At 30.4% G+C, this 115,343-nt stretch carries 93 protein-coding genes, 2 tRNA genes and 3 rRNA genes (2 of these 98 only partly in view); 51 read left to right on the forward strand and 47 right to left on the reverse strand.

Going from position 1 to position 115,343, the window contains the following annotated elements; genetic code table 11:
• From L2Z92_RS20180 to L2Z92_RS20195, 4 genes are all read right to left on the reverse strand, one after another.
• Positions 1-246 carry the start of an efflux RND transporter periplasmic adaptor subunit gene (locus tag L2Z92_RS20180; protein ID WP_236456547.1) on the reverse strand. Its footprint begins 996 nt before the window's first position, so 246 of the gene's 1,242 nt are visible here — the first part of the coding sequence; its start codon is at positions 244-246; its stop codon lies beyond the left edge, outside the window.
• A gap of 82 nt (positions 247-328) precedes the next feature.
• Positions 329-4,672: a CusA/CzcA family heavy metal efflux RND transporter gene (locus tag L2Z92_RS20185; RefSeq protein ID WP_236456549.1), complete on the reverse strand. Its 4,344-nt coding sequence runs from the start codon at positions 4,670-4,672 to the stop codon at positions 329-331.
• A gap of 103 nt (positions 4,673-4,775) precedes the next feature.
• Positions 4,776-5,114: a DUF6660 family protein gene (locus tag L2Z92_RS20190; protein ID WP_236456550.1), complete on the reverse strand. Its 339-nt coding sequence runs from the start codon at positions 5,112-5,114 to the stop codon at positions 4,776-4,778.
• A gap of 95 nt (positions 5,115-5,209) precedes the next feature.
• Positions 5,210-5,809 (reverse strand): NUDIX hydrolase, encoded by a 600-nt coding sequence (locus L2Z92_RS20195; protein ID WP_236456551.1) that lies wholly within the window; start codon positions 5,807-5,809, stop codon positions 5,210-5,212.
• Positions 5,810-5,816: 7 nt separating this feature from the next.
• Here L2Z92_RS20195 and pyrE point away from each other — a divergent pair, with 7 nt between their 5' ends.
• The 7 genes from pyrE (at position 5,817) to L2Z92_RS20230 (ending at position 10,487) form a co-directional block, all read left to right on the forward strand.
• Positions 5,817-6,464, forward strand: coding sequence for an orotate phosphoribosyltransferase (gene pyrE / locus L2Z92_RS20200; RefSeq protein WP_236456552.1), 648 nt, complete (start codon positions 5,817-5,819; stop codon positions 6,462-6,464).
• Positions 6,465-6,483: 19 nt separating this feature from the next.
• The gene (locus L2Z92_RS20205) at positions 6,484-6,876 is read left to right on the forward strand and encodes an SRPBCC family protein (protein ID WP_236456554.1); all 393 of its coding nucleotides are present in this window, start codon (positions 6,484-6,486) and stop codon (positions 6,874-6,876) included.
• 77 nt (positions 6,877-6,953) lie between these two features.
• Positions 6,954-7,688, forward strand: a complete 735-nt coding sequence (locus L2Z92_RS20210; RefSeq protein ID WP_236456556.1) for a sulfite exporter TauE/SafE family protein — start codon at positions 6,954-6,956, stop codon at positions 7,686-7,688.
• A 145-nt stretch (positions 7,689-7,833) separates the two neighbouring features.
• Positions 7,834-8,487 carry a TetR family transcriptional regulator C-terminal domain-containing protein gene (locus tag L2Z92_RS20215; protein ID WP_236456558.1) on the forward strand — a complete coding sequence of 218 codons (654 nt, stop codon included), beginning with the start codon at positions 7,834-7,836 and terminating at the stop codon, positions 8,485-8,487.
• A 1-nt stretch (position 8,488) separates the two neighbouring features.
• Complete coding sequence (locus tag L2Z92_RS20220) at positions 8,489-9,799, forward strand: ABC1 kinase family protein (RefSeq protein WP_236456559.1); 1,311 nt, start codon at positions 8,489-8,491, stop codon at positions 9,797-9,799.
• Positions 9,800-10,219, forward strand: a complete 420-nt coding sequence (locus L2Z92_RS20225) for a hypothetical protein (protein ID WP_236456561.1) — start codon at positions 9,800-9,802, stop codon at positions 10,217-10,219.
• Complete coding sequence (locus L2Z92_RS20230) at positions 10,206-10,487, forward strand: TIGR03643 family protein (protein WP_236456562.1); 282 nt, start codon at positions 10,206-10,208, stop codon at positions 10,485-10,487. Before L2Z92_RS20225 ends, L2Z92_RS20230 begins: the two co-directional genes overlap by 14 nt.
• A 60-nt stretch (positions 10,488-10,547) precedes the next feature.
• Here the strand turns inward: L2Z92_RS20230 and sucC are convergent, their stop codons facing one another.
• Positions 10,548-11,744, reverse strand: a complete 1,197-nt coding sequence (sucC, locus tag L2Z92_RS20235) for an ADP-forming succinate--CoA ligase subunit beta (protein ID WP_236456563.1) — start codon at positions 11,742-11,744, stop codon at positions 10,548-10,550.
• Positions 11,745-11,979: 235 nt separating this feature from the next.
• Between sucC and lysA the strand changes: the two genes are divergently transcribed.
• Positions 11,980-13,206: a diaminopimelate decarboxylase gene (gene lysA / locus L2Z92_RS20240; protein WP_236456564.1), complete on the forward strand. Its 1,227-nt coding sequence runs from the start codon at positions 11,980-11,982 to the stop codon at positions 13,204-13,206.
• A gap of 19 nt (positions 13,207-13,225) precedes the next feature.
• Here the strand turns inward: lysA and L2Z92_RS20245 are convergent, their stop codons facing one another.
• Positions 13,226-13,849, reverse strand: coding sequence for a tetratricopeptide repeat protein (locus L2Z92_RS20245; RefSeq protein ID WP_236456565.1), 624 nt, complete (start codon positions 13,847-13,849; stop codon positions 13,226-13,228).
• A 14-nt stretch (positions 13,850-13,863) separates the two neighbouring features.
• Here L2Z92_RS20245 and L2Z92_RS20250 point away from each other — a divergent pair.
• A protein-coding gene (locus L2Z92_RS20250; protein WP_236454916.1) for an IS3 family transposase occupies positions 13,864-15,095 on the forward strand; the annotation gives its coding sequence in 2 pieces (ribosomal slippage) (positions 13,864-14,224 and positions 14,224-15,095; 1,233 coding nt in all).
• 207 nt (positions 15,096-15,302) lie between these two features.
• On the opposite strand, the gene L2Z92_RS20255 is transcribed toward L2Z92_RS20250, so the two are convergent.
• From L2Z92_RS20255 to L2Z92_RS20290, 8 genes are read right to left on the reverse strand one after another with little or no spacing between them, the layout of a single operon-like run.
• Positions 15,303-15,839, reverse strand: coding sequence for a hypothetical protein (locus L2Z92_RS20255; protein ID WP_236456566.1), 537 nt, complete (start codon positions 15,837-15,839; stop codon positions 15,303-15,305).
• A 1-nt stretch (position 15,840) separates the two neighbouring features.
• Entirely contained in the window at positions 15,841-17,454 is a 1,614-nt protein-coding gene (gene pafA / locus L2Z92_RS20260; protein WP_236456567.1) for an alkaline phosphatase PafA, read from the reverse strand.
• A gap of 59 nt (positions 17,455-17,513) precedes the next feature.
• Positions 17,514-17,924 carry a hypothetical protein gene (locus L2Z92_RS20265; RefSeq protein ID WP_236456568.1) on the reverse strand — a complete coding sequence of 137 codons (411 nt, stop codon included), beginning with the start codon at positions 17,922-17,924 and terminating at the stop codon, positions 17,514-17,516.
• Between the two features lie 9 nt (positions 17,925-17,933).
• Positions 17,934-18,878: an NAD(P)H-dependent flavin oxidoreductase gene (locus L2Z92_RS20270; RefSeq protein ID WP_236456569.1), complete on the reverse strand. Its 945-nt coding sequence runs from the start codon at positions 18,876-18,878 to the stop codon at positions 17,934-17,936.
• Complete coding sequence (locus tag L2Z92_RS20275) at positions 18,879-20,489, reverse strand: S8 family serine peptidase (RefSeq protein ID WP_236456570.1); 1,611 nt, start codon at positions 20,487-20,489, stop codon at positions 18,879-18,881.
• Positions 20,490-20,543: 54 nt separating this feature from the next.
• Positions 20,544-21,479 (reverse strand): calcium/sodium antiporter, encoded by a 936-nt coding sequence (locus L2Z92_RS20280; protein WP_236456571.1) that lies wholly within the window; start codon positions 21,477-21,479, stop codon positions 20,544-20,546.
• A gap of 8 nt (positions 21,480-21,487) precedes the next feature.
• Positions 21,488-22,675, reverse strand: a complete 1,188-nt coding sequence (gene mnmA, locus L2Z92_RS20285) for a tRNA 2-thiouridine(34) synthase MnmA (protein WP_236456572.1) — start codon at positions 22,673-22,675, stop codon at positions 21,488-21,490.
• Between the two features lie 11 nt (positions 22,676-22,686).
• On the reverse strand, positions 22,687-23,454 hold the full coding sequence (locus tag L2Z92_RS20290) for a toxin-antitoxin system YwqK family antitoxin (RefSeq protein WP_236456573.1): 768 nt from the start codon (positions 23,452-23,454) through the stop codon (positions 22,687-22,689).
• A gap of 163 nt (positions 23,455-23,617) precedes the next feature.
• Between L2Z92_RS20290 and L2Z92_RS20295 the strand changes: the two genes are divergently transcribed.
• The gene (locus L2Z92_RS20295; RefSeq protein WP_236456574.1) at positions 23,618-24,613 is read left to right on the forward strand and encodes a fasciclin domain-containing protein; all 996 of its coding nucleotides are present in this window, start codon (positions 23,618-23,620) and stop codon (positions 24,611-24,613) included.
• A 52-nt stretch (positions 24,614-24,665) separates the two neighbouring features.
• On the opposite strand, the gene proC is transcribed toward L2Z92_RS20295, so the two are convergent.
• From proC to L2Z92_RS20310, 3 genes are read right to left on the reverse strand one after another with little or no spacing between them, the layout of a single operon-like run.
• Positions 24,666-25,472, reverse strand: a complete 807-nt coding sequence (gene proC / locus L2Z92_RS20300; protein ID WP_236456575.1) for a pyrroline-5-carboxylate reductase — start codon at positions 25,470-25,472, stop codon at positions 24,666-24,668.
• A gap of 50 nt (positions 25,473-25,522) precedes the next feature.
• Complete coding sequence (gene yidC / locus L2Z92_RS20305) at positions 25,523-27,427, reverse strand: membrane protein insertase YidC (protein ID WP_236456576.1); 1,905 nt, start codon at positions 27,425-27,427, stop codon at positions 25,523-25,525.
• A 38-nt stretch (positions 27,428-27,465) separates the two neighbouring features.
• Complete coding sequence (locus L2Z92_RS20310; protein ID WP_236456577.1) at positions 27,466-29,082, reverse strand: CTP synthase; 1,617 nt, start codon at positions 29,080-29,082, stop codon at positions 27,466-27,468.
• A 208-nt stretch (positions 29,083-29,290) separates the two neighbouring features.
• Between L2Z92_RS20310 and L2Z92_RS20315 the strand changes: the two genes are divergently transcribed.
• Positions 29,291-29,647, forward strand: a complete 357-nt coding sequence (locus tag L2Z92_RS20315) for an RDD family protein (protein ID WP_236456578.1) — start codon at positions 29,291-29,293, stop codon at positions 29,645-29,647.
• Positions 29,648-29,734: 87 nt separating this feature from the next.
• On the opposite strand, the gene L2Z92_RS20320 is transcribed toward L2Z92_RS20315, so the two are convergent.
• The 7 genes from L2Z92_RS20320 to L2Z92_RS20350 all read right to left on the reverse strand — a co-directional run bounded on the left by L2Z92_RS20320 (position 29,735) and on the right by L2Z92_RS20350 (position 38,234).
• Positions 29,735-30,259 carry a hypothetical protein gene (locus L2Z92_RS20320; protein WP_236456579.1) on the reverse strand — a complete coding sequence of 175 codons (525 nt, stop codon included), beginning with the start codon at positions 30,257-30,259 and terminating at the stop codon, positions 29,735-29,737.
• Positions 30,260-30,499: 240 nt separating this feature from the next.
• Positions 30,500-33,481 (reverse strand): VPS10 domain-containing protein, encoded by a 2,982-nt coding sequence (locus L2Z92_RS20325; RefSeq protein ID WP_236456580.1) that lies wholly within the window; start codon positions 33,479-33,481, stop codon positions 30,500-30,502.
• Positions 33,482-33,892: 411 nt separating this feature from the next.
• Positions 33,893-34,705: a DUF1353 domain-containing protein gene (locus L2Z92_RS20330; RefSeq protein WP_236456581.1), complete on the reverse strand. Its 813-nt coding sequence runs from the start codon at positions 34,703-34,705 to the stop codon at positions 33,893-33,895.
• A gap of 108 nt (positions 34,706-34,813) precedes the next feature.
• Entirely contained in the window at positions 34,814-35,176 is a 363-nt protein-coding gene (locus L2Z92_RS20335; RefSeq protein WP_236456583.1) for a hypothetical protein, read from the reverse strand.
• A gap of 225 nt (positions 35,177-35,401) precedes the next feature.
• Positions 35,402-36,013, reverse strand: a complete 612-nt coding sequence (locus tag L2Z92_RS20340; RefSeq protein ID WP_236456585.1) for a response regulator transcription factor — start codon at positions 36,011-36,013, stop codon at positions 35,402-35,404.
• Complete coding sequence (locus tag L2Z92_RS20345; RefSeq protein WP_236456587.1) at positions 36,010-37,749, reverse strand: tetratricopeptide repeat-containing sensor histidine kinase; 1,740 nt, start codon at positions 37,747-37,749, stop codon at positions 36,010-36,012. Before L2Z92_RS20345 ends, L2Z92_RS20340 begins: the two co-directional genes overlap by 4 nt.
• A gap of 23 nt (positions 37,750-37,772) precedes the next feature.
• Entirely contained in the window at positions 37,773-38,234 is a 462-nt protein-coding gene (locus L2Z92_RS20350; RefSeq protein ID WP_236456589.1) for a hypothetical protein, read from the reverse strand.
• A gap of 380 nt (positions 38,235-38,614) precedes the next feature.
• Here L2Z92_RS20350 and L2Z92_RS20355 point away from each other — a divergent pair, with 380 nt between their 5' ends.
• Entirely contained in the window at positions 38,615-40,816 is a 2,202-nt protein-coding gene (locus L2Z92_RS20355) for a choice-of-anchor I family protein (protein ID WP_236456590.1), read from the forward strand.
• 447 nt (positions 40,817-41,263) lie between these two features.
• Here the strand turns inward: L2Z92_RS20355 and L2Z92_RS20360 are convergent, their stop codons facing one another.
• Both L2Z92_RS20360 and L2Z92_RS20365 read right to left on the reverse strand, forming a co-directional pair.
• Complete coding sequence (locus L2Z92_RS20360) at positions 41,264-41,902, reverse strand: hypothetical protein (protein WP_236456591.1); 639 nt, start codon at positions 41,900-41,902, stop codon at positions 41,264-41,266.
• Positions 41,903-42,060: 158 nt separating this feature from the next.
• Positions 42,061-45,486, reverse strand: a complete 3,426-nt coding sequence (locus tag L2Z92_RS20365; protein ID WP_236456592.1) for a methylmalonyl-CoA mutase family protein — start codon at positions 45,484-45,486, stop codon at positions 42,061-42,063.
• Positions 45,487-46,288: 802 nt separating this feature from the next.
• On the opposite strand from L2Z92_RS20365, the gene L2Z92_RS20370 reads away from it, so the two are divergent.
• Positions 46,289-47,002 carry a DUF4197 domain-containing protein gene (locus tag L2Z92_RS20370; RefSeq protein ID WP_236456593.1) on the forward strand — a complete coding sequence of 238 codons (714 nt, stop codon included), beginning with the start codon at positions 46,289-46,291 and terminating at the stop codon, positions 47,000-47,002.
• 201 nt (positions 47,003-47,203) lie between these two features.
• Here the strand turns inward: L2Z92_RS20370 and L2Z92_RS20375 are convergent, their stop codons facing one another.
• The 4 genes from L2Z92_RS20375 to pyrF form a co-directional block, all read right to left on the reverse strand.
• On the reverse strand, positions 47,204-48,013 hold the full coding sequence (locus L2Z92_RS20375; RefSeq protein ID WP_379677891.1) for an alpha/beta fold hydrolase: 810 nt from the start codon (positions 48,011-48,013) through the stop codon (positions 47,204-47,206).
• Between the two features lie 66 nt (positions 48,014-48,079).
• The gene (locus tag L2Z92_RS20380; protein WP_236456594.1) at positions 48,080-48,877 is read right to left on the reverse strand and encodes an ABC transporter substrate-binding protein; all 798 of its coding nucleotides are present in this window, start codon (positions 48,875-48,877) and stop codon (positions 48,080-48,082) included.
• Between the two features lie 3 nt (positions 48,878-48,880).
• Positions 48,881-49,381 (reverse strand): hypothetical protein, encoded by a 501-nt coding sequence (locus L2Z92_RS20385; RefSeq protein WP_236456595.1) that lies wholly within the window; start codon positions 49,379-49,381, stop codon positions 48,881-48,883.
• 4 nt (positions 49,382-49,385) lie between these two features.
• The gene (pyrF, locus tag L2Z92_RS20390) at positions 49,386-50,201 is read right to left on the reverse strand and encodes an orotidine-5'-phosphate decarboxylase (RefSeq protein ID WP_236456597.1); all 816 of its coding nucleotides are present in this window, start codon (positions 50,199-50,201) and stop codon (positions 49,386-49,388) included.
• Between the two features lie 132 nt (positions 50,202-50,333).
• On the opposite strand from pyrF, the gene L2Z92_RS20395 reads away from it, so the two are divergent.
• The 19 genes from L2Z92_RS20395 to L2Z92_RS20485 all read left to right on the forward strand — a co-directional run bounded on the left by L2Z92_RS20395 (position 50,334) and on the right by L2Z92_RS20485 (position 69,237).
• Positions 50,334-50,579, forward strand: coding sequence for a hypothetical protein (locus tag L2Z92_RS20395; RefSeq protein WP_236456599.1), 246 nt, complete (start codon positions 50,334-50,336; stop codon positions 50,577-50,579).
• 30 nt (positions 50,580-50,609) lie between these two features.
• Entirely contained in the window at positions 50,610-51,077 is a 468-nt protein-coding gene (locus tag L2Z92_RS20400) for a Dps family protein (protein ID WP_236456600.1), read from the forward strand.
• 47 nt (positions 51,078-51,124) lie between these two features.
• Positions 51,125-51,310, forward strand: coding sequence for a CsbD family protein (locus L2Z92_RS20405; RefSeq protein ID WP_236456601.1), 186 nt, complete (start codon positions 51,125-51,127; stop codon positions 51,308-51,310).
• A gap of 73 nt (positions 51,311-51,383) precedes the next feature.
• Complete coding sequence (locus L2Z92_RS20410; RefSeq protein WP_236456602.1) at positions 51,384-52,496, forward strand: AI-2E family transporter; 1,113 nt, start codon at positions 51,384-51,386, stop codon at positions 52,494-52,496.
• A gap of 1 nt (position 52,497) precedes the next feature.
• Positions 52,498-53,037, forward strand: a complete 540-nt coding sequence (locus L2Z92_RS20415) for a hypothetical protein (protein WP_236456603.1) — start codon at positions 52,498-52,500, stop codon at positions 53,035-53,037.
• Between the two features lie 2 nt (positions 53,038-53,039).
• Positions 53,040-53,885 carry a mechanosensitive ion channel family protein gene (locus tag L2Z92_RS20420; RefSeq protein WP_236456604.1) on the forward strand — a complete coding sequence of 282 codons (846 nt, stop codon included), beginning with the start codon at positions 53,040-53,042 and terminating at the stop codon, positions 53,883-53,885.
• 96 nt (positions 53,886-53,981) lie between these two features.
• The gene (locus L2Z92_RS20425; RefSeq protein ID WP_236456605.1) at positions 53,982-58,940 is read left to right on the forward strand and encodes a translocation/assembly module TamB domain-containing protein; all 4,959 of its coding nucleotides are present in this window, start codon (positions 53,982-53,984) and stop codon (positions 58,938-58,940) included.
• 8 nt (positions 58,941-58,948) lie between these two features.
• Positions 58,949-61,234 carry a translocation and assembly module lipoprotein TamL gene (tamL, locus tag L2Z92_RS20430; protein ID WP_236456606.1) on the forward strand — a complete coding sequence of 762 codons (2,286 nt, stop codon included), beginning with the start codon at positions 58,949-58,951 and terminating at the stop codon, positions 61,232-61,234.
• A gap of 201 nt (positions 61,235-61,435) precedes the next feature.
• Positions 61,436-61,999 carry a helix-turn-helix domain-containing protein gene (locus tag L2Z92_RS20435; protein WP_236456607.1) on the forward strand — a complete coding sequence of 188 codons (564 nt, stop codon included), beginning with the start codon at positions 61,436-61,438 and terminating at the stop codon, positions 61,997-61,999.
• A gap of 6 nt (positions 62,000-62,005) precedes the next feature.
• Entirely contained in the window at positions 62,006-62,452 is a 447-nt protein-coding gene (locus L2Z92_RS20440) for a response regulator (RefSeq protein ID WP_236456609.1), read from the forward strand.
• Between the two features lie 9 nt (positions 62,453-62,461).
• Entirely contained in the window at positions 62,462-64,672 is a 2,211-nt protein-coding gene (locus L2Z92_RS20445; protein ID WP_236456611.1) for a PAS domain-containing protein, read from the forward strand.
• 9 nt (positions 64,673-64,681) lie between these two features.
• Entirely contained in the window at positions 64,682-65,608 is a 927-nt protein-coding gene (locus tag L2Z92_RS20450; protein WP_236456613.1) for a YihY/virulence factor BrkB family protein, read from the forward strand.
• Between the two features lie 273 nt (positions 65,609-65,881).
• Entirely contained in the window at positions 65,882-66,451 is a 570-nt protein-coding gene (locus tag L2Z92_RS20455; RefSeq protein ID WP_236456615.1) for a DUF4142 domain-containing protein, read from the forward strand.
• Positions 66,452-66,556: 105 nt separating this feature from the next.
• Entirely contained in the window at positions 66,557-67,204 is a 648-nt protein-coding gene (locus L2Z92_RS20460) for a porin family protein (protein WP_236456617.1), read from the forward strand.
• A gap of 18 nt (positions 67,205-67,222) precedes the next feature.
• Positions 67,223-67,375 carry a lmo0937 family membrane protein gene (locus L2Z92_RS20465; protein ID WP_236456619.1) on the forward strand — a complete coding sequence of 51 codons (153 nt, stop codon included), beginning with the start codon at positions 67,223-67,225 and terminating at the stop codon, positions 67,373-67,375.
• A 70-nt stretch (positions 67,376-67,445) separates the two neighbouring features.
• A complete protein-coding gene (locus L2Z92_RS20470) occupies positions 67,446-67,733 on the forward strand; it encodes a YtxH domain-containing protein (protein ID WP_236456621.1) in 288 nt (95 codons plus the stop codon).
• 2 nt (positions 67,734-67,735) lie between these two features.
• Positions 67,736-68,086, forward strand: a complete 351-nt coding sequence (locus L2Z92_RS20475) for a hypothetical protein (RefSeq protein ID WP_236456623.1) — start codon at positions 67,736-67,738, stop codon at positions 68,084-68,086.
• A gap of 5 nt (positions 68,087-68,091) precedes the next feature.
• Entirely contained in the window at positions 68,092-68,445 is a 354-nt protein-coding gene (locus tag L2Z92_RS20480) for a hypothetical protein (RefSeq protein WP_236456624.1), read from the forward strand.
• Positions 68,446-68,574: 129 nt separating this feature from the next.
• On the forward strand, positions 68,575-69,237 hold the full coding sequence (locus tag L2Z92_RS20485; RefSeq protein WP_236456625.1) for a hypothetical protein: 663 nt from the start codon (positions 68,575-68,577) through the stop codon (positions 69,235-69,237).
• Between the two features lie 86 nt (positions 69,238-69,323).
• Here the strand turns inward: L2Z92_RS20485 and L2Z92_RS20490 are convergent, their stop codons facing one another.
• Both L2Z92_RS20490 and prfA read right to left on the reverse strand, forming a co-directional pair.
• Positions 69,324-70,613, reverse strand: coding sequence for a DUF5723 family protein (locus tag L2Z92_RS20490; protein WP_236456626.1), 1,290 nt, complete (start codon positions 70,611-70,613; stop codon positions 69,324-69,326).
• A gap of 73 nt (positions 70,614-70,686) precedes the next feature.
• Positions 70,687-71,760: a peptide chain release factor 1 gene (prfA, locus tag L2Z92_RS20495; RefSeq protein WP_236456627.1), complete on the reverse strand. Its 1,074-nt coding sequence runs from the start codon at positions 71,758-71,760 to the stop codon at positions 70,687-70,689.
• Between the two features lie 188 nt (positions 71,761-71,948).
• On the opposite strand from prfA, the gene L2Z92_RS20500 reads away from it, so the two are divergent.
• The 4 genes from L2Z92_RS20500 to gloA2 all read left to right on the forward strand — a co-directional run bounded on the left by L2Z92_RS20500 (position 71,949) and on the right by gloA2 (position 76,480).
• A complete protein-coding gene (locus L2Z92_RS20500; RefSeq protein WP_236456628.1) occupies positions 71,949-74,114 on the forward strand; it encodes a TonB-dependent siderophore receptor in 2,166 nt (721 codons plus the stop codon).
• Positions 74,115-74,175: 61 nt separating this feature from the next.
• A complete protein-coding gene (locus tag L2Z92_RS20505; RefSeq protein ID WP_236456629.1) occupies positions 74,176-75,297 on the forward strand; it encodes a PepSY-associated TM helix domain-containing protein in 1,122 nt (373 codons plus the stop codon).
• A 12-nt stretch (positions 75,298-75,309) separates the two neighbouring features.
• A complete protein-coding gene (locus L2Z92_RS20510) occupies positions 75,310-75,855 on the forward strand; it encodes a PepSY-associated TM helix domain-containing protein (RefSeq protein ID WP_236456630.1) in 546 nt (181 codons plus the stop codon).
• Between the two features lie 241 nt (positions 75,856-76,096).
• The gene (gene gloA2 / locus L2Z92_RS20515) at positions 76,097-76,480 is read left to right on the forward strand and encodes an SMU1112c/YaeR family gloxylase I-like metalloprotein (RefSeq protein WP_236456631.1); all 384 of its coding nucleotides are present in this window, start codon (positions 76,097-76,099) and stop codon (positions 76,478-76,480) included.
• Between the two features lies 1 nt (position 76,481).
• Here the strand turns inward: gloA2 and L2Z92_RS20520 are convergent, their stop codons facing one another.
• Both L2Z92_RS20520 and L2Z92_RS20525 read right to left on the reverse strand, forming a co-directional pair.
• A complete protein-coding gene (locus tag L2Z92_RS20520; protein ID WP_236456632.1) occupies positions 76,482-78,770 on the reverse strand; it encodes a hypothetical protein in 2,289 nt (762 codons plus the stop codon).
• Positions 78,730-79,773: a hypothetical protein gene (locus tag L2Z92_RS20525; protein ID WP_236456633.1), complete on the reverse strand. Its 1,044-nt coding sequence runs from the start codon at positions 79,771-79,773 to the stop codon at positions 78,730-78,732. Before L2Z92_RS20525 ends, L2Z92_RS20520 begins: the two co-directional genes overlap by 41 nt.
• A gap of 158 nt (positions 79,774-79,931) precedes the next feature.
• Between L2Z92_RS20525 and L2Z92_RS20530 the strand changes: the two genes are divergently transcribed.
• Positions 79,932-81,035: a leucine-rich repeat domain-containing protein gene (locus tag L2Z92_RS20530; RefSeq protein WP_236456634.1), complete on the forward strand. Its 1,104-nt coding sequence runs from the start codon at positions 79,932-79,934 to the stop codon at positions 81,033-81,035.
• A gap of 56 nt (positions 81,036-81,091) precedes the next feature.
• Here L2Z92_RS20530 and rrf read toward each other — a convergent pair.
• From rrf to L2Z92_RS20560, 6 genes are all read right to left on the reverse strand, one after another.
• Positions 81,092-81,201, reverse strand: a 5S ribosomal RNA gene (rrf, locus tag L2Z92_RS20535).
• Positions 81,202-81,351: 150 nt separating this feature from the next.
• Positions 81,352-84,233, reverse strand: a 23S ribosomal RNA gene (locus L2Z92_RS20540).
• A 111-nt stretch (positions 84,234-84,344) separates the two neighbouring features.
• Positions 84,345-84,421, reverse strand: a tRNA-Ala gene (locus tag L2Z92_RS20545).
• Between the two features lie 98 nt (positions 84,422-84,519).
• Positions 84,520-84,593 (reverse strand) — tRNA-Ile (locus L2Z92_RS20550).
• An 82-nt stretch (positions 84,594-84,675) separates the two neighbouring features.
• Positions 84,676-86,191: ribosomal RNA gene (locus L2Z92_RS20555) — 16S ribosomal RNA — on the reverse strand.
• Together the 16S, 23S and 5S rRNA genes with 2 tRNA genes alongside form the textbook arrangement of a ribosomal RNA operon.
• Before the next feature lie 682 nt (positions 86,192-86,873).
• Complete coding sequence (locus tag L2Z92_RS20560; protein ID WP_236456635.1) at positions 86,874-87,557, reverse strand: DUF4294 domain-containing protein; 684 nt, start codon at positions 87,555-87,557, stop codon at positions 86,874-86,876.
• Positions 87,558-87,723: 166 nt separating this feature from the next.
• On the opposite strand from L2Z92_RS20560, the gene L2Z92_RS20565 reads away from it, so the two are divergent.
• The 5 genes from L2Z92_RS20565 to L2Z92_RS20585 all read left to right on the forward strand — a co-directional run bounded on the left by L2Z92_RS20565 (position 87,724) and on the right by L2Z92_RS20585 (position 93,970).
• Positions 87,724-88,812: a M42 family metallopeptidase gene (locus L2Z92_RS20565; protein ID WP_236456636.1), complete on the forward strand. Its 1,089-nt coding sequence runs from the start codon at positions 87,724-87,726 to the stop codon at positions 88,810-88,812.
• Between the two features lie 4 nt (positions 88,813-88,816).
• Positions 88,817-90,733 carry a tetratricopeptide repeat-containing sensor histidine kinase gene (locus tag L2Z92_RS20570; RefSeq protein ID WP_236456637.1) on the forward strand — a complete coding sequence of 639 codons (1,917 nt, stop codon included), beginning with the start codon at positions 88,817-88,819 and terminating at the stop codon, positions 90,731-90,733.
• Between the two features lies 1 nt (position 90,734).
• Positions 90,735-91,436 carry a response regulator gene (locus L2Z92_RS20575; protein WP_236456639.1) on the forward strand — a complete coding sequence of 234 codons (702 nt, stop codon included), beginning with the start codon at positions 90,735-90,737 and terminating at the stop codon, positions 91,434-91,436.
• Between the two features lie 96 nt (positions 91,437-91,532).
• Positions 91,533-92,873, forward strand: coding sequence for a hypothetical protein (locus L2Z92_RS20580; protein WP_236456641.1), 1,341 nt, complete (start codon positions 91,533-91,535; stop codon positions 92,871-92,873).
• A gap of 398 nt (positions 92,874-93,271) precedes the next feature.
• Positions 93,272-93,970, forward strand: a complete 699-nt coding sequence (locus L2Z92_RS20585) for a hypothetical protein (protein ID WP_236456643.1) — start codon at positions 93,272-93,274, stop codon at positions 93,968-93,970.
• A gap of 176 nt (positions 93,971-94,146) precedes the next feature.
• Here L2Z92_RS20585 and L2Z92_RS20590 read toward each other — a convergent pair whose 3' ends face one another.
• From L2Z92_RS20590 to L2Z92_RS20615, 6 genes are all read right to left on the reverse strand, one after another.
• Positions 94,147-94,542, reverse strand: coding sequence for an ankyrin repeat domain-containing protein (locus tag L2Z92_RS20590; RefSeq protein ID WP_236456645.1), 396 nt, complete (start codon positions 94,540-94,542; stop codon positions 94,147-94,149).
• Positions 94,543-94,638: 96 nt separating this feature from the next.
• The gene (locus tag L2Z92_RS20595) at positions 94,639-95,589 is read right to left on the reverse strand and encodes a phosphoribosylaminoimidazolesuccinocarboxamide synthase (protein ID WP_236456647.1); all 951 of its coding nucleotides are present in this window, start codon (positions 95,587-95,589) and stop codon (positions 94,639-94,641) included.
• Between the two features lie 78 nt (positions 95,590-95,667).
• A complete protein-coding gene (locus L2Z92_RS20600) occupies positions 95,668-96,123 on the reverse strand; it encodes a hypothetical protein (RefSeq protein WP_236456650.1) in 456 nt (151 codons plus the stop codon).
• Between the two features lie 19 nt (positions 96,124-96,142).
• Complete coding sequence (locus L2Z92_RS20605) at positions 96,143-96,961, reverse strand: SDR family NAD(P)-dependent oxidoreductase (RefSeq protein WP_236456652.1); 819 nt, start codon at positions 96,959-96,961, stop codon at positions 96,143-96,145.
• Between the two features lie 128 nt (positions 96,962-97,089).
• A complete protein-coding gene (locus L2Z92_RS20610) occupies positions 97,090-98,517 on the reverse strand; it encodes an alpha-amylase (RefSeq protein ID WP_236456654.1) in 1,428 nt (475 codons plus the stop codon).
• 222 nt (positions 98,518-98,739) lie between these two features.
• Entirely contained in the window at positions 98,740-99,690 is a 951-nt protein-coding gene (locus tag L2Z92_RS20615; protein ID WP_236456655.1) for a PhoH family protein, read from the reverse strand.
• A gap of 181 nt (positions 99,691-99,871) precedes the next feature.
• Here L2Z92_RS20615 and L2Z92_RS20620 point away from each other — a divergent pair, with 181 nt between their 5' ends.
• From L2Z92_RS20620 to dnaN, 5 genes are all read left to right on the forward strand, one after another.
• Positions 99,872-100,702 (forward strand): SAM hydrolase/SAM-dependent halogenase family protein, encoded by an 831-nt coding sequence (locus L2Z92_RS20620; protein WP_236456656.1) that lies wholly within the window; start codon positions 99,872-99,874, stop codon positions 100,700-100,702.
• 15 nt (positions 100,703-100,717) lie between these two features.
• Positions 100,718-101,014 (forward strand): putative quinol monooxygenase, encoded by a 297-nt coding sequence (locus tag L2Z92_RS20625; RefSeq protein WP_236456657.1) that lies wholly within the window; start codon positions 100,718-100,720, stop codon positions 101,012-101,014.
• Between the two features lie 113 nt (positions 101,015-101,127).
• A complete protein-coding gene (gene gldF, locus L2Z92_RS20630) occupies positions 101,128-101,853 on the forward strand; it encodes a gliding motility-associated ABC transporter permease subunit GldF (protein ID WP_236456658.1) in 726 nt (241 codons plus the stop codon).
• Positions 101,853-103,535 carry a gliding motility-associated ABC transporter substrate-binding protein GldG gene (gene gldG / locus L2Z92_RS20635; RefSeq protein WP_236456659.1) on the forward strand — a complete coding sequence of 561 codons (1,683 nt, stop codon included), beginning with the start codon at positions 101,853-101,855 and terminating at the stop codon, positions 103,533-103,535. Before gldF ends, gldG begins: the two co-directional genes overlap by 1 nt.
• Positions 103,536-103,620: 85 nt before the next feature.
• Positions 103,621-104,739, forward strand: a complete 1,119-nt coding sequence (dnaN, locus tag L2Z92_RS20640) for a DNA polymerase III subunit beta (protein ID WP_236456660.1) — start codon at positions 103,621-103,623, stop codon at positions 104,737-104,739.
• 574 nt (positions 104,740-105,313) lie between these two features.
• Here the strand turns inward: dnaN and L2Z92_RS20645 are convergent.
• The gene (locus tag L2Z92_RS20645; protein WP_236456661.1) at positions 105,314-111,799 is read right to left on the reverse strand and encodes a T9SS type B sorting domain-containing protein; all 6,486 of its coding nucleotides are present in this window, start codon (positions 111,797-111,799) and stop codon (positions 105,314-105,316) included.
• A gap of 164 nt (positions 111,800-111,963) precedes the next feature.
• Here L2Z92_RS20645 and folE point away from each other — a divergent pair, with 164 nt between their 5' ends.
• From folE to lgt, 4 genes are all read left to right on the forward strand, one after another.
• A complete protein-coding gene (gene folE / locus L2Z92_RS20650; protein WP_236456662.1) occupies positions 111,964-112,635 on the forward strand; it encodes a GTP cyclohydrolase I FolE in 672 nt (223 codons plus the stop codon).
• Between the two features lie 129 nt (positions 112,636-112,764).
• Complete coding sequence (gene cysS / locus L2Z92_RS20655) at positions 112,765-114,252, forward strand: cysteine--tRNA ligase (RefSeq protein WP_236456663.1); 1,488 nt, start codon at positions 112,765-112,767, stop codon at positions 114,250-114,252.
• 32 nt (positions 114,253-114,284) lie between these two features.
• Positions 114,285-114,518: a membrane protein insertion efficiency factor YidD gene (gene yidD / locus L2Z92_RS20660; RefSeq protein ID WP_236456664.1), complete on the forward strand. Its 234-nt coding sequence runs from the start codon at positions 114,285-114,287 to the stop codon at positions 114,516-114,518.
• Positions 114,519-114,604: 86 nt separating this feature from the next.
• A protein-coding gene (gene lgt / locus L2Z92_RS20665; RefSeq protein ID WP_236456665.1) for a prolipoprotein diacylglyceryl transferase crosses the window boundary here: on the forward strand, positions 114,605-115,343 show its 5' portion. It continues 215 nt past the right edge of the window; only the first 739 of its 954 coding nucleotides appear in the window; it begins with the start codon at positions 114,605-114,607; the stop codon falls past the right edge of the window.

Consider the following 115,343-nt stretch of genomic DNA (forward strand, 5'->3'; position numbering starts at 1 on the left):
CAAGTTCTTTTTACTAAATGTACCTAATTCAATTTCTGCCGATTTAAATTGAGCTTCATTTAAGGCCACTTCTTTTATATTTGAAGTTGTACTTTCTCCAGTAGCTACTTCGGTTTCACCATGATCGTGTCCTTCATGACTATCGTGATTATGACTCTCATTTTCTGTATGTCTAAAAGAAAAATAAAGTAGTATTGCTACAACTACAACAGCAATAATTGCAACTATTTTATAGGTGTTTTTCATTTATATTATTTTTTTACCTAAGATATCGCCTGTATTTATCCTATATTGAAATAGTGAAACAAGACAATTACAAAGCTTATTTTTATTGATTTGTTAAATATTGAAGATTAATTATCGTTTGATTGTAATTTAGAATTGCTTCTCCATAATTCATTTGAATTTTAAGTGCTGTTTCTAAACTATTCACATATTCATAATATGAAATTGCTCCATTTAAATAGCCTTTAGATGCATTTTTAATGATTTCATTTGCATTTGGAACTGCAATTTCTGTATAATAATCTACTAATGATTTGTATGTTTTTAATTGTTCCTTTTGTTGTAGAAACTGACTTTGAACTTGTTCTTCCAAATAGCTTAAATGCTGTTTTTCTGCTTCTATTCTTGTTTGTGCTGCTTTAGATTTAGCAATTGTACTTCCCATAAAAATAGGCAATGAAACACCAACTGAAAATCCAGTAAAACGTAACGATGAATCATAAGTTACCATTTGTCCGTTAACTTCATGATTACCTTGCATGGATTGCATAAAATAGCCCGCAGAAAACTCTGGATAGAAAGATGATTTTTCTAATTTATGATTGGCTTCTGCTATTTTAATTTGATTATTTGCCAATTGAACCGAAGTATTCTGCTTTATTTGAGTACTATCTACTGTTGTAATTATAGGACTGAAAGTTGTCTCTGAAACTTCAAAGTCGGATTCTAAGTTCAATAAAGTCTTTAATTTCGCCTTTTCAATGAGAATTCTGGTATCGTTTTGTTTAATCTCTTGTTCTAGCTCTTGTTGTTTTGCAATAGCAACATTCTTTTCTAGCGCATTTGTTTCACCTGTTGTATATCTTAAATTGGCAGCTTTAACAAATTTTTGCATCACACTGTTTTGCTCTGTCAATAATCTATTTTGGTTGCTATAGAACAACATTGCATTCCATGACTGACGAATGGCATAGGTTGTTTCTTGTTTAGAAATTCCAACCTTAGTTTCACTTTCATTATTGGTTTCATTTAGCAGTTTTTTCTTTGCACTAATTTGAAACGGATTAAAGCTTTGGTTTATACTGAAATTCTTATCGTTCGAATAGGTATTAATTTGTCCAAACGTTCCAACAAACTCTGTTTTTGGCAATTCAAAAGCAGATTTTGTGAGTTGCTTATTCATTTTAGCTTCTAAAACTGAAGCCTGAATTCCTTTATTATTTTTTACCCCTAATGCAATTGCTTGATTAAGATCTAATTTTTGAACTTCTTGTCCGTTAGTCGTTAAAGTGAATAATGAAACAGTAATTAAAGCAATTGTTTTAGGAATACTATTTTTCGGTTTGTGAATTCCTTTTTCTAAATAGAAATACAAAATTGGTAAAACAATTAATGTTAACAAAGTAGCCGATAAAAGTCCGCCAATTACAACCGTAGCTAAAGGTTTTTGAACCTCTGCTCCTGCACTACTACTTATTGCCATTGGTAAGAATCCTAATGATGCTACTGCAGCTGTCATTATAACAGGACGTAAACGTACTTTTGTGCCCTCTTTAATTCGATCATAGACATTATCCATTCCTTCTTCTTTTAATTGGTTAAAATAACCTATTAATACAATTCCATTTAATACGGCTACTCCGAAAAGTGCAATAAAACCAACGCCCGCAGAAATACTAAAAGGCATGTCACGCAACCAAAGTGCGAAAACACCACCAATAGCAGAAAAAGGAATTGCCGTAAATATTAATAAGGATTGTTTTGTAGATTTAAAGGTGAAAAACAACAAAATAAATATTAATCCTAAAGCAACAGGAACTGCAATCATTAATCTATTACTTGCTTCAATTAAATTTTGAAATTGACCACCATAGGTTGTATAATATCCATCGGGTAATTTTAGATTCGCATCTAATTTAGTTTGAATTTTTTCAACTACCGATTTAACATCTGTACCACGAACATTAAACCCAACAACAATTCTTCTTTTTCCTTCTTCTCGCGAAATTTGCATTGGTCCATCTTCATAATTAACATCTGCAACTTGCTCTAAAGGAATTTGACTTCCAGAAGCTAAGGTTACAAATAGTGATTTTAAATTTGAAATATCGTTTCTACTATTACTCTCTAAGCGAACAACCATATCAAATCGTTTTTCACCTTCGTAAACCGTACCCGCTGTTTCTCCAGCAAAACCCATTCTTATAACTCTATTCAAATCACTTACTTTTAATCCGTAAGCAGCCATTTTATCTTTATTATAACGAATTGTAATTTGAGGTAAACCTGCCACACGTTCTGCTTTTGCATCGGTAACTCCTTCAATATTATTAATCATTTGAACTACTTCTTCTCCTTTACTGACTAACATATTGATGTCTTCTCCAAATATTTTAATAGCCACATCACTTCGCACACCTGTCATTAATTCATTAAAACGCATTTGAATGGGTTGGGAAAACTCCGTAAAAACACCAGGAATATCTTCTAATGCTTCTTCCATTTTTTCCATTAACTCTTCTTTTGAATCGGCTGAAGTCCATTCGCTTTTATCTTTCAAAATAATCATTACATCTGCGGCTTCCATTGGCATTGGATCGGTTGGAATATCTGCCGAACCAATTTTAGAAACAATCATTTTAATTTCAGGAAACTTCGCCTTTAAAATTTGTTCTGCTTTTGTAGTGGCTTCTACTTCTTGAGATAGTGAACTTCCCGATGCTATAATTACATGGGTTGCAATATCACCTTCATCTAAAGTGGGAATAAACTCGCCTCCTAAACTATTAAAAACAAATAATGAAACAGCAAATAATGCAACAGCGATTATAAGAATAGCTTCTTTAACCCGTAATGCTTTCTCTAAAATAGGTTCGTAAATAGCATGCAACTTTTCAATAATTCGATCACTAATATTTCGTTTATGTCCTGTTTGTTTTTTCAATACTAAAGCAGACATCATAGGAACATAGGTTAATGATAATAAAAACGCTCCTAAAATTGCAAAAGAAACCGTTTGCGCCATAGGACCAAACATTTTTCCTTCAATACCTACTAAGGCTAAAATAGGCAAGTAAACAATTAAAATAATAATTTCTCCAAAAGCAGCACTACTTCTAATTTTTGAAGAAGCAGTATATACTTCCTCATTCATTTCTGCTGTAGTTAACTTTCTTTTTTTACTAACTTGTAATCGATGTACGATTGCCTCCACAATAATAACAGCACCATCCACGATAAGTCCGAAATCGATTGCTCCTAAACTCATTAAATTCCCGCTAATTCCGAATAGTTTCATCATGGAAATTGCAAACAATAAAGCCAATGGAATTACCGAAGCTACCACTAAACCTGCTCGCCAATTTCCTAATAAAAGAACAAGTATAAAAACAACAATTAAAGCACCTTCAATAAGGTTTTTTTCAACAGTACCAATTGCGTTATTAACCAAAACAGAACGATCTAGAAAAGGGGCTACCATTACACCTTCTGGTAATGATTTTTTTATTTGTTCCATTTTTTCTTTTACAAGGTTTACCACTTCACCACTATTCTCTCCTTTTAACATCATTACCATTCCAGAAACATCTTCCCCTTTTCCGTCTTTAGTGACTGCTCCATAACGTATAGCGCTTCCTATTTGAACTTTTGCAACATCGCGAATTAAAACTGGAACACCGTTTTGATTTTTGACTACAATTTTTTCAATATCTTCAATAGAAGTAACCATACCAATACCTCGAATAAAATAAGCATACGGTTTTTTGTCAATATATGCTCCACCTGTATTTTCATTATTCTGTTCTAAAGCATCGAATATTTCTGTAATTGTAGTATTCATATTCTTCAACTTATTCGGTTGAACAGCAATTTCATATTGTTTTAAAAAACCACCAAGCGTATTTACTTCTGCTACACCTTTTGTACCAGTAAGTTGTGGTTTTATAATCCAATCTTGAATTGTACGAAGTTCTGTGGCATCGTATTTTTCTTCATAGCCTTTTTTAGCATAAACAACATATTGATAAATTTCCCCTAAACCTGTTGAAACGGGAGCCATTTCTGGTGTTCCCAATGTTGTAGGAATTATTTTTTCTGCTTCTTTTAATCGTTCAGAAATTTGAGCTCTTGCCCAATAAATATCTACACTTTCTTCAAAAACTACAGTAATTACACTCAATCCAAATCGACTAATTGATCGTAGCTCAATAACGTTTGGAATTGGTTTTACCGCTTGTTCTATAGGATAGGTAATAAATTGTTCGACTTCTTGTGTTGCTAAAGTTGGTGAAGTAGTTATAATTTGAACCTGATTATTTGTAATATCGGGTAATGCATCAATTGGCAAATTATAGGCAGAATACATTCCTACAATTGCTAAAATGAAAGTGAATAGACCAACAATAAATTTATTATTGATACTAAAATGAATGATTTTATCTAACATTTTTATTATATAAATGAATTAAAATTAAGCACAGTTGTACTTTTTAATTAGTATGGATAATTAGTATCCATAAATAATCATCCGAAATTATTCGGGAAATTCATTATACTAATTGGGGAGGTTGCCAAATACTACCAAAAAAACTTGGCTGAAGGTTTGACTTATAAAAAGTGTTTTTCGATTGAATTATTACGAAACGAAATGGGAATTCATAAACTAGATAAGGAGAATAGGTTAAAACTTGTGCTCCACAACAATTACAGTCGCAAAATGGAGGACAATTGTCTTCTCCATCTTCATGTGAATGTCCTGCATGAGAATCAATAGCTACAGAAATAGCTTGAGTATAGTTCTCATTTTCATCAATAACTTCATATACTCTCCCGTCTGTACAAGGTAGACAAGAAAGTATAACTATATATATTGATAATATGCTATTCATCCATTTCATTAAAACAAATGTACATTTTTTAATTTATTCTCTTAATTATTTTTTAATATGTTGTTATTTAATCAGCTCTTAAGAGTCTAAAATTATTATTGTTTGTTGTCTTCTTCAAATAATAATTTTATGTTCTCATAAGAATTTTGCAAAAGTTCCGGCACTCTTTCTGGATTTACCCACTCTACTTTTTCTATACCTTCATCTTCTTGTCCAATTGGAATTCCTTCAAAGGTAGATTCCATCTCATACCAGTAAGTCTGCTTCAACTTATAACGTCCGTTTCTTTTAAATACATGATATGTTTTTTGCAATTTTTTAGTTATAGATAATCCCGAAACACCCGTTTCTTCTTCTACTTCTCTCATAGCTGTTTCCTCCATGCTTTCGTGCTTCTCGGTTCCTCCTTTTGGCAAATCCCATTTTCCATTTCTAAATATAAATAGAATTTCACCTTTTTTATTGTAAACCAAACCTCCACCTGCTTTTACAACTGGAATTTTAGCTTTTAGCGTTTTCATAATTAATTTCTCATCTGGATGATACAAGAAAGTATTTTGAATTTCATTTTTAAACATTTTAACAATTAGCTTCTTGATATCTATACTCTCCAAAAGAAAAATTTGGAAATTAGTCTCCTTTTGAACTTCATTTGTCAAAAAAAGTGGTTTATCGTTCACAAAAACTTTATACATTTGCAATATGATTTTTAATAACAACACAGCCGAAAAAACAGCCGAATTGCTTTTACAAATAAACGCAATTAAATTAAATTCTAAAAATCCTTTTACATGGGCTTCTGGCTGGAAGTCTCCAATATATTGTGATAATAGAATAATCCTTTCATTTCCAGCAGTTAGGAATTATATTCGAGAAGAATTTGCTAAAAATATTGAGAAAAAATTTGGAAAACCTGACGTAATTGCTGGCGTTGCAACTGGTGCAATTGGCATTGGCATACTTGTTGCGGAGTATTTAGGGCTTCCTTTTGTCTATGTTCGACCAGAAGCAAAGAAGCATGGTCGTCAGAATAAAATTGAAGGTTTTCTACAAAAAGGACAAAGTGTTGTCGTTGTAGAAGATTTAATTAGCACTGGTGGAAGTAGCCTTTTAGCTGTTGAAGCATTACGTAGTGAAGGAGCAATTATTAAAGGTATGGCTGCAATATTTACTTATGGTTTTGATGTATCTGTTAATCGTTTTAAAGAAGAAAATATAGAATTATTTACTTTAAGTGATTATGAAAACCTTCTAAAATGTGCTGTAGAAAAAAAATATATAAACCAAAACGAAATGAGTACATTACAAGAATGGAGAAAAGATCCTTCCACTTGGAATGTTGAAGTTTAATACAAGAAAAATATATAAAATGAATTTAGAAAGCCCAAAAGTTAGCCTAGATAAATCATCTGAATATCTATTTAACGCATTAACAGACGTTAAGAATTTTGAAAAATTAATGCCTGATAATATTGCAAAGTTTGAAGTAATTGATGAAAATTGCTTTGAATTTGGATTAAAAGGTATGCCAGAAATTAAATTAGTAAAGAAGGAAGCTATTCCTAATTCTAAAATTGTATTGGGTGCTGCTTCCAGTAAATTACCTTTTACATTAATTGCAAACATTACAGAAATTGAAGCTAACAAAACTGATGTGCAATTATCATTTGACGGAGAATTTAACCCAATGATGGCAATGATGATCAAAGGTCCAATTGGAAAATTTATTGAAACTTTAGCAAGCAATATGCACAAATTATAAATCAAATATTTTGATTCTAACTAAACTCCTATTCTGTAGGAGTTTTTTTTATGTTTATATTTGAAAAAATAAATGGAATGTTTCAAAAAATAAGTATCTTCTTTTTAATCTTATCACTGTTTGCCGAAATTATTGGCACAATTGGTGGCTTTGGCTCTTCTGTCTTTTTCGTTCCAATTGCGAGTTTCTTTTTTGATTTCCAATCTGTATTAGGACTAACAGCAATTTTTCACCTATCTAGTAACATTAGTAAAATAGCACTTTTCAGAAAAGGTTTGAATAAAAAACTACTTATAAACATTGGAATCCCTTCAGTTGTTTTTGTTATTATTGGCGGTTTTTTATCCAATTATATTAAAACTAATTTATTCCAAGTTATTCTAGGTGTATTTCTAATTCTTTTCAGCTTATTATTTCTAATTAAAAAGAAATTAATAATTAAGCCAAATCTAAAAGAATCATTAATTGGAGGTTCATTATCTGGATTTACTGCTGGGTTACTTGGAACAGGTGGAGCAATTAGAGGTGTTACTATGGCTGCTTTTAATCTGGAGAAAAGTGTATTTATTGCTACTTCTGCTGCAATAGATTTCGCAATAGATTTTACACGAACAATTGTTTATTTTAAAAACGGTTACATTCATCAACACGACTTAATTTATATTCCGTTTCTGATCCTTATTGGATTAATTGGCACATACATTGGTAAATATATTCTTCAATTTATACCACAAGATAAATTCAAACAAACATCCTTACTTCTTATTTTATTGATTGGAATTACGACTCTTATTCAATTTTTATTTAAATAAAATGGTCGCAATTTATACCCTAAAAATGACTAAATTTATATAATCTCTTATTATTTACATAAAAATGACTAATTTATATTTTGTTTAACATATTCAACACATAAGTTAAACAATAATTTCGTAATTTTGAAATAAACATAAAATAATGGCAAAGAAAGTAACAATAACAAAAGAGTTTTTAATGAATGAATATTCGAAATTCATTTTAGAAAACGCTAAGAAACCTCATACTATTTTTCACTTTTGTCAACATCTAAAAATAGAAGAAAAGGATTTTTATCAATTCTTTCCAAGTTTTGAAAAAATTGAAGAACAAGTTTTTGATAATTTTTTCGAAAACACCATCGAATTACTCCATAAAAGTGATGAATACTCTAATTATGATGCAAAAACTAAACTATTAAGCTTCTACTTTACCTATTTTGAATTAATGACAGCTAATAGAAGTTTAGTTTTATATTTATTAGAAACGGATAAAATGAAGCTTCAAAACTTAAAGAAATTAGCCTCTTTCCGAATTCATTTTAAACAATTTATTGATAGTTTAAATATTAAAACATTCGAAATTCCACAAGAAACGATTCAGAAAATTCAAGAGAAAAGTGTATCAGAAGCTTCATGGATTCAGTTTTTAATGACATTAAAATTTTGGATAGACGATACATCACCTTCTTTTGAAAAAACAGATGTCTTTATAGAAAAATCAATCCATGCTAGTTTCGATTTATTAGATTTATCACCCATTAAAAACATAATTGATTTTGGAAAATTCCTTTGGAATGAAAAAGTAAAAATGTAATATGAAAAGATTAGATAGTATTCCGACATCAAAAATCCAACGCGCTTCTAAATTATTACAAACTGGAGCAAAAGTTGGCGTAAATTATTTGAAATATTATGGTGACAAAATCACAAAAAGCGAAGAGGAAGCCAAAGAAAACCTAAATCTTTCGAATGCTGAAGATATTTACGATGGTCTAAAACAAATGAAAGGAAGTGCCTTAAAAGTAGCACAAATGCTAAGTATGGAAAAAAGTATACTTCCAAGAGCTTATGTAGAAAAGTTCTCACTATCTCAATTCTCTGTACCACCACTATCGGCACCTTTAGTTCAAAAAACCTTTAAAAATTATTTTGGAAAAACTCCGAATGAAATTTTTGATACTTTTAATCTGGAATCTATAAATGCAGCAAGTATTGGACAAGTACATCAAGCAGAAGTAGATGGAAAAAAGTTAGCAGTAAAAATTCAATATCCTGGAATTGCAGAAAGTATTTCTTCCGATTTAGCTTTGGTAAAACCTATAGCCATAAAAATGTTTAACATTAAAGGTAAGGATTCTGATAAATATTTCAAAGAAGTAGAAAATAAATTAATTGAAGAAACTGATTATTTGAATGAGCTAAAGCAAAGTAAAGCGATCGCTGAAGCATGTAAGCATTTACCCAATATACAATTTCCAAAGTATTATGAAGAATACTCTTCTAATAGGATTATTACTATGGATTGGATGACAGGTAAACATTTATCTGAGTTTACAGAAGCAAATACTGATGTAGAAAAATCTAATAAAATTGGACAAGCACTTTGGGATTTCTATATGTATCAGATTCATGTTATTAAAAAAGTGCATGCAGATCCTCATCCTGGGAATTTCTTAGTTGACAATGAATACCAGTTAATTGCACTCGATTTTGGTTGCATGAAAGAAGTTCCAAATGATTTCTATATTCCGTATTTTGAATTAGCAAAAAAAGAAAATATAAATGATGAAGCTTTTTTTAAAACAAAATTATATGAGTTAGAAATTATAAAAGAAAGTGATACTCCAGAAGAAAAGAAATTTTTCACTGCTTTATTTCATGAAATGTTAAGCCTATTTACACAACCTTTTCATTCTGATGTTTTTGATTTTTCTGATGCTGATTTTTTTGGAAAGATTGCAGAACTAGGCGAACGTTATTCTAAAAGTTCAGAATTAAGAAACATGAATGGAAACCGAGGTTCTAAACATTTCATCTATATCAATAGAACTTTCTTTGGCTTATATAATTTAATGCACGATATAAAAGCAACAAACATTAAGATAAATAACTACACTAATTTATAAATGTTATTCAACACAACATATATAGACAATGAAATTACTAGAAAAATAGATTCTATTTTAGGCAAGCCTTATTCTTTCTTGAAATCGATACAATTAAATGGAACTGGTTCGCATAGAATGATGATTACAGAAGTTTGTGAGCCTTTTAAAAACCTACTTAACACAATTGACATTAATTATTGTTCTGTAGAACTTAGACCGAAAGGGATTTTGTTTCACATTAATAAAGGTTTGCAAAATTTTTCATGGGCTATTCCTTATTATCAATTGGCAATATTCAAATCTGACACTTTAAGTTTTCATTCTAATGGTAATTTTATTAAAGTGAACAATAAACATTTAGCAAAAAAGAATATAAAGTTTATTACAAAAATAATAGAGCATAAAAATAAGTTTTTAACACACTATGACGAAACCTGAATTAACTGCACTAGAGATAGACAGAGTTATCGAAATGGCATGGGAAGACCGAACACCTTTCGAAGCTATAAAATTTCAATTTGGCTTAACCGAAATGGAGACAAAATCTTTAATGCGCACAGAATTAAAGCGTTCAAGCTATGAATTATGGCGAAAAAGAGTCACCAACAGAAAAACAAAGCATGAAAAACTACGTGTTTTTTCCGAAGGAAGATTCAAATGTAAACTTCAAAGACAAATTACTAATAATAAAATTTCAAAAAGATAACACATAAAAAAAGCCTTGCAAATGCAAGGCTTTTTAGTATATCTATTCTCTATTTCTTCATTATTTAGATAATGCAGCTTTTACTTGATCTGCAGCTTCTTGAAACTGAACAGCAGATAAAATTGGCATACCAGAATTATCAATTAATTCTTTAGCAATTTCTGCGTTTGTTCCTTGTAATCTAACGATAATTGGCACTTTAATTGCATCACCCATATTTTTATAAGCATCAACAACTCCTTGAGCAACTCTATCACAACGAACAATTCCTCCGAAAATGTTAATTAAAATAGCTTTTACGTTTGGATCTTTTAAGATAATACGGAAAGCTGTTTCAACACGTTTAGCATCAGCAGTTCCACCTACATCTAGGAAGTTAGCTGGTTCAAAACCTGCATATTTAATTAAATCCATAGTTGCCATTGCAAGACCTGCTCCGTTAACCATACATCCAACTGTACCATCTAAATCTACGTAGTTTAATCCTACTTCTTTAGCTTCAACTTCGATTGGATTTTCTTCACGAACATCACGTAATTCAGCTAAGTCTTTATGACGGAATAATGCGTTTTCATCTAAATCAACTTTAGCATCAACAGCAATAATTTTATCATCAGACGTTTTTAATACTGGATTGATTTCAAACATTGAAGCATCAGAACCAATATATGCTTTGTATAATGCATCAACAAATTTTACCATTTCTTTGAAAGCATTTCCAGAAAGACCTAAGTTAAAAGCAATTCTTCTTGCTTGAAAACCTTGAAGTCCAACAGCTGGATCAATTTCTTCAGTAAAAATTAAATGAGGTGTGTTTTCTGCAACTTCTTCAATATCCATTCCACCTTCTGTAGAATACATAATCATATTTCTTGCTTTACCTCTGTTTAATAATACAGACATGTAAAATTCTGAAGTTTCACTTTCACCTGGATAATAAACATCTTCAGCAACTAATACTTTATGCACTCTTTTTCCTGTTGGAGGAGTTTGAGGCGTAATTAAATCCATACCAATAATTTGACCTGCAATTTCTGCAACTTGATCTAAATTTTTAGCTAATTTAACACCACCACCTTTTCCACGACCACCAGCGTGAATTTGTGCTTTAATTACATGCCATCCTGTTCCAGTCTCAGCAGTTAATTGTTTTGCAGCAGCTACAGCTTCTTCAGCATTATTAGCAACGTGACCACGTTGAATTCTAACTCCGTAACTTGCTAATATTTCTTTACCTTGATATTCGTGTATATTCATAATATAATAGGTTTTTTTCTTTTTAAAAAGTGCCACAAAAATAAGAAACTAATTTCTAATTGGCTAACAATTTTTATTATTATTTAACTTTTTAAGTAATCTAATTCATGAGCTATAAAAAAACAGAAACACAAGATTGTTACAATTATAACATAATGTTATTTTTTGTTTTATTCCGTTATATATTTGATTTCATAACTTAAAATAATTGTAATTTGCAATAAAATTAATAACAATGAAAAATCAGGATTTATTACAATTAGTAGAAGAATATGGTTCTCCATTATATGTTTATAATGCAGAGAAAATTGAATCGCAATACAAAAGATTAACAAATGCGTTTTCTAAAGTAGAACAATTTAAGATTCATTATGCTGTTAAAGCACTTTCTAACCTTTCTATATTAAAAGTAATAAAACAATTAGGTTCTGGTTTAGACACGGTTTCTATAGAAGAGGTACAACTTGGCTTACATGCTGGTTTTGAACCTAGTGAAATTATGTATACTCCTAATGGTGTTTCGCTTGAAGAAATTGAGACTGTAGCTCAAATGGGTGTACAAATTAACATTGATAACCTTTCCGTTTTGGAACAATTCGGAACGAAACATCCAAAAGTACCTGTTTGCGTTAGAATTAACCCTCATGTTATGGCAGGAGGAAATGCAAATATATCTGTTGGTCATATTGACAGTAAATTTGGTGTTTCTATTCATCAATTACCTCATTTATTGAGAATTATTGAAAATACGAAAATGAACATTAACGGAATTCACATGCATACTGGTTCTGACATTCTTGATGTGGATGTGTTTTTATATGCTGCTGAAATTTTATTTGAAACGGCTAAAAATTTCAAAGATTTAGAATTTATCGATTTTGGTAGTGGTTTTAAAGTACCTTACAAAAAAGGAGATATTGAAACTAATGTTGAAGAATTTGGTAAGAAGTTAACAAAACGATTTTTAGCTTTCGAAAAAGAATATGGTAGACCTTTAACCTTATGTTTCGAACCTGGAAAGTTTCTTGTTAGTGAAGCAGGTTTCTTCTTAGCAAAAGTGAATGTTGTGAAACAAACTACTTCTACTGTTTTTGCAGGTATAGATAGTGGTTTTAACCATTTAATTAGACCAATGCTTTATGGATCTCAACACCATATTGAAAACATTTCAAATCCAAAAGGAAAAGAACGTTATTATTCGGTAGTTGGATACATTTGTGAAACAGATACTTTTGCTAATAATAGAAGAATTTCTGAAATTCATGAAGGAGACATTTTAAGCTTTCATAATGCTGGAGCATACTGTTTTTCAATGGCATCAAATTACAATTCGAGAGTGAAGCCAGCAGAAGTATTATGGCTAAATGGAAAAGGGCACTTAATTAGAGAACGAGAAACATTTGTAGATATTTTGAGAAATCAGGTGGAGATTGAAGCTTTAAAAGAAAAAGCAACAGTATAAGCACATAAAAAAAGCTTCTCTAACGAGAAGCTTTTTTTAAAGAATCTATTTTATATCTTAAAAAATCCATTTCTTTAATTTGATAGATTTTATTATTGCTTTTTTTAATTCCTTCAAGTTTCTTTCTAAAATAGAACAAAGCACTATCTTTTTGCTTCATTAAGATAAAACAATCTGCTAAATTATATAGATTATCATCAATAGAAGAAATTTTAAAATAATGTACCGCAGAATCATATTGTTTCAAGTTTTTAAAACATAATGCTATATTACGATTATCATTCCTTTTTGTTCCAACAAATTCTGAATAAGGGTTTTCTATTTCCTTATAAAGTTGCAGTGCTTCTTCAAACTTAGCCTGTTTGAATACTGCTAAAGCTTTATATTCTATAAAAAAAGTTTCTTTTTTATATTTTTTGCTTAGTTTATCTGAAAATAATTCAGCTTGTAGAGGATTTACTTCTATTAAACTGTCTAATTGCCAAGAATATTTATCCATTCTTTGCTCGTGCAAATACATTGTATCATTTTCAACTGGTTCTCTAGAAAAATTATAACTACTTCTTTTAAAAGTATCTGAAAAAGCTCCAAGACCTAAAAAAAACATGATTGCAATATGTCCCGTCCTGAAATAAGTTGACATAAAATCGACTTATTATGAATAAATCAGAAAACAGGCCAGCAAAGCGTAGTCAACGCGATTATAATCTGGGCTTTAAATTAGCTGTTATTTCTCAAGTAGAAAAAGGCGAACTTACCTATAAGCAAGCTCAAAAGAAGTATGGAATTCAAGGTAGAAGTACAGTTTTGGTTTGGTTAAGAAAATTTGGTAATTTAGATTGGAGTAACCCCAAGCTTTTGTTTATGGTCAAATCTAAAGAAACTCCAGCCCAAAGCATTAAAAGATTAGAGAAAGAATTAGCTGATGAGAAGCTTAAAAACACAGTGCTAAACACCATGATTGATATCTCAGATAGTCAATACGGTACTCAAATTAGAAAAAAGTTTTCACCCAAACCATCCGACGCATCCAACAAGAAGAAGGCATAAGTATGTCCAGAACTTGTAGATTGTTTGGGGTAAGCCGACAAGCTATTTATCAGCAGGAAGCACGTTGTTTAGAACGAGAGAAAGAATTATTAATAGTAAAGCAACTCGTTGAAAAACAAAGAAGAATTATGCCTCGATTAGGCACAAGAAAACTTTATTTTTTACTAGAACAATCTTTTGTTGAAAATAGAATTAAAATCGGGAGAGATGCATTTTTTGCTTATTTGAAAAGAGAAAAAATGCTAGTTAAACCAATGAAAAATTACACAAAAACCACCTTTTCTAAACACTGGTTACGTAAGTACCCCAATTTATTTAAAGATATCGATATCAACAGAATAGAACAGGTTTTTGTTAGTGACATAACTTATATAAAATCTAATAAAAGAACTCATTATCTATCATTAGTTACAGATGTTTTTAGCAGAAAAATAGTTGGTTATCATTTGAGTGATGACATGAGTGCAGAAAGTGTGGTTAAGGCCTTAAGAATGGCAGTAAAAAACAGAAAAACAAACCTTCAATTAATACATCACTCAGACAGAGGTTTACAATATTGTTCTAAAATTTATCAAAATGAATTAACCAAAAATAATATTATTGCTTCTATGACCGATGGCTATGATTGTTATCAAAATGCTCTAGCGGAAAGAATAAATGGTATTCTAAAACAAGAATTCCTCATATACAAATGTAAATCAGGTGATGAACTTAACCTTTTAGTTAGAGAGTCTGTGGAATGCTATAATAGTAAAAGACCTCATTTGAGTTTAAATATGAAAACACCTAACTTTGTATATGAAAAAACCAGTGAAGTTAACTTCACTGGTTTTAATTAATTTATTGTAAAACTCGTCAACTTATTTTAGGACGACTCAATATTTACACTTGCAAAAATCAAGAAAACTAGTGCGAAAATTCTAATTACTTTTAGTTTCATCTATACCACGAAATAATAAAAAACATAAAACATAAAAAAAAATGTTCCTACATAGAGTATTCTCTTCCCATGCTTCCTGTCTTCTAAACTATATGCAAAAATACGTTCACCGTTCGGAAGTGTTTTTTTTCTGAGTCAATAATAAATAACCTATTACAAAACCAAAAAAACCACCAAAAATAGCAAAAACATAGCCCATATCAATCCATTTAGACGAACTTCTATCAGGTTTTCGTAACTCTTCTACCCTTTTGTTTTTTGCTTCTAGTATTTCTTCTTTTGTTATTTCAATACCTCTGTTTTTCAGAAGATTGATAGCTAATGCATAATCTAAATCATTCCATTCATCTTTCTTTTCAATTATTTCTTTTAATTCCTCATTTGAAAACGAAAATAAATAATAATCTTGTGGCAATTTTTTCAGATATTCTTCAGTATCTAATAAAATAATTTCATCTGCTTTAATGAAATCTTCTTGTGCAATTTTTACTTCAAATTCATTCAACAAAACACTACTAAAACTAGAATCTAATGTCGATTTATTTTCAATAAACTCGTTAGCAATATCATTCTTCTTCAAAAGATTTGCTACATAAGCTGCTGATTGCTGATTTGGATATTTTCTATAGGTTACAAATTCCATTTTAGTCTAAAATTTCTTCTAAAACTTCTGCTTCTGTTCCGTTTGGAAGTGTAATTTTAAGTTTTAAAGCTAAAGTTGGTGCAATTTGTGTAATTGCTTTTTTATTATACGATTTTCCTGGAGTAATTTTCCATCCATAAAAAATCAAAGGCACATGCGTATCATAAGTATATGGAGAACCGTGGGTAGTTCCAGTACTTCCGTATTCTAAATATCCTGGTTTTTCTAAAACCACTAATTCACCATTCTGAATAGGATCATAACCATTAGCAATAAATTTCAAATACATATCACTTCCAGAAGCTGCAAGGATTTCATTATCTGTATATACCCTTCTTACAAATTTTTGCTTGTAGAAGAATTCTTTAAATGATTGCTTTACTTCTTCGATATCTAAATTACTCGCTGAAATAATTTCCTTATTAAAAAACACATTAGAATTTGAATATTCTAACACTACATTTTCACCGTATTTCTCTTTTGAAAATGTTTCTAAATCGTTTATTACTTTTTTTGAGTTAATATTATCAACATCATATTTATTATCTTTTAAATAAGTAACATTCTCTGCGCCTGCATGATCTGCTGTTAAGAAAATTAAATAATTATCCTTTCCTACAGTTTTATCTAAGTACGTTAAAAACTCAGCAATAGTTTGATCTAAACGCAAATAAGCATCCTGTAATTCAATTGATCTAGGTCCTAATAAATGTCCGATATAATCCGTAGAAGAAAAACTAACCGTTAAAAAATCTGTAACTTCATCTTTACCTAAAGCTTCTTTTTCAATTGTTCTCTTTGCAAAATCGACAATTAAATTATTCCCAAATGGAGTTGAACGCAAAACACCTGCATCGTTGTTTTCATACATCTCTTTCATGTTATAAGGAAAGAAAGGTGTCTTTTTAAACATTTTACCTTCATAAGGATTGTTATCATTCAAGCTTTCGTTATATACTTCTTTTGGCTTTAATAGATCCCATTGTGTGTTTAGGTATTTTTCATAATGCTTTTCATTATTAAAAGTAGTTACCCAATCTGGCAATGCATCTCCGTAGTAATTACTAGAAATAAACGAACCTGTTTTACTATACCAAAAAGCCCAATCTGCAAAATGTCCTGCTGGAAGTATTGCTCCTCTATCTTTCAAACTAATTCCTATAACTTTACCTTTAAAGTTAGTTGCTAGCTTCAATTCATCAGTAATTGTAGTACTTAATAGATTTTTAGGCGACATTTTACCTTCATAATCCGTTCCGTTTCCTAAAGTTCCAACAGTAGCATCATCGGTACAGTACATGTCTTTTCCTGTTGCTTTATTGAACCAATTATTCCCAACAATTCCGTTTACACTTGGTGTTGTTCCTGTGTAAATAGCTGCATGACCTGGTCCTGTATATGTTGGCATATAATTGTAATGCGTATTATGAAACGTATATCCTTTATTCATTAAACGCTTGAATCCATTATCTGAATAATCATCTGAAAAACGGTATAAATATTCCATTTTCATTTGATCTACAACTATTCCTACAACCAACTTTGGTTTGTCTTGTGCTTGTGTTTGTGTTTCTATTAGGCTAATTAATGCTAGAAATACTAAAAATTTTCTCATGGGGTAAAGAGGTAAAATATTATAAGGTTTTACATGAAAAATTCATGTTTAAAAAAAAATTATTTTGTTACTTCAACAATGTCATAACAAAAAACAAAATCTTCATTATAAACGTACAATTGCGTTTTATATCCAGAATCGGTTCGAACAATGAATGATATCTTCACTGCAATTCCATCAATGTTTTTACATAAGTAGGAATTAATCTCATCTACATTTGAAACTTCTTTTGGAAGGTATTCAATTATTTTATAGTGTTGAATTTCTGTTGAATAAATTATAATTTTATCATTATCATAATCTAATTTTGCAAAGACAGTAGTTGGTTTTGGATTTGACCATTTTCCCCACTCACCATTTCTGTTTTTTTGTAAAATTGATAATGCTGTCGATTTGAAATTAAATTGTTGAGCACTAACAAAACTTGCTGTCAACAAAAACACAATAACTAAGTATTTTAAAATTTTCATTACTTTAATTTAAAAGTCAAATTTATTTATTTCTTCTTTGGCAACTTGGAATTCACTCATAACATTATGAACAATAGTTTCAACAGGCAAAACATCATGAATTAAACCTGCAATTTGACCAATTTCCAACTCTCCATCTTCTAGATCTCCTTCAAACATTCCTCGTTTTGCCCTTGCCCTTCCTAATAATGTTTTCAGTTCTTCTGGAGTTGGACAAGTAGCATATAATTCCTTAACTTCATTAAAAAATTTGTTTTTAATTAATCGAACAGGTGCTAGTTCTTTCAAGGTTAGAACAGTATCTCCTTCTCTGGTTTCTACAATTGTTTTCTTAAAATCATCATGAGAACTTGATTCTGTCGATGCTGCAAACCTACTTCCCATTTGTACACCATCTGCACCAAGCGTCATTGCAGCTAACATTCCTCTTCCTGTTGCAATTCCTCCAGCTGCAATTAATGGAATGGTTATATTCTCTCTAACCATTGGTATTAAGGTTAAAGTTGTTGTTTCTTCTCTTCCGTTGTGTCCTCCTGCTTCAAAACCTTCTGCTACAACAGCATCTACACCCGCTTCTTGTGCTTTTAATGCGAATTTAGAACTACTAACAACATGCACAACCGTTATTCCATTTTCCTTCAAAAAAGAAGTCCATGTTTTCGGATTTCCAGCAGAAGTGAATACTATTTTAACTCCTTCATCAACAATGATCTTCATGATTTCCTCAATGTTTGGATATAACATTGGCACATTGATTCCGAAAGGTTTGTCTGTTGCTTTTTTACATTTTTGTATATGTTCTCTAAGCACTTCAGGATACATTGATCCTGCTCCAATTAATCCAAGTCCTCCAGCATTACTAACAGCGCTTGCTAATTTATAGCCACTGTTCCAAATCATACCACCCTGAATTATAGGATATTTTATATTAAAAAGTTGGGTTATTTTATTCATTTATTGTTTGATTAATTTCCCTTGCAAGGTACTATTATTCGAAGAAAAATCATAAAGATAGATACCCGAAGATAGATTATCTAGTTGTACACTTTGAGATATCGATGTAATATTTATTTCTAAAACTTTCATTCCCAAATTATTATACAATGTAAATTTTCCCTCAGCGTTATTAGAACTTTCTATAGTAAGCTTTTTATTAACTGGATTTGGATAAATTTTAACTATTTCTAACTCAAAACTAGTAGTTGAAAGCGCGTTGTTTAGTGCCAATTGAAAATCGGGAACGCCATAGCCTTTAAAGTTATCTGGAGTCGCAAATTGATCTGCAGATTCCCTAACAAACTGAATCACTTCTGCCGCTGTTAAATTTGGTACAGCCGACCAAAAAGTAGCCACCATTCCTGCCAAAATTGGACTAGAAAACGAAGTTCCATTAGAAGTAGTTATATTTCCAGTTGTACTACTCACCGTGGCAGCTTGTCCTCTTGCACAGACATCGGGTTTTACTCTACCATCAAAAGATGGCCCTATGGAACTAAAAGAAGCATAAGCTTCTGTACTTGTCACTGCACCAATTGTCAATATATTATCCGCGTCTGCAGGAATACTTATATGTTTCTCTGTTTTATTACCATCATTACCAGCGCTAATTACACAAACAATTCCCTTAGAAACTGCCAAAGAAGCTCCTCTTGAGGCAAAACCTACTTGACCATTACGTTGTGAATAGGCATAACTATAACTCGTATTGTCATAATCCGCATAGCCTAAAGAAGAATTTACTACATCAACCCCTAAACTATCTGCCATTTCTAAAGCTTCTACCCAATACGATTCTTCAACTGGATTTTCTCCTGCGACATCTTCTGTAATAAACAAATAATATTCAGCATCTGGAGCCGTTCCAACTAACTGACCATCAACATAACCTCCCATTGTAGAAAGTACATTCGTTCCATGGGAATTTCGAGTATAAATATCTGTATTTCTATCTGGAAAATTATATCCTCCTAAAATTAAATCATTATCAAATAATCGCTGAAAAGGAGCAGCAGTATTTACACCTGGAAAACCAGCATCAAAAACAGCTATAACTTTTCCTTGTCCTGTGAAATCTTGTTGATGCAATAAATGCCCGTTTAACATTTGGATTTGATTGCTCGAATTTCCATAATTATAATTTGCTAATGTTTCATTCTCTCCTTCATCTTTATTAGTATAATTCCTGTTGAAAAATTTTGATATTGGATTAAGTGAATGATTAGCAAACAAAACACGATCTACAAAACCTAATGAAGTTAGTGCTTGAATATTGGCTTGCGAACCTCTAATATGCAATGCATTTAACCATTTTGACTTTGCCATTACTGTTATTCCTGTTGCATTCTTAATTTGATTCATATAAGAACTTGCAATTGGAATATCTAGGTTATCTAAATTTATATTCTGTGTTGTTCTTCTATCTAATGCTCTTTGCGTTAACATTTCTAGAGGATTATTCATATAATAAGTAGCATCAGGTTTATCAGTAAAATAAACCCAAGCATCTTCTTGTGCATTAGTTATAAATGAAAATAATAGACAAAGAAAAGTTAGTTGTGTTTTCATATTCTTTATTTGATGTTTTATATCCAAATATATGAAAATCTGTCCATTATAAAACTATATAACAGTAAAATACAGAAACACTCCATATGCGACAAGCAACAATATTCCCGATTTAAAATTAAGACTTCCACGCTTTGGAAGAAGTACTAAGGGTAATAATATGAAAGCAAAAGCAAGCATCCAATATATATCTTGACTAATTATCCTAACATCTACCTTTTCAATTGGTTTAATAATTGCTGTTACTCCTAGAACACTAAGAATATTGAAAATATTAGATCCAATTATATTTCCAATTGATATATCATTTTCTTTTTTAATTGCTGCAATAATTGATGAAGCTAACTCTGGAATACTAGTTCCAATAGAGACAACAGTAACTGCAATTACACGTTTACTTACGCCCATCTTTTCAGCTAAATTTACTGCACCTTCAACCAAAAGTTCAGAACCTCCCCATAAGGACAAACCACCAATTAATAAAAACAATCCAATTTTCAAATAGGACATATTTTCCTCAACAGGTATATCTAAATCTACTTGTACTTTCTTATTATTTCGTATTAGAATAATTAAAAACACAATTAAAACCGCAATAAAGATAACACCGTCAATTCGTGTTAATCCACCATCTATAATTAGAAAAACGAATAATAAAGTTGAAGCAATCATTTTTGTAGGCCAATCGGTAACATAAAAACTATTATCTATCTTAATACTGTTTATTAAAAGGATAACTCCTAATACTAAACCGACATTTCCAACATTTGAACCAATAACATTTCCTAAAGCAATATCAGGAAATCCGTCTAAAGCTGCTTTAATACTTACAATCATTTCTGGTGCAGAAGTTGCAAAAGAAACCACAGTTAAACCAACAATAATTTTAGAAATATTTAGACGAAGTGAAAGCCCTACAGAAGATTTCAACAACCAATTTCCACCTACAACTAAAAGAATTAGTCCACTAATAATAAATACTATATTCATATAAAAATTTAAGAAATTACACCACTACCCAATACTTCGTCTTCTTTGTGCCAAGCAACAAATTGGCCTTCTGTAATTGCTGATTGTGGTTCTTTAAAAACTACATACATTCCATCTTCAAATTGATGCAACGTTGCTTCTTGAAGTTCTTGACGATAACGAATTCTTGCCATTACATCCATTGTTTGTTTTGCCTGTAATGCTAAATCTTCACGAACCCAATGCACTTCATCATTTTTAATATATAATGCTTTTTTTAATAATCCAGGGTGATTACTTCCTTGCCCCGTATAAATTATATTCTTCTCAACATCTGTTTCAATAACAAATAGAGCTTCTTTTGTTCCGCCAACATTTAGTCCTTTTCTTTGTCCTTTAGTGAAGTAATGTGCACCTTGATGCTTTCCTACTACTTTACTTAGTTGACCTGAGTAATCTCTTTTTCTAGATTGATAAGCAAATGCAGCTTCTTGACTTGGGAATTCTGTTTCTATAGTATTAAAAACATCTGCTTCAGATGCAACTTCTATAATTATCCCTTCTTTTGGTTGTAATTTTTGTTGTAAGAAATCTGGTAAACGTACTTTACCAATAAAACACAGTCCTTGAGAATCTTTTTTATCCGCAGTAATTAAATCTAACTTAGCTGCAATTTCTCTTACTTCTGGTTTTGTTAATTCTCCAATAGGAAACAATGCTTTTGATAATTGCTCTTGTGATAGTTGACACAAAAAGTAAGATTGATCTTTATTCCCGTCTTTTCCAGCAAGTAATTGATATGTTTCTCCTTTTTCATTTTCAATTGTCCCTTTTCTGCAATAATGACCTGTAGCAACATAATCTGCACCAAGTGACAATGCAATCTTCATAAAGACATCGAATTTAATTTCTCGGTTACACAAAACATCTGGATTTGGCGTTCTTCCTTGTTCATATTCATTGAACATATAATCCACAATTTTTTCTTTATATTCTTCTGAAAGATCGACTGTTTGAAATGGAATTCCTAGTTTTTCAGCAACTAAAAGCGCATCATTACTATCTTCTAGCCAAGGACATTCATTTGATATTGTAACAGAGTCATCATGCCAATTTTTCATAAAAAGACCGATAACTTCATAACCTTGCTCTTGTAATAAATAGGCCGCAACACTAGAGTCTACTCCTCCAGAAAGCCCTACAACTACTCTTTTCATTTTATAAAATATTATTTTTTGTCACTTGTGTTTTTTTCTTTCAAATCGGTTGGTTTTAATTTACCATCACTCGTTTTTTCAACCTTAAAAGTCTTACGAGTTTCTTTAGATATTTTCTCAGTCTTAACTACTTTACCGTTTTCGTAGGTATCCCAATATCCCCATTTTCTATTGTTCTTATATTGGCCTTTTAAACTAACTATTCCTTTTCCATTATAATAAATAGCATCACCATGCAACTGCCCTTTTTTATAATTCAATTCTTCTAAAACAGTTTCATTTTCAGCAATTTTCTTATAAACACCATCTAACTCTCCATTCACATAATTAGATTCTTCTGCAAGTGATCCGCTTTTATAATATACCTTTTTCACACCATTAAGCTTACCTGCTTTATAGTTTTCCAATGTCATTACTTGATTACTTTCAAAATGATAGTATTTCCATTCCCCTTCAGAAAGTTTATTTACAAGTCTTCCTTCACTTACTTTATTTTTTTTCTGATCATAAAAAACAACATAACAAGAACCATCGCCTTTAGTAAAATCTCTTGTTGCTATAATTGTACCTGCTTTTGTATCATCAAAATAGTTAAAAACACCTGTTTCCTTACCATGATTAAAAGTTCCTTCATACCTTGGTCGTTTCGACTTTTCATGATTACCCTTCCAAACTCCATGACGTTTTCCTTTATCGTCAAACTTATTACTATCACTTTGCGAATATGCTAGACAACATATTAAAAGTAAAAAACTAGAAAATATTTTTTTTATTAACATTTGTATATGCTTTTTTAGTTATTTTAACCCTCAAATAAACAATATATTAAACAGAATCTAACACAACGTTAAACTTTACACTTTAAAATTATTTTTTCGAAAATAAACTTTTGTTTTGTTTAGTGTTTTTATAGATTTGCTTAAACAATAAAATAAAATTGCTATGAAAAACTTTGCAAAATTAATCAAATTAACTTTAATCGCTACTACATTTGTAACGATGTTTTCATGTTCTGATGATGATAACGTTGAACCTGTCAATAATAGTATTGCTGGAGTCGCATCGAGAGCACCTCAATTTACTACATTAGTAGCTGCACTAGACAAAGCTGGTTTAGTACAAACATTAGACCAAAATGGTCCTTTTACTGTTTTTGCACCAACAAACGATGCTTTTGATACCTTTTTAACTGATAATGGATTTGCATCATTAGACGATGTACCTGTTCCTACCTTAGAAAAAATATTACTTAATCACGTTGTGAATGGCAAATTTGCTTCTACTGATTTAGCAACTGGATACGTAAGCTCTTTAGCTAAAGGATCTGCTTCATCTACTAATAATTTAAGTCTATTTATAGATTTAGATTTAACAACTGGTGTAAAAATTAATGGTATTGCTACCGTTACAGCTGCAAATATCGCAGCAACAAACGGAATTATTCACCAAGTTGATAAGGTAATAGGTCTTGCTACCATAATTGATCATGCAAAAGCTAACCCAAACTTTTCTACTTTAGTAACTGTTGTTACAAGTACTGATAGCAATGGAAATGGTTTTGGAGATCAAAGTGCAGTCGCGACAGCGTTAACAACCAATACAGCACCATTGACTGTCTTTGCACCAACAAACGATGCTTTTACCGCAGCTACAACAGGAAGTGGTTTTGCTGTTGGAGCAACACCAGCACAAGTGTCTAAAGTATTACAATATCATGTTACAGCTGCTGGAAATGTATTATCCACAACTTTAACAAATGGACAAGTTGTATCAATGATTACAGATCCTGCTCAAGATATTACTATTGATTTGAGCGCGCCAAGTTCTCCAAAAATCACTGACACATCGTCTTCACAAGCAGGAATAATTACTGTTGATGTTCAATGCGAGAATGGTGTTATCCATGCCGTTGACAAAGTATTACAACCAGTACTATAATACTATTATTTAAAGAAAAAAGAGCTCAATTATCAAATTGAGCTCTTTTTTTTTATTTCTTATTTCCTAATTCAATTGCCCTATTATTGGCGGCTTCTACTCCTTTTTTAATATCATCATTAACATGATTCGCATTAAAAACTTGTAAAGCAGATTCTGTTGTTCCTCCTTTAGAAGCTACCTTATTTATCCACTCTTGATGACTAAGAGTACTACGATTTTGTAATTGGACAGCTCCTATAAAAGTTTGACTAACGAGAAACTCTGCTTCTGACTTTGAAAAACCTAATTGAATTGCAGATTCTATCATTGCATTCATAAAATAGAACACATAAGCTGGTCCGCTACCAGAAACAGCCGTTGCAGCATTCAACATTTCTTCTTTATCTATGTAAATTGATTTACCTGTTGTATTTATTAGATTCTGAACAATGAATAGTTCTTTTCTATCAATATCGGAAGAAGCACAAAAAACTGTCATTCCTAAACCGATTTGAGTAGGAATATTTGGCATTGATCGAACAACTTTTGTACAGTTTAAATTCTTTATCAATGAAGTAATAGTAACACCTGCCATCACAGATAAAACAATATGCTCTTTTCTAATGAACGCTTTAATATTATTTGATAGTGTTTCAAAATCTTGAGGCTTTACTGCCAATATTATGATATCTACATCAAAAATTTCAATAGAAGGCTTTGTATTAAAGTTTGACTTTTGTATAGAATATCTATTCTTTTTATCTACTTCACTTCTATTTAAAATTAATATATCCGAAGAAGACACAAAACCAGAACTCACGAAACTATTCGCATAAGTTTGCCCCATATTCCCGTAACCAATAATAAGTATTCTCATATAATAATCTATTAAACAAAAAACCCTGCAAATTGCAGGGTTTTTAAAAATTATTTTTTATTCGCTTTTTTTTGCGCTTCAGCTTGCTCCATCATTTCCCTCATTTTTCTTTGGAACTTACTTTCCGTTTTGGGTTTAGATTTATTTTCTTGAATTTTAGCAAGAATTTTATCCTCTTTCACGATATAGTTTTTAATTACTAACATAATTCCGATTGTAATTAAATTAGAAACAAAATAATATAACGATAAACCAGAAGCATAGTTATTAAAGAAAAACAACATCATTAAAGGAGAGATATAAATCATGATTTTCATGATTTTCCCCATATCTGGCATACCTTCTTGTGTTGGTGCACTCATTTGTTGATCACCCGTTGTCATTTTCATATAGAAAAATATAGCAATCGCAGCTAACAAGGCAAACAAACTAATATGATTTCCTGTAATGAATGAAATTACTGGAATATTTTGTTCCCACGTTAATAATGCATCGTAAGAAGATAAGTCATCTGCCCAAAGGAAGTTTTGTTGTCTTAAATCGAACATCGATGGGAAAAACTGAAATAAAGCATAGAATACAGGCATTTGCATTAAAGCTGGCAAACATCCTGCCATAGGATTTACACCTGCTTTAGAATACAACTTCATTGTTTCTTGTTGCTTTTTCATTGCGTTATCTTTGAATTTTTCATTCAATTCTGCAATTTCCGGACGTAATACTTTCATTTTTGCCTGAGAAACATATGATTTATATGTTACAGGAGACATTGCAATACGCACTAAAATAGTAAAAATAATAATTGAAATCCCGTAACCTATTCCAATTCCAGAAATGAATCCGAAAACAGGAATAAACACATAACGGTTAATCCAACCAAAAATTCCCCAACCTAATGGCATTATCTCATCTAAATTTTTATCATAATTATTTAAAATATCATATTTAGAAGGTCCATAATACCAATTCATATTATAATTTACAACACCACCTTTAACTTCTAAAGGTAATTTTGCAACAAAATTCTTTGTAAATACAGAATCATTTGCTTCGTCATCTACTAAATTATCTGATTTGAATTTAGCCGTTTTGAAGGGTGTATCTGTTAAAAGTATCGATGTAAATAAATGTTGTTTGAAAGCAACATAAGAAACATCTTTTGCTTCATCTTCTGAATCTTTAGCAGCATTTAGATAGTCATCTTTTCCTCCTTCATATTCAAAAACCAATTCAGTATATCTGTTTTCATAAGAAATACTTTTCTCATTACGAAATGTTTTTAATTGCCATTCTAAATCAATAGGTTTAGATGTATTAATAACATTTTCAAGACCTTGTGAACGAATTCCAAAATCTAACATATACTCTTTACCAGGTTTCAAAACATAGCGATATTCTAAAAACTGATTTGGACCTGCTTTCAGACGCATCGTAAGAACTTCGTTTTCACCTTCTTTTGAATATTTAGGTTCAAAAAACATGTCTTTAGTATGAAGAACACGATTGTCTGCTGTATTAATAACTAAATCTAAGTTTGCGTTATTGTCTTTAATAAGTTTAACTGTTTTTTTTGAACCTTTTTCAAACTGATCAAATCCTAAAATACTTGCATCAACAATATAACCACCTTTATTTGCTATTTTTAATGAAAGACCTTCATTTTTAATTTCTGTATACTCTTCTTTAGCAGAAGGTAATGTTGCAGAATAGGCAAAAGAACCTAATGCTTCTTTGGCTTTTACTTGAGATAATGAATCGTTTGCTGGAACAGTTTCTACCAATTTATCTGTAGTAGTGGTAACTGTTTCCTTCTTTTCTTTTTGAACTTGTTCTAATTTTTCTTTTTCCTTTATTTCCTCAGGTGTTGGTGCATTAGAATACATCATCCACATTAGAACTCCAGAAATTAATACAAATCCAATAATTGATTTAAAATCAAACTTTTTTTCTTCCATTTAAAATAGTATTCAGTTTACTTAGTATTGTAAACCCGTTATTTTTTGTTTTTATGCTTTACAGCTGCTGCAACCAAACTCACAAAAAGTGGATGTGGATTTGCTACTGTACTTTTGTATTCCGGATGGTATTGTACTCCTATAAAAAATGGGTGGTTTTCAATTTCAATCACTTCAACTAAACCAGTGTCTGGATTAATTCCTGAAGCTTTTAAACCCGCTTTTTCTAATTCGTTCAAATACTTTCCGTTATATTCGTAACGGTGACGATGACGTTCCATTATTTCTGTTTTACCATAAATAGTCTGTGCTAATGTATTTTCTTTCAAATTACATTTCCAAGCACCTAAACGCATTGTTCCACCTTTATTAATAATATTCTTTTGCTCTTCCATTAAATTAATAACTGGATGAGTCGTATTTTCATTCATTTCTATAGAGTTTGCATCAGCATAACCCAATACATTTCTTGAAAACTCTATAACCGCCATTTGCATTCCTAAACAAATTCCTAAAAACGGAACATTATTTTCTCTTGCATATTTAACAGTATCAATTTTACCTTCTATTCCACGATTACCGAATCCAGGAGCAACTAATATGCCATCTAATCCTTTTAGTTGTTCTTCTGCCGTTTTGACATCTAAATATTCTGAGTGTATAGAAATTACGTTTACTTTTGTCTCGTTGGCAGCACCAGCATGAATAAATGCTTCTAAAATTGATTTATATGAATCTTGTAACTCTACATATTTACCTACTAAACCAATACTTACTTCGTGTTTAGGATTTTTATGTTTTTGTAGAAATTCATTCCAATTTTTAAGATCTGGGCTATTTCTTTCCTCTAAACCTAATTTTTTCAATGTAACTATATCTAATCCCTCTTCCAGCATTAAATTTGGAACATCATAAATAGTTGACGCATCAATAGATTGAATTACTGCTTCTTTCTTAACATTACAAAAGATTGCTAACTTTTGACGTAAATCGTCTGAAAGTTCGTGTTCTGTTCTACAAACTAAAATATCTGCTTTAATTCCACTTTCCATTAAGGTTTTAACAGAATGCTGTGTTGGTTTTGTTTTCAATTCACCAGCTGCTGCTAGAAATGGTACTAATGTTAAATGAATTACAATTCCATTTTCATCTCCTAATTCCCATAATAATTGACGAACAGATTCGATATATGGTAAAGATTCAATATCTCCAACCGTTCCTCCAATTTCTGTAATTACAATATCAAATTGTCCGCTTTGCCCTAATAATTGCATGCGTTCTTTGATTTCATTTGTAATATGAGGTACAACTTGAACCGTTTTTCCTAGAAATTCACCTCTACGTTCTTTTTCAATGACAGATAAATATACTCTTCCTGTAGTTACATTGTTTGCTTGTGAAGTTGGAACATTTAAAAATCTTTCATAATGCCCCAAATCTAAATCAGTTTCTGCTCCATCATCTGTAACATAGCACTCTCCATGTTCGTAAGGATTTAGTGTTCCAGGATCTACATTAATATAAGGATCAAATTTTTGAATAGTTGTCCTATACCCGCGTGCCTGTAACAATTTAGCTAAAGAAGCTGCGATAATTCCTTTCCCTAGAGAAGAAGTTACACCTCCTGTAACAAAAATATACTTTGTCTGATTCATTATGTAATTTATTTTGTAGTTGTGTTTATCTAAATATATAGATACTAGTTGTTATGCCTTGCTTATTAAAAAACGTGGCAAAAGTACAACTAAATTTATGAATTTGACAATTTAGAATTACGAAAATTGGTAATTATTGTTAAAATAAAATTGTTAAAATTTAACTTTTTTTTATATATTTATAAACTAACCAATTAAATTAATTAAAATGGAAGTATCAAAATTAAACAGATTTTTAGCATTATTTATTGATGGTCTAATTTTTTCTATACCCGCTTATATTGTCGGTGCTTTAGGTTTAGGCATGGTAGACACAATTATTTCTCTATTGAGTCTCGTTTACTTATTAATTAAAGATGCCTTATTTGAAGGACAAAGTATTGGCAAAAAAATAATGAAGTACAAAGCTGTAAGAGAAGATGGTTCTTCTTTAAAAGGTGATTTTGTTACTAGCTTGAAAAGAAATATAACACTATTATTAATCATTGTTGATCCGATTTTAGTTTTACTAGATAAGCCAAGACTTGGTGATGGAATTGCTCAAACTAAAGTAGTAAATGTTTAATTTTATACTAGAATCTTTAAAATGTATTCAAAACAAAAGAGTCCTGAAAATCAGGACTCTTTCTCGTTAATAATGTAAAATTATATTTTATTTTAATGCAATCTTTATTATTTTAGAAGTACTTATATTGTAATGTTTAACAACCTCATCATAGTTATTGATATCTAAAGTTTCTGCCGTTTTATTTCCAAAGTTTGCAGGAATAACAACGACTCTAAATACTTGATTTTGTGACCAACTTGAACTTAAAGTATTTAAATTGAAATTAGCTGCTAAAAACACATTCGCATCATAACGAGTAAAATCAAAGTTGTAATCTAATTCATCTCCTCCTCCTAAATAATATGTATGGGGCATTAATCTCCAAACATCGTTTCCGTTATTCACTTCATATAGATGATAAATTAGAACCATATCTGAAGCATAAATTGTATGTGGATAATCTAAGAAAACATTGAAGTTATTTCCTGAATGAAAATCTACATTAGAATATTCAAATACTTCACCAATGGTATCATTATCTATTGAGTCTGCAACCATTACTTCTTCTGTAACACAACTTTGTAACGTAATCATTCCGATTAAAGCTAAAATTAAAGTAAATTTTTTCATAACTATTTCGTTTAATATTTTTGATATTAGTTATTATTCAATAGTCATGCCAAAAAATATTTATGTATTTATTCCTTCTCAAATAATCTTCCTATTATATGGTTAGTCTTCTTATATATAAGAAGAGTTGGTTAATTACATAAGAAAGCAATTAATAGTAAATCATTTTTCATCAAAAAAGTCCAATAACAAAAATGAATTTTGTTATTGGACTTAACTATTAATTGTTAAAAAAGGTAATTATTCTATTATTAACTTTTTCGTTGTGAAACTGCTCACTGTATTAATGTTTACAAAATATAATCCCGACGCAAAATCTGAGGTATTAATTTTTAATGTATTCATTAAGCTTTTATCTTTAGCATAATATACAAGTTTACCTAAGGTATTGTATATTTTTATAGATACATTTTCGTCTTTATTCCATACTAAGCTAACATTATTTGTTGCAGGATTAGGAAATAATGATATTGTATTTAATGCTTCAAATTCACTTATGTTTAATGCTCCAGGTTCAAATAGATCAGATTTCCATAACCCTCTTCCATATGTTCCTGCAAATAGTTTATTACTTGCTGTATTAATTTCTAATTCGCTAATTTGAACATTTGGTAAATTATTGCTAAATGGCAACCATTCTGCTGCTGGATCTGTTGTTCCAATATAATATACTCCATAATTCATCCCTACATAAAGTCCATCTTGTTCGTGGTCTGTCCATACTAATGCTAATGCACTAAAACCAGGTAAATTCTTTAAATAACTTGTCCAATTTACTCCTCCGTCTGTACTAACATATACTTTTTGAGCTCCAGTTGTTGCAATCGCTATTTTATTAGCATCTGTAGGGTGAATTGCAATAGAATTTATACTTCCAGAAAAGCCACTCAGTGTTGTCCAGTTTGTTATTCCTCCATTTGCTGTTTTATATAGTGTACTACCTATTGCAGCAAACATAATAGTATTGTTTGATGGTGCAATTTTTAAATGATTTAAGTTACCACCGAACGTTTGAGAAATAGCTGTCCAAGTTGATCCTCCATCATTAGATCTATATACCTGATCGTATCCTGAATATATTCTATTCGCTATTAATGGATCTTGTTCAAATGGTGTTACCCAGTTTCCATCTTTATTATCTGGTGAGTTTAATCCAAAATAAGTTGTACCTTGATTATTCGACTTATATAGCGAACCGTTTTGGGTTGTTCCGTATAGCGTATTATTGTTTGTTTTATCTACAAATGTTTCCATTCCATCTGCTCCTAACCAATCTTTCCATACGCCCGTACTTGTAAATACTGATGCTCCATTATCTTGAGCTCCGCCCGTAATTACTTCTGGTACATTTTGATTAACACCTATTTTATAGAATTGTCTGATTCCTAATCCTGTACTTAAATCGGTATAATAATTACTATTTACAACCAAAGGATTTTCTGCTACAAAAATTCCACCATCGCTACCAACATACAATTTATCGCCAACATATTCCATAATATCAATATCAGCATGACAATAGCCTATATTTTGATTTGCAGCACTTCCTGGTACCCATTGTGAAGTAATGCTAAAAGTATCTCCTGCGTTTGTTGATCTCCAAGATAAAATACCTGCAATATGCACATCGTTAGCATCATTAGGGTTTACTGCTATGTCCATATCTCTAGGTGCTTGTCCTCTATCATCGTCTGCATTAGATTCATACCCGAAATAGTTATTTGTACCATGATTTAGCTTTGTAAATGAATTACCACTGTCTGTAGATCTATAAAATGCTCCAAATTTTCCATTTTCAGCTTCTAGAATATATACTACATTTGGGTTATTTGCCGAAACACCCATCATTTTTGGTCCTGTTGAAAGTGGTGAATTTGATTCAAAACCATTTTCAAAAAGCACTCCTAAAGTTACATCTTCTATGCTTACATCATCCAAAGTTAATCCTCTTCCATAATTTGATTTCCCTTCAAAAGCAACATAATATTCTGAAGACTGGTTTGGTAAATCTAGCGTTATATCTTGCCAAGCAGTTGTTTCTGCTGTATAAGTTGCTAATACTGTCCAAGTTCCTCCTAATGATGTTTTATATAGTACTTTTAATTCATCAATATCCGAATCCCAACTCACGTTTGTATAAGAAAAATTAAGTTTTGGAGCTGTTGCTCCAGTTAGATTTACTACTGGTGGTATTAAACGCGTTACTGGGTGACTATAATTATTTATATAAAACAATCCTAAACCGTTTCCAGTTCTTGGGTCTACAGTATTATTTAAATTAGAAGATGCAGAAATCCAGTTTGTTGTTCCAGAAGCATATTCTTGTTGGTAGATGCTTAATGCATTTTCGGTGGTAAATGTTACTCCTCCGTCTATAGATTTAAAGTACTTATTTCCCGTTGCATAAATAGTACTTGTTACACCTGGTTTAAATTCTACATCATAGCCCGTTGTTGCTAAAGCATGAATTATTGTCCATGTAGCTCCTGAATCTGTTGATTTATAAATTCCTCCTCCTTGCACACTACAATACATTTTAGTATCGTCTGTAGGGTCTATTAATATTTTATTTACAGTTCCTGCTCCTGTATCTGACAACAATGACCAAGTGCTTCCTGAATCTGTAGAGCTAAAAATTGCTCCGTTTGAAGATCCCCAAAAATAGTTTGTATTGTCTAATGGGTTTATTGTTAGTGCAGAAACAGTAAGATTTGACATATTATCTGTTAAAACCGTCCAAGTTGTTCCTCCGTCTACAGTTCTCCATACTCCTCCTGATGCTCCTCCTACAATAATATGGTTTCTGTTTGCGCTTTCTACACTTACTGAAGTTATTCTCCCCACTCCTGGATTCCATCCGTTTGAGTTGTCATCGCTCCAATAGGTTGGTCCAACTTCTTCCCAAGTTCCTTGTGCTGTTTTAGCAAAAGTAGTACTGCTATTGTTTCTATATTGATTGTATCTTTCTAATTCATTATAATAAAATTCTGGTGTTTTAAGTATCCCATTTTCATCCATATTTCTTAAGGCATCGTATTCCCATCTTTTATAAGGTTTATATCCTTTTCCTCTTTCTTTTCCTACGATTGCAAAATGTGCTTCTGCTTTGGCTTGAATTTCTTGAACAGTGTAGGTTCCTTTTATTATCATCTCTTTGTATTCTTGCGACCAGGAATTACTGGCAAAGCAGACGACTAATAATAAACTAATGTAATTTTTCATTTTAAATATTTAATTTGGTTATGGTTGAATTTTAGTTTTTTCTTTACTTTTTAGATCACATTAAAAACAACACAATCTAAAAAACACCTAATCAGTTAATTATTAGAGTATTATTTTTTATATCTTTTTAAAATCTGATTGTAAATTTAGATATTTTTAAACAAGAAAACAAGACTCCTTACTTTAACAACTATATTTTACTTTATCAAAAAATCATTCTATATTGAATTTTCAAAAATGAATAGCACAAATTCATTAGCATTTTTCAAATAAATAAAATTATAAACTACTAATTTAAAAAAGTTATAAATAAAATAGAGAGGCATTTTTACCTCTCTATTTTTAAATTATTTTTTTATCATAGTACTTTTTCTATGAACAAAAAGCTGTTTACTGATTCATTTACTTGTGTTAACTAAAAAAAATCCATTTTTTACCAAAGTGATGAGCAATTGCGTGTTGATAGACCTTAACAGGTTCTACTTTAGACCATGCTTCAACTGGACTAACGCCTTTTGCTAGCATTGCATAATAAAACATATCATGCACGTCATCAAACGTATTATTTCTTGTATCGCACTCCACATCGTGAAACACAGATGCAAATCGGTATTTCCCTGCAAAGGGTGGTCCTGCAACACTCCAAAGTGAAGCTGGTATTGAAGCTCCGTCTACAACATGTCCTGTAGGAGCTGTCCATCTTTTTCCATACGGATCTATATAAGTCACATTGCTTGTTAACCTCATTTTACGTCCATCATCTAACCATTCTGGATTAAAAACTCCTTCAAAATATCCGTAACTTGGTGTTGGGTTACATGTTGTATCTGGTACATCAAACTCACCCCATAAATTCACACCATTACTTTTATAACGAGTTGGTTTTGGAAAGTAATGTCCTCTTACTCTTGCTGGTGTTTTTTCCGCCCACTCTTCCCATGATTGTCCAAAAGGTATATTCCAGAGTATTGCTGAGAATTGTCTAACTCCGTTTCTTACTTTATGATCTGCTTTATATCTTCCCCAATAAGGTTGACCTCCCATGGCTTTAAAATCATTTTCCTCTGGGTTTGTAAATACTGAAATGTCTTTATCAAACATTGGTTTTTGCCATTGATTTGATACCTCATCATACACTTCTGTTATTTCATCTACATTCATTTTCTCAATTTCTAAAAGAGACATTTCTTTGATTTTTCCGTCTAAAAATTTTATTTTTTTCATATTTTTTATAGATATTTCATCCCTAAAGGAATTTTTAATTAATTGAATTTGTAAGTTAATTACCAATAGGTCAGTCTTAGACTTTAACTAATTGAATGACTGTATGGTTTAATTATTAAATTCTTCTACTACTACTTTTGTTTCTGTTATTGTTAATTTTCTGTTTCCATCTGTTTTTTGCATTGGTGCAACTGCAAAACCTCCATCTGAAAAATTACCTTTAGAATACCTAACTGTATTCCCGCTTTGCCAAATGCATATTTTATTATTACTTTCTTCGAAGGTTATTTCTAATACTTTTTTATCGAATTCATTTTGATTGCCAACCCATGGAATCCATATTTCATGTACTGAAGTGTGACCTGAATGGATTGTGAGTCGATCATTATCTGGATTCTCTTTTTTAACAATATGCAACGTTTCTTTGCTATTATTAATTATTTCCTTTATAGCTGTTATTCCAAATGCCATTTTTCTTTTTTTTAATTCCTACTCATTTGGCTTTTCGGTTTCGCCCTGTTTGATATGGTTTCTAGTCTCCATTTTGTTTGTTAGCTAACTACTTTGTAAAATTCCTCATTTGTAAGCACAAAAAAATCCCTAACGATGGGGATTTTTTATGATTTACATACTGATTATTTTTAAAAAAAATTGTATCTAAGGCTTGTTCTGTTCTGACAATGTCTTGTTTTCTTTTTAGAAGTCGTATTTTCTTTCGATAGCAAATCGGATAAGATCGGTTTTGCCGTAAATATTCATTTTTTTAAGTATGTTTTTTCTATGGGTATCTACAGTACTTTTTGCAACAAATAATAGGTCTGCAATTTCTTGCGATGTTTTCCCTTCTCCAACAAATCTTAAAATTTCTTTTTCTCTTTTGCTTAAAATGATTTCTTCTTTGGTTAGATTGTCTTTCGTAATTATTGCATCATCATAATAGGGTATGTTTTTTGAGACACTTTTTATTGCTTCTATTAATTTTTTCAAAGATGAACTCTTCATTATATATCCAATTGCTCCAGCTTTTTTCATTTGATCAATGGCTTCGTCTTGATCGAACATACTAAAGGCTATTAGATTAATATTCGGAAATTCTTTTTTTATTATTCGCGTTGCTGTAATTCCGTCGCATTTTGGCATTCTTATATCGGTTACTACAATATCTGGTTCTTTGTTTCTTACTAATTCTACCAACATTTCTCCGTCTAAAGCTTCACCAACTACCGTTATTTCTTCTTCATATTCTAACGCTAATTTTATTCCATCTATTAATGCTTGATGGTCTTCTGCTATAACAATTCGTATCATAATGGTAAATCTATTATTATGGTTGTTCCTCTTCCTTTTTTACTATCTATGGTAAAAGTTCCGTTTAGTTGTTCTATTTTTCTTTCTATATTTTTTAGTCCAATACCTTTTGTTTCATTTATTTCTAGTAAATCAAATCCTATTCCATCATCTTCAATCATTAGATTCATTTCATCGTCATATTGATTTATATAAATATTTACTTCTTTTGCTGCTGCGTGTTTTAAAATATTGGCAGCTAATTCTTGGATAATTCTCAATAACAATATTTCTAATGTATTGTCTATTCTTTCATTTAAACCCGATGGAATAACATTGAATAAAATTTTGTTTGGCACAGTCATTTTATCTGCCATTTTTTTTACTGCTGTTAAGAGTCCTTGTTTCCCAATTACTCCGCTATTTTTTAAGTGTGCAATTGTTCGTACTTCATTATAAGCTTCATCCAGTAGTGCATTTGTTTTATCGAACAGTTCAAAATTATTATTTTGGTTTCTTATGGTTTCAAAGTTTATTTTTAAAGTGGTTAACAAACTACCTAAATTATCATGTAGTTCGTCTGCGATTTTTTGTCGCTCTTTTTCCTGAACTTCTAACATTTTATCAATCTCGGTTAATTGATTCTGCTTTAGTTTATTTTCTAATTGATTGACTTCAATTGTTTTTTGTTGCTCTACAATTTTCTTCTTGTTTGCTATATTTTTAAATGATAAAACACCTATTAGAATAGATAATAACAACAGAACCAAACTGACTACAATGGTTATTTTGTTTTTAAAATTAATTTGTTTTAGTGCTTTGTTTTCTTTTTCTTTTTCTACGGTTTTGTATTTTGTATCTATTTCTATAATGGCTTTGTTTTGCTCTTTTTCATCTAGAATATCTTGATACACTTTTTGTTTTTCTATAAAAGCAATGGCTTCTTTAAAATTTCCATTTTCTTTATAGGCATTCGCTAAAAAACCATAAATAATTGCTTTGTTTTTATTTTTAAATTCTTTTACGGGTATAGAATCTGCTTTATAAAAATATGTTATTGCCTCATCATAGCGTTTCATTTTTGTAAACACTACACCTTTATTAATATAGATATAGGAAATGTATTCGTCTAGTTTATTTTTTTGATAAATAGGCATGGCTTTGTTGTAGAAATAAAGTGCTGAATCTAATTTTAAAATTCCGTCTGAAGCATAGGTCGCTCCTATATTTTGCATAATTCGCGCTTTAAACACCTCTTCTTTTGGACTTGTATTTTCTTTTAATGCTTTAAAAAAATAATCTATTGCTAGTTTTGGATTGGTGTTATAGAATGATTTTCCTAATTGCATATAGGCTTCACTAAGCCCTTTGGAATCGTTTGATTTTTCTGCATATTCAATAAACTCTTTGATATAGAGATTGTAATCAATTTTATTTTTTTCGATAGCTAACAACAGTGAAACTATTTCTATATTTATAGTGGCTACTTTTGATAGGCTATCTTGTTGCACATAGGCTTTCTTTGATTTTAAATAATATTCGTATGCCTTATTGTCTTCGTTTACTAACTTATAAAAATTGGCTTTTAAATAATTAAAATTGGCTTTCTGATTTAAATTTAAAGGCAATTTTTCAATATCTTCAATTAATCTTTTAGACGCTTCAACATCTACCGTATTAAGTGTTTCTTTTAGTCTTTTTAATTGCGTAGTTTGTGAAAATGAAAAAGCAACAATAAAAATTGCTGCTATATTCATTATTATCTTTATCCTTTTCATCATTACATGCAACCTTCAAAAGTGAGTACTCCTCCATTGCCTACTTTTGGTTCTTCTATTAAATCAAAGTCTGGAAATTTCGGCAAATTCTCTTGAAAGATTTTCAATTCTTTATCGGAACCATTAAATCGTTCATCGTGGAAACACATGAAATGAATTGCATCACCTTGTTTTAAACTAGAAAAATCTTTACCTCCGTTTATTGGTAATAAATCATTCAATTTTAAAGGCTGTTCATCTACTTTTATTTTATTCAATGGAGCATCAAAATCATTCAAATCTTTATTTACTCCGTTTTCAATAAGTAAAACACCTAAAAGTCCGAAATAATCTTTACTAGAAATGTTGTAATACTTTACATATCTGTATTTCCCTTCTGGTAATTCGGGTAACACTGTTTTTATTTCAACAGTTTTCATTTCTCCAATGCTTACTATTTTTCCACACGATTGATATACTTTCATGGTTATTGTTTTTAAATTTATTTTGCTAAAATAACAATCCAAAATACTAAAAAAATCCCTAACAATGGGTATTTATCTTTTTAGCACTCGTTGGTTGAAACTCGTTTTTGATATGATTTTTCGCCAATTCATGTATTCCTGAATAGAAAATTGCATTACTTATAAGATGAATTACATTGAAAGCGGTTCTCACTACATAAAAAAACAATCAAATTGACAGCTATTTATAATTACAAAAAAACGATCATTTAACAATAAGTTTACTTTTTAATATTTAAACAACTTTATAGTAACGATTTCTATATGAAATGTTTACTTTATAATAACGAAGTCCTCGTTACCTACTTGTATGTTTGTGAGATAAACAATTAAACTAACTCATGAGAACAAAAATTACTTTACTATTATTCCTTATTTCACTCCAAAGTATTAAAGCTAAAACCTTTACTTGTAATCATTCTGCAACAGAACGACTTTCTAAAAATATAATTGCATCAACATTTCTTACTACAGATATATCTTTTTCTACTGAATTTTCTATTGTAAATGAAAATGATAATAGTGTAAATGTTATTATTTCTTTAACGAATCCTTCTACAGGGACAACTTCTGTTGATTTAATAGCATCTTCTAATAGTACAGCTACCAATGGTACTCAATATACTTTTTCAAATCAAACGGTTACTTTTGCTGCCAATGAAACTTCTGTAACCGTAACTATACCTATTATTAATAACACTTCATTTTATGGAGATACGTATTTTATTTTAGAACTATCAAATCCTGTAGACGGAACAATTGTTGGTACTACTAAAAAAACTGTTTACATCTTAGAAGATGAAGAAAATACGCCTTCTACTTCTAGTGCTTTAGACATTAATTTTCTAGCAAGCTATCTTGTTGACGCAACTGGTTCTGCCGAAATTGTAGCTCATGATCCTGTTTCGCAACGATTATTTGTAATGAACTCTACAGTTTCAAAAATTGAAATTTTAGATTTTTCAAATCCGTCTGCAATAACTCCAATTCAATCTGTTGATCTTTCAACTTATGGAATTGGCGGAACAAGTATAGCGGTTAAAAATGGTATGATTGCTGCCACTGTTGAAACGGCTAATTTTGCGAATGGAAAAGTAATTTTTATGGATACAAATGGAAACATTGGTGCTGTTGTGGAAGTAGGTGTGCTACCTGATATGGTTACTTTTACGCCAGATGGAACAAAAGTAATTACTGCGAATGAAGGACAACCTAATGATGATTACACAATTGATCCAGAAGGAAGTATTTCTATTATTGATGTAACTGCTGGTTATAATGCCATTCAACAAAGTGATGTTACATTGTTAGATTTTAATGCCTTTGATAGTCAATTAGCTACTTTAAAAGCCAATAATGTTCGAATTTATGGTGTGAATGCAAGCGTTTCTAAAGATCTAGAACCAGAATATATTACTGTTGCTGCCGATGGATTGACGGCTTGGGTAACTTTACAAGAAAACAATGCTTTAGCAACTATAGATTTAGTAACAAATCAAATTACAACAATTACTCCTTTAGGTTTTAAAGATCATATGTTAGCAGGGAACGAGTTCGATACTTCCGATCAATTTGGAGAAATATTTATGGGAAACTGGCCTGTTAAAGGAATGTATATGCCTGATGCTATTGCTAACTATACTGTTGGTGGAACTACCTATTTGGTTACTGCTAATGAAGGAGATTCTAGAGATTATAATGGTCTTTCTGAAGAAAAAAGAGTGGGAAGCGGTAGTTTTGTTTTAGACCCAACTGTATTTCCTAATGCCGATTTTTTAAAAGACAATAAAAACTTAGGTCGATTAACGGTTTCTAATGTTACTGGTGATATTGACAACGATGGTGATTTTGATGAAATTCATGTATTTGGAACACGTTCATTTAGTATTTGGAATGCTACAACAGGAGCATTAGTCTATGATAGTGGTTCCGACTTTGAAAGAATTACAGCTGCCGACCCTGTTTATGGTGCTTTATTTAACGCAAGTAATAGTAGTACTTCTTTAAAAAATAGAAGTGACAACAAAGGTCCAGAACCTGAAGGTATTACTATTGCTGAAATAGATGGTGCTACTTATGCCTTTATTACTTTAGAAAGAATTGGTGGTTTAATGACCTATGATATTACGAATCCAATGGCTCCAACGTTTATTTCATACAAGAATAGTAGAAACACATCTAGCCTTGGAGGAGATTTAGGTCCAGAAGGAATTATTTATATTGCTCCACAAGATAGTCCTGTAAACAAAGGATTAGTTATTATGGCTAATGAAGTGAGTGCTACTTTAAGTTTATATGAGATATCGAATGATCTTTTATCGAATGAATCGTTTACTCAAAAAAATAATTTTGTAATTTATCCGAACCCTACAAAAAACGGTAAGGTGTATTTTAATGAACCAGTTAGTATTAGTTTGTATGATATGGTTGGTAAGAAACTGATTGAAAAAGAAAACACACTAAGTCTAGAAATGAATTACCCAAAAGGGATTTATTTTATAAAAACAAAAGATGGAATCACACAAAAAGTAGTTGTTGAATAATTAAAAATTGTGTTGTTATTGATTCCATAAAGACCTTCCAAATGGAAGGTCTTTTCTTTTTAATACCATCGCTTTCAAATAATTTTGGCTTTATTTGGAGTTCATTATCTAGTTGTTAAGGCATTTTACTTTAAAGTACTAACTTTTAGTATGAAAATTGATATTTATATATTCACAATATTTACCTTTAGTAAAGATTAATTTACTTTTAGTAAGTCAAAACATACTTTAAGTATATACTTTTATACTTAAAGTATCTATTTTTACAGCTTTAGTATTATTAATACTACTTTAAGTATCAAAATTGACCATAAAATGGTATAGTTACCCTTTTTGGGCTTGTATTTTATATCTTTAAGGTTGTAATTGAAGTGTTTTAGCTATTCTATTTAGTTAAACACTTTTATGAATTTCTAAAGAACTAAATTCTTTTGATTATATATTCTATTAAAAATCGAAATTATAGGCTACTAAAAATTCGAACCTAAAGTAATTTGTGGAATATGTTTCCTTCAAAGTGTATTCATTAAGTCCTTCAAAGTTTGTTGATTTATTCTTTTTCCCAGTTAAATAACTAATTTGAGTATCAATTGACCAACCTGGAGAATTTCCGAAAACAAAACCTATTGCTGTTCCTATATAATTATAATCTATTTTCTGAAAATAAAAATCATTCTCATAGTTACGGTCTTTATTTATTGTCTTTTTTCCTATTTTATAATTTAATGAAGTATAAAAAGAAACTCCTGTCCTATTTCTAAAATCATTGAAATCAAAATAATACTTATATTCGAAAATAAATGACTGATCGTTATGCTTTTGATAATTCCCTAAATCATGTACTTCTCCATATTTATCTTCTACCTTCTCTTCCCGCGGTGAAAAATAATTATTTATAAATTTCACTCCTAAAGAATGATTTTTAAAAAACCCTTTCTCTAGTCCTACTATTGAACCAAAACCACCATCCAAAAGATTTATATAACCAATACCTTTTATACTTAAAGTATTTTTTAGATTATCCTTACTATATGGAACTTGTCCAAAAGAAAAAGATACGATGAAAAGTAAAAAATATTTATACATGATTTATTTTAAAGTAAACAAATCTAAATATTATAAACAAAAAAACCTTCCATTTCTGAAAGGTTTTTTGTCTTTATTCTGTTTATATACAAGATACCTTGACAAGCTCGGCATAAGCGATTCACACAAAATCTTTTTCAAATATTTTGGTTCTCTGCTTACATATTCCTTCTATACTGACCACCTACTTCAAATAATCCTGAAGTAATTTGACCTAGCGTACAGTATTTAGTAGCATCCATTAATAATTCGAATAAGTTTTCATTATTAATTGCAGCTTCTTGTAGTAAATTAATTTGCTCTTTTACTTTTTCTGCATTGCCTTTATGAAGGTTCTCTAATGTTTTAATTTGTAACATTTTTTCTTCTTCTGTTGCACGAATTACTTCTGAAGGAACAATTGTTGGTGAACCTTTAGAACTTAAGAATGTATTTACTCCAATAATTGGAAATTCTCCCGTATGTTTCAACATTTCGTAGTACATTGATTCTTCTTGAATTTTACTTCTTTGGTACATTGTTTCCATTGCTCCAAGAACACCACCTCTTTCGGTAATTCTATCAAATTCTAAAAGAACAGCTTCTTCAACTAAATCGGTTAATTCTTCTATAATGAAAGAACCTTGAATTGGGTTTTCGTTTTTCGCTAAACCTAATTCTTTATTAATAATTAACTGAATTGCCATTGCTCTACGCACAGATTCTTCTGTTGGCGTTGTAATTGCTTCATCGTATGCATTGGTATGCAACGAATTACAGTTATCGTTAATAGCATATAAAGCTTGAAGTGTTGTACGAATATCATTAAAATCAATCTCTTGAGCGTGTAATGAACGACCCGAAGTTTGAATATGGTATTTCAACATTTGTGCTCTTTCGTTTGCTCCGTATTTTAATTTTAAGGCTTTTGCCCAAATTTTACGAGCCACACGACCAATTACTGCATATTCAGGATCAATTCCGTTAGAGAAGAAGAACGATAAGTTAGGTCCGAAATCGTTAATATTCATTCCTCTACTTAAGTAATATTCCACATAAGTGAAACCATTTGCTAAAGTAAAAGCTAATTGTGTAATAGGATTTGCACCCGCTTCTGCAATATGATACCCAGAAATAGAAACTGAGTAGAAATTACGAACATTTTCTTTAATGAAATATTCTTGAACATCTCCCATTAAACGTAAGGCAAATTCGGTAGAGAAAATACAAGTATTTTGTGCTTGATCTTCTTTTAGAATATCGGCTTGCACTGTTCCACGCACTTGTGCTAACGTTTTTACTTTTATATCATTATATACATCTGCAGGTAATACTTGGTCACCTGTAACACCTAACAACATTAAACCTAAACCGTCATTACCTTCTGGCAAAGCTCCATTATAGGTTGGTCTTTCTGTTCCTTTGGCTTTATAAATTGCTTTTATTTTTGCTTCCACCTCAGCAACTAAATCATTTTCTTTAATATACTTCTCACAATTTTGATCGATAGCCGCATTCATAAAGAAACCTAACAACATAGGTGCTGGTCCATTAATTGTCATCGAAACTGAAGTAGCAGGATGGCTTAAATCGAAACCAGAATATAATTTCTTAGCATCATCTAAACAACAAATAGAAACACCTGCGTTTCCAATTTTACCATAAATATCGGGTCTAAGGTCTGGATCATTACCATAAAGCGTAACACTATCAAAAGCGGTTGACAAACGTTTTGCTGGTAAACCTGCACTCACATAATGGAAACGTTTATTTGTTCTTTCTGGTCCACCTTCACCAGCAAACATACGTGATGGATCTTCTCCTTCACGTTTGAAAGGATATAATCCTGATGTAAATGGAAATTCTCCTGGTACATTTTCTTGTAAATTCCATCTTAAAATATCGCCCCAAGCTTGGTACTTTGGTAAAGCAATTTTTGGAATTTGAGAATGTGAAAGCGATTCACTATGTGTTTTAATCTCAATTACTTTATCTCTTACTTTAAAGGAATAAATTGGATTTTTATATTTATTTACTTTTTCATCCCAAGTAAGAATAACTTCCCAATTGTATGGGTCTAAGTTCATTTTTACGCGATCGAATTCTTTTATTAATAAAGAAACAAAGTCTTTATTTGAATCTTCAATTTGCAAAGAATCTTCAACTACACCTGCTTTATCAATTTGAACTGTACTACCTGTAACCGATTCTATAGTTTTGAAAATTCCATATAATTTTTGAACAACTTCCACTTGTGTTAAAGCTGTTTCATCATATTTACGATTGTTTTCTGCAATTTCAGATAAATAACGGGTTCTGTGTGGTGGAATTACGAAAATCTTCTCACTCATTTCACGCGATATCTCAAATGTCGATTTTAAATCTGATTCCGTTTTCTCTACAATTTTATCCATTATAGATTTGTACAACGTGTTCATTCCTGGATCATTAAACTGAGAAGCAATGGTTCCAAAAACAGGCATTTCGTCTGGGTTTACATCCCAAAGATTATGATTACGTTGGTATTGTTTCTTAACATCGCGTATTGCATCTAGAGCACCACGTTTGTCAAATTTATTTAAAGCTACTAAATCTGCAAAATCAAGCATATCGATTTTCTCTAATTGTGTAGCTGCTCCAAATTCTGGCGTCATTACATATAAAGAAACATCAGAATGATCCATAATTTCTGTATCTGACTGACCAATTCCAGAAGTTTCTAAAACAATTAAATCATATTTAGCTGCTTTCAATACTTGAATCGCTTCTGCAACATATTTAGACAATGCTAAATTAGATTGACGTGTTGCTAACGAACGCATGTATACTCTAGAATTATTAATAGCATTCATACGAATTCTATCTCCTAGAAGTGCTCCTCCTGTTTTACGCTTTGATGGGTCTACTGAAATTAATCCGATTGTTTTATTTGGAAAATCGATTAAAAAACGACGAACTACCTCATCTACCAATGACGATTTTCCAGAACCACCTGTTCCTGTAATACCAAGAACTGGAATTTTAGAAGATTCATTTGCTTTGTGAATTTTATCTAAAGTTTTCTTTGCAATCTCCGGAAAATTTTCTGCTGCAGAAATTACACGAGCAATTTCTCTTGGGTTTTTATTTTCTAAATGATCTGCTTCATTTGTTAATTTATCTCCAATTGGATAATCGGAACGTTGCACCAAATCATTAATCATTCCTTGAAGACCTAATTCTCTTCCATCATCTGGAGAATATATTTTTTCAATACCATATGCATGAAGTTCTTCAATCTCTACTGGAAGGATTACTCCACCACCTCCAGCAAATATTTTAATATGACCCGCTCCTTTTTCATTAAGCAAATCAAACATATATTTTAAGTATTCTGTATGTCCACCTTGGTAAGAAGTCATTGCAATAGCATTAGCATCTTCCTGAATAGCTGTATTCACAACCTCTTCCACACTTCTATCATGCCCTAAATGAATTACTTCACATCCGGTTGATTGAATGATTCTTCTCATTATGTTAATAGCTGCATCATGTCCATCAAACAGCGAAGCCGCAGTAACTATTCTTACTTTATTCTCAGGAATATAAGGTTGTTGTTGTTCCATGTGTAATTTTATCTAAAATTTTGTAGCGCAATTTACGAATTTATCATTTTATAAATAACAATGATGATTATAAAAATCAACAATTTCTTGTAAAAATAGTAACAATAGTTTTACTTAAGATTGTAAACATTAAAAATCATCCGTTTTTTGTCTCATTTTTTTTAATTTCCTTTTCAAGTAAAATGCTGTTTTTCATTTATAAGCTATTTTTATCTTAAAAATAAGCTTTTAATCGATAAAAAAACACCTTATATCGATTTTATCTAATTAGATTTTACTAATTTTTAGAATAAAAAACGAGTCAACATACCTTTACAAAAGAAATAAAGAAGATGTTTACTTTTTATGATATAGAGTAAGAGAAAATATTGATATTCTTAATTTCATGTACTATTTGTTTTTGTTAGTTTTTGTAATGTATTAAATACACTACAGGTGATCAATTAAAAAAATACTGAAACAGTAATTATTAATTCTGTGTATAAAGAATACTTTTAATGAAGTTCAAGAGGTCGACTTGACTCCATTGTTAATAAAAGTAAATACATTATAAGCAGAATCGTTGCATTTTATATGCAACAAAAGATATTTTTTTATAGTCAAACCAATTTTTAATGTTTTAGTTTATTATTTTTGAGAAAAGGAGCGGTTGTAATGCACTGCTCCTTTTTATTCATCATAAAACTATTACTTGAATTCGCTTTATTTAAATTATAATTATAAAAAAAACATGTACAAAGGGAATAACATAAAATAGTTTTTGGTACAAAAATTGTTAACTTTGATTTAAAATTTTATTACAATGAAAAAAATAGCACTTACACTTTTAACTTTTACATTATTTAGTTGCGCAGAATTACAACAAGTTGTTGATCAATTACCACAAGGAACAGTTCCTGGTCTTAGTCAAACAGATATAGCTAGTGGTTTAAAAGAAGCTTTGGATAAAGGAATTGAGAAACAAGTATCTAAATTAACAGCTACTGATGGTTTTTTTAAAAATGAAGCGGTTAAAATATTACTTCCAGATGAATTACAAACTGTTGATAAAAAATTGAGACAAGTTGGATTATCTAAATTAGCTGATGAAGGTTTGAAAGTTTTAAACAGAGCTGCTGAAGATGCTGTAAAAGAAGCTACACCAATATTTGTTGATGCCGTTAAACAAATGTCTTTTAATGATGCTAAAAACATTTTAATGGGAGACAATTCTGCTGCTACTACCTATTTACAAAACTCTACTTCTACTGCTTTATATGGTAAATTTAATCCTGTTATTAAAAACTCATTTGCAAAAGTTGGTGCCGATAAAGTATGGAGTAATATTATATCTAAATATAACAACATTCCTTTTGTAGAAAAAGTGAATCCAGATTTAACAGATTATACTACTAACAAGGCTATGGACGGTGTTTTTAAAATGATAGCTGTTGAAGAACAAAGCATTAGAACCGATTTTAGCTCTAGAACTTCTGACTTATTGAAAAAAGTATTTGCTATGCAAGACAAAAAGTAAAAACTAAAATTTTAATATTCAATAACATATATATAACAAATCATTAACATACTCATAGCAAAAATAGTTAGATATTTGCAATATAAATAAACGAATTAGTATTTCATATTTATATTTGGTTGGTTAAGGTTAGTTAAAAAAAATACCACATCTTTTTGGATGTGGTTTTTTTTGTTTTAGGGAACAACTAGGTTCTTTTATTTAATTTCTTTGTAGATATGAAATTACTGTTGTATTAAATATCTTTGGTTGTTCTACATTAACAACGTGTCCACAGTTTTCAATTATAAAAAGTTCAGCTGTTTTAACATGTTTTCCAACAACTTGTCGAACTGCTGGAAGAAACATATAGTCTTCTTCTCCCATTACATATAAGGTTGGTATATCTAATTCTACTTGTCGAAACCATTTTAATACTGGATTAATTTCTGCCGTTAGCTTAAACCATTTTATAAATTCTTTTTGATAGAGTTTTTTAGCTTCATTTATGAAAAGTAATCTTGACTTTTTATGATTTTTTTTAGGCATAATTACAAATGCGAAAAACTTATAGAGTACTAAATAAGGTAAAACGTATTTAAATGTGTTTCCTAATTTCATTAGAATTTGAGATCGGAAATTCATTTTTAAAATAGCTCCTCCTAAAATCATACTTTTTACTTTCTCAGGATTCATTTCTGCTAACTGACGAATAACAATTGAACCTAGAGAAATGCCTACAAAATGTGAAGTTTCAATTTTTAGATGATTGATAACCTCAACGATATCATTAGCAATTGCTTTAAAGGTGTATTTTTGTTTAAAAGTATTTTTAATTTTCTTTGCAGAATCGCCATGTCCTCTTAAATCTAGTAGTAAAACATTAAAATGCTTCTGAAAGTCTCGAATTTGTTTGAACCATATAGAGGAACTTCCTCCTGCTCCATGAACAAAAGTCACCCATTCTTTTTTCTGATGATTAAGTGAATCAATATCTTCTGATGAACACTTATAAATTGTATAGTTAATCAATTACTTTATTTTAAGGAATACAAATGTAGTTGTTTGCAACCAAAACAATTGATAAACAATTCCTAATTATATTGCATCATGCACTTTTTTGAAATATTCAAATGCTTTAACTAATCTACTTCCATACCAAGAGAACATTTCTCCATCTACAAAAACAGTTTTAGCATGATGTGTGGATCGCCCTACTTCAAAAGCGTGTTCGTCTTTAAAAGGGAAAGGCTCAGAAGAAAGTAACACATAATCTGGATCACCTTCTAATCGAATTTTCTTTAATTCTACTTCTGGGTATCGACTTTCTTTATCTTCATAGATATTTACAAAATGATTTAATTTTAACAATTCATTTATAAAAGTTGATTTGCCAGCAGCCATATAAGGATTCGCCCAAATAAAATAAGCTACTTTCTTTTCTGGTTTGTCTTTTATGAACTTCTTAAAATCTTGAAGGGCAAAATTTGTTTTATCTATCCACTTTTGAGCATTCGTTCTTTTGTCAAAAAGTTCCCCAAAATCAAGAATCATTTTTAAATTATCTTCTATAGTAAAGATATCTGTAACCCAAACAGGACAAATTGCACTCAATTCTTCTACAATTTCTTTTGTATTCTCTTCCTTATTGCAAATTATAATATCGGGTTGAAGTGCAACAATTTTATCAAACTTTATCTTTTTAGTTCCACCAACTCTTGTCTTTGTTGATTTTAAATGAAATGGATGAATACAAAACTTCGTAATTCCTACTATTTCATCTTCTAATCCTAAATCGCATAATAGTTCTGTTTGAGAAGGCACAAGAGAGATAATTCTCTTTGGTGTTTTTTCAAAAGTATGTGTGGTTCCAAGTTGGTCAATTAATTCTTTCATTAGTTAGTTTTTGTCTAATGATTTAGCTATTTTTTTATTGTTTACCAGCAATAAATAACCAACTACAATACTTAATACTTGAGTAATAATTAAATAATAATCGATTGGTGTATTTCCTAAGGTTCGATGACTAATCTCATTTTTAAATAAGTTGACAATTTGGAATATTAATTCTGGAATAGGATTTACAATCAACATTAAAGAAATAATCGAAATTGACAATAAAATAATTGAATAAGAACTTAAGTTCCCTATAATGATTTCATCATCGTCAAAGTTTTTATCTAGTTTTAATATCGCTATAATAAAATCTGCATTGAATAATAAAACAAAAAGAGAAGCTATCATCAACAAAACACTACCAAGTAGGACAAGAAAGGTTGAGAGACTATAGCCCTCAATATAATATGTAGAAAATTGAGGTATAAAATAAAACAAAATGGCAATTAAGTTGTACAACCCAAAAACCTTAATTACTAATCTAAAAAAATCTCTTTTCGTCATTATCTTATTTATTCAAAATTAATTCCATTTCTTTTTGCAGTTTCAAGGCTTCTTCTCTTGCTTTTTCCGCAAAATCTGTTCCATTTGAAGAATAAATAATTCCTCTTGAAGAATTAATTAGCAAACCTACATTTTTATTCATTCCGTATTTACAAACTTCAGACAAACTTCCTCCTTGTGCACCAACTCCCGGAACTAATAAGAAACTATCTGGTACAATTTTTCTAATATCGGTAAAAAATTCAGCTTTAGTAGCGCCCACAACGTACATTAAATTTTCTGAATTTTTCCAAGTTTTTGAAGTCGTTAATACTGTTTTATACAATTCTATTCCATCTACAAATTGAGTTTGAAAATCAAATGCTCCTTCATTAGACGTTAGAGCCAACATAATAGTATGTTTGTTTTCGAAGGCTAAAAAAGGTTCTACTGAGTCTTTTCCCATATAGGGTGCTACAGTTACACTATCAAAATTTAAATCTTCAAAAAAGGCTTTTGCATACATAGAAGAAGTATTCCCTATATCGCCTCTTTTTGCATCTGCAATGGTAAAAATATCAGGATGTTTCTCATTAATATAATTAATTGTCTTTTCAAGAGATTGCCAACCTTTAATTCCATAAGCTTCATAGAAAGCAGTATTCGGTTTGTAGGAAACACACAAATCGTGCGTTGCATCTATTATAGCCTTATTAAATTCGAAAATTGGATCTTCTGTTTCCAATAAGTAGTTTGGAATCTTATTCAAATCGACATCTAGTCCAATGCATAGAAATGATTTTTTAATTTGAATTTGTTGCGCTAGTTGTTGTGTTGTCATGAAAAATTATTGTTGTTGCTGCAAATCTACAAAGTTTAAGCTTGAAAAATAAATATTGTGTAAATATCTAACGAAATCCTGTAAATAGTTTGATCTGCTTCTGGTATAAATTTGTTTTAAACAAATCAAGTTATGAAAACAATAATGATACTTCAAAAAATGACAGCTGATTGTATGTTTATATTAATTTCTACTTGTACTAATGATTTAGTTGTTAATGCAAAACAAGTCAATTATTTTGAAATGTTTATGCTATCCTTCGCTATTGAATGTAAAAATACAGTTATGAAGGAAAAACCTATTCTTAAAGACACTGTCTTAAAATTATATAAAGATTGTCAAAAATCCTGTAAGACGTTCTTTACCATCGCAACTTAACTTTGTATCAAACAAAAAACAAAAAATAATATGGAACCAAAAATTGGACTAACAAAAGAAGAATTATCAAAAAGCATTAAAGATTTAACCGTTGTATTATCTAATGAAATGATACTATATGTTAAGACTAGGAAATTTCATTGGAATGTAACTGGAAATAGTTTTATGGAATTACACAAGCTTTTTGAAAACCAATATAGCACATTAGAAGAAACGATTGATGATGTAGCAGAAAGAATTAGTGAGCTTGGAGGAAAGGCTATTGGAACTATGAAGGAATTCATAAAACATTCTATCCTTGAAGAAGATTCTAACTTTATTAATCAAAATGAAATGTTAGAAGAATTGCTAAATGATCACGAAAAAATCATTATTCAACTTAGAAAATTCATAAAAAATGCGGAAGAAATTGAAGATGTAGGAACAGCCGATTTCCTTACTAGTATTTTAATGGATCATGAATCTAAATCATGGATTCTAAGAAAGTATTTAAGCTAAAAGATGCTATTAACAGAAAAATAAATATTAATTTTAAAACAAATATTATGAACACAACAGATTTAAAAGGAAAATGGAACCAAGTAAAAGGAAAACTAAAACAAGAATATGCTGATTTGACAGAAAATGATTTACTGTATGAAGAAGGAAAAGAAGAAGAACTTTATGGTCGAATTCAAGAGCGAATTGGTAAATCGAAAGATGAAATTAAAAAATGGATTGCTGATTTATAAGAATCAAAAAAATACAAGCTATTAAAAAAGAGGCGAAAGCCTCTTTTTAACTATATAATAAAGGATAAAACAAATGAATTCAAATAAAACATATCATCCAGTACTAGATATTATTACTTTTATAGCAATAATCTTTATCGCCTATACATTACAAGAAGTAATTGTACCTTTATTATTTGCAATCATTTTAAGTGTTTTAGTATTTCCAATTGTACATTTTTTAGAAAAGAAACTTCGCATAAACAGAATTTTCTCTGCATTAATTTCAATCATAACATTAAGTCTAATTATAATGATAATTGCCACTTTTGTTGGAGTACAAATGAATGAAATCGCATCAAAAAGTGATCAATATTATACTAGTGCGAAAGAAAAAATAATTCCTTTAATTAATAAAGCCGAACAATCGACAGGAATTCAAACGGAAGAGATTATTCAATCCGAGAATATGAAAATGGGGGAAATGGTGAAAGATAACTTTTCAAACATAACCGATTTCTTATTAGCTTCTGGAAGTCTTTTGAGTAACTTAGTAATTGTTCCACTATACATGTTTTTTTTCTTATTATATCGTAAATTTTTCATCCGATTTATCTACTTAATCTGCACAAAAAAAGGAAATAAAAAAGAAACCAAAACAATTCTAGAAAAACTATATGGTGTGCAACAAAATTATTTAATTGGTTTATTAACCGTTATGCTAATTGTTGGTTGTTTAAATTCAATTGGCCTACTTCTTTTAGGTATTGACTATCCTTTTTTCTTTGGTTTTTTATGTGCACTACTATTATTAATTCCTTACATAGGTATTATAATTGGTTCGCTTCTACCTGCCTTGGTTGCTTTAGCTACAAAAGATTCAATTTGGTATTCTCTAGGAGTTATTTCTATTTTTGGTTTTATACAATTCTTAGAAGGTAATTTTATTACTCCAAAAATAACAGGTTCTAAAGTGAGTATTAATGCTTTCGTTTCTATTCTATCAATAATTGTTTTCTCAATGCTCTGGGGAACCTCTGGAATGATATTAGCATTACCTGTTACCGCAAGTTTAAAAGTCCTTTTTGATCATTCTTCAAAATTTGAACCTATCGGTTTTTTATTAGGGCAGCCAACCGATGAGTTTTTAAAGAGTAAAGCACGGAGACGATTAAAAATTTGGAAAGAAATTAGAAAAAATAAATAATATGAAAACAACACTATATATACTATCATTCCTTTTTTTATTTGGATGTAAAAAAATAACTAATGAACTTAATATTGATGAAAACAAATTAGATGAAATTAGTGAAGCAATAATGGAAGACAACACGGTAGACTTGTTTATTAGAAAAGATTCTTTTCTAGGTATTTCAATATATGATTCTATAAATGAACACAAATTTATATTAACAAAACAAGTTGACACTATCTATAATCCAGAACAAGATTGCTACGTTTTATCTACAATTCAGTATGAAAATTTAGCTAAAGTTATTACAAAAGGAAAAAACAAAAACAGCATAGACCGCATCATAATAACCTCTCCAGAAGCAAAAACCGAATTAGGTATTAGTGTGGGGACTAGTTTTAAATATATAAAAGAAAAAATTTCAGCTTTTGAAATTAAGAATTCAGAAAGTGGAAGACGCTATATACAGGATTCTAATTTTAAATATTTTTTAAATGATAATACATCAAACACTATTTCAGATAGTTTAAAAGTAACACAAATTATAATCGAATAAATATGAGTGAACAAATTGAACTTTTTAAAGCATCTATAAATAAAAGCTGGCAAAATTTTTATGAAGCAATGCCAACATTACTTTTTGCAATGCTTGTCTTTGGCTTAGGTTTATTGCTAATTAAAAAATTTAAATCATTTGCCTATATCATTATTGATAAAAAATCCAAAGACCCTTTAGTTAGCGATTTCTTAGTTAATGTAATCTCTTTAGTGCTAACTATTTTTCTATTAGTAATTTCTTTAAGTATTTTAGGTTTTGGAGAAATTACAGATAAAATTTTAGCTGGAGCAGGAATTACCACTTTCATTATTGGTTTTGCGCTAAAAGACATTGGAGAAAACTTTCTTTCTGGAATTATAATGGCTTTCAAAAGACCTTTCAGAATTGGTGATTTAATCGAAATTAATAATTTTAAAGGAAAAGTAACCAATATGTCTTTACGAGAAACGTTAATTAAGACATTAGACGGAAAAGAAGTTTTTATTCCTAACGGTATGGTGACAAAAAACGGATTAATAAATTATACTTTAGATGATCTACTACGTACCGATTTTAGCATTGGTTTAGACTATAATGATGACACAGCAAAAGCGATTGATATTATTGAAGATATTCTAAAAAACAAAGAAGGTGTTTTACAAAACCCTGAACCCTATGCCGTAATTGATGAATTAGCTACAAGTACAGTAAATGTAAAAGTATCCTATTGGTACATGACAAACAATATTAAAGTACCTGGAACAAAACTTAGAAGTCAAATTATGTATAGTGTTTTTAAAACGTTAATGGAAAAAGGCTTTGGATTACCATCAGATATTGTTGAAGTAAAAATGTTAGAAAAATAGTAATTTTATAGCAATGTTAAATAAAAGAAAAGTGATTTTTTATCGCTATAAACGTTATCAATGTCATTATAATGTCGCAAATTATATAGTCAAACTTTGAAAAAGAAATTTAAAAAATATTTAAGAATAACACTCTGGATAATAAGTTCAATTCTTGGACTTTTTTTTCTTTTAATTATTGCTTTACAAATTCCTTCTGTACAGAATTTTGTTAAAGATAAGGCTGTTAGCTATTTATCGAATAAAATACAAACAAATGTAGCTATAGGTTCTATTGAAATTGGATTACCCAAAAAAATAATCATTAACGATTTCTATTTTGAAGATCAAACTGGTGATACTTTATTAGCTGGAAAAAAACTAGATGTTGATATTAGTCTTTTTAAATTAGTATCTAATTCCGTTGAAATTAATCATGTTTATTTAGAAGGAATAACAGCTAAAATCAACAAAAACAAAGATTCTCTTTTCAATTTTGATTATATTATTGAAGCTTTTGCTAATAAAAATGAGACTTCTACTTCTGAACCAATGGTTATCGATATTAACCAAATTAAAATTAAGAAAAGTAAATTCTATTACAAAGATGTTGTTAGTAAAAATGATTTAGATGTTACTATTAATTATTTTGAAACAGAATTTAATACTTTTGACCTCAACAATTTAGCTTTTGATATTCCTAAAATTCAGCTAGACGGTTTGCAACTAAATTTGAATCAAGGTTTAGTTGAAACAACTACAAAAGTCAAAGAAAATATTAAAAATCAGACTAAAGCTAAAATTCTAGATCTAAAACTCAATGAAATAAACCTAACTAAAATAGCTGTTTCTTACAAAAATGAGACTGCAAAATTAAACACAAATATTGCATTTGAAAAACTAAAAACTACAGTTAAAAACATAGATCTGGAAAATCAAAAAATTGAAATAAACGATTTAATTCTTGATGATACTTATGGAAAATTAGCTTTAGGAAAACTTGATCAAAAAATAGTTGAAACGAAAAATGAAACAACTAACTCAAATTGGAATCTAAGTGTAAATACAATTAGTTTTTCAAACATTAATTTAGATTACGATAACAATACCATTAAAGAAAACAAAAAGGGTTTAGATCCAAATCACTTATCTTTTACCCAATTAAATTTTAAAGCGAAAGATTTAACTTATGCTGCGACAAAGTCATCTGGTATTATAACTAGTTTCAACTTTTTAGAAAAAAATGGTTTTATTCTAAATAATTTAAGTACACAATTTGAATATGCAGAACAAAATGCTTTTCTTAAAAACTTAAACATTATTACTCCACAAACTCATTTAAAAAATGAAAATATAGCCTTAAAATACACTTCTATAGCTTCATTAACAAAAAATCCAGAAAATATTCAGTTGCAAGCTAACTTTAGTAATAGTAGCATAGGTTTTAAAGACATTCTTTTATTAGTTCCAGATTTAGCAACTACTTCTCCATTTGATCAATATAAAAACAGTATTGTAAATTTTACAGCTAATGTAAATGGAAAATTGAGTAACCTTCAAATAAAAACGTTTAAAATATCAGGAATTGGTGCAACAAAAATAGATTTAAAAGGTTCCATTTTAGGTTTACCAAATGTAGACCAAACTTACATCGATTTAATAATTTCAACTATAGAAAGTACTTCAAAAGACATAGCTAATTTAATTCCCAAAGGATCAATACCAAATACAATAACATTACCAGAACATTTCATCGCTAATGGAAATTTTAAAGGCTATATCACTAATTTTGAGACGAAATTAAATTTAAAGAGTTCCTACGGAAATGCAATTGTTGACGCTTCATTAAATTTATCTAAACCTAATCATGAGGCATATAATATAATAACTTCTTTAGACCAATTTAATATTGGTAAATTAATTCAAAATAAAGATTTAGGAACGGTTTCTTTAAATACAACTATAAAAGGAAATTCCTTTGATCCTAAAAAAGCCGATGCGAAAATAGAAATGAAAATTCTTTCCGCAAATTACAATCAGTATAATTACAATTCTATCATTTTGAATGGAACGATAAAAGAAGGTAATTTTAATGTATTTTCAAAAGCTACTGATCCTAATTTAACTTTCAATTTAAATACTTCTGGAGATTTTGGTAAAGAAACTCCAAAAGCCAAACTAAATTTAAAAATAGATTTAATAGATTTAAATAAACTCAACTTATATGCTAATGTCTTAAAATTAAAAGGAGATATTAATGCTGATTTTGAAACTCTTGATTTAGAAAACCTCAACGGAAATTTAAGTGCCACCAATTTCTTAGTCGCTCTAGAGCAGGAACAATTCCCAATTGACACCCTAACTTTAAGAGCTGTTTCTTCTGCTGAAAAAGATTCTATTATTTTAAAATCTCAGTTTGCAAATGCAACTATTAATGGAAACTATAATTTAGCTACAATTAGTAATGCTCTCACAAATAGTCTTTCTAAATATTTAAATTCCAATTCCAATTCAGGTAATAAAATACCTTCCGAACCACAACACTTAACTTTTGAAATCAATATAAAAGAAGAAGAAATTGTAAAGAAAATTGTTCCCAATTTAAAAGAGATGTCAGCCATTTCAATCAGTGGAAATTATAATTCTGCTAACGATTCAATAGTAGTTAATGCTTCTGTACCAAATTTAAACTATGCTGGAAACCAAATTACAGCAGGAAATTTTTCAATTGCTACCAAAAATGAAGCTTTAATATATAATTTAAATGTTGCCAAGATTCAAAACAATGATTTTATAGTTCCAAAGACAAAAATTTCTGGTAAAATTGAAAATAATCAAATCGATTATCAAGTAAGTGTTATTGATTTAAAAGAAGTCGAAAAATATGCTGTTACTGGAAATTATTTGGTAAAAAACGAACTATCAGAGATTAATTTAAATCCAGAAAAATTAGTTCTAAACTACGAAAACTGGACTATTGCTCCAGACAATAGTATTTTAATGTCGCAAAATGGAATTAATATTAAAAATTTCAATCTTTCTAAAAATCAAAATTCGATAATTATTCAATCTAAAAGTGACACTTTTTCAGCTCCAATAGAAGTCAATTTAAAAGATTTTAAATTACAATCCATTACAAATATTGTTAGTTCCAATTATGAATTTGGTGGAACAGTTACAGGAAATACTACAATTGAAAATTTAAATAAATCACCTCTTTTTATTGCTGATTTGGCTATTGAAAATTTTACTATAAAAAAGGATACTGTTGGTAACATTGCTTTAAAAATTGATAATAAAATAGCCAACACTTATACTGTTGATTTAGGATTAACAGGTAATGATAATAAAGTAGAAGTTATTGGTGATTATAAAACTGGTTCAGAAATTTTGAATTTCAATATTAATTTACAAAAATTAAAAATGAGTTCGCTTCAAGCTTTCACTTTAGGCAATTTAAAAGATAGTGAAGGTTACTTAAATGGTAAGCTACAAGTTGCTGGAAAAGCTTCTAATCCTAATATTGATGGTAATATACAATTCAATCAAGTTGGTTTTAATTTAATTCCTTTAAATGCAAAATTTAAATTAATCAATGATAAAATTATATTTAATCACAATGAAATTGTATTCAATGATTTTAAATTAAAAGATGAAAACGATAATAATTTAAAAATTAATGGTACAATTAATAGCTCTGATTATTCCAATTTAGGATTTAACTTAAATATAGTAGCAGAAAACTTTAAAGCAGTTAATTCAGAAGCAAAAAACAATGACTTATTTTACGGACAATTGTACTTAGACAATTCAATTAATATAAAGGGAGATCTAAACAATCCTGTTGTTAATGGGAATATTAAAATTAATAAAGACACTAAGTTTACAATTGTTTTACCACAAGAAGATCCGTCAATAGCAGATAGAAAAGGGATTGTAGAATTTATTGATCAAGACCAACCTGTTTTAATTACTGTTGAAGATCCAATGAAAAAAATTACAGAGACAAGCATAAAAGGAATTAATGCTTCTGTAAATATTGAAATTGATAAAGAAGCTGAAATTTCTATCATTATTGACAAAACTAATGGAGACTTTTTAAAACTAAAAGGAGAAGCTAAATTAAATGGAGGAATTGATGCTTCTGGGAAAACAACGTTAACAGGTAAATATGAATTTACAGACGGTTCTTATGAAATGAGCTTTAATCTAATTAAAAGGAAATTTGATATAAAACCAGGAAGTTATATTTTATGGACAGGAGAACCAACTACAGCTAATGTTGAAATAACTGCCATTTACAAATCTGAAATTGCTCCTATTGATCTAGTAAATGATCAATTAGGAAACGTTTCGACAGAAACTAGAAACACTTACAAGCAAAAAATTCCATTTGAGACGCAATTAAAAATGACAGGTGAACTAATGACTCCAGAGATTAATTTTGATATCGTATTACCAGATGGAAATAATGATGTTTCTACAGAAGTTATTAATACAACTAAAGCCAAATTAGAACAAATTAGACAACAAGATGATGTTTTAAACAAACAAGTTTTTGCTGTTTTATTATTAAATAGATTTATAGGTGAAAATCCTTTTCAAAGTGAAAGCGGTGGTTTAAGTGCTACTAATTTAGCAAAACAAAGCGCTAGTCGAATTCTATCTGAACAATTAAATCAATTAGCAGGTGATTTAGTTAAAGGTTTTGAAATTGACTTTGATTTAGAAGCTTCTGAAGATTATTCTTCAGGTCAAAAACAAGATAGAACCGACTTAAATGTAGGCATTTCAAAAGAATTATTAGATGATCGTTTAAAAGTAACTGTTGGAAGTAGTTTTGGAATTGAAGGTTCTCAAAATGAAAATGAACAAGCAAATAATATTGCTGGTGATGTTACTGCCGAATATTTGATAACTAAAGATGGTAGATATAAGTTAAAAGCGTATAGAAAGAATAATTATCAAGTAGCTTTACAAGGACAAGTAATTGAAACTGGAGTTGCTTTCATAATTACCATGAACTATGATAAATTTAAAGAACTATTTCAGAAAAAAGCAACAAAAAAACAATAAAATTCTCTATGAAAAAGCATTTGCTCCTTTATTTAGTTACAATTACTCTACTACTATTTTCTTGTAGTGGTACTAAAAATATTCCTGAAGGTGATTTATTATATATTGGACATCAATTAGAGGTTAATGGAGAAAAAGTAACCAAATCGGAAAGAAAAAATATCGAAAACAACTTAGATGGTTTAATTAGACCAAAACCAAATCGTTCAATTTTAGGTATGAGACCAGACATTTTCTTTTATAACCTTGCAGGAGATGTAAAAAAAGAAAAAGGTTTTAGACATTGGATCAAATATAAATTAGGAAGAAAACCCATTTTGTTTAGTGAAGTAGATTTATCATATAATAATAAAATTATTCAAAATTATACTGAAAACAAAGGCTTCTTCAATGTACAAACTATTTCAGACTCTACTAAAAGAGGTAAAAAAGGAATTGCAAAATATAAGGTAACATTAAATCATCAATACAAAATAAAACAAATTGTATATCCAGAAGATTCAACGACAATAGCCAAACAAATTACCAATTTAAAAAAAGATAGTTTTTTAAAAGTTGGTGAAGCTTATGATTTAGATAAAATTAAAAATGAAAGAAATAGAATTGACACTAAACTAAAAGAGTTAGGATACTACTATTTCAATGAGAATTTTTTAATTACTAAAGTAGACAGTACAGTAGGAAACCATGAAGTTGATGTTATTTTAGCTATAAAAAAAGACACTCCAGAAAAAGCCAAACAAGCTTTCAACATCAATTCAGTTTATGTTTATTCTAATTTTAAAATTGATAATGACACTTTGAATATAAATCCTAATGCAACAACAAAATATGAAAATTTCACTATCATTGGTGATGAAAAACTTTTTAAGCCTGTTGTTTTTGAAAACACTTTATACTTTAAAAAAGGTGATTTATACAACAGAACAAATCATAACTTATCATTAAACAGAATTATTACTTTAGGTACATTTAAGTTTGTAAAAAATCAATTTAAAGAAAGTGATACTATTGGTAATTATCTAGATGCTTATTATTATTTAACTCCATTACCTAAGAAATCCATTCGATTAGAGGCTTTGGCCAAAAGTAATTCTGCAAATTATTCAGGAACAGAGCTAAATATTAACTGGAGTAATAGAAATACCTTTAAAGGAGCAGAATTATTGGCTTTATCTGTTTTTGGAGGGTTAGAAGTACAAGTTTCAGGTCAAAATAACGGTTTTAATGTATATCGATTTGGTGGAGAATCTAGCTTAACATGGCCAAGATTTATTCTTCCTTTTAAAACACATACAGCTAGTGGTTATGTCCCTCGAACAAAAGCGATATTAAGTTACGAATATCAATTAAGATCAAAACTGTATTCTTTACAAACTTTTAAAAGTTCTTTTGGATATTTATGGAAAGAAAATGAAAGAAAAGAACACAATTTGAATGTTTTTGATATTACTTATACTACATCAAATGGAATTACTGATTTATATAAAGAACAAATAGCAGCAAATACTTCATTGGAAAAAGTGATTCAGAAACAGCTTATTTTTGGTCCAACCTATTCTTATACCTATACGAACTCAATGTTGACAAATAAAAAAAATACTTTTTATTTCAAAGGTGCTTTAGATTTATCAGCAAATGCAACCGGACTTTTATTAGGAGCCGATGATGTTACTAATCCTAAAACTATTTTAGGAGTTCCTTTTAGTCAGTTTTCAAAATTTGAAATCGACTTTAGACATTATTTGAATTTTAGTAAGGATACCAAATTAGCTAGTAGAATAATCATGGGAGTTGGCATTCCTTATGGCAATTCTAGTGAACTTCCTTTCATTAAACAATTCTTCATAGGAGGAACAAGTAGCATTAGGGCTTTTAGAGCACGATCTATTGGTCCTGGAACTTTCATTGATACAACAAATAATACTTTTTTACCAGATCAATCAGGAGATATAAAATTTGAATTTAATACTGAATTAAGAACTAAAATTTATGATTTAGTAAAAGGAGCAGTCTTTGTTGATGGTGGAAATATATGGCTATTAAATGAAGACACTAATAAACCTGGAGCTACTTTTTCAAAGAACTTTATGAATCAACTAGCCATTGGAGCTGGTGTTGGACTACGTTTTGACTTCTCTTTTTTAGTTTTAAGAACTGATTTTGCTTTTCCTTTGAGAAAACCTTATTTACCTAAAGGAGAAGAATGGGTTATTGATGAGATTAATTTTGGAAATGGGAACTGGAGAAAAGAAAATTTAATATTCAATTTAGCAATTGGCTATCCTTTTTAATAGTAATATTATAAGGAAATCTAAAAATTATATAAACATAAAAACCTCATTTATCGTTAAGTTTGAAAACTATAATCAATTAATAAACGTGACTTATTTTTTAATCACTTATTAGTAAATACTAAGCTAAATTTTAAAAACATCAAAGTATTTTATTGAACCTATTATTATTACTTTTACTAAAATTCTAAAACAAAAACCGTGAAACTATTTTTAAAGCTTGATTCGAATATTCTAGCAAAAAAATTCTTAGAAGAAAAACTTAGTAGCTTCAATCTTAAGTTTGAAATTATTAATGCTTCAGAAATTTTATTTTTAGAAAATATACCAACAGAAACCTACGAACAGATTACGAACCTATTGGAAGAGTATGGTTTTGATATTATTGAAAATCAAAAAAACATATTGGTTCAAAAAATTAAAGATGCCATTATTGAAATGGTTTTTAGTGAAGATGCTCCAAATGTTAAAAGTTCTGTATATTTAGCAGAGAAATTAGATCACAGTTATGGTTATTTGTCTAACTTGTTTTCTGACGTTACATATACTTCTATAGAGAATTTTATTATTATTCAAAAAATAGAACGAACTAAGCATCTTATTATTAATGAAAATTTAAGCCTTACTGAGATTGCTTTTAAATTGAATTATTCTAGTGTAGCCCATTTAAGTACACAATTTAAAAACACAACTGGAATTACTCCTTCCGCATTTCAAAGAATTATAAAAAAACGAAGAGAAATAGCAACAAAAGAACTTAATTAAAAAATTATGCAACAAGATTATATATTAATTACTTTGGCAGATGATGATGAAGATGACCGTTTGTTTTTTACAGATGCTTTCGACGAACTAAAAATTAATACAGTTGTTAACACCTTCAAAAACGGAAAAGAATTACTCGATTTTTTAAATCATCCAGAGTCTGTTTTACCAAATATTATCTTCTTAGATTTAAATATGCCAATCTTAAACGGAATTGATTGCCTAAAAGAAATTAAGAAAAATGATAAATTCAATAATATTGCTATTGCTATCTATTCTACCTCTTCTTCGGAACAAGATGTAGAAAATACATTTGTATTAGGTGCTAATATTTATATAAAAAAACCAAGCGATTTTAATACTTTAAAAAAGGTACTTTCAGATGTTGTTACAATCAATTGGCAATATCATACTAGTGGACTAAATAAAGACAATTTTTTATTACGACTATAATCTATCTTCATGAAAGAAAATAAGTTCAAAACATCCAAACTTCATAAAATAATTTTCACTATCAGTTTATTTGTAGTACTCTTCATTGGGGCTATTACCTACAAACATATTGAAAATGTTTCCGCTTCTTCTAAACTTCTAATGCATACTTATGAAGTAAATTTAGAGCTTGAACAATTATTTTCATACATTAAAGATTCAGAAAATAGTATGAGAGGCTATTTAATAACAGATGAAAATATTCATTTAAATGCCTATTTTACTGCAAATAGTAATATTAATCAATCCTTTGGAAAATTAAAAGAGTTAACAAGCGACAACAAACAACAGCAACAAAATCTAACAGATTTATATGAAATTATAAAAATGCGATTAGATTATAATGGAGAATACTCTGATCCTACCATTAATATAAATATTGAAAAAAACAAAAAGTTTAAACGAAACTTCAACGAAAGCACTAAGTTATTAATTGAAATTAGAGAGAAAATTAACAAAATGGTTGAATTAGAAGATTCTTATCTAAAAAAAAGAAACTCTAATTACAATGAACAAATAAGCCTAACACCACTTTTCACTGTAGGCATATTATTCATCACACTACTTTTAATTGTATATTCTTATTATAAAACCAATAGGGATTTAGAAAAGCTAAAAGACATTAATCATAGTTTAAGTAAATCTTTTTTTCTAAACTCACAAGCTGAAATACTTTCTAAATTTGGTACTTGGGAATGGAATTTAATGAATCATATTACCACTTATTCAGATAATTTTTACAGAATATTAGGCTGTGAACCAAATGCTTTTTCATCTACAAATGATAATTTCCTATCTTATGTTCATCCAGAAGATAAAAACATTGTTTTAGAAATTATGGATCGTATTGTGAAAGAAGAAAATTTGCCTCCTTCTACTTTTAGAATAATTCGTACCGATGGAGAAATACGCTTTTTTAGAGCAACAGGTAAGCTATTTGGTGAAGAAACTGACCAAAAAGTAGTTTTAGGTGTTACGCATGATATTACAGATGAGATTAACAAAAACATACTTTTAAAAAATAATATTTCAGATTTAAAAACTGTAAATAACGAGCTTAAGATTTTTGATGAGTCGAGCAGACAAGCTGAAATCCTAGGTAATTATGGTAGTTGGGTTTTAAATTTTGAAAGTAACACGTTTATTTATTCTGATAATAAATTCAGATTAATGGGTTATGAACCAAAAGCTTTTGAGCCTTCAATAGAAAACCTATTGCTTCATGTTCATGAAGAGGATAAGCAAATTGTAATAGATGCCAATGAAAAGGCATTGCAAACTGGAGAAATTCCTACAATGAATTATAGAGTTATTAAAAAAGATGGAGAAATTAGACGTTTTAGAACCATTGCTAAATCATTCACAGACCTAAGTGGTGTAGAAAGTATGATTGGAACGACTCAAGATGTAACTGACGATTATAATACAGGAAAACTACTTCAAGAGAGAAATTTAGAATTAGAACAAAATATTAATGAATTAAATGAATTTAATCATGTTGCGAGTCATGATTTACAAGAACCACTTCGTAAAATTCAGACTTTCATTTCTAGATTGAAAGATAAAGAAAAAGAGAATTTATCCGATTTTGGAAAAGATTACTTATTAAGAATTGAAAAAGCTTCAGATAGAATGCGAATTTTAATTAATGATCTACTACAATATTCTAGAACGAATAGAAGTGATAAAAATTTTACTGATGTTGATCTAAACCAAGTATTAGTTAATACTCTTATAGAGTTATCGCAAAACATAGAAGAAAAAAAAGCAATCATTAAAAATGAAACATTAGAAACGATACAAGGAGTCGATTTTCAAATGCAACAACTTTTCACCAATCTTATTAGCAATTCTTTAAAATATTCGAAAGATTCTGAAGTACCACAAATAGAAATTAAATATACAAAAACCATTGCAAAAGACGAAGCCATCTTAAATGATTATTCGAATAGAATGTTTCATAAAATTAGTTTTACAGACAATGGAATTGGTTTTGAACAAGAAAATGCAGAAAAGATATTCCTATTGTTCAATAGACTTCATGGAAAAACAGAATATCAAGGAACAGGAGTTGGTTTAGCCATTTGTAAAAAAATAATTGATAATCATAATGGTTATATCTTCGCTACAAGTGAACCAAACATAGGAACTACTTTTACAATTTATATACCTCTAAGCTAAAAACCGATTATGGACTTTAAAAGATTTTTGAATGTTTTAAAAAAAACTTTTACAGGTTTTTTCGATAAAAAAATCTTAAAAATGAGTGCGTCTTTAGCTTATACTACAGTTTTTTCAATTGGACCACTTCTACTTGTTATTCTTTATTTGTGTGATATATTCTGGGGAAGAGAAGCTGTTGAAGGTTCCATTTACAATCAATTAAAAAATTTAGTTGGTCAGGAAAGTGCACTACAGATTCAAGAAATCATTAAAAACCTAACCATATCAAATAGTACTAGTCTAGCAGGAATTGTTGGAATTATAATGTTGATTATTGGTGCAACTTCCGTTTTTGCAGAAATTCAAGATTCAATCAATACCATTTGGGATATAAAACCTAAGAAGAAATCTGGTTTTTGGTTGTTCATTAAATCTCGTTTACTCTCTTTTGGAGTTATTGGAAGTATTGGTTTCATTCTATTAGTTTCATTAGGTATTTCTGCGCTTATGGACGGTATCAATCAACAATTAATGTCCTATTTCCCAGATATACTTTACTATGTAATATATTTTGCTAATTCAGTACTAACATTCATTGTTATCTCTTTTCTCTTTGGTACAATTTTCACAATACTTCCTGATGCCAAAATTAAATGGAGACAAGTGCGATTTGCTTCGTTTACTACTGCCCTGCTTTTCATTTTTGGGAAATTTTTAATTTCCTTTTATATTTCAAATTCAAACATAAGTTCTGTTTATGGTTCTGCTGGTTCATTTGTAATTGTAATGGTTTGGGTATATTATTCTTCTGTAATATTATATTTTGGAGCGCAATTAGCCAAATCCTATGCAATAGAATATGCTTCTCCAATACAACCATCGGAATTTGCAGAGTTTATAACTATAGTAGAGAAACAATCGGACAATCAAATTCTTCAAGAAAAAGACTCATAAGTACAAAATACACATAATCAAAACAAAACGCTATTACAAGCGTTTTTTTTATGCCGTAATATTCTCTAAATATTAAAATTGTATAACAATCCATTAAAAAGCTATAACACCCAAGGCCAAGTGTCGCCTTAAATTTGTCTTATAAGTTCTTTAAAACACCTAATACAATTTTAACAAGGTTAAAATGGAAATAATATAAACATTACAAAAAATGATGTAAGACGTTTTTTTAGAATATAAGCCAACTTTGTAATGTATTTAAAAATGAACAAAATGAGAAATATAAACCATAAAAGCACATTGAATTTTTATTTGATACTATGCGGAATGACACTATTAACTGTTACGTCTTGTGTGTTCACAAACAATAAAAAAGAAGAAAGTATCTTTTCAAATATTGCTAAAAACAAAAAAGAATATAAAAATACAGAAGCCGAATTGTTATCTAAATTCAATAAACAAAATATCGAACTAATTTCTATTAGTCATAAAGCAAGAGAAAAAGAAGTTCCTTTTAGAATAAAATGTTTGGCAACAGATTTAATTCATGAACAAAAAGACATCAACATTTCAATTAATAAAATTGCATCAAAAAAGCTCATAATAATACCTAATGTTAGCAATGAAAAAAGACTAAAAGAAATTGAAAAAGCATCGGGAAATAGTTTCAATCGAAAATATTTAGAAAACGTATCAAAGATATTGACTAGTCAAATAGACAATTTGAGATTACTTACTGACACAACAAAAGATGTAGATTTTAAAATTTTAGCCTTGCAAACGATTGTAAAATTAAATTCCTCCTTACAAAAGGTAAAACGAATTAAGTCAATACAAACATGAAGGAACGAAGTGTTGCACTCTTAATAGTAACGTTTATCACTTTACAAACCAATATAGGCTTACAGATTGTATAACATTAAATAACAAACACTAAAAATAATCAATATGAAAAAAAGAAAAAGAATTCTAGCAACACTTGTCGTACTATTTGCAACATCAATTGCTGTAAATGCACAATCTAAAGATTCAAATGCAGAGTTTGGTGTTAAAGGTGGCTTAAACTTCTCAAATATGTATACGGAAGATGTAGACGACAACAATGTGTTAACAAGTTTCAATGCAGGTATATATGCAAAATTACCTATAACAAATGCTATTGCTATTCAACCCGAGCTACTCTATAGTAGAAAAGGTGCAGAACTTGTTTATGACAATCTATTTGCAGAAGGAACTGCCAAATTTAAACTGAATTATATTGAAATGCCTGTATTGTTAAAATTGAATTTAACCAATAACATAAACATACATGCTGGACCTTATTTTGCATATCTAGTAGACGCGCAAGTAACAAATGAAACAAAGAATGGCACTTTCGATTTTGAAGATAATTATGACAATGATGATTTCAATAAATTCGATTATGGACTTTCCGCTGGTGTAGGACTAGATTTTCAATCGTTAGGAGTTGGTGTTCGATACAATTATGGTCTGCAAACCGTAGGTAAAGAAAGACAATTTGGTGGAACAACCTATACTCTTCCAGATGGAAAAAATAGTAGTCTAAATATATATTTAGCCTTAAAACTAAATTAATAACTTAAAAAAAACATCATGCAAAACTTATTATATATCATCGCAGTTGTATTAATAATACTGTGGGCACTAGGATACTTTGTATTCAGTGTAGGATCATTAATTCATTTCTTACTTGTAATTGCTGCCATTGCAGTCTTATTACGAATTATTCAAGGAAAGAAAATTTAAAAACAAAACAGCATCAAATCACTTTAAAAAAGTGATAATTATAAACGTAAACAATTAAAATTAAATATATATGAAATCAAATAAAGCATTATTAGGAGTAGTTGCAGGTTTAGCAGCAGGAGCGGTTATCGGAATTTTACTAGCACCAGATAAAGGAGAAAACACAAGAAAAAAAATAGCTAAAAAAGCAGAAGATTTAAAAGACAATATAAAAGAAGGATATGATGATACCATCAGTTCATTAGAGCAGAAATATAAAGAGCTACAAGAAAAATATGGTTCTTTATCTGAAGATATTGATGAAAAGATTAAAGAAGGAAAATCTAAAATTAAAGAAGAATTAACAAAAGTTCAATAAAAATGGAAAAACTAGCTACAAATATCGAAATGCTCTTTGAAAGAACACAAGATTATACCAATTCTAGCATTGAATTATTCAAACTAAATGCAATTGATAAAATAGCAGACATTACTGCCTCTATTACTTTTAGATTAGTATTTGGGTTAATTGTAGCTATGTTTTCATTATTTATAAATATCGGAATAAGCTTATACATAGGAAAATTAATAGGTGAAAACTATTTAGGATTTCTAATTGTTTCAGGGTTCTATTTGGTAATAGCAATTCTACTCTTCATTTTTAGGGATCGATTCATAAAAATTCCAATAATGAATTTAGTGATCAAAAAACTTTTAGAATCAAAAAATTAGAAAAAATGAAAACAGTAAATCAAAATCAAGTTTTAAATGAAAAGATTGAGGTTTTAAGAATGAAACAATCTAAAGATTTTGAAGTTTTAAAATCACAATTTCATATAACGCTTGAAAGTATGAAACCGATTAATCTCGTTAAAGAAACAATTGACGATTTTAAAAACTCTAAAGAAATTAAGAGCTCGCTTTTAGAATCTACATTAGGAATTGCTGCTGGCTATGTGACTCGGAAAATGATTGTTGGAAAATCTTCCAGTATGATTAAGAAAACGGCAGCAACAATAATTCAATATTTAGTTTCAAATTTTATTACTAAAAAAGCTGGAAAAATAAATCCCGAAGAAAAAGAGGAATAAAAAATACCTAAGGGGTTTCAATATGAAAGTAGAAATTATATAATTCAATCATAAAATTGTATAAGACACAAAGACGATAACCTTACTAATTTTACAAAACAATAAAAACAAAACTTAAAAATAAAAAAGATGAAAAACTTAAAAAGAACATTAGGAGTATTAGCCATTGCTGTTTCATTAACAGCTTGTACAGATGGGAAAAACAAACAAGCAGAGAAAGATGTAACAATGTATGTTAACTATGTAGACTCTGTTAGCAACATTCAAATGGACAAAGCTGCTGCAGAATGGGATAAAATTCAATCTGATTATGACCGATTAAAAATGAATGCAGAAAATGCATTAACTGGTGAAGCAGAAAATAAAGATTTAAGAGAATCTATAGACAACACTACAGTTATATATGAAGAGTACAAAATAAAGGTTGTTACCGAAAAAGAAAAGATAGACAAAGAAAATGCAAAAGAAATCATGCGTAAAACTTTACTAGGTGATGAGTATGATGGAACCGATATCACATTCAATTGGGTAAACAAAGACAATATTTTAAACGTATATAATAACTTTGTTACTACTGTTGAAACAAATAAAGATGCTTATTCAAGAGAAGATTGGGATGAAATTAAACTCATCTATGAAGCACTAGACACAAGAAAAAACACAGTTGAAAAAGAAGGTTTATCAACAGCTGATAACTTAAAAATTGCAGTATTAAAAACCAAATTTGCACCAATGTATACTTTAAATAGAATAGGTACAAAATCTGAAGAAAACGAAGAAGCTAAAAAATAATAGTCATAGAATTTTATAGTAAACGAAAAACAGCAAGAAAATCCTTGCTGTTTTTTTGTTGTATATATAATAGTAAACTATTTATTTCATCTGTATATTGGAATTTTAAGTCCAACATGAACATCAATTGCATCAACTTCTCCAAACATAGCAGAAACAATAGAACCAGAACCAACGAATAATGGACCAGCTCTAAAACCAAAACCAGCTTGAAAACCAGAATTTTGAACCATACTTAATGGAGTATATAAACTCAACCATTTCGTTTCATATCTTGGTGTTAAAGAAACTGTATTATTTACATAATTTGAATTTTCTTTTTTAGTATCAACTAAGTTCAAATCCGTATTAAAATTTAGAAATAGTTTTTTACTAAAATTCCAATCTGCATTTAAATGCAAAGCTGTTGGCAAAGAAACTTTGAAAGACTTGTTTTCACTAATTCTAGTATAATAAGAATCAAAATCATCATTAATTGCATATTCTGCATCTGTGTAGGAAGCATTAGCATCATAAAGTACTTTCTCACCATTTTTAAATTTCATAGAACCAAAATCAGTAATAGAGAATCCTACTTTTAATAAATAATCATCAGTAGCAGAAACTTTTGATTTTAATTCATACGTAAAACCTAAATCCATTCCAAAACCTACTCCAGAATTGTCTAATGGATCATCGAAACTCTCTAAACTACGAATATTTCCTGTTTCAATATTTCCTGTTGTTGTTGTTCTATTTGTTACTTCTAAACCGGTATAATCATAACTAACAGATAGGTTTCTTGCCTTAACATAGCCAGAATGAATACCTCCTAAATATTTTAATGAAATACCTCCTTTTAGTGAATAAACCTCGTTATCTTTTAAAATTCGTGCAAAAGAAGCTCCATACTCAATCCAAGCATTAGAAGCCATACTAAAATTTTGTCCTTCAAAACTAAAATCTTGGTTCACTTCATCTTGAATTTGATTTAAAAACAAACCGCTAATTTCACTAACATGCGTAATTACTCTTAATCTTGTGAAAACAGCAATAGCGTTTTTATTACCAATATTCATCATAAAAGAAGGACCTAAAGCATCAATATTTGAATACAAATTATTATTTGATTTCGGATTTGTTGTAGCACTTTTTTCAAACTCATAATCACTCTTAAATAGATCACCTAATTTAACAGAATAATAATCGTTCCCTACAAAAGCACTTGCTGATGCAATATTTATATCTGTCCGAAAACGAGAACCTACAATATTTGCTGGATTAGAAATTACTGCATTAACACCAGAATAGTTATCATATTGACTTCCAAAAAACGATTGCGAATACATTTCAAAACTTACAAAAAGGACTATTAAAACAATTAAACTCTTTCTCATATTAAGGCTGTTTTTAAATTAAAAAAAGGCTATAGAAATATTCCATAGCCTTTCAAAGTTACTTTATTTTTTATTAAAACACTTCAGATTCTTTTAATTTCTCTGTGTTAGAGACCAATTGTAATTCTTCTACAATCTTCTGAATATCACCATTCATAATGTTCCCCAAATCATATAATGTTAAACCAATTCTATGATCTGTAACACGGCCTTGAGCATAATTATAGGTTCTAATTTTCGCAGAACGGTCTCCAGAACTTACTTGAGAAGTACGTTTTGTAGCATCTTCTGCTTCTTTTTTAGCTAATTCTTGTTCGTATAAACGAGAACGTAAAACAGTAAAAGCTTTGTCTTTGTTTTTATGTTGCGATTTTTGATCTTGACATTGCGCTACTAAACCTGTAGGAATGTGAGTTAAACGCACAGCCGATTTTGTAGTATTTACAGACTGACCTCCAGGACCAGACGAACAGAAAAAATCTACACGAACATCGTTCATATCAATTTGTACATCAAATTCCTCAGCTTCTGGTAAAACCATAACCGTTGCCGCAGAAGTGTGAACACGTCCTTGCGTTTCTGTTTGAGGAACACGTTGTACACGGTGAACACCTGCTTCAAACTTTAAAGTACCATAAACATCTTCTCCAGTTACTTCAAAAATAACCTCTTTAAATCCTCCAGAAGTACCTTCATTCATATCTACAACTGAAGTTCTCCAATTTCTAGATTCACAGTATTTAGTATACATTCTGTATAAGTCTCCTGCAAAGATTGAAGCTTCATCTCCTCCAGTTCCAGCACGAATCTCTACCATTACATTTTTAGCATCTTCAGGATCTTTTGGAATCAACATGAATTTAATTTCATCTTCTAATTCTGGTAAACGTTCTTTAGCTTCATCCAATTGCATTTTAGCCATTTCAACCATTTCCGAATCGGAACCGTCTGCTATAATTTCATTTGCTTCTTTGATGTTGGCATCAATAGAAATATATTCATCACGCTTTTCTACTAAACCTTTAAGGTCTTTATATTCTTTATTTAATTGCACATAACGTTTCTGATCTGCAATAACATCAGGTTGTATAATTAAATCCGATATCTCATCGAAACGTTGTTTTACATATTGTAATCTATCTAACATAGCTACTATTTATTTTGAAGTGCAAAGTTAAGAAAAAAAACAATCAATTTTGAAGCATAATTTTGGACTTTTTTTTAATTGAAAATCAATCTATTAAAATTTATTATTTAAAATAAGTCTAAATAAATTTTGCAGATTCATTTAACAATAATATTTTTGCGTCGTTATTTTAATTAAATCTAAATAAAATGAATAAAATACTATTAACCGTGTCCACTCTTTTAGCTTTAGGTACAGTAAACGCCCAAGAAAAAAAGAAAAATGAGACAGATAGCATTAAACAATTAAAAGAAATTATAGTTGAAGGTAAGAAAGAAGTAAAATACAAAAAAGAAGCAAGTACAACAGTTTCAAAGATGGATTTAAAAGAATTAGAGAATCCTCAAGTGTATAATTCTATTTCAGCAGCACTTTTAAAAGACCAGGTAGTTACAAACTTTAATGATGCAATTAAAAACGCTACAGGTATAACCCGTGTTTGGGAATCTACTGGTCGTGGTGGAGACGGCGGTGAATTTTATACCATGCGAGGTTTTAGCGTTCAACCAACAATGGTTAATGGTTTTCCTGCTCTAAACAATGGAACAATAGATCCTGCTAATATTGAAAGTATTGAAGCAATTAAAGGTCCATCTGGTACATTATATGGTGGTAGTTTAATATCTTATGGTGGTTTAATTAATATTGTAACAAAAAAACCGCAACACTTTTTTGGAGGTGAAATAGGTTATAATTCGGGCACTTATGGTTCAGAAAGAGTTACAGCCGACATCAACACTCCACTTAACAAGGAAAAGAATGTGTTATTAAGAATTAATGCAGCTTATCAAAAAAGTAATTCTTTTCAAGATGCTGGTTTTAATAAATCTTTTTTTGTTGCACCTTCATTAAACTACATTGTCAATGATGAATTATCGTTTTTAATCAATACAGAATTCACACAAAGAGAATCTGCAAATGCACCAATGCTTTTCTTAAGTCGATATGCTCCTCTTTCTTTCAGTGATATTTCTTTATTTGAGAAAAATTATAAAAAATCGTTTACTTCAAATGAGTTAACAATTAGTAATCCGACTTTCAGTATTCAAGCACAAATGTTATATAAGCTTTCTGAAAATTGGACGTCTCAAACGGTTCTTTCAAGAGGAAATACTAAAACCGATGGTTATTATTCTTATTTATTTGATGCTTCAAACGGGACTGCTTTCGGTAGATCGGTATCAAAAAGAAATGGAGAAACTTACACTACAGATATTCAACAAAATTTTATTGGGGATTTTAAAATTGGAAACTTTAGAAATAGACTAGTTGCAGGTTTAGATTATTACAAATCAAACATTAGAAACGGAAGCACTGGTTGGGTTGCAAATGGTGTTGTTACATTACATGATGGGAATGATACTGGAGATTTGACAAGAGCTGGTGTTGATAATCTATTAGTTGGCTCTTTTGATGGAAATTCTAATGCAGAAAATGAAATATACAGCGTTTACGTTTCAGATTTAATAAATATTACTCAAAAATTAGCTGTAATGGCTAGTGTTAGAGTAGATCATTTTAAAGGAAAAACAGATTATTTCATTACCGAAGAAGTAAATGGACAAACTGCTGTGTCTCCAAAATTTGGTTTAGTTTATCAGCCAATAGTAAACAAAGTATCTCTTTTTGCAAATTACATGAACGGCTTCAGAAATGTTGCTCCAAAAGAAGTATCAGAAATTGATGGTTCAAATACACGATTAAAAGCTTTTGATCCAGAACATGCAAATCAGATTGAAGTTGGTGTTAAAACAAGTTTATTTAAAGATAAATTATCAGCAACTGTAAGTTATTACACAATTAATGTTAAAGACAGAGTAATGACAGATCCTAACAATATTAATAATACTATTCAAGGAGAAGAAATTGAAAGTAAAGGTATAGAAGTAAGTATAATTGCTAACCCAATTGAAGGTTTAAACATTATATTAGGAATTAGTAATAACAAAGCTGAATTTACAAAAGGTAATCTTGCAGATGGTTATATTGGACTTAGACCTGAAGAATCTGGACCAGAAACACTAATAAATTTCTGGGCAAACTATACACTTACCAAAGGGAAATTAAAAGGATTTGGATTCGGTATAGGACAAAATCACGCAAGTGAAAACAAAACATTAAATAGAGCTTCTATTGGAACTTTTGAATTGCCAAGTTATACAATTTTGAATTCCGCACTATCCTATGATTCAAATCAATTTAATATTACTCTAAAATTAAACAATATACTGAATGAAAAATACTATTCAGGTTGGTCAACTGTTTCTCCACAACAATTAAGAACATTAACTGCTGGATTAACCTATAAGTTTTAATTAATAATTTAATTTTTATAAAAACTCCTCAATATATTGAGGGGTTTTTACTGTGTATAAGATGAAAAAAAATAATTTAAAAAAAACAATTCGACAAATACACCTCTGGCTAGGGTTAAGTACTGGTTTAGTAGTCTTTATTGTAGCCATTACAGGCTGTTTATGGGTTTTTAAAACTGAAATAGAAAGTTTTTATTCCGACTTTAAAACAGTAAATCCAATTAATAAAGAATATATTACTGCTTCTAAAGTAAAAGAAATTGCTAGCAAAGAAAACCCAAATCGGACAGTTCATGGTGTCGTATTTGGACAACCAGATGAAGCTATTGAAATAATTTATTATGAGGCTGAACCAGAATTATTTTATCAAAGTCTCTTTTTAAATCCATACTCTGGAGAAGTAATTCAACAAATAGATAATATGGGTGGTTTTTTTGGATTCATACTAAAAGGACATGTACGGTTATGGTTACCAGAAGCAGTTGGATCTATAATAGTCACTTATTCTGTGTTATTATTTTTCGTTTTAATAATTACCGGACTAATATTGTGGTGGCCAAAGAAAAGTAAAAATTTGCGACAACGAATAAAATTTGATTGGAATAACAAAACACGCTGGAAACGTAAAAATTTTGATTTACATACTGTTGTTGGTTTTTATACTTCAGCATTAGCCATCATATTAACTTTTACCGGCTGTGTAATGGCTTTTGGATGGTTTTATTACATAACTTATAAAGCCCTTGGAGGTGATAAAAATCCCCGTTTTTTGATGCCCAATAATGAACAAATCATATCAAATGTTGATACCGATGAACTACGTGACATTTTAATACCTACATTAAAAAAAGAATATAAAAACGCAAGAAATTTTGAGCTACACTTTCCTGAAAATGACTCAACTTCTATTTTGGTTGAAGTCTGTAATTCTGATGGATTACATTATGATATGGATTATCTTTACTTTGATCAACATACTTTAAAAGAACTTAAGCCAAATAGTATCTATAGTAAATACAAAAATGCTAATTTTGCAGACAAAGTTGTTCGTATGAATTATGATATTCATATTGGAGCAATTGGAGGAATAGTAGGTAAAATTATTGCTTTCATAGCAAGTTTACTTTGTGCTTCTTTACCTATAACAGGTTTCTTATTATGGTGGGGAAGAAAATATAAATAGTTTAAATAGAAAATGAAAAAATTAAAATTAAGAAATTTACATCGTGACTTTGGTTACTTTTATTTAGGATTAATAATCTCTTTTGCCTTTTCAGGTATATTAATGAATCATAGAGAAAATTGGCATCCAGAGGAATATGATGTACAAACAAAAGAGATTAAAGTTCAACTACCTGAAAAAGAAAAGATAACTGAAGAGTATGCGAAAAACTTTCTGAATTCCTATGCTATTAAAGATACTTTCAAAAGGTTTAGATTAAAAAATGGTTCATTTAGAATCACTTTTAAAAACACAGATGTAGATATTGAATTAGAAACAGGTAAAGGAGAAATAGTTACTTACAAGCGAACTCCCATTATTAGTCAGATGATGAAACTACACAAAACAACATCTAATTGGTGGATCTATTTTTCGGATATTTTCGGGATTTCATTAATTTTTATTGCTATTTCTGGTGCAATGATAACAAAACATGGTAAACATACTTTTAAAAGACGTGGTTGGAAGTTGTCATTAATAGGAATTATTTTTCCGATTTTGTTCTTATTATTTGCCTAATCTTAAATCATTAAACTATAATTCGATCCTCTTTTGCTAAACACAATAGAGGATTTTTTTACATTTGACAAATAATCAGAACAAAGAAACACATAAAAGCAAAACTAATGATATAAATCAATCAAAGGTGGCACAAATAATAATCTTAGTTTGCATCCCTTGTCAACCATTAAGTAATTGAAAATTAAAAAACTCAATAGATTATTCTAAATTTCATTCATTATCGTTACACTTAATCCAAATGCTAAACAAAATTCATCATACTGCAATCATTTGTTCTAACTATGAGAAATCAAAAGCGTTTTATGTAAATATATTAGGCTTAGAAATCATTCAAGAAATATATAGAACAGAAAGAGAATCCTATAAACTTGATTTAGCATTAAACAATCAATATTGTATTGAATTATTTTCGTTTCCAAATCCACCAAAAAGAACTTCTAGACCAGAAGCAACTGGATTACGGCATTTAGCTTTTGAAGTAGACAATATAGATTCAGTTATTGAACATTTAACAAAACACAATATTGAAATAGAGTCAATTCGTATAGATGAATTCACAAATAAGCGTTTTACTTTTATTGCAGATCCAGATGATTTACCAATAGAGTTTTATGAAAAATGAATCAATTTCTTAACTGATAATATTCACTATAAATTTCACAATTTGAAACAAGATCTAAATATTCATTTGGGTATTTAATCCTTAATTCTTGAAATGAAAGGTCAATTATACTATCGTATTCTCTATTATTATAAAAACTATATCGATTTTCACTTAAAAGTTTAAAATAGTTATGTGAATTTTTCCTTGCATCACATTTATTTTTCATATAAATACATAAAGCCTTAAATTCTTCTGTTTTAGCTAATTCATATGCTTTTAAATAATAAACTTTTGCCAAATTACATTCTTTATATTCATCTTCATCAATTAAGTTAGAATTCACTTTATTTGTAGACCAATAAATACGTCTTAACATCCAAGAATTACCATGATAAGACATATTATAGTAACAATTTGCTGCTAAAAAATAATGTTTTTCTCTTTCTTTTTCATCAACAGTATTACCTCTTTTAATATGATATAGTAACTCTTTAACAACAGTTGCTTTTGATAGGCTAATCGCATTTTTTTTATTGTCAAAATTCATATACCCTTTAATTTTATAAAATGGATTTTCATTAAATAAATGATTAGTATAATGATCTTTAGACATTTTTGAAAAAGCAATATAAGCGTTTTCTAGCTGATTTTCTCTAATATATTTAATACCTAATAAATCATAGATTTTACTCTTTTCTTTTCGTAAAGAATATAATTTCCATGAATCAAAATCAGAATTATTATCATTTAATTCTAATTCACTTACTAAATCTTTCATCTGTTCTAATGAAAATTCAGAATCAATATAGCCATACCAATCATAAAAATAATCATCACTTAATGTAACTCTATTATTTCTAGATTTCCAAAAAGTAGAATTTTCTCCATATTTGTCATTATTCAAATGAGAAATTATAAATCCAGCATCAATATTATTTCCCAAGAATTCCAATTCTTTCGCAATAGCAAAAAGAAACCGATAATCATTATTTTTTGATGCTTTAAGTAAAATTGGTTTCACTTCATCTAAAACAATTGCTTTGCCAAGTTCTTGATTTGCAGTTAAACAAAGTGCTTTTATAATATTCACTTGTCGTTTTGATTTTTCTAAAACTAAATTATTTTCACAACTAGAAATTACTTCTAATCCTTTTTTATATTCTTTATTTAGAAAAAATAAATATGCTTTACTTATATTCCAAAAATCAGAATCAACAACTGCTTTTTTATCAATTATTTCCACAAAATCAAGCACTTCCTTTGCATAAGACCTATCTTCTTCTACTCTATTCAAAATTCTTGACGTAGTGTTGTTTTCCCAATAATCTTCTCTTAATACAGGAAGATACATCGTGTAACTTGGGGTTAATATCCAATCTTCTAACTTATTAATTTCCCTAAGTAATAAGAAATTCAAACCCTTGTTGCTTTTATCTAAACTATATATTTTCTTAATATAATTTAAATTTCTATCCGTTTTCTTAAAAGAATATAAAATGTACACATTAGCCCTTTCTTCATCCGTTTCAGCCAATTCTAAAACACGATCTATTGGAATATCTTTATTAAAACTCCATCTAATATCAAACTTATTATCTGTTCCCCTTGAAAATACTTGAGCAGCCAATAAATTCATTTTAATATCATCTTTCTCAGCATTCATTCTATAATAAAGTGCCCAATCATCAATAAAATCATCTGAAACATTCTTATCAAAGTATTTAGAATAGAGACTTATAATTTCTTTGGAATCACCATTATATTGTAATAATCTAAAAATTTGATATAGATAACGCTTTTGTATAATTTTTTCTTTACATGCATCTATCCTTTTAAATGCTTCATCAATTTTAGTTTTTCTAATTTTTGAAAAAACATCTTGATTATTTTCCCATAAATCATCTCCTTTCGATAACTTTTCAAGAGATTTTGCAAAAATTAAATAATCAATTGCTTCCTTCTTATCATTCGTAAATAAATATTGAATGAATGGATTTTTATTTTTATTATTAAATTTATCAATTGAAACTTGAAAAACAGCTTTTTTAATTTCTGGAATTTCAATTTTTATATCACAATACTTTTGCCACATTAGATCATTCTCTGTAACACTATTTAGATTATACAAATAATCATCTTCATAATAATAAGAATAGCTATAGTTATACATTCTAAAACCATCATAATTAAAGTTATTCGGATTAAAAATGCTAAAACGAATATCTTCACCAAATGGATAAAAATAACAAGCAAAAATCGTTGTAAAACTATTTAGAAAAAGAAGTATAATAAGATGTAATCGTTTCATAATTGAATTTTTCTAGTTGTTTATCGTCTAAATGAAAAAAAGTTACAGTAATTTCTTTGTCAAAAGAAACTTCTTTCTTTAAAAGTGAAATAGTTTCGTGAATTAAATTTGAATCAATATTTTCAAATTTAATTTTATCACCTTTTCTATAAAAAAAATCCTTAATTACGGTATCTTTAACTACATCATACCATAATTTACTTTTCTTAATAGACATCGATTCTAGTTCTTGTTTATTCAAATTAATAAACTTTTTAAATGTATCATATCGATATAAATGCCCCCAAGAAAACAACGGTAATGCAACATCTAAATGAACTGGATACTTATCAACTACACTTAAATAGGACTTTAATTCATTCGTATCTAAAATTGAATTCTTATTCTTATCATCAAAAGGTTGAATTAGATTATAACACATCAAGGTAACTTTTTTAACTGGAGGAATCCCCATTTTAGTTCTATATTTATAAGGGTATAAGCGCAAAGTGCAACTTATTGGCAACTTAGATTTGTTACCAAAAGATTCTAAAAAATAAAAATAGTTTTCTTTCGATTTTAAAGTCCAATCACAATCAATTTGAATTTCAGTCAAATTTGGGTAACCTTCAAAACGTTCCTCAAAATATTTTTTCACTAAATGGTTAACATTGTTTACTAATGTATCAATTTGCACTTTTGAACCATTAATAAAAACTTCATTCTTAATGAAAACTGTAGGAATGACAATTAATTCTTGCTTATTTGAATCATCATACCAAGAATATTTATTAAATTTTGTCTTTGAGAATGGGATTATCCCAAGTGTTTCATCATATTTTACTTCAAAAAATTTTAAATAAACTTTTTTTACCTTTAATGTATCCAAGACTTGTTTCTCATTTTCATTGAATGCACTATTCTCACTCTTCCAATAATAGAATGCCTTTTCAACTTTCTCAATATTAGAAGTACATGATAAAAAAACCAACAAAATAAAACTTATATAAAATATTTTCTTCATTTATAAATTATAATATATATTGTAACCTAAATTCACACTAAAATTACATTTAATATCACTATTTGTAACAACAAAATTTACTTTTTACTAAAAAAACATAAAAATTTATAAAAGTGCTTAGATCTTTAAATAGTAAACATAAAATGCATAAAACATAAATGAATATAATTCAAGAAAAAATAAACTTAGCAAAGAAAAATAAAGTACAACTTTTAAATTTATCCAACTTGGGTTTAGAAAAAATTCCTGAGGAAATATTTGAACTCGATTTTATTACAAATCTCAATCTAAGAGATAATATAATTGAAGAGATTCCTTATAAAATTGAAAAATTAAAACATTTAAAAGTACTTTATCTTGATAATAACCAAATAAAAACTATTTCTTCAAATATTTGTAATTTAAAAGAGTTAATTATTCTCAATCTATCAAATAATAAATTAAAAACATTACCAGATGAAATTTATAAGTTAGAAAAACTAACAAGATTATTCGTTTCAAAAAATGTATTAGAAAAAATACCTAATTCCCTTTCTAAGTTAAATAACTTAGAAGTATTAGACTTGAAAAAAAATGCTCTTAAAGAAATTCCTATTGAATTAGGTAGTTTAAAAAAACTCACTCATCTGGATTTATCTTATAATTCATTAAATAATTTTATAATTAATTGTAATACAAAAAACAACTTGAAGAAGCTATATTTACAATCTAATCATGTAAATGATATTACAGAAAGAATAGGTCAATTAAAGAAATTAAAACTACTACATTTAGGTAATAATGAATTAATAAAAGTTCCAAATAGTTTTAATAAACTGAGCCAATTAAAATTTTTAAATTTATCCGAAAATAAAATTACCATTTTGAATCTTGATATAAATAAAATGGAAAAGCTTAATGAATTTAAAATTTACCTAAACGATAATATTGAAATTAAAGATCATTTTATTGTACAACTTATACAACGTGAAACCAAATTCAATTCACATTTTAAACTTATAATAGATAAAAAACAGTCTATAAGATTAAAACACTTTGAAAAACATTTCACTTCTGGACAAATTGGAGTAATTGACTTTGATAATAAAATAATCCCGGAGGGACATTATAAGCAAATTGACAATGATGTAATCAATAAGTATCAGTTGGTAGATCCATTTAGAGAAAAATTAAGGCAAAAAATGATAAATAATTCAGAGAAGGCTGAATTAAAAATAAGTCTCTATACAAAAATCAAAAAATCTATTCAAAAACTGTTTTAATTCTAAAAAAAAGATACAATAAAAAACCCTAATCAGTATGATTAGGGTTTTTAAAAGAAAGGCGGCGACATACTCTCCCACAGGATTGCAGTACCATCTGCGCAGGTGGGCTTAACTTCTCTGTTCGGAATGGGAAGAGGTGAGCCCCACCGCAATAACCACCTTAAATGATCTAATTGCTTTGGGCAATTAATTGCAATAAACATTTGTTTTTCAAAATGAATATGTGCAATAATATCTTAACATATTGAGACAAGAAAATATATTTATTATTCTATAGAAAGTGCATCCCTGCTCCTTGCGGAGCAGGAAATTCGTACATAAGCTTACGGGTTATTAGTACTACTTGACTATGACATTACTGCCTTTACATCTATAGCCTATCAACGTGGTCATCTTCCACGACCCTTAAAAGAAATCTCATCTTATGGTGGGTTTCGCGCTTATATGCTTTCAGCGCTTATCCCTTCCAAACGTAGCTACTCTGCAGTGCTCCTGGCGGAACAACAGATACACCAGAGGTTTGTCCAATTCGGTCCTCTCGTACTAGAATCAGATCCATTCAAATTTCTAACGCCCACAGTAGATAGAGACCGAACTGTCTCACGACGTTCTGAACCCAGCTCGCGTGCCACTTTAATGGGCGAACAGCCCAACCCTTGGGACCTTCTCCAGCCCCAGGATGTGACGAGCCGACATCGAGGTGCCAAACCCCCCCGTCGATATGAGCTCTTGGGGGAGATCAGCCTGTTATCCCCGGCGTACCTTTTATCCTTTGAGCGATGGCCCTTCCATGCGGAACCACCGGATCACTATGCTCTACTTTCGTACCTGATCGACCTGTATGTCTCTCAGTCAAGCTCCCTTATACCATTGCACTCTACGCACGGTTACCAAGCGTGCTGAGGGAACCTTTAGAAGCCTCCGTTACTCTTTTGGAGGCGACCACCCCAGTCAAACTACCCACCAAACAATGTCCCCCACTTAAGCGGGGTTAGGCCTCAGACAAGCAAAGGGTGGTATTTCAACAATGACTCCACAACGCCTAGCGACGCCACTTCAAAGTCTCCCACCTATCCTACACATCACGTGTCCAAGGTCAATATTAAGCTATAGTAAAGGTGCACAGGGTCTTTTCGTCCCACTGCGGGTAAGCGGCATCTTCACCGCTACTACAATTTCACCGAGCTCATGGCTGAGACAGTGTCCAGATCGTTACACCATTCGTGCAGGTCGGAACTTACCCGACAAGGAATTTCGCTACCTTAGGACCGTTATAGTTACGGCCGCCGTTTACTGGGGCTTCAATTCAATGCTTCTCCGAAGATAACATCTCCTCTTAACCTTCCAGCACCGGGCAGGTGTCAGGCCCTATACTTCATCTTACGATTTTGCAGAGCCCTGTGTTTTTGATAAACAGTCGCCTGGACCTTTTCACTGCGGCCAGCATTGCTGCTGGCGACCTTTCTCCCGAAGTTACAGGTCTATTTTGCCTAATTCCTTAGCCATGAATCTCTCGAGCACCTTAGGATTCTCTCCTCAACTACCTGTGTCGGTTTACGGTACGGGTACTTATAATCTAAGTTTAGAAACTTTTCTTGGAAGCCCTTAGGCACACTATCCCTTTGTCCGAAGACTCCGAGTACTATCGTATTTCGCCATTCTCTACGGATTTGCCTATAGAGAATATAGCTAGGTACTTCAACGAACTATTCCGTCAGTTCGTGGTGCTTTCATCACTCCGTCATTCCATCACAATTATAAGTAGTACGGGAATATTAACCCGTTATCCATCGACTGTTCCTTTCGGATTCGCCTTAGGACCCGACTAACCCACAGCTGATTAGCATAGCTGTGGAAACCTTAGTTTTTCGGTGTGCGGGTTTCTCGCCCGCATTATCGTTACTTATGCCTACATTTTCTTTTCTAAACAGTCCAGCAATACTCACATATCACCTTCGACCCAGTTTAGAATGCTCCCCTACCACTTGTAATATTTTACAAATCCATAGCTTCGGTAGTATACTTATGCCCGATTATTATCCATGCTCGTCCGCTCGACTAGTGAGCTGTTACGCACTCTTTAAATGAATGGCTGCTTCCAAGCCAACATCCTAGCTGTCTATGCAGACAAACCGCGTTATTTCAACTTAGCATACATTTGGGGACCTTAGCTGATGGTCTGGGTTCTTTCCCTCTCGGACATGGACCTTAGCACCCATGCCCTCACTGATGAAAATCATTATATAGCATTCGGAGTTTGTCAGGAATTGGTAGGTGGTGAAACCCCCGCATCCAATCAGTAGCTCTACCTCTATATAACTATTTCAGCGCTGCACCTAAATGCATTTCGGGGAGTACGAGCTATTTCCGAGTTTGATTGGCCTTTCACCCCTACCCACAGGTCATCCCAAGACTTTTCAACGTCAACGGGTTCGGACCTCCACTTTGGGTTAACAAAGCTTCATCCTGCCCATGGGTAGATCACACGGTTTCGCGTCTACCATTACTGACTAAAGCGCCCTATTCAGACTCGCTTTCGCTACGGATCCGTGGCTTAACCACTTATCCTTGCCAGCAACGGTAACTCGTAGGCTCATTATGCAAAAGGCACGCCGTCACCCCACGAAAGGGCTCCGACCGCTTGTAAGCGTATGGTTTCAGGATCTATTTCACTCCGTTATTCACGGTTCTTTTCACCTTTCCCTCACGGTACTGGTTCACTATCGGTCTCTCAGGAGTATTTAGCCTTACCGGATGGTCCCGGCAGATTCACACAGGGTTTCACGTGCCCCGCGCTACTCAGGATACTGCTATCTATATCTTCTCTTACCTATACAGGACTATCACCTTCTTTGGTTAACCTTTCCAGGTTATTCTAATTCAATCCGCATAGAATATCGCAGTCCTACAACCCCAGTATTGCCGTAACAACACTGGTTTGGGCTAATCCGCGTTCGCTCGCCACTACTTACGGAATCACTTTTGTTTTCTTCTCCTCCGCCTACTTAGATGTTTCAGTTCAGCGGGTTTACTCTCCCGTAGGAGTACTATGTCTTCAACATAGTGGGTTGCCCCATTCGGATATCTACGGATCAATTCGTGTGTGCCAATCCCCGTAGCTTTTCGCAGCTTATCACGTCCTTCATCGCCTCTGAGAGCCTAGGCATTCCCCATACGCCCTTATTTTGCTTATTGTACTTTTATTTAAATGTTATACGAATATAACACCCAAAATTTGTGCTTTCTATTATATTTTTATATTTTTCTTTTCTCAATATGTCAATGAACTTGTGGCTTTTTAAGCCGTGGTGGAGAATATCGGAGTCGAACCGATGACCTCCTGCGTGCAAGGCAGGCGCTCTAGCCAGCTGAGCTAATCCCCCATTTTTAGCGCTAAGTTAACAGTTCTTCAGTTAACAGTACTTAAAACGGCTTCACTCAACCTCTAAAATTTCCTTTTAATAAAACTTTCCCAAAATAGTAGTCCCGGGCAGACTCGAACTGCCGACCCCTACATTATCAGTGTAGTACTCTAACCAGCTGAGCTACGAGACTCTGTTTCTTTAAGTTTTATTATATTATTTGAACTAACAGCGAGAATAAAAACAAATCTACAAATTCTAAAATCTTTCTCTAGAAAGGAGGTGTTCCAGCCGCACCTTCCGGTACGGCTACCTTGTTACGACTTAGCCCTAGTTACCAGTTTTACCCTAGGCAGCTCCTTGCGGTCACCGACTTCAGGTACCCCCAGCTTCCATGGCTTGACGGGCGGTGTGTACAAGGCCCGGGAACGTATTCACCGGATCATGGCTGATATCCGATTACTAGCGATTCCAGCTTCACGGAGTCGAGTTGCAGACTCCGATCCGAACTGAGACCGGTTTTGAAGATTCGCATCTAGTCGCCTAGTAGCTGCTCTCTGTACCGGCCATTGTAGCACGTGTGTGGCCCAGGACGTAAGGGCCGTGATGATTTGACGTCATCCCCACCTTCCTCGCGGTTTGCACCGGCAGTCTCGTTAGAGTTCCCGACATCACTCGCTGGCAACTAACGACAGGGGTTGCGCTCGTTATAGGACTTAACCTGACACCTCACGGCACGAGCTGACGACAACCATGCAGCACCTTGAAAGACGTCCGAAGAAAAAACTGTTTCCAGTCCTGTCGTCTCCCATTTAAGCCCTGGTAAGGTTCCTCGCGTATCATCGAATTAAACCACATGCTCCACCGCTTGTGCGGGCCCCCGTCAATTCCTTTGAGTTTCACACTTGCGTGCGTACTCCCCAGGTGGGATACTTATCACTTTCGCTTAGCCACTCAGTCCGAAAACCGAACAGCTAGTATCCATCGTTTACGGCGTGGACTACCAGGGTATCTAATCCTGTTCGCTACCCACGCTTTCGTCCATCAGCGTCAATCCATTAGTAGTAACCTGCCTTCGCAATTGGTATTCCATGTAATATCTAAGCATTTCACCGCTACACTACATATTCTAGTTACTTCCTAAAAATTCAAGCCCTACAGTATCAATGGCAGTTTCCTAGTTGAGCTAGGAGATTTCACCACTGACTTATAAGGCCGCCTACGGACCCTTTAAACCCAATGATTCCGGATAACGCTTGGATCCTCCGTATTACCGCGGCTGCTGGCACGGAGTTAGCCGATCCTTATTCCTACAGTACCGTCAAGCTGCTACACGTAGCAGTGTTTCTTCCTGTATAAAAGCAGTTTACAACCCATAGGGCAGTCATCCTGCACGCGGCATGGCTGGATCAGGCTTGCGCCCATTGTCCAATATTCCTCACTGCTGCCTCCCGTAGGAGTCTGGTCCGTGTCTCAGTACCAGTGTGGGGGATCTCCCTCTCAGGACCCCTACCCATCATTGTCTTGGTAAGCCGTTACCTTACCAACTAACTAATGGGACGCATGCTCATCTTGTACCGTTGGAACTTTAGTTATCAAATGATGCCATTCAATAACACTATGAGGTATTAATCCAAATTTCTCTGGGCTATCCCTCTGTACAAGGCAGATTGCATACGCGTTACGCACCCGTGCGCCGGTCTCTAGTTCCGAAGAACTATACCCCTCGACTTGCATGTGTTAGGCCTGCCGCTAGCGTTCATCCTGAGCCAGGATCAAACTCTTCATCGTATATTTTTTATATTGTACGATTCTAGCTTTTGTATTTAATTCGCCTTTACTCTCTTATTTTATAATTTAAATCACTTTAAATTATGCTGTCAATTCAATATGTCTATGAACGTGTCATTCTTGTTTTATAACCTTCACTTTCTTTAACCCCCTAAAACTCTATATCTCAAAAGCTTTTCAGTATCTCAGTTAGCGAGTGCAAAACTACAACCTTCTTTTTAATCTCGCAAGCTTTATTTGATAAAAAAAATTATTTTTTTTTTCTTAATAAATCTTACTCAATATATAAATGAACTTCGCTTGTTTCGCGGGGTGCAAAGATAATTAGTTTTTTATTTCTGACAAGCTTTTTTGAAAAAAAATCACTCTTTTTTTAAGCCTCAACTTTACGTTGTAATCATCAATATATATCTAAGAACTTCTGCGGTTATGCGGGTGCAAAAGTAGCCACTTTTTGCGAGTTTCCTAATCTTTTCTTAACTATTTTTTAATATATTTTTAGATATTCTGAAAATCAATTACTTACACGTATTTTTTTTTCTTCTTATCAAATACTAAACTTCTTTTATAGCAACGATAGAAGCTAACTACCACGTAGCGCGAATAGCGGGACGAAAAGTGTTTCTAATCTTTTACTTCTGCTACTTATATATATACTATATATTTTTTACTCCTTTATATATTACTTTTTTGTAGAATCTTGGAGTTCGCGCATTTTTGCCGCTTTTTCTCTCCAAATATTCGCCAAGCTTATTATATCTATTGGTTTCGCTGCAGGCTGTCTTTCTAGGCTACCATCATTAAATGCTTTAGCTAATATAGTTTCAATATAAAAATCTTCAAGTTCATTGAACGGTTGATAATCTTCCTTAATATTAATATCGAAAAGTTTTGCTGTATTATTTGACCAAAAAGCCTTCCATCCACTTTTATATTCTTTTATCAGGTCGAACGTAGTTTCTCCTGTTTGCCTGTATATTAGTTTTACTAAAATTTGACCATCTTTTCGAGATAGTTTTTTTAATCTTGGCTCAAATTCTTCTTCTAGGTATTTTTCAACTATTTTAAAATACTTTTTCTTTTCTTTTTTTGTCTTCAACTTATCCATTGTTTCATTGATTAGTTTCAACTTCTGCGAAGTTAATACAGCATAAGGATAGGTCTTATAAACTCTTCTCTTTAATATTAATAATTTTTTCCTTTCTAGGTCTGCTGCAGAAATACCTTCTTTAGAAACTACAATCTCTTTTAGCTCTATTGAATACAATAGTGAAGAATCTTGAGCTGTTATACTCAAAGTATCTTGCACTTGGCAATTTGCAAGAAAAGTATATAGTAGAAATATAATGATTGTATATTTTTTCATCTATTTAGGTGTGTTTTTAAAGATCAACAAATTAATATAAATTTACGTTAGATTTCTAATCAAAAGAAAAAAATGAGTAATTTACTAAAAAACCTACTCAAAAATAACTAAATTTTTAGATAACTCTTAAAGCAATTTTATAATTTAGCAAAAAATATACAATATAATGAGTACAAAATCTATCTTAAAAGAAAGTTCTTTAACTTTTTTAGAAAACTATTTAAATAATTCTTCTCCTACTGGGTATGAAGCTGAAGGGCAAAAATTGTGGATGAACTATTTAAAGCCTTATGTAGATACTTTTATTACTGACACTTATGGTACAGCTGTTGGTGTAATTAACCCAGACGCTCCTTTTAAGGTTGTAATTGAAGGTCACTCTGACGAAATTGCTTGGTATGTTAACTACATCTCTGACGATGGTTTTATTTATGTGATTAGAAATGGTGGTAGTGATCATATGATCGCTCCATCTAAGAGAGTACACATTCATACTAAAAAAGGAATAGTTAGAGGTGTTTTTGGATGGCCAGCGATTCACACAAGAAACAAAGACAAAGAGATAACAACTAGAATAGATAATATTTTTATTGATTGTGGATGTGAAACAAAAGAAGAAGTTGAGAAACTAGGAATTCATGTAGGTTGTGTTGTTACTTATCCTGATGGTTTTGAAGTTTTAAATGAAAACAAATTTATTTGTCGTGCAATTGACAATAGAATGGGTGGCTTCATGATTGCTGAAGTTGCTCGTTTATTAAAAGAAAACAAGAAAGATCTTCCGTTTGGTTTATATGTAGTAAACTCTGTTCAAGAAGAAGTTGGTTTACGAGGTGCGGAAATGATTACTCAAACTATTAAACCAAATGTTGCAATAGTTACTGATGTTTGTCATGATACAAACACTCCAATGATTGACAAAAAAATTGAGGGTGATTTAAAAATGGGGAAAGGTCCTGTTATTGCTTATGCTCCTGCAACCCAAAATAATCTTCGTGAATTAATTGTTGATACAGCTGAAACAAACAAAATTCCATTTCAAAGACATGCTTCATCACGCGTGACTGGTACAGATACGGATGCATTTGCATATAGTAATGGTGGTGTTGCTTCCGCCTTGATTTCATTACCACTTCGTTATATGCATACTACCGTGGAAATGGTTCATAGAGATGATGTTGAAAATGTTATTAAATTGATTTATGAAACTTTATTAAAAATTGAAAATAACGAAACTTTTTCTTATTTTAAATAAACCAATGAATATTAAAACTTTTTCTATATTTTTTTTACTTTTTTCTCAATTTGTATTACCAAACGATACAATTGTAAAAACATTTAAGATTAAGAAAGAAATAGAAAAAGTTTTTTATTTTAGAAGTTTACATCAAGAAGATAAACTAAAATACATTTTATTATTTAAAGAAGAATTCTTTTTACTAAAAAATAAAAATTCCACAAACAAAACTCAAGAAAAACCTTATACTTTTTGTTTAGGACTTATTGATCAGTTGGATCAAAATCATATTAAAGCAATTTCGAAATTCAATAAATTATTAGAGAATAAGGATTATAAATTGTGCGACAAAGAACGCATGGATATTTATGTTGCCATGCAAGAATCTTATTTAAAACTGAATTTATATTCAAAAGTTTTTGATAGCAACAGACAAATCAATACTTTAATAGAAAAAGGTGTTGATTATCCACTTTGGAGTTATAATATACAAAGTCGTCTTTATCTACAACTTGAAAAAGTAGACAAAGCTATAATTCAATTAAAAAAGGAAATCAACTTATTGCAGCAAAACACAAAACGTGATTCTCTAATTATCCCGTCCGCATATAATGATTTAGGTTTTTTTTATTCGTTAATCAACAAAAATGACTCTGCATTAATTTATTACAACAAAGGACTTTATAAAGCTGAAAAAGGAAAAAAAAAAATTGATTCTATTAGTTATAGAAATTTTTTTTTAAATGTTAACGAAAATATTGCAAACATTTATTTAACTCAGAAAAAATACGATAAAGCAATAACCACACTAACTGCTTTAGATTCAAATTACTTTAACACGGTTAAAAAAAACAACACCTACATAGATTACAAAGTTATTTTAGCGAAAGCTTATCTTGGTAAAAAAGATTTTTCAAAGTCTAAATCTATAATTATGCATTTAGACTCTTTAAATAAAAACTCAAAAATACAAACTTTACAGTTACTTAATCTAAAACATCAATTCGCTCAAGAAACAAATAATTACAAAGAAGCCTACAAATTACTACTCATTATAAAAAAAAATAATGATTCAATTTCCAACATACAAAAAAAAAAATTACTCCAAAGTTCCGAATTAAACTTTTCTATAGAAGAAAATGAACGATCAATTATTAAAAAAAACAAAGCAATTAAAGAAAAAGAGGACATCATATTTACCATTATTATTACAGGTCTTTTACTATTACTAATTATAAGCTTTATTTTCATCTCAAACAACCAAAGAAAACGAGTTGAGATTGAAAGAATGAGCAATTCCATTTTAAAAAAAAATAAAGAAATTGAAGAATCACTTATAGAAAAAGAATTACTTTTAAAAGAAATTCATCATCGTGTAAAGAATAATTTGCAAATAATTTCAGGAATATTAGAGCTTCAAAATTACACAATAAAAGATCCTAAAATTAAAACCATTTTAAGTGAAGGACAAAATAGGATTCAATCTATTGCATTACTTCATAAAACAATCTATCAAAACAAAAATTTTAAAGCTGTTAATTTTTCACACTATATATCTGAATTTATTACCTACAGCAAACAAGTGAACTCATCTGAAAAAAAGATTGATATAACAGTAAATATAACAAATTTTCAACTTGAGATTGATACCGCTATTCCACTAAGTCTAATTTTAAACGAAATTATTAACAACGCATACAAACATGCATTCACAAATACTAAAGCTGGAAAAATTGATATTAGTTTAGAAAAAAAACAAACGGAGTACAAAGTAACAGTTCAAGACAATGGAATTGGATTTCCTGATAATTTTGATACAAAAAATGTAAAATCATTTGGTTTTGAATTAATTAATGGACTTATTAAACAAATAAATGGTAATCTATATACCTCTAATAGAAATGGTGCTTTACTAACTATTATTTTTAAAACGAATTAAAATGGAAAAATCTCTACAAATTTTAGTTATAGAAGACGAATTTATTACACAAAAGACAATAATTAATCAGTTAACTGAAATTGGCTACAGAATTTCTGGCACTGCAATGAGTTCTGATGAAGCTATTGAAATATTAGAAAATGAAATTGTGAATTTTGCTATTTTAGATATCAATATAAAAGGAAAAAAAAATGGAATTTGGCTTGCTAATTACATTAAAGAAAATTATTCTATTCCATATATATATCTAACTGCTTATTCTGATGATGATACTATTACTAAAGCGTTAAAAACTGACCCATACGCTTATTTGGTTAAACCTTTTCAAAAAACAGACTTGTTAACTTCAATTGAAATTAGTGTTCAAATTTTTAATAAGATCAATCAACAAATTAAAGAAAATTTTTTAATTATTAAGCATTTAGAAGTATATAAAAAAATTAATTTAAATAGCATTCGATTTATTGAAAGTGATAAAAACTATTTAATTCTAAACTCAAGTGATACCAACTATCGATATAGAGCAACAATAACCGAATTCACAAAACAACTACCTCATTGTTTTATTCAAACACATAAAGGTTTTATTGTAAACATTAATTTTATAACAGCATTTTCAAATACATTAATTGAAATTGAAAACAACAAAATACCAATTTCTAAAACTCACAAAGACAATGTTTTAAGGATTTTAACACAATAAACATATTCTTCCCAAAAAAACATATTTTATCCCAATAATTTTTATTTTTTAAATTATAAATCAATTTTTGTTAAATAATTTAATAAAAAAATAAAAATGAAATTATTTTTACTACTATTCGTTTTTCCCTTATTCTTAAATGCTCAAGTAGGAATAAACACAACAAATCCAGACAATAGTTCAATGCTTGATATTACTGCAACTGATAAAGGTTTATTAATTCCAAGAGTATCGATTCCGAATCTGAATGTTGCGGCACCAATTACAAATCCAGCCACAAGTTTATTAATTTTCAACACTAATACAATAACTGGAGTCGGTTTTTATTATTGGGACGGATCAAAATGGACGCAATTAATTGACGGAACAAATCATTGGTCTAAAATTGGAAATGATATTTACAATAATAATACTGCAAATGTTGGCATAGGAACAACTACCCCAACCACGAAATTTCATATCGAAAAAATCGGTACTCCTTCATCATTACTTAATCAAAACTTTGAGACCAATACAATTTCACCACTAACAACAAGTGGGAGTACTAACTGGATAACGCAAACATCTGTAAAACATACAGGAACTTATGCAGCAAAATCAGGAGCAATTGGTGATAGCCAAAGTACAGCGATTTCATATACAGTTGTAGCTCCTTCAGAAGGAGCTACTCTAAATTTTTTTTACAATGTAAGTAGTGAAAGTGGTTTTGATTATTTACGTTTCTACATTGATGGTGTACAACAAAATCAGTGGTCTGGCGAGATTGGATGGACACAACAAACTTATTTTTTAGCTGGAGGCTCGAGAACATTACGTTGGGAATACAGTAAAGATTCTTCATCAAGTGCAGGTAGTGATGCTGCATATATTGATAATTTAACAATAACAACTATTGCACCAGCCGCTATGCGTATTGTTGATGGGAATCAATCTTTAGGCAAAGTATTAACTTCTGATGCAAATGGAAATGCTTCATGGCAATCTATAACAAATAGCAGTATTTCTGATATTCCACTTATAGCGTCAGTAAATGGATTAAGTATTCCTATATGCAATAATGTAAGTGTTGGAACAACGGGTAGTTTTCCAGTTACTATTAAAGGCGTACCAACAACGGTAAATTGGGAAATTTTGGCAAAGCAACAAAAAAGTGGATCACAATTAGTGAGTGGAAATCAACTTGCTAAAGCAGAAGTTCTAGCAGAAAGACTTCAAGTACGTTATGATTTTAGTCCGCAACTCCCATTTAGTCCAAATGGATTTATTTTTAGTGCGAATAATAATACTGGAGTTTCAGATGTATTTGCTTTAAATTATGCTAACAAATCCCAATCTTCTGTAACAATAAATATTGCAAGAGTAGAGAAATTTGCTGAACAATCAGGAGCCAATTGTTGGCAAGGCCAATTCTATTTTGATGTTTTCATAACAAATTAACATTTCTATTTCACATACAACACTTAAAAACAGTTATGACTAAAATCTGAAATAAATACAAGATTATCTTATTTTAAATAATAAATAAAATAAAAATGAAGCTTTTATGCTTCATTTTTTTGTTTTACAACACTTTAACTATTCTTAATTGATGTATTAAAAAATAAAATATTGCTTTATTTTTTATTTTTTTTTAGTTAAAAAAAATGGAATTATAGAAATTTTCATCATAAAAAAACACGATTTAATGAACCTAAACGATTTTATACGCACTTTAATCGATTTCTTTATGAATTCTAATTTTTTAAGTCAAATTTTGTACTGCAAATCTCAATAAACTGTTTTTTTTAACCTAAAATTCTGGAATTAAAAATAATTAATTTATTAAATTTCTAGACATGAATTCAAAAAGAATACTATTAATCTTAGTATTATTTCCATTTTTAATGAATGGACAAGTTGGTATTAATACCACATCTCCTACAAAAGAGTTAGACGTAAATGGAGACGTTAGAATACGAGGACTTTCTAACACAACTGGAAGAACAACACCTGTTTCTGTTTTGCCTGACGGAACTTTGGTTACTGCTCTTACTGATAATACCGCGCCTGGAACAAAATTTGTTGGTTTTTTATCGTCTGATATTCCACTTAACACTGATTTTAACTTTAAAGAAATTATATTAGCTGTTGAACTTGTTGATGTTTCAAACGAATACAATACTTCTACTGGTAGATATTCGCCAATAATTGATGGCTATTATAAAATATCTATGGATTTTGATATTGGTGACTATACAAATTCTTCAAACGATTTAGATATTTTGATTGGTCTTTGGGATTTTACAACAAATAATTGGGTTTTGAGAAGAACTTTTAAACACAGAGACAACAATAATCCTACTCTTGGTTCGGGAAGAAATGAAAGTTATGGAATTACAAATTACTTACAATTGATTCATGGACATTCTTATGGTTTTAGGATCTTTACAGACTATGAGGACAGCACAACAAGAAACGCGAAATTAAAATCGCAAAATAGTGGTTCAACTGGTACTTCTGTTTCTACAAGTTTTTCAATTGAAAAAATACTTTAATACAATAGTTTTGAGTTTTTAACAAAACATCAACTCAATTCATACTTTTTATTTTCAAATTCTAGAGTAAAAGCTCCATATTTCAATATTTGATATGGAGCTTTTATAATTTAATGCAAAAGGTTATGCGACAAGCACACAACCTTTTAATCAATAATCTAACTATAAAACAAAAACTATCTTTTTAATGCTTCTATAATTAAGTCTTTAGACTCTTCCGAACCACTACTTTTTGCATGATCTAAGGCGTTAAAACCATTACTATCTGTAATTGTTAAATTTGCTCCTTTTTCGATTAACATTTTTACAATTTCAACTTTATTATATCTTGCCGCATACATTAAAGGTGTCATTCCTCTATACGTTACTCCGTTCAAATCTACTCCATACTCTAAAATTCTTTCTACTAAATCAATATCTCCATTACTTATTGCTTTACACAGTGGCGTAACGTCATCTTCAAAAAACACAATACTATTTTCATTCGCAAATTCATCTTGAACCGAAGCTGCATTTGTACTATTTGCTGATAAAATAAATGATAAACCTAAAAAAACGATTGATTTTTTCATAATGAATAATTTGTTTGTAATTATCTTTTTTATTCACTACAAAGAACAAAAAAACCACGCAGAGCGTGGTTATGGTAGCATTAAACTAATGTTATGTTACTTCTTACTTAAAAAACTTAAAACATTATCTTCAATTCTTTTATTTATATTAGAGATATCTGCCTTAACAAATTCTTCTCCTAATATGTTCTCAAACAATTCAATATATCTTTCTGATACTGAATTGATATATTCTTCTGTCATTTCCGGAATCTGTTGACCTTCTTTTCCTTGAAATCCATTTTTAATTAACCATTGTCTAACAAATTCTTTAGAAAGTTGTTTTTGACCTTCACCTTTATCTTGACGCTCTTGATATCCATCAGCATAAAAATAACGTGAAGAATCTGGCGTATGAATTTCATCGATTAAAACAATCTTACCTTCTTTTGTTTTTCCGAATTCATATTTAGTATCTACTAATATTAATCCTCTTTCTGCTGCAATTTCAGAACCTCTTTGATATAAAGCTCTTGTATATTTTTCTAAAACTAAATAATCTTCTTCTGAAACAATTCCTTTTGACAATATATCTTCACGGGAAATATCTTCATCATGTTCACCATTATCTGCTTTCGTAGAAGGTGTTATTATTGGTGTTGGAAATTTATCATTTTCTTTTAAGCCATCTGGAAGTGCAACTCCACATAATATTCTTTTACCTAAAGCATATTCTCTTGCTGCATGTCCTGCTAAATAACCTCTTATAACCATCTCTACTTTGAATGGTTCACACAAATGTCCGACAGCTACATTAGGGTCTGGTGTAGCTAACAACCAATTTGGCACAATATCTTGCGTTAGCTCCATAAACTTGGTTGCTATTTGATTTAGAATTTGTCCTTTATATGGAATTCCCTTTGGCATTACTACATCAAAAGCTGAAAGTCTATCGGTAGCAATCATAACAAGAAGTTCATCGTTTATGTTATAAACTTCTCTTACTTTACCGTTATAAACTGATTTTTGACCAGGAAAGTTAAACTTGGTCGATGTTATTGTACTCATTAATTGTTGTGTTGTTGTTTTTGCAAAAATAAGTCGTTTATTAGACATAAACAATGGAAAAAATCAAGTTTTAAATTTTTAGATATAACCTAACTTTTTCAGTATCGTAATTCCTTTTTCTTCTATATTTTCTAGACGTTCGAAATCTTCTTTCCCTTCTTTATTTTTAAAATAAATTTTCAAACTTTTAAACGAGTAATCCATTTTATCAATTTTTGAAAGTGGAATTTTATACTGTGAACCTGATCCTACTTTTATATAATTAAAAGAAGATACAATTAACAGAATTATAGCTGTTGTTAATAGGATTTTATTATCTGCTCTATAAATATTAATAAACAATAGCAATGAAAACGAAACTAACATGGCGTAAAAACTATATGTCTTTACTTTTTTTATAGTATTTTGACTCTTTGATTTAAATGACTTCTCTTCTATTAAGTCGATTTCAGACCAATTTCCTGTTTTTGTTAGGAATAAATCGGTTTCATTTATATTTATGAATCCTTTTTCATATTTAAAAAACTGTTTCATGCCTCTTTATAATTAAAATCTATTTTTTAAGAACCATTTTCTTAATTACACTATTAAATAATCTATAACCTAAAATTCGTCTTAGGTATTTCATGAAATTAGCATCAAAGCCAATCGTATATTTTCTATATCGTTTTGATGGGTTTTCTGCAATATCAAATAATTTATTAATAATTGTACTCGTTAAGTTTTTGTTCTTATCTGTTTTTTTATTTAATATCTCATTTATTGCATCCATCATTGCATTATAGGATGGAATATTACAATCTCCGCACTTAGCTACATTTTTCTGAAAATCGGTTGGTGCATTTCCGAATTGAACCGTACAAACACTCACATTAAATTCTAATAATTCATAGGACATACATTCTGAAAAGCTTTCTACTGCTTGTTTTGTAGAGTGATAAAAATTTCCCAAAGGCAAGTTTACTAAGCCCGCAATAGACGTGATATTTATAAATTGTCCGAAATTTTGTTCTCTAAACACAGGAATAAATGCTCTACAAATTTTCACAACACCGAGCCAGTTCACATTAACAATGGTGTCTATTTTAGAATCTTCTGAAAGTTCAACAAAGCTTCTATAGCCTAAACCTGCATTATTTATAACAACATCGATTGTTTTAAAATCTTTTAAAATCTCATTTTTTGCTTTTTCTATATTTTCTGATGAAGTTACGTCTAACAAGTAACATTTCACGTTAGGATATCCTTTTAATTCTTCCGCTAAATCTAAATCGATCATTGTGGCAATTACATTCCAACCGTTATCTGCAAAATGTTTCGTTGTTAATTTTCCTAATCCTCCGGATGCTCCAGTTATTAATACAGTTTTCAATGTTATTATAGCTTTTAATTTCTACAAATAAAGCTTTTTTAGTCGTAACTAGCAAAGCTAACTTAAAAAAACAAAAAAAGGATACTGAGAAAAACACAATATCCTTTAATAAAAACTAATTCACTCAACTATAATGTTGACCACACTGAGTAACTATTTGGTGGACATTGTATTTTTACCCATTTTCCACCTTGTGTTGTTGGTTGCCAAGATGAATTTCCTGTATAATCTTTTATCTCTGTACTCGACCAATTAGTTTCTACCCATCTTTCTTGCCAAGAGCTTGAATTATTCAAATAGACCACTAAACCAGGGTTTCCATTATAACCATTTCTTCTTGCAATATATTCGTCATTATCTGCATATAAAATTGAAGTGTTTCCTGTTGCTTTATTATTATGTATCCAGATTAAATTATTAAGCTTACTTTTATCTAACCAATCTTCATAATCTTTATAAAAAATTGTTGGATATCCTTCATGGGTTAAAATGTATGCATAAGCAAGGTTTTTTTTCCAAATTTGATCCGTATCATGATTAGAAACAAATGTTACTGCTCTATAAGGTCTTCTTTTCCAAAGCATATCTCCAGAACTTAACTTCGATAAATCATCACCATCAAAAGCTTCATCCATTTTATAATAACATGCAAAGTCAAAAGCAGAACTATTTGCATTATCACACCACCATTCTAAAGTAGCTGCATTACCATCCCAATATTCTCCTACTGAAAAACCACCAACATTAGCATTCCATTGGTTCACAACCCATGGCCCAAAGCCTTTAACATAATCAAATCTCCATCCATCAAACTTCATTGTATTTTTATAATACTTCCCTACTCCATCTGATCGTTTCCACAACCAATCTTGTACATAAGGATTAGCATGACATAAGTCTGGAAAACCGCCAAAACTTCCTTCATCATTATTCCCAAATGAATTTTTATAGAAATCGTTATATGTTCTATTAAACTTACCTGAAGCTACATTAAATTTAGTGTAGGTATTTGAATTAGTAAATGGATTTAATTCGGACTGCCCACCACTGTTGTGATTAATAACAATGTCTGCATATACTTTCATGTTTTCATTATGAACCGTTGTGATTAAACTTGTAAGTTCGGTTTTAGAACCGAATCTTGTTTCAACTGTTCCGTTTTGATTATAATCTCCAAAATCAAAATAATCTGTAGGATCATATCCCATTGAAAATGGTCCGTTTTGTGCTTTTGAAACAGGAGGCAACCAAATAGATTCAATTCCTGCATTTCCCCAAGATGCAACTTTGCCTTTTACAACATTCCACCATGTACCTCCAGCTGGAACATCCCAATAAAAAGCTTGCATCATTACTCCACCTCCTGGACCAGAATTAAATTTATTCGTTTCACTACTATTTCCAGTACTGAAAGGTTTACCGTCATGATTTGTTACTTGAATTGTTTTAAATTCATTAGTATCAATTTTACTTTCATCTATTTCCTCATTGTTGCATGAAAAAAAAGTAGCTACAAAGCAAAATGAAAAAATCTTCAATGTTTTTATTTGTTTCATAATTTTTAATAATTAATAAATTTAAATCTAATTTAATAGATAATTAAACATAAATACGATTAAAAATTACGAATAACACAACGAAAACGTTTTCGTGTTGATAATTTTATTAAAAAAGTATATTTAATAAGCCAAAATAAATCATCCTACTCAATTTCAAATGTTTACATAAAAAAAACCAACTATTTTCATAATTGGTTTCTCTTTTTTCATTCAAAAAAATTAATCGTGATTTTCAATACTCTTATAAGCATCTATAATTTTCTTGACTAACTTATGTCTTACAATATCTTTATCATCTAAATAAGTTATCCCTACACCTTCTACATCTTTCAGTATTAATAATGCTTCTTTTAATCCAGAAATTGTTCTTCTTGGTAAATCTACCTGACCAGGATCTCCAGTAATCATAAATTTAGCATGTTTCCCCATTCTAGTTAAAAACATCTTCATTTGACTATGCGTCGTGTTTTGAGCTTCATCTAAAATTACAAACGCATTATCTAAAGTTCTACCTCTCATGAAAGCCAATGGAGCAATTTGAATAATTCCCTTCATGATATAATCTTCTAACTTCTCCGCTGGTATCATATCTCTTAAAGCATCATACAAAGGCTGCATATAAGGATCTAGCTTCTCTTTCATATCTCCAGGTAAAAAACCTAAATTTTCACCTGCTTCTACTGCTGGTCTAGTTAAAATAATTCTTTTAACCAGTTTCTCCTTTAAAGCTTTTACAGCCATTGCTACTCCTGTATAGGTTTTACCCGTTCCTGCGGGACCAATTGCAAAAACCATATCATTTCGCAATATTGTATCAACAAGTTTTTGTTGGTTTGGTGTCAATGCTTTAATAAGCTTCCCTCCAACACCATGAACAAGAATTTTATCTCTTCCATTTAACTGCTGTGTTTCTTGAGAATCATTTTCTAAAACCCTCAAAATCACATTCTCATCAATAGTATTATACCGTGTAAAATGAAGCATTAATCTTCTGAATTTTATTTCAAATTCATCTAATATCTCTTCTTCTCCATAAGCTTTTAATGTAGTTCCTCTTGCAACAATTTTCAGTTTTGGATAATACTTCTTAACAGCCTCTAAATTAACATCTTGAGTCCCCCAAAAATCCTTTGGAGTAATCTCTACTAATTCAATTATTCTTTCGTTCAAATGCTTTCTTTTTAAATTGTTTTTGTTGTACTAAAATTATAGTAGCTTTGTACTTATTTTAAGATACTATTTTTATCAAAAATTATACTTTTTCATGTACTATAATTATAGTTTTGAAAAGTGTTAAAATCAAATTTAAGAAAAACAAAACTTGTTTTTGTAATAAGTTATAAACAAATTTATGTCAATAATTACACTTACTACCGATTTTGGATTAAAGGATCACTTTGTTGGTGCTCTAAAGGGTAAGTTAATTTCTGGACTTGAAAACCCTATCATTGTAGATATATCTCATGATATAGATTTATTTAATACTTTAGAAGCAAGTTATTCCATTTCGGCTGCCTACAAAAGTTTCCCAAAAGGAACAATACATATTATAGGCGTTGATAGTGAACGAACTGCAACTACAGAACATATTGCAATGCAATGGGATGATCAATATTTTATATGTGCAGACAATGGAATATTAAGTTCATTAATACAAAAAAAAGTAGCTCAAAAAATAGTAGCAATCAATATTCATGATAGACTACAGGAAGAGAATACAGATATGAATGTATTTGTTGCTGTTGCATGTCATATTGCAAGAGGTGGCTTATTAAATGTTATTGGAAAAGAAATAAACGAACTTAGAATGGTTAATGAAATGACCGCTCAAGTTTCAAGTGATAATTCATTAATAAAAGGAACTATTATCCATATTGATCAGTTTGGAAACTGTGTTACTAATATTTCTAAGAAAATGTTTGATGATATTTCCATGAAAAGAAACTTTAAAATCAAATTTCATAATAAAAAACTAGACCGAATACATAATTTTTATTCAGATTTTAAAAACACAGATAAATATACTCTGAAAGCCTTTGAAGGTAATGCTTTGGCTTTATTTAATGAAAATGGATATTTAGAAATTGCCATTTATAAGAGTAATCCAAAAACTGTTGGCTCTGCTTCCACTTTATTAGGATTAAAGTTTAGAGATGTTGTTAGTATAACTTTTGAAGAATAAATTTAACTATATATAATGTTTGTACGAATTGTAAAAATGCGCTTTCAAGACGATAAAATTGCTGTTTTTCTTGAAAAATTTGATACTATTAAAGAAAAAATAAGAGCTTTTGAAGGAAATCAGTTTTTAGAACTATATCAAGACAAAAATGATCCTCGAATTTTTTTTACATATAGTTATTGGAATTCAGAAGAAGATCTAGAAAAATATAGACATTCTGAATTATTCAAGGAAGTTTGGGCGTTTACAAAAGCTTTTTTTAGTGATAAACCTGAAGCATGGAGTGTTGACAAGTTAGTTTCAATACACTAAAAAAAATATTTATTTAAAACAATAAAAAATATAAATTTGCATTACTAATTTCTAAACAAAAGTTTACCTATTTTCAGATATAAAATGAAATTCTAAGCTTTAAACAAAAAAATATGAAAGCATTATTGCTACGTGAAATAAAATCATTTTTCGGATCGCCAATTGGTTATCTAGTTATTGCCATTTTTCTATTACTCAATGGATTATTTCTTTGGGTATTTCAAGGTGATTTTAATATTTTAAATTCTGGATTTGCAGATTTAAGTCCGTTCTTTAAACTTTCTCCTTGGATTTTAATTTTTCTAATTCCTGCGGTAACTATGAGATGTTTCTCAGATGAAATAAAACAAGGGACAATCGAATTACTTTTCACAAAACCATTAACTATTTGGGAAATTGTAAATGGTAAATTTCTAGGTGCTTTTCTATTAATTGTTTTAGCTATTCTTCCTACTTATGTTTATGTTTGGGTTATTTCCTATTTTGGAAGTCCCGAAGGTAATATTGATATGGGAAGTACAATTGGTTCCTATTTTGGCCTATTATTCCTAATAGCAGCATATACTTCGATTGGTGTATTTACATCAACTCTATCAGAAAATCAAATTGTTGCATTCATTATTGCTATTTTTGTATGTTTTATCTTTTATTTTGGTTTCGAAGGTATTGCAAATCTTTTTAATGAATATAGCAAATCTATAGCTTCTTTAGGAATGGATTATCATTTTAAAAGTATGAGTCGTGGCGTTTTAGACACAAGAGATGTTACTTACTTTATGAGTATAACTTTTTTGTTTTTATCGATTACTGTTTATAAACTTAAAACATTGAAAGGATAATGAAAACTTCAAAAAAACAAAATTTAAAGTCACTTTTTATAGTTATCATAGTCCTTATTGCTATTAATGTTGTGAGTAATTTCTATTTTAAACGTTTCGATTTAACACATGACAAACGTTATACGCTTTCTGAAACATCATTAAATATTATAAAAAGTATTGATAGCCCTTTATATGTAGATGTTTTTTTAGAGGGAAATTTCCCTCCAGAATTCAAACGTTTACAGAATGAAACAAGACAACTATTAGAAGAGTTCACAGCATACAATCCTAATATTATTTTCCAATTTGTAAATCCGATTGAAAAAGAAGAAGAGCGCTTAGCTGTAATGAAAGAGTTTCACGCAAACGGACTACAAGCCTTAAATATTACTGTGGATGATAAAGGAAAACAAACACAGGAAGTAGTTTTTCCATGGGCAGTAGCTAATTATGGAAACAAGGGAACTAAAGTTTCATTACTAAAAAATTTAATGGGAGCAACAACAGAACAAAAAGTAATTAGTTCTGTACAACATCTAGAATTTGCTTTTGCGGAAGCTTTCAATAAAATAACTAAAGAGAAACAAAAAAAGATAGCAGTAATTAAAGGTAATGGTGAGTTAGAAGATATACAAATTGCTGACTTTATTAGATCGGTAAGAGAAAGCTATTATATTGGTACGTTTACTCTTGATTCAGTAGCAAAAGAACCTCAAAAATCTTTAGAAGCTTTAAAGAAATATGATTTAGCAATAATCGCTAAGCCTACTGAAAAATTTACAGAAGAAGAAAAAGAAGTATTAGATCAATTTATCATTAACGGAGGTAAATCATTATGGTTAATCGATAATATAACTGCTAATTACGAAGATTTATATAATGAAACAGGTAGTCTATTAGCACATCAAACTGATTTGAATCTAACCGATATGTTGTTTAAATATGGAATAAGAATAAATCCCTTATTAGTAAAAGATGAACAGGCTACTCCTATAAAATTAGCAACAGGAAAACAAGGTAGTGAAACACAATATGAACAATATTTTTGGAAATTTTCTCCATTTGTTTATCCATCAACTAATCATCCTTTAGTTAAAAATATGGAAGGAATTAAGTTTGAATTTCCTTCACCTATAGAATTACTTAAAAATGATATTAAAAAAACTGTTCTTTTAAGTAGTTCAGAATATTCAAGACCTATTGGTACACCTTCAGAAATATCATTAGATATGGTAACAGAAGAGACTAAACCCGAAGACTATTTAGGAAAGGGTCTGATGCCATTAGCCGTTTTGTTAGAAGGTTCATTTTCATCTATGTATAAAAATAGAGTACTTCCATTTAAAGATCCTACATTTAAAAATGATGGTTTAGCAAACAAAATGATCGTGATTTCTGATGGTGATATTATAAAAAATCAAATCGACAAAGGAATTCCTTTAGAATTAGGTTTTGATAAATGGACAAATAACCTTTATGGTAACAAAGAGTTTTTAATGAATTGTGTAAATTACCTTTTAGATGACACTGGACTTATCAACATTAGAAGTAAAGATGTAGATTTGCCATTATTAGACAAAGAAAAAGTGTATCAAAACTATACTTGGGCACAAATGATAACTGTCGGATTACCAATGATTTTATTAGCTATTTTTGGTATTTTGTTTACTTTTTTAAGAAAAAGAGCCTACAGCAAGTAGATGTTGATAAAATGTTTTTGTGTTTGCTAATAATTAGAATATATTTGTGAAACTAAAATCATAAGAGATTTTAAAATAAAAGAAAATGAAGTTTATAGTATCGAGTTCGTATTTATTAAAACAGCTACAAGTATTAGGAAGCGTTATTAATAGTAGTAATACGTTACCCATTTTAGATAACTTTTTATTTGAATTAAATAATAATCAACTGACTGTTTCTGCATCAGATTTGGAAACAACTATGTCAGCTACATTAGAGATTGATTCAACTAGTCAAGGAAGTATTGCAGTGCCTGCAAAATTATTATTAGATATACTTAAAACCTTTCCGGAACAACCTTTAACTTTTTCAGTTGAAGAGAATAGTACTGTGGAAATTAGTTCTAATTCTGGTAAATATGCTATTGCTTATGCTCCAGGAGAAGAATTTCCAAAAGCAGTAGCATTAGAAGATCCGTCTTCAACGTTAGTTCCTGCAGAAGTTTTAGCAACAGCTGTTAGTAAAACTATTTTTGCTGCTGGTAATGATGATTTAAGACCTGTAATGAGTGGTGTATTTTTTCAATTCTCACCAGAAGGCTTAATATTCGTAGCAACAGATGCTCACAAGTTAGTGAAATATGCGCGTGCAGATGTGAAAGCATCTCAAGTTGCAGATTTTATTATGCCTAAAAAGCCTTTAAATATTTTAAAAGGTATTTTAGGAGCTTCAGATGCAGAAGTTAAAATTGAATATAATGATGCTAATGCAACTTTTTCTTTTGAAAACTACGTATTAACATGCCGTTTAATTGATGGAAAATATCCTAATTATGAAGCTGTAATTCCAAAAGAAAATCCAAATAAATTACTTATCAATAGAGTTCAATTTTTAAGCTCTGTACGTCGTGTTGCAATTTTTGCAAACAAAACAACACATCAGATTCGTTTAAAAATTGCTGGAACAGAATTGAATATTTCTGCCGAGGATATTGATTATTCTAACAAAGCAGATGAGCGTTTAACATGTGATTATCAAGGAGACGATTTGCAAATCGGTTTTAATTCACGTTTCTTAACAGAAATGCTGAACAACCTTACTAGTGATGAAATCCAACTTGAAATGTCTATGCCAAACAGAGCTGGTATTCTTACTCCAGTTGATGGACTTGATGACGGAGAAACTGTTACGATGTTAGTAATGCCTGTAATGCTAAGCAATTAATTAAAACATACAAAAATATTTAAATATTAAAATCTAACTTTTAATTATTACTTAATATTTTCAAAATAACTATACCAACCTTAACCCAAAAAACCGCAAAAACCCTAAAAGTTGATGCGGTTTTTTATTTTATCTAATTATTAATTATTATTACGTCACAACAAAGATAGACACTCTAAATAAGGCTGTTTATATCGAACAAATTACAATAAAACACTATTTTTTTTGTTCTTTTATTTAAAATAGCTAATTATTTGGGTGCTTTTTCATATAATAAATGGTGTTCGATTTTACCAATCGAAGTCACAGTTTTTTTGAACCACTTAACAACAGTTAATCTATTTTGAATACCAAGTGTCTTTGTAAATTCTTTAACTGTAAGTTGACCTCATTCGATTTCTTAAACAATTTGTAATTTAAAGGACATTGAGTAGTCATTTTATATTCCTTTTCACATAACGTGTTTCTTTACGTTTTTCCATTGGAGCTACTTTTTTACGCATTCCTTTTAGGGACTGGACAAAAAAAAGCTTCACAAATAATGTGAAGCTTTTTTAAAATTATATTTTATCCATTATCGTTTTAATGAAAAATGTGCTTTAAATACTTTCTTTTGTTGGTTTTCTTCATACTCTACTGTGAACCAGTAATCTGCTGAAGGTAATTGTTTACCGTTAAAGGTACCATCCCAACCTTGGCTTTCCGGGCTGATTTGTTTGATCAATTTACCGTATCGGTCAAAGATATAAATTTTTGTGTTAGATTGACCTCTTAATGAAAAAATATTCCAAGTTTCATTATACCCATCTCCATTTGGTGTAAAGAACTTAGGATAATCAACTACTAAAATACTCTTTTCTAGATAAGTACAACCTTTTTCATCTACTACTGTAACAATATGTTCTCCTGCACTTACTCCTGTAAATACATTCGAATCTTGAAGATCTCGATCATCTAATTGATATAAAAGACTTCCATTTCCGTCTATTACTGTTATTGTTATTGTTGCATTATCTGTAAATGCATTTGTTACTGTATAGGTGAAATCTGTAGCGTTATTGATCTCGTTTACTGTTATTGTATTTGATGTATTCGAACACCCTGTAGTTATGTTTTGAACCTCTACATAATAAGATCCAGCTTCTGTAGCATCATAGGTACTTTGTGTTGCTGTTGGAATTGGTGCTCCATTGAAATACCAATTGAAATCATAATTTGCAGTATTTGGTATTCCTGAATCTAAATGATGACTTTGGAATACTAAACCTGTTGATAATTCAACACAAATTGAACCATCTAACAATACAGGTTGCGGTAATGGGTTTACAATTTGAGTATACTGTCTTGGCACTCCTAAACAATCTCCTAATCTTGGTGTAAAGGTATAAACTGCCGTTCCTGCTACCAATCCTGTAGTGGTTAAAACATGATCTATCAAGTGAATATTACTTGTAGAAACACCACTTGTAACTCCTCCTGTTACCGCTACTCCATTCAACTGAACACTCCACTCGTAAACTACATTGTTGTTTCCTGATGCTACCGTAACATTAGGCATCTCTCCACTACAAATTGCGTTTATAGAACCCGAGAATGTTAAATCATCAACCGGTACTGGATTTACTGTAATTGTAATATCAACAACCGTTCCTGCACAAATACCCATTGTTGGAGTTACATGATACACAACCGTTGAAGCCGTTAAATTTGCAGTCGTTAAAGTATCTGTAATCATTGATCCTGAACCATTACTCATTCCAGAAACTGTTCCTCCTGAAACAACTTCTGAAGTCCAACTAAAACTTGCTCCTGGATAATCATCTGAAAACAAACTAATTTGTGTCGTTTCTCCTGAACATATCGAATCATCAATAACAGTATAATCAACCGATGGAATTGGATTAATTCGAACCGTAAAAGTTTGAGTTTGTCCAATACAATCAGCAACACCATAAGTTGTAACTACTAAATCTACTGGTAAAAACTGCCCTGTTTGTAATGTAAGGTTTTGATTTAAGACAATTGGCCCTACTCCATTTCCTGAAATAATTTCATTTATTCCTTGTGCTGAAGCTGTCCAATAAATTGTTGCTCCTGGAACATCTGATGTTATTGTTACATCCATAGCCTCTCCATCGCAAATCGTTGGCGTGTTATTCACAATAGTAACTGTTGGGGCAATAGTAACTGTTATCACTCCATTATCTGTCGCTTGTGGTGCACAACCTCCTGTTGTTGTTATTGTATAAGGATAAACTCCTGGAGCACTTGGCGTTCCGCTTATGCTTGCAACTCCTGTTACTGCATTATAAGAACTTGTTACTCCTGTTGGTAAACCTGTAACAACTACATTCGTTGCTGTTCCTAAAACTTGATAGTTGATCGAACTTAATGAAAAGTTCTCACAAATTGTTTGGTTCTCTGTCGCTACATCAGAAATCAATGTTAATGTCGTTGCTGCTGAAATAACAACTGTTGATGTCATTGTTAATGCACTATTACAACTTGTCGTTGGATTAGTTACCAACGTTAAGTTTATTGTTTGGTTTGTAGTAGCATTAGCCACCATTACCGTTGCTGATCCTGAAGCACTCAACGTAACTGGACTAGCAGGTAAACCTGAAACTCCTGTATAACTAACTTGCGACCCTGGTGTTCCTGTAATAGTAAACACAGCATTTGTAGCAGAACAAATTGGACCATTGTTGGTTATACTTGTAACATTAGGTAATGGATTAACCACTACTGTTGCTGAATTACTTAAGTTTCTTAAACAGCTTCCTATAAAAATATCTATCAAATTAATCGTCTGCGTAGCCATTGCTCCTGCAACTGTTATTATGCCATTTCCAGAAGCATCTAAAACAATCGTCTGAGTTGTTGCAACTCCTGTTATTGCATAACTAACTGTAGCATTTGGCGTTCCAACTATCGTGAAAATAGCATCTTCATTCTCACAAATTGGTCCGTTTCCTATTACACTTGTAACATCTGGAATCGCATTAACTACAATCGTTGCTGTATTGGTTAATGGCGAAATACAATTTGTTGTTGTGTTTTCGATAAATGATAATGTAACAGTCTGATCTGTTGTTGCTGCTGTTACTGTTATTATTCCATTCCCAGAAGCATCTAGAAGAACTGTTTGTGTAGCTACAACTCCTGTAATGGTATAACTCACTGTAGCATCAGGCGTTCCAACTATCGTAAAAATAGCATCTTCGCCTTCGCAAATTGGACTGTTAGTCGTTAAACTTGTTACCGTTGGCAACGGATTTACAGTTATTGTTGCTGTATCTGTTACTACTAATGAACAAGTAGTTGTTGGATTTGTAATTAATGTTAATCCAATCGTCTGATCTACTGTAGCTGCTGTAACTGTTATTGTTCCATTTCCTAAAGCATCTAAAGTGATACTTTGAGCAACCGTATTTAAAGTATAATCTACAACTGCATCTGGCGTTCCAACTATAGTAAAAATAGCATCCGATCCTGCACAAATAGGTCCGTTTCCACTTAAACTTGTTAAAACAGGCAGTGGATTTACCGTAATTGTAGCCGTATTTGTTACTACTGATGAACAAGTAGTTGTTGGGTTTGTAATTAACGATAAAGTAATCGTTTGATCTACTAGCGCTCCAACTATAGTAACAACTCCGTTTCCAGAAGCATCTAAAGTAATACTTTGAGCACCTGTATTATCGGTATAATCAACAACTGCATCAGGTGTTCCAACTAGCGTGAAAATAGCATCTTCGCCTTCGCAAATTGGACTGTTTGTCGTTAAACTTGTTACTGTTGGTAATGGATTTACAGTTATTGTTGCTGTATCTGTTACTACTGAGGAACAAGTAGTTGTTGGATTTGTAATTAATGTTAACGCAACTGTTTGATCAACTGTAGCTACTGTAACTGTTATTGTTCCATTTCCTAAAGCATCTAAAGTGATACTTTGAGCAACCGTATTTAAAGTATAATCTACAACTGCATCGGGCGTTCCAACTATAGTAAAAATAGCATCTTCGCCTGCACAAATTGGACCATTAGTCGTTAAACTTGTTATTGTTGGTAATGGATTTACAATTATTGTTTCTGTATCTGTTAATGAACTAACACAACTTCCTACTGAAATAGATGATAATTCAATCATTTGATTAATCATTGCTCCTACTACTGTAACTGTTCCGTTTCCAGAAGCATCCAAAATAACAGTATCCGTTGTAGTTCCTCCATCTAAAGTATAAGTAACGGTAGCGTTAGCAGTACCATCTAGCGTAAAAATAGCATCTTCGCCCGCACAAATTGGTCCGTTCCCACTTAAACTCGTTAAAACTGGCAACAGAACTACTGTTATAGTTGTTGCATCAGTTACTACTGAAGAACATGTAGTCGTTGGGTTTGTAATTAATGATAAAGTAATTGTTTGGTCTACTAGCGCTCCAACTATAGTAACAACTCCGTTTCCAGAGCCATCTAAAGTAATACTTTTTGCACCAATATTATCAGTATAATCAACAACTGCATCGGGCGTTCCAACTATCGTGAAAACAGCATCTTCGCCTGCACAAATTGGACTATTTGTCGTTAAACTTGTTACTGTTGGCAACGGGTTAACAGTTATTGTTGCTGTATCTGTTACTACTAATGAACAAGTAGTTGTTGGATTGGTAATTAATGTTAACGCAACTGTTTGATCTACTGCAGCTGCTGTAACTATTATTGTTCCATTTCCTAAAGCATCTAAAGTAATACTTTGAGCAACTGTATTTAAAGTATAATCAACAACTGCATCAGGCGTTCCAACTACTGTAAAAATAGCATCTTCGCCTGCACAAATCGGTCCGTTTCCACTTAAACTTGTTAAAACAGGCAATGGATTTACCGTAATTATTGCTGTATTTGTTACTACTGATGAACAAGTAGTTGCTGGGTTTGTAATTAACGATAAAGTAATCGTTTGATCTACTAGCGCTCCAATTATAGTAACAACTCCGTTTCCAGAAGCATCTAAAGTAATACTTTGAGCACCTGTATTATCGGTATAATCAACAACTCCGTCAGGCGTTCCAACTATCGTAAAAATAGCATCTTCACCTGCACAAATTGGACTGTTTGTCGTTAAACTTGTTACTGTTGGCAACGGGTTAACAGTTATTGTTGCTGTATCTGTTACTACTAATGAACAAGTAGTTGTTGGATTGGTAATTAATGTTAACGCAACTGTTTGGTCAACTGTAGCTGCTGTAACTGTTATTGTTCCATTTCCTAAAGCGTCTAAATTGATACTTTGTGCAACCGTATTTAAAGTATAATCTACAACTGCATCGGGCGTTCCAACTATAGTAAAAATAGCATCTTCACCTGCACAAATCGGACTATTAGTCGTTAAACTCGTTATTGCTGGTAATGGATTAACTGTAATCGTTGCTGTATTTGTTAATGGAGTAACACAACTTCCTACGGAAATAGATGATAATTCAATCATTTGATTAATCATTGCACCTACTACTGTAACTGTTCCGTTTCCAGAAGCATCCAAAACAACAGTATCCGTTGTACTTCCACCATCTAAAGTATAAGTAACCGTAGCATTAGCAGTACCAACTAGCGTGAAAATAGCATCTTCGCCTGCACAAATTGGTCCAGTTCCACTTAAACTCGTTAAAACTGGTGTAGGCGTTACAACTAAATTAAAGGTCGTCGTATTATAAACTGTTGGATCAGCAATTTCTTGAATTCTAACATAAATCACTTGATTTGTACCATTAAAAGCTGCGTAAGGTGTAGCTGCATCTGTAGTAGTAACAGTATAATCATCTGCTCCTGCTTGTGAGGTATAATAAGTAATATCATAAAGAGCAGGATTATTACTTCCTATTACTGTAGCATCTTGAGAAGTTAAATCAAAAATTTCAAAATCATCATTACTAGGGTCATCACAAACAACCATATCGGATGGTTGGACAATAATCACACCACAATTTATAATAACCTGAAACTCTATAAACTCAGCACATGCACTGTTATTTACATCTTCCACACGTACATATATAGTAGTATCTGCAAGTGGATTTGGTGTATATGCTGTTGGATTAGCTATATATGTAGGAACCGTTGTTCCACCAGAAAAAGAATCAAAAAGATCCAAATAGAAACTAACATTAAAGTCTGCTGGATTCTCTGGAGCGACCATAGCTGGTATAACAGAAGTTAAATCATAAACAGGGGCACAATCGTTCATCGCTCCAATGAGGTCTGGAGGCGTATTAAGAACTGGGGGTGAAGAAAAATAAACATCTACTTGATCAGTTGCAACATCAGAACAACCAGGTCTAGTAACCCTTACTTCCCAAGTTCCAGATTGACTTACTGTTAAACTATTTGTTGTTGTTGTAGTTTGCAAAACAGCAGGTGTTCCAAGATACCACTCATAGGTTGGTGTACCTGGAGTTGTTGGCGCTTGATTGAATGTTGCTGTTAATGTTGTACTAGTAATAGTTGACGAACAAAATAATTGGTCAGGACCAAGGTCGACACCACAAACAATATCACAATCTGTTGTTGCAGTAGAACTATTTAATAAATCTAATTGGATAAAACCCGGGTTATTTGAAAAATTTGTTACCAATAACACATAAAACTCACCTGCATTCACGCCGTTTAATGAAAAATTTTCTACAGCCGAAACCGAATAACTACATGCTGCAATGTTATTTACAGTAGCGCCTGGACTATATTCAAACAAATCTGTACAGTTAGGTCCTGTAAAAGGTCCCCAAACAATAAAATCAACATCTTGATTATTATATGCTGGTGCATTATTTCCTTGATGCAAAGAAAAATTAAAATTTCCCGAGGTTCCTACTTGAAAGTAAAACCATGCAGGATTAGGAGTAGTATTTAAACATCCTATAGTTCCCAAACTTGCGACACCTGTTGAGTTTGGAAATGGCGCAACACTTCCCGAACAAATAGCCGAAGCCGTATCACATGTAGGGGATTGTGAATAAATATTATTAAAAGTGATAATTAATAAAAATAAGTATAATATTCTTTTCATTATTTATATTTATATTGTTAATTTATAATAGTAGCTAACAAATTTAACAAAATAATAGTTCTATACTAATATTTTCACCAATAATTAATGTTAATCCCATTTTTTTTAATTTAATTGATTTATCTTTGCCCCTATTAAAAAAATGCTATAACATAATAATTATAATGATTAATAAAGACGATTTTCAAGAAGAAATAGGTGATAATCATATTGCAACTAGTGCAGAAACTCCTTTAAGAAAAGATGCTTTTAATTTATCCGATGATGAAAAAATTGAAAGTATAAAAAAAGATGTTGAAAGTATTTTAACCACTCTTGGGATGGATCTTACTGATGATAGTTTGAAAGGAACCCCAAATAGAGTTGCTAAAATGTTTGTAAAAGAAATTTTTGGTGGTTTAAATCCTGATAAAAAACCAAGTTCTTCAACCTTTGACAATAAATATAAATATAATGAGATGCTTGTTGAAAAAAACATCGTTGTTTATTCAACTTGTGAGCACCATTTATTACCTATTGTAGGAAGAGCTCACGTTGCATATATATCTAACGGAACTGTTGTTGGACTTTCAAAAATGAACAGAATTGTTGATTATTTTGCAAAAAGACCACAAGTACAAGAACGTTTAAATATTCAAATTGTTCAAGAATTGCAACAAGTTCTTGGAACAGAAGATGTAGCTTGTGTTATTGACGCAAAACATTTATGTGTTAATTCAAGAGGAATTAAAGACATTGAAAGTAGTACTGTAACTGCTGAATTTGGTGGTAAATTTAAAGAGGATAAAACTAGGAGAGAGTTTTTAGATTATATCAAACTTGATACTAAATTTTAACAATTTATTTTCATAGCCCTGATAGTAGCGGCATCCTTTTATAGAGTACAAATGTAGCTTGCGAAATTTTACGCTATAAAAGATAAAGCGAATAGCAGGAAATAGCTTCAAAACAACAAAAACAACAACATGCAATTATACAAAAACCAAAGCCTCAAATTATACAACACCACTAGTGGTGAAAAAGAAACTTTCAAACCTATCCATGAAGGACATATAGGAATGTATGTTTGTGGACCAACGGTTTATAGTAATGTTCATCTTGGAAATGTGAGAACTTTTATGAGTTTTGATGTTATTTACAGATATCTAAAACATATTGGCTATCAAATTCGTTATGTTAGAAATATAACGGATGCTGGACATTTAACGGATGACGGTAATGTTGAAAATGACAGATTTGTTAAACAATCTCGATTAGAAAAATTAGAACCTATGGAAATTGTACAGAAATATACTGTAGATTTTCATAAGGTATTGGATACTTTTAATTTTCTACCTCCAACGATTGAACCTACAGCAACTGGACACATTATTGAACAGATTGAATTAATTGAAAAACTAGTTGCAACTGGTTTTGCATATGAAAGCAAAGGTTCTGTGTATTTTGATGTTTTAGAGTATAACAAAAGAGGTTTAAATTATGGAGAATTAAGTAATCGTAATATTGAAGAATTATTCACTAATACCCGAGATTTAGACGGTCAGAGTGAAAAGAAAAATCCTCAAGATTTCGCACTATGGAAAAATGCTTCTCCTGCACATATCATGAGATGGAACTCTCCTTGGGGTGAAGGTTTTCCTGGTTGGCATCTTGAATGTACTGCAATGAGTACAAAATACTTAGGTGAAAAATTTGATATTCATGGCGGAGGAATGGACTTAAAATTTCCTCATCATGAATGTGAAGTAGCACAAGGGAAAGCATGTAATGGTGAATCTCCTGTTAACTATTGGATGCACACCAACATGCTCACCATGAACGGATTGAGAATGAGTAAATCTACTGGTAACTATATTTTACCAATGGAATTAATTGAAGGTAAAAACGATTTCTTTGAAAAAGCTTTTAGTCCTAGTATTGTTCGTTTCTCTTTTCTCCAAGCACATTACAGAAGTGTCTTAGACATTTCTAATGAAGCAATGCTTGCCAGTGAAAAAGGTTTTAATCGTTTTGTTGAAGGACTTAAAATTGCTAAAAATTTACTACCGAGTAGTACTTCTACACTAGATATTACCAAATGGAGAGAAAGTTGCTACGATGCAATGAACGATGATTTTAATACTCCTATATTATTAGCTCAATTATTTGAAGGTATACGTTTTATAAACCTTGTTAATGACAAAAAAGAGTCACTCACAGAAATAGATATTACATTACTATCAGATACTATTCGTATATTCTTAACCGATGTTTTAGGTATTAAAATTGAAACTAATAATGAAAACAACAATAGCTCAAAACTAGAAGGTGTTGTTCATATGCTAATTGAAATGAGAGATGAAGCTAGAGCAAACAAAAACTGGGCTTTATCAGACGAAATTAGAGATCGTTTATTAGCATTAGGTATTCAGCTAAAAGACGGAAAAGAAGGAACTGGTTTTAGTGTTAATTAGTGATTAATAATATCTACAGATAGAACAAAGAAATGATAAAACAAATAGTCAAAATACTTGCTTTTCCTTTTATAATTTTAGTTCGTTTTTATCAAGTAGCCATTTCTCCATACACACCAGCAGCATGTAGGTTTGAACCAACATGTTCACATTATACCGTTGAAGCCCTAAAGAAACATGGCATTTTTAAAGGGGGTTGGTTAGCTATAAAACGAATACTAAGTTGTCATCCGTGGGGAAAAAGTGGCTATGACCCTGTCCCTTAAAACTTGACACTATATCTTAAATTAATTTTAACATCTATACCAATTATATTCTTTAATTTTAAGCCCAATAAACAAAATAGTAAATTATGCATTACACATTAAACATGGTTTGGAATCCTTCGGAAGGAATAGATTTAGGTTTTTTTATGATTCGTTATTATAGTTTAATGTTTGTGGTTGCTTTCGGTTTAGGATGGTATATAATGAAACCTATATTTAAGAGAGATAATTTACCAATTGAAAAACTTGATAATATTTTTGTTTACACCGTTATAGCAACTTTACTTGGTGCTAGATTGGGACATGTTTTTTTCTATGATTGGGATTATTTTAAAGATCATAAATTAGAAATTCTTCTTCCAATAAGAGAAAATGCACAATCAACACTATTTGGGTTTATTGAAGGTTGGGAATTTACTGGATTTGCAGGTTTAGCAAGTCACGGAGCTGCTATAGTAATAGTAATTGCAATGATAATTATTAAACGTAAAAAAATTATAGACAAACCGCTATTATGGATACTCGATAGAATAGTTATTCCCGTAGCAAGTGGTGCTATTTTTGTTCGTTTAGGTAACTTTTTTAACTCAGAAATTGTTGGAACAGAAACAAACTCTCCTTTTGGAATAAAATTCATTAGAGATTGGTATTCTCCAAGACAAGCTTTTGAAAAAACAGGAATTCAAAATTCTAATGATGCATACAAGGCTATTCAGAATAACTCAGAATTCTCAACAGTATTAGCTGATGTAGTTCCAAAACATCCTGCTCAGCTATATGAAGCATTTGGTTATGTTTTTGTTTTTGCAATACTACTATATATGT

Source organism: Flavobacterium jumunjinense, assembly GCF_021650975.2.
GTDB classification, from domain to species: Bacteria; Bacteroidota; Bacteroidia; order Flavobacteriales; family Flavobacteriaceae; genus Flavobacterium; species Flavobacterium jumunjinense.

Excerpts from the sequence above, each read along its gene's own strand:
- L2Z92_RS20185 (WP_236456549.1), bottom strand. The coding sequence starts at position 4,672 with ATGTTAGATAAAATCATTCATTTTAGTATCAATAATAAATTTATTGTT.
- L2Z92_RS20190 (WP_236456550.1), bottom strand. The coding sequence starts at position 5,114 with ATGAATAGCATATTATCAATATATATAGTTATACTTTCTTGTCTACCT.
- L2Z92_RS20195 (WP_236456551.1), bottom strand. The coding sequence starts at position 5,809 with ATGTATAAAGTTTTTGTGAACGATAAACCACTTTTTTTGACAAATGAA.
- pyrE (WP_236456552.1), top strand. The coding sequence starts at position 5,817 with ATGATTTTTAATAACAACACAGCCGAAAAAACAGCCGAATTGCTTTTA.
- L2Z92_RS20205 (WP_236456554.1), top strand. The coding sequence starts at position 6,484 with ATGAATTTAGAAAGCCCAAAAGTTAGCCTAGATAAATCATCTGAATAT.
- L2Z92_RS20210 (WP_236456556.1), top strand. The coding sequence starts at position 6,954 with ATGTTTCAAAAAATAAGTATCTTCTTTTTAATCTTATCACTGTTTGCC.
- L2Z92_RS20215 (WP_236456558.1), top strand. The coding sequence starts at position 7,834 with ATGGCAAAGAAAGTAACAATAACAAAAGAGTTTTTAATGAATGAATAT.
- L2Z92_RS20220 (WP_236456559.1), top strand. The coding sequence starts at position 8,489 with ATGAAAAGATTAGATAGTATTCCGACATCAAAAATCCAACGCGCTTCT.
- L2Z92_RS20225 (WP_236456561.1), top strand. The coding sequence starts at position 9,800 with ATGTTATTCAACACAACATATATAGACAATGAAATTACTAGAAAAATA.
- L2Z92_RS20230 (WP_236456562.1), top strand. The coding sequence starts at position 10,206 with ATGACGAAACCTGAATTAACTGCACTAGAGATAGACAGAGTTATCGAA.
- sucC (WP_236456563.1), bottom strand. The coding sequence starts at position 11,744 with ATGAATATACACGAATATCAAGGTAAAGAAATATTAGCAAGTTACGGA.
- lysA (WP_236456564.1), top strand. The coding sequence starts at position 11,980 with ATGAAAAATCAGGATTTATTACAATTAGTAGAAGAATATGGTTCTCCA.
- L2Z92_RS20245 (WP_236456565.1), bottom strand. The coding sequence starts at position 13,849 with ATGTCAACTTATTTCAGGACGGGACATATTGCAATCATGTTTTTTTTA.
- L2Z92_RS20255 (WP_236456566.1), bottom strand. The coding sequence starts at position 15,839 with ATGGAATTTGTAACCTATAGAAAATATCCAAATCAGCAATCAGCAGCT.
- pafA (WP_236456567.1), bottom strand. The coding sequence starts at position 17,454 with ATGAGAAAATTTTTAGTATTTCTAGCATTAATTAGCCTAATAGAAACA.
- L2Z92_RS20265 (WP_236456568.1), bottom strand. The coding sequence starts at position 17,924 with ATGAAAATTTTAAAATACTTAGTTATTGTGTTTTTGTTGACAGCAAGT.
- L2Z92_RS20270 (WP_236456569.1), bottom strand. The coding sequence starts at position 18,878 with ATGAATAAAATAACCCAACTTTTTAATATAAAATATCCTATAATTCAG.
- L2Z92_RS20275 (WP_236456570.1), bottom strand. The coding sequence starts at position 20,489 with ATGAAAACACAACTAACTTTTCTTTGTCTATTATTTTCATTTATAACT.
- L2Z92_RS20280 (WP_236456571.1), bottom strand. The coding sequence starts at position 21,479 with ATGAATATAGTATTTATTATTAGTGGACTAATTCTTTTAGTTGTAGGT.
- mnmA (WP_236456572.1), bottom strand. The coding sequence starts at position 22,675 with ATGAAAAGAGTAGTTGTAGGGCTTTCTGGAGGAGTAGACTCTAGTGTT.
- L2Z92_RS20290 (WP_236456573.1), bottom strand. The coding sequence starts at position 23,454 with ATGTTAATAAAAAAAATATTTTCTAGTTTTTTACTTTTAATATGTTGT.
- L2Z92_RS20295 (WP_236456574.1), top strand. The coding sequence starts at position 23,618 with ATGAAAAACTTTGCAAAATTAATCAAATTAACTTTAATCGCTACTACA.
- proC (WP_236456575.1), bottom strand. The coding sequence starts at position 25,472 with ATGAGAATACTTATTATTGGTTACGGGAATATGGGGCAAACTTATGCG.
- yidC (WP_236456576.1), bottom strand. The coding sequence starts at position 27,427 with ATGGAAGAAAAAAAGTTTGATTTTAAATCAATTATTGGATTTGTATTA.
- L2Z92_RS20310 (WP_236456577.1), bottom strand. The coding sequence starts at position 29,082 with ATGAATCAGACAAAGTATATTTTTGTTACAGGAGGTGTAACTTCTTCT.
- L2Z92_RS20315 (WP_236456578.1), top strand. The coding sequence starts at position 29,291 with ATGGAAGTATCAAAATTAAACAGATTTTTAGCATTATTTATTGATGGT.
- L2Z92_RS20320 (WP_236456579.1), bottom strand. The coding sequence starts at position 30,259 with ATGAAAAAATTTACTTTAATTTTAGCTTTAATCGGAATGATTACGTTA.
- L2Z92_RS20325 (WP_236456580.1), bottom strand. The coding sequence starts at position 33,481 with ATGAAAAATTACATTAGTTTATTATTAGTCGTCTGCTTTGCCAGTAAT.
- L2Z92_RS20330 (WP_236456581.1), bottom strand. The coding sequence starts at position 34,705 with ATGAAAAAAATAAAATTTTTAGACGGAAAAATCAAAGAAATGTCTCTT.
- L2Z92_RS20335 (WP_236456583.1), bottom strand. The coding sequence starts at position 35,176 with ATGGCATTTGGAATAACAGCTATAAAGGAAATAATTAATAATAGCAAA.
- L2Z92_RS20340 (WP_236456585.1), bottom strand. The coding sequence starts at position 36,013 with ATGATACGAATTGTTATAGCAGAAGACCATCAAGCATTAATAGATGGA.
- L2Z92_RS20345 (WP_236456587.1), bottom strand. The coding sequence starts at position 37,749 with ATGAATATAGCAGCAATTTTTATTGTTGCTTTTTCATTTTCACAAACT.
- L2Z92_RS20350 (WP_236456589.1), bottom strand. The coding sequence starts at position 38,234 with ATGAAAGTATATCAATCGTGTGGAAAAATAGTAAGCATTGGAGAAATG.
- L2Z92_RS20355 (WP_236456590.1), top strand. The coding sequence starts at position 38,615 with ATGAGAACAAAAATTACTTTACTATTATTCCTTATTTCACTCCAAAGT.
- L2Z92_RS20360 (WP_236456591.1), bottom strand. The coding sequence starts at position 41,902 with ATGTATAAATATTTTTTACTTTTCATCGTATCTTTTTCTTTTGGACAA.
- L2Z92_RS20365 (WP_236456592.1), bottom strand. The coding sequence starts at position 45,486 with ATGGAACAACAACAACCTTATATTCCTGAGAATAAAGTAAGAATAGTT.
- L2Z92_RS20370 (WP_236456593.1), top strand. The coding sequence starts at position 46,289 with ATGAAAAAAATAGCACTTACACTTTTAACTTTTACATTATTTAGTTGC.
- L2Z92_RS20380 (WP_236456594.1), bottom strand. The coding sequence starts at position 48,877 with ATGAAAGAATTAATTGACCAACTTGGAACCACACATACTTTTGAAAAA.
- L2Z92_RS20385 (WP_236456595.1), bottom strand. The coding sequence starts at position 49,381 with ATGACGAAAAGAGATTTTTTTAGATTAGTAATTAAGGTTTTTGGGTTG.
- pyrF (WP_236456597.1), bottom strand. The coding sequence starts at position 50,201 with ATGACAACACAACAACTAGCGCAACAAATTCAAATTAAAAAATCATTT.
- L2Z92_RS20395 (WP_236456599.1), top strand. The coding sequence starts at position 50,334 with ATGAAAACAATAATGATACTTCAAAAAATGACAGCTGATTGTATGTTT.
- L2Z92_RS20400 (WP_236456600.1), top strand. The coding sequence starts at position 50,610 with ATGGAACCAAAAATTGGACTAACAAAAGAAGAATTATCAAAAAGCATT.
- L2Z92_RS20405 (WP_236456601.1), top strand. The coding sequence starts at position 51,125 with ATGAACACAACAGATTTAAAAGGAAAATGGAACCAAGTAAAAGGAAAA.
- L2Z92_RS20410 (WP_236456602.1), top strand. The coding sequence starts at position 51,384 with ATGAATTCAAATAAAACATATCATCCAGTACTAGATATTATTACTTTT.
- L2Z92_RS20415 (WP_236456603.1), top strand. The coding sequence starts at position 52,498 with ATGAAAACAACACTATATATACTATCATTCCTTTTTTTATTTGGATGT.
- L2Z92_RS20420 (WP_236456604.1), top strand. The coding sequence starts at position 53,040 with ATGAGTGAACAAATTGAACTTTTTAAAGCATCTATAAATAAAAGCTGG.
- tamL (WP_236456606.1), top strand. The coding sequence starts at position 58,949 with ATGAAAAAGCATTTGCTCCTTTATTTAGTTACAATTACTCTACTACTA.
- L2Z92_RS20440 (WP_236456609.1), top strand. The coding sequence starts at position 62,006 with ATGCAACAAGATTATATATTAATTACTTTGGCAGATGATGATGAAGAT.
- L2Z92_RS20445 (WP_236456611.1), top strand. The coding sequence starts at position 62,462 with ATGAAAGAAAATAAGTTCAAAACATCCAAACTTCATAAAATAATTTTC.
- L2Z92_RS20450 (WP_236456613.1), top strand. The coding sequence starts at position 64,682 with ATGGACTTTAAAAGATTTTTGAATGTTTTAAAAAAAACTTTTACAGGT.
- L2Z92_RS20455 (WP_236456615.1), top strand. The coding sequence starts at position 65,882 with ATGAGAAATATAAACCATAAAAGCACATTGAATTTTTATTTGATACTA.
- L2Z92_RS20460 (WP_236456617.1), top strand. The coding sequence starts at position 66,557 with ATGAAAAAAAGAAAAAGAATTCTAGCAACACTTGTCGTACTATTTGCA.
- L2Z92_RS20465 (WP_236456619.1), top strand. The coding sequence starts at position 67,223 with ATGCAAAACTTATTATATATCATCGCAGTTGTATTAATAATACTGTGG.
- L2Z92_RS20470 (WP_236456621.1), top strand. The coding sequence starts at position 67,446 with ATGAAATCAAATAAAGCATTATTAGGAGTAGTTGCAGGTTTAGCAGCA.
- L2Z92_RS20475 (WP_236456623.1), top strand. The coding sequence starts at position 67,736 with ATGGAAAAACTAGCTACAAATATCGAAATGCTCTTTGAAAGAACACAA.
- L2Z92_RS20480 (WP_236456624.1), top strand. The coding sequence starts at position 68,092 with ATGAAAACAGTAAATCAAAATCAAGTTTTAAATGAAAAGATTGAGGTT.
- L2Z92_RS20485 (WP_236456625.1), top strand. The coding sequence starts at position 68,575 with ATGAAAAACTTAAAAAGAACATTAGGAGTATTAGCCATTGCTGTTTCA.
- L2Z92_RS20490 (WP_236456626.1), bottom strand. The coding sequence starts at position 70,613 with ATGAGAAAGAGTTTAATTGTTTTAATAGTCCTTTTTGTAAGTTTTGAA.
- prfA (WP_236456627.1), bottom strand. The coding sequence starts at position 71,760 with ATGTTAGATAGATTACAATATGTAAAACAACGTTTCGATGAGATATCG.
- L2Z92_RS20500 (WP_236456628.1), top strand. The coding sequence starts at position 71,949 with ATGAATAAAATACTATTAACCGTGTCCACTCTTTTAGCTTTAGGTACA.
- L2Z92_RS20505 (WP_236456629.1), top strand. The coding sequence starts at position 74,176 with ATGAAAAAAAATAATTTAAAAAAAACAATTCGACAAATACACCTCTGG.
- L2Z92_RS20510 (WP_236456630.1), top strand. The coding sequence starts at position 75,310 with ATGAAAAAATTAAAATTAAGAAATTTACATCGTGACTTTGGTTACTTT.
- gloA2 (WP_236456631.1), top strand. The coding sequence starts at position 76,097 with ATGCTAAACAAAATTCATCATACTGCAATCATTTGTTCTAACTATGAG.
- L2Z92_RS20520 (WP_236456632.1), bottom strand. The coding sequence starts at position 78,770 with ATGAAACGATTACATCTTATTATACTTCTTTTTCTAAATAGTTTTACA.
- L2Z92_RS20525 (WP_236456633.1), bottom strand. The coding sequence starts at position 79,773 with ATGAAGAAAATATTTTATATAAGTTTTATTTTGTTGGTTTTTTTATCA.
- L2Z92_RS20530 (WP_236456634.1), top strand. The coding sequence starts at position 79,932 with ATGAATATAATTCAAGAAAAAATAAACTTAGCAAAGAAAAATAAAGTA.
- L2Z92_RS20560 (WP_236456635.1), bottom strand. The coding sequence starts at position 87,557 with ATGAAAAAATATACAATCATTATATTTCTACTATATACTTTTCTTGCA.
- L2Z92_RS20565 (WP_236456636.1), top strand. The coding sequence starts at position 87,724 with ATGAGTACAAAATCTATCTTAAAAGAAAGTTCTTTAACTTTTTTAGAA.
- L2Z92_RS20570 (WP_236456637.1), top strand. The coding sequence starts at position 88,817 with ATGAATATTAAAACTTTTTCTATATTTTTTTTACTTTTTTCTCAATTT.
- L2Z92_RS20575 (WP_236456639.1), top strand. The coding sequence starts at position 90,735 with ATGGAAAAATCTCTACAAATTTTAGTTATAGAAGACGAATTTATTACA.
- L2Z92_RS20580 (WP_236456641.1), top strand. The coding sequence starts at position 91,533 with ATGAAATTATTTTTACTACTATTCGTTTTTCCCTTATTCTTAAATGCT.
- L2Z92_RS20585 (WP_236456643.1), top strand. The coding sequence starts at position 93,272 with ATGAATTCAAAAAGAATACTATTAATCTTAGTATTATTTCCATTTTTA.
- L2Z92_RS20590 (WP_236456645.1), bottom strand. The coding sequence starts at position 94,542 with ATGAAAAAATCAATCGTTTTTTTAGGTTTATCATTTATTTTATCAGCA.
- L2Z92_RS20595 (WP_236456647.1), bottom strand. The coding sequence starts at position 95,589 with ATGAGTACAATAACATCGACCAAGTTTAACTTTCCTGGTCAAAAATCA.
- L2Z92_RS20600 (WP_236456650.1), bottom strand. The coding sequence starts at position 96,123 with ATGAAACAGTTTTTTAAATATGAAAAAGGATTCATAAATATAAATGAA.
- L2Z92_RS20610 (WP_236456654.1), bottom strand. The coding sequence starts at position 98,517 with ATGAAACAAATAAAAACATTGAAGATTTTTTCATTTTGCTTTGTAGCT.
- L2Z92_RS20620 (WP_236456656.1), top strand. The coding sequence starts at position 99,872 with ATGTCAATAATTACACTTACTACCGATTTTGGATTAAAGGATCACTTT.
- L2Z92_RS20625 (WP_236456657.1), top strand. The coding sequence starts at position 100,718 with ATGTTTGTACGAATTGTAAAAATGCGCTTTCAAGACGATAAAATTGCT.
- gldF (WP_236456658.1), top strand. The coding sequence starts at position 101,128 with ATGAAAGCATTATTGCTACGTGAAATAAAATCATTTTTCGGATCGCCA.
- gldG (WP_236456659.1), top strand. The coding sequence starts at position 101,853 with ATGAAAACTTCAAAAAAACAAAATTTAAAGTCACTTTTTATAGTTATC.
- dnaN (WP_236456660.1), top strand. The coding sequence starts at position 103,621 with ATGAAGTTTATAGTATCGAGTTCGTATTTATTAAAACAGCTACAAGTA.
- L2Z92_RS20645 (WP_236456661.1), bottom strand. The coding sequence starts at position 111,799 with ATGAAAAGAATATTATACTTATTTTTATTAATTATCACTTTTAATAAT.
- folE (WP_236456662.1), top strand. The coding sequence starts at position 111,964 with ATGATTAATAAAGACGATTTTCAAGAAGAAATAGGTGATAATCATATT.
- cysS (WP_236456663.1), top strand. The coding sequence starts at position 112,765 with ATGCAATTATACAAAAACCAAAGCCTCAAATTATACAACACCACTAGT.
- yidD (WP_236456664.1), top strand. The coding sequence starts at position 114,285 with ATGATAAAACAAATAGTCAAAATACTTGCTTTTCCTTTTATAATTTTA.